The sequence below is a fragment of the Nonomuraea sp. NPDC049709 genome (assembly GCF_040674815.1).
Classification (GTDB): domain Bacteria; phylum Actinomycetota; class Actinomycetes; order Streptosporangiales; family Streptosporangiaceae; genus Nonomuraea.
The window spans coordinates 113,068-215,820 of sequence record NZ_JBFANM010000011.1; the positions used below are offsets into that span (position 1 = coordinate 113,068).

Annotated in this window: 94 protein-coding genes and 1 pseudogene (1 of these 95 only partly in view); 59 read left to right on the top strand and 36 right to left on the bottom strand. The window is 71.0% G+C overall.

Annotation, left to right across the window (positions count from 1 at the left end; all coding sequences use genetic code 11):
* From AB0J69_RS13425 to AB0J69_RS13520, 20 genes are all read left to right on the top strand, one after another.
* Positions 1 to 723: the 3' portion of a glycosyltransferase family 4 protein gene (locus tag AB0J69_RS13425; RefSeq protein ID WP_364116510.1), read on the top strand. It extends 408 nt beyond the left edge of the window; only the last 723 of its 1,131 coding nucleotides appear in the window; its start codon lies beyond the left edge, outside the window; the stop codon is at positions 721 to 723.
* 16 nt (positions 724 to 739) lie between these two features.
* On the top strand, positions 740 to 1,282 hold the full coding sequence (locus AB0J69_RS13430; RefSeq protein WP_364116512.1) for a hypothetical protein: 543 nt from the start codon (positions 740 to 742) through the stop codon (positions 1,280 to 1,282).
* 62 nt (positions 1,283 to 1,344) lie between these two features.
* Entirely contained in the window at positions 1,345 to 2,358 is a 1,014-nt protein-coding gene (locus AB0J69_RS13435; protein WP_364116514.1) for a DUF3048 domain-containing protein, read from the top strand.
* Positions 2,359 to 2,476: 118 nt separating this feature from the next.
* On the top strand, positions 2,477 to 3,391 hold the full coding sequence (gene pdxS / locus AB0J69_RS13440) for a pyridoxal 5'-phosphate synthase lyase subunit PdxS (RefSeq protein WP_364116684.1): 915 nt from the start codon (positions 2,477 to 2,479) through the stop codon (positions 3,389 to 3,391).
* A 228-nt stretch (positions 3,392 to 3,619) separates the two neighbouring features.
* Positions 3,620 to 5,299: an alkaline phosphatase D family protein gene (locus AB0J69_RS13445; protein WP_364116516.1), complete on the top strand. Its 1,680-nt coding sequence runs from the start codon at positions 3,620 to 3,622 to the stop codon at positions 5,297 to 5,299.
* A gap of 92 nt (positions 5,300 to 5,391) precedes the next feature.
* The gene (locus AB0J69_RS13450) at positions 5,392 to 5,814 is read left to right on the top strand and encodes a MarR family transcriptional regulator (RefSeq protein ID WP_364116518.1); all 423 of its coding nucleotides are present in this window, start codon (positions 5,392 to 5,394) and stop codon (positions 5,812 to 5,814) included.
* Positions 5,815 to 5,858: 44 nt separating this feature from the next.
* Positions 5,859 to 7,031, top strand: coding sequence for an MFS transporter (locus AB0J69_RS13455; RefSeq protein ID WP_364116520.1), 1,173 nt, complete (start codon positions 5,859 to 5,861; stop codon positions 7,029 to 7,031).
* 9 nt (positions 7,032 to 7,040) lie between these two features.
* Entirely contained in the window at positions 7,041 to 7,931 is an 891-nt protein-coding gene (locus tag AB0J69_RS13460; RefSeq protein ID WP_364116522.1) for an endonuclease/exonuclease/phosphatase family protein, read from the top strand.
* 97 nt (positions 7,932 to 8,028) lie between these two features.
* The gene (gene pdxT, locus AB0J69_RS13465; protein WP_364116524.1) at positions 8,029 to 8,607 is read left to right on the top strand and encodes a pyridoxal 5'-phosphate synthase glutaminase subunit PdxT; all 579 of its coding nucleotides are present in this window, start codon (positions 8,029 to 8,031) and stop codon (positions 8,605 to 8,607) included.
* A 3-nt stretch (positions 8,608 to 8,610) separates the two neighbouring features.
* Positions 8,611 to 9,360, top strand: coding sequence for a YebC/PmpR family DNA-binding transcriptional regulator (locus AB0J69_RS13470; RefSeq protein WP_364116526.1), 750 nt, complete (start codon positions 8,611 to 8,613; stop codon positions 9,358 to 9,360).
* A 147-nt stretch (positions 9,361 to 9,507) separates the two neighbouring features.
* A complete protein-coding gene (locus AB0J69_RS13475) occupies positions 9,508 to 11,157 on the top strand; it encodes a sugar ABC transporter permease (RefSeq protein WP_364116528.1) in 1,650 nt (549 codons plus the stop codon).
* Positions 11,158 to 11,167: 10 nt separating this feature from the next.
* Positions 11,168 to 12,310, top strand: a complete 1,143-nt coding sequence (locus AB0J69_RS13480) for a GNAT family N-acetyltransferase (protein ID WP_364116530.1) — start codon at positions 11,168 to 11,170, stop codon at positions 12,308 to 12,310.
* Between the two features lie 84 nt (positions 12,311 to 12,394).
* Entirely contained in the window at positions 12,395 to 12,925 is a 531-nt protein-coding gene (gene ruvC, locus AB0J69_RS13485; protein WP_364116685.1) for a crossover junction endodeoxyribonuclease RuvC, read from the top strand.
* A 544-nt stretch (positions 12,926 to 13,469) separates the two neighbouring features.
* Entirely contained in the window at positions 13,470 to 14,090 is a 621-nt protein-coding gene (gene ruvA / locus AB0J69_RS13490; RefSeq protein WP_364116532.1) for a Holliday junction branch migration protein RuvA, read from the top strand.
* 176 nt (positions 14,091 to 14,266) lie between these two features.
* On the top strand, positions 14,267 to 15,298 hold the full coding sequence (ruvB, locus tag AB0J69_RS13495; protein WP_364116534.1) for a Holliday junction branch migration DNA helicase RuvB: 1,032 nt from the start codon (positions 14,267 to 14,269) through the stop codon (positions 15,296 to 15,298).
* A 217-nt stretch (positions 15,299 to 15,515) separates the two neighbouring features.
* A complete protein-coding gene (gene yajC / locus AB0J69_RS13500; RefSeq protein ID WP_364116536.1) occupies positions 15,516 to 15,902 on the top strand; it encodes a preprotein translocase subunit YajC in 387 nt (128 codons plus the stop codon).
* Between the two features lie 92 nt (positions 15,903 to 15,994).
* Complete coding sequence (gene secD, locus AB0J69_RS13505; RefSeq protein ID WP_364116538.1) at positions 15,995 to 17,770, top strand: protein translocase subunit SecD; 1,776 nt, start codon at positions 15,995 to 15,997, stop codon at positions 17,768 to 17,770.
* A 1-nt stretch (position 17,771) separates the two neighbouring features.
* Positions 17,772 to 18,764, top strand: a complete 993-nt coding sequence (gene secF / locus AB0J69_RS13510; protein WP_364116540.1) for a protein translocase subunit SecF — start codon at positions 17,772 to 17,774, stop codon at positions 18,762 to 18,764.
* Positions 18,765 to 18,941: 177 nt separating this feature from the next.
* Positions 18,942 to 19,460 (top strand): adenine phosphoribosyltransferase, encoded by a 519-nt coding sequence (locus AB0J69_RS13515; RefSeq protein ID WP_364116542.1) that lies wholly within the window; start codon positions 18,942 to 18,944, stop codon positions 19,458 to 19,460.
* Between the two features lie 188 nt (positions 19,461 to 19,648).
* Positions 19,649 to 21,841 (top strand): bifunctional (p)ppGpp synthetase/guanosine-3',5'-bis(diphosphate) 3'-pyrophosphohydrolase, encoded by a 2,193-nt coding sequence (locus AB0J69_RS13520; RefSeq protein ID WP_364116543.1) that lies wholly within the window; start codon positions 19,649 to 19,651, stop codon positions 21,839 to 21,841.
* A gap of 87 nt (positions 21,842 to 21,928) precedes the next feature.
* On the opposite strand, the gene AB0J69_RS13525 is transcribed toward AB0J69_RS13520, so the two are convergent.
* The 3 genes from AB0J69_RS13525 to AB0J69_RS13535 all read right to left on the bottom strand — a co-directional run bounded on the left by AB0J69_RS13525 (position 21,929) and on the right by AB0J69_RS13535 (position 25,346).
* Positions 21,929 to 23,017: a cupin domain-containing protein gene (locus tag AB0J69_RS13525; RefSeq protein WP_364116545.1), complete on the bottom strand. Its 1,089-nt coding sequence runs from the start codon at positions 23,015 to 23,017 to the stop codon at positions 21,929 to 21,931.
* 155 nt (positions 23,018 to 23,172) lie between these two features.
* The gene (locus tag AB0J69_RS13530) at positions 23,173 to 24,402 is read right to left on the bottom strand and encodes a DUF349 domain-containing protein (RefSeq protein WP_364116547.1); all 1,230 of its coding nucleotides are present in this window, start codon (positions 24,400 to 24,402) and stop codon (positions 23,173 to 23,175) included.
* 62 nt (positions 24,403 to 24,464) lie between these two features.
* On the bottom strand, positions 24,465 to 25,346 hold the full coding sequence (locus AB0J69_RS13535; RefSeq protein ID WP_364116549.1) for a peptidylprolyl isomerase: 882 nt from the start codon (positions 25,344 to 25,346) through the stop codon (positions 24,465 to 24,467).
* 138 nt (positions 25,347 to 25,484) lie between these two features.
* On the opposite strand from AB0J69_RS13535, the gene AB0J69_RS13540 reads away from it, so the two are divergent.
* From AB0J69_RS13540 to aspS, 3 genes are all read left to right on the top strand, one after another.
* Positions 25,485 to 26,165, top strand: a complete 681-nt coding sequence (locus AB0J69_RS13540; protein ID WP_364116551.1) for an MBL fold metallo-hydrolase — start codon at positions 25,485 to 25,487, stop codon at positions 26,163 to 26,165.
* The gene (gene hisS, locus AB0J69_RS13545) at positions 26,165 to 27,421 is read left to right on the top strand and encodes a histidine--tRNA ligase (protein WP_364116553.1); all 1,257 of its coding nucleotides are present in this window, start codon (positions 26,165 to 26,167) and stop codon (positions 27,419 to 27,421) included. Before AB0J69_RS13540 ends, hisS begins: the two co-directional genes overlap by 1 nt.
* Before the next feature lie 67 nt (positions 27,422 to 27,488).
* The gene (gene aspS / locus AB0J69_RS13550) at positions 27,489 to 29,225 is read left to right on the top strand and encodes an aspartate--tRNA ligase (protein WP_364116555.1); all 1,737 of its coding nucleotides are present in this window, start codon (positions 27,489 to 27,491) and stop codon (positions 29,223 to 29,225) included.
* Positions 29,226 to 29,287: 62 nt separating this feature from the next.
* Here the strand turns inward: aspS and AB0J69_RS13555 are convergent, their stop codons facing one another.
* Positions 29,288 to 30,208 carry a peptidylprolyl isomerase gene (locus tag AB0J69_RS13555; protein WP_364116556.1) on the bottom strand — a complete coding sequence of 307 codons (921 nt, stop codon included), beginning with the start codon at positions 30,206 to 30,208 and terminating at the stop codon, positions 29,288 to 29,290.
* A 168-nt stretch (positions 30,209 to 30,376) separates the two neighbouring features.
* Here AB0J69_RS13555 and AB0J69_RS13560 point away from each other — a divergent pair, with 168 nt between their 5' ends.
* From AB0J69_RS13560 to AB0J69_RS13645, 18 genes are all read left to right on the top strand, one after another.
* On the top strand, positions 30,377 to 30,856 hold the full coding sequence (locus tag AB0J69_RS13560) for a DUF2231 domain-containing protein (protein ID WP_364116558.1): 480 nt from the start codon (positions 30,377 to 30,379) through the stop codon (positions 30,854 to 30,856).
* A gap of 48 nt (positions 30,857 to 30,904) precedes the next feature.
* Positions 30,905 to 32,206, top strand: a complete 1,302-nt coding sequence (locus AB0J69_RS13565) for a replication-associated recombination protein A (protein ID WP_364116560.1) — start codon at positions 30,905 to 30,907, stop codon at positions 32,204 to 32,206.
* Between the two features lie 51 nt (positions 32,207 to 32,257).
* Positions 32,258 to 33,007, top strand: coding sequence for a cyclase family protein (locus tag AB0J69_RS13570; RefSeq protein ID WP_364116562.1), 750 nt, complete (start codon positions 32,258 to 32,260; stop codon positions 33,005 to 33,007).
* 80 nt (positions 33,008 to 33,087) lie between these two features.
* Positions 33,088 to 33,951 (top strand): oxygenase MpaB family protein, encoded by an 864-nt coding sequence (locus AB0J69_RS13575; RefSeq protein WP_364116564.1) that lies wholly within the window; start codon positions 33,088 to 33,090, stop codon positions 33,949 to 33,951.
* Between the two features lie 85 nt (positions 33,952 to 34,036).
* Positions 34,037 to 34,429, top strand: coding sequence for a DUF948 domain-containing protein (locus AB0J69_RS13580; RefSeq protein ID WP_364116566.1), 393 nt, complete (start codon positions 34,037 to 34,039; stop codon positions 34,427 to 34,429).
* Positions 34,426 to 34,656, top strand: a complete 231-nt coding sequence (locus AB0J69_RS13585; protein WP_364116567.1) for a hypothetical protein — start codon at positions 34,426 to 34,428, stop codon at positions 34,654 to 34,656. Before AB0J69_RS13580 ends, AB0J69_RS13585 begins: the two co-directional genes overlap by 4 nt.
* A 52-nt stretch (positions 34,657 to 34,708) precedes the next feature.
* Positions 34,709 to 37,381 carry an alanine--tRNA ligase gene (gene alaS / locus AB0J69_RS13590; protein WP_364116569.1) on the top strand — a complete coding sequence of 891 codons (2,673 nt, stop codon included), beginning with the start codon at positions 34,709 to 34,711 and terminating at the stop codon, positions 37,379 to 37,381.
* A gap of 1 nt (position 37,382) precedes the next feature.
* Complete coding sequence (gene ruvX, locus AB0J69_RS13595) at positions 37,383 to 37,862, top strand: Holliday junction resolvase RuvX (protein WP_364116571.1); 480 nt, start codon at positions 37,383 to 37,385, stop codon at positions 37,860 to 37,862.
* Between the two features lie 241 nt (positions 37,863 to 38,103).
* Entirely contained in the window at positions 38,104 to 39,390 is a 1,287-nt protein-coding gene (gene mltG / locus AB0J69_RS13600; protein WP_364116573.1) for an endolytic transglycosylase MltG, read from the top strand.
* 346 nt (positions 39,391 to 39,736) lie between these two features.
* Positions 39,737 to 40,765: an endolytic transglycosylase MltG gene (gene mltG, locus AB0J69_RS13605; RefSeq protein ID WP_364116575.1), complete on the top strand. Its 1,029-nt coding sequence runs from the start codon at positions 39,737 to 39,739 to the stop codon at positions 40,763 to 40,765.
* Positions 40,766 to 40,949: 184 nt separating this feature from the next.
* Positions 40,950 to 41,807, top strand: coding sequence for a shikimate dehydrogenase (locus AB0J69_RS13610; protein WP_364116577.1), 858 nt, complete (start codon positions 40,950 to 40,952; stop codon positions 41,805 to 41,807).
* Positions 41,808 to 42,142: 335 nt separating this feature from the next.
* Positions 42,143 to 42,730: a translation initiation factor IF-3 gene (gene infC / locus AB0J69_RS13615; protein ID WP_364116687.1), complete on the top strand. Its 588-nt coding sequence runs from the start codon at positions 42,143 to 42,145 to the stop codon at positions 42,728 to 42,730.
* 120 nt (positions 42,731 to 42,850) lie between these two features.
* The gene (gene rpmI / locus AB0J69_RS13620) at positions 42,851 to 43,045 is read left to right on the top strand and encodes a 50S ribosomal protein L35 (protein ID WP_090761693.1); all 195 of its coding nucleotides are present in this window, start codon (positions 42,851 to 42,853) and stop codon (positions 43,043 to 43,045) included.
* A 24-nt stretch (positions 43,046 to 43,069) separates the two neighbouring features.
* The gene (gene rplT, locus AB0J69_RS13625) at positions 43,070 to 43,453 is read left to right on the top strand and encodes a 50S ribosomal protein L20 (RefSeq protein ID WP_364116579.1); all 384 of its coding nucleotides are present in this window, start codon (positions 43,070 to 43,072) and stop codon (positions 43,451 to 43,453) included.
* A gap of 71 nt (positions 43,454 to 43,524) precedes the next feature.
* Positions 43,525 to 44,328 (top strand): RNA methyltransferase, encoded by an 804-nt coding sequence (locus AB0J69_RS13630; protein ID WP_364116580.1) that lies wholly within the window; start codon positions 43,525 to 43,527, stop codon positions 44,326 to 44,328.
* Between the two features lie 50 nt (positions 44,329 to 44,378).
* On the top strand, positions 44,379 to 45,470 hold the full coding sequence (locus tag AB0J69_RS13635) for an ATP-binding protein (RefSeq protein WP_364116582.1): 1,092 nt from the start codon (positions 44,379 to 44,381) through the stop codon (positions 45,468 to 45,470).
* Positions 45,471 to 45,599: 129 nt separating this feature from the next.
* The gene (gene pheS / locus AB0J69_RS13640; protein ID WP_364116689.1) at positions 45,600 to 46,640 is read left to right on the top strand and encodes a phenylalanine--tRNA ligase subunit alpha; all 1,041 of its coding nucleotides are present in this window, start codon (positions 45,600 to 45,602) and stop codon (positions 46,638 to 46,640) included.
* Complete coding sequence (locus AB0J69_RS13645) at positions 46,640 to 49,192, top strand: phenylalanine--tRNA ligase subunit beta (protein WP_364116583.1); 2,553 nt, start codon at positions 46,640 to 46,642, stop codon at positions 49,190 to 49,192. The genes pheS and AB0J69_RS13645 overlap by 1 nt, the downstream gene beginning before the upstream one ends.
* A 45-nt stretch (positions 49,193 to 49,237) precedes the next feature.
* Here AB0J69_RS13645 and AB0J69_RS13650 read toward each other — a convergent pair whose 3' ends face one another.
* Positions 49,238 to 49,852 (bottom strand): Uma2 family endonuclease, encoded by a 615-nt coding sequence (locus tag AB0J69_RS13650; protein ID WP_364116585.1) that lies wholly within the window; start codon positions 49,850 to 49,852, stop codon positions 49,238 to 49,240.
* Positions 49,853 to 49,928: 76 nt separating this feature from the next.
* Between AB0J69_RS13650 and AB0J69_RS13655 the strand changes: the two genes are divergently transcribed.
* Positions 49,929 to 50,162 carry a hypothetical protein gene (locus AB0J69_RS13655; protein ID WP_364116587.1) on the top strand — a complete coding sequence of 78 codons (234 nt, stop codon included), beginning with the start codon at positions 49,929 to 49,931 and terminating at the stop codon, positions 50,160 to 50,162.
* 61 nt (positions 50,163 to 50,223) lie between these two features.
* Positions 50,224 to 50,967, top strand: a complete 744-nt coding sequence (locus AB0J69_RS13660; protein WP_364116589.1) for a metallophosphoesterase family protein — start codon at positions 50,224 to 50,226, stop codon at positions 50,965 to 50,967.
* On the opposite strand, the gene AB0J69_RS13665 is transcribed toward AB0J69_RS13660, so the two are convergent.
* The 4 genes from AB0J69_RS13665 to AB0J69_RS13680 all read right to left on the bottom strand — a co-directional run bounded on the left by AB0J69_RS13665 (position 50,968) and on the right by AB0J69_RS13680 (position 55,120).
* Positions 50,968 to 52,254 carry an MFS transporter gene (locus tag AB0J69_RS13665; protein ID WP_364116591.1) on the bottom strand — a complete coding sequence of 429 codons (1,287 nt, stop codon included), beginning with the start codon at positions 52,252 to 52,254 and terminating at the stop codon, positions 50,968 to 50,970.
* A gap of 111 nt (positions 52,255 to 52,365) precedes the next feature.
* Complete coding sequence (locus AB0J69_RS13670) at positions 52,366 to 52,716, bottom strand: nuclear transport factor 2 family protein (RefSeq protein ID WP_364116593.1); 351 nt, start codon at positions 52,714 to 52,716, stop codon at positions 52,366 to 52,368.
* A 33-nt stretch (positions 52,717 to 52,749) separates the two neighbouring features.
* Positions 52,750 to 53,157 carry a hypothetical protein gene (locus AB0J69_RS13675; protein WP_364116595.1) on the bottom strand — a complete coding sequence of 136 codons (408 nt, stop codon included), beginning with the start codon at positions 53,155 to 53,157 and terminating at the stop codon, positions 52,750 to 52,752.
* Positions 53,158 to 53,458: 301 nt separating this feature from the next.
* Positions 53,459 to 55,120 (bottom strand): class I adenylate-forming enzyme family protein, encoded by a 1,662-nt coding sequence (locus tag AB0J69_RS13680; RefSeq protein ID WP_364116597.1) that lies wholly within the window; start codon positions 55,118 to 55,120, stop codon positions 53,459 to 53,461.
* Positions 55,121 to 55,427: 307 nt separating this feature from the next.
* Here AB0J69_RS13680 and AB0J69_RS13685 point away from each other — a divergent pair, with 307 nt between their 5' ends.
* Together AB0J69_RS13685 and AB0J69_RS13690 are read left to right on the top strand one after the other, a co-directional pair.
* On the top strand, positions 55,428 to 57,041 hold the full coding sequence (locus AB0J69_RS13685) for an endo-1,4-beta-xylanase (RefSeq protein WP_364116598.1): 1,614 nt from the start codon (positions 55,428 to 55,430) through the stop codon (positions 57,039 to 57,041).
* A gap of 128 nt (positions 57,042 to 57,169) precedes the next feature.
* On the top strand, positions 57,170 to 57,985 hold the full coding sequence (locus tag AB0J69_RS13690; protein WP_364116600.1) for a maleylpyruvate isomerase family mycothiol-dependent enzyme: 816 nt from the start codon (positions 57,170 to 57,172) through the stop codon (positions 57,983 to 57,985).
* Positions 57,986 to 58,053: 68 nt separating this feature from the next.
* Here AB0J69_RS13690 and AB0J69_RS13695 read toward each other — a convergent pair whose 3' ends face one another.
* The 6 genes from AB0J69_RS13695 to AB0J69_RS13720 form a co-directional block, all read right to left on the bottom strand.
* Positions 58,054 to 58,737: a hypothetical protein gene (locus AB0J69_RS13695; RefSeq protein WP_364116602.1), complete on the bottom strand. Its 684-nt coding sequence runs from the start codon at positions 58,735 to 58,737 to the stop codon at positions 58,054 to 58,056.
* A gap of 119 nt (positions 58,738 to 58,856) precedes the next feature.
* Complete coding sequence (locus AB0J69_RS13700) at positions 58,857 to 59,507, bottom strand: DUF4386 domain-containing protein (RefSeq protein WP_364116604.1); 651 nt, start codon at positions 59,505 to 59,507, stop codon at positions 58,857 to 58,859.
* Between the two features lie 161 nt (positions 59,508 to 59,668).
* Positions 59,669 to 60,274: a VOC family protein gene (locus AB0J69_RS13705; protein ID WP_364116606.1), complete on the bottom strand. Its 606-nt coding sequence runs from the start codon at positions 60,272 to 60,274 to the stop codon at positions 59,669 to 59,671.
* 110 nt (positions 60,275 to 60,384) lie between these two features.
* Entirely contained in the window at positions 60,385 to 62,343 is a 1,959-nt protein-coding gene (locus AB0J69_RS13710) for a glycoside hydrolase (RefSeq protein ID WP_364116608.1), read from the bottom strand.
* Between the two features lie 23 nt (positions 62,344 to 62,366).
* Entirely contained in the window at positions 62,367 to 63,587 is a 1,221-nt protein-coding gene (locus tag AB0J69_RS13715) for a glycosyl hydrolase (RefSeq protein ID WP_364116610.1), read from the bottom strand.
* 10 nt (positions 63,588 to 63,597) lie between these two features.
* The gene (locus AB0J69_RS13720; RefSeq protein WP_364116612.1) at positions 63,598 to 64,638 is read right to left on the bottom strand and encodes a LacI family DNA-binding transcriptional regulator; all 1,041 of its coding nucleotides are present in this window, start codon (positions 64,636 to 64,638) and stop codon (positions 63,598 to 63,600) included.
* 94 nt (positions 64,639 to 64,732) lie between these two features.
* Between AB0J69_RS13720 and AB0J69_RS13725 the strand changes: the two genes are divergently transcribed.
* From AB0J69_RS13725 to AB0J69_RS13740, 4 genes are read left to right on the top strand one after another with little or no spacing between them, the layout of a single operon-like run.
* On the top strand, positions 64,733 to 66,019 hold the full coding sequence (locus AB0J69_RS13725) for an extracellular solute-binding protein (protein ID WP_364116614.1): 1,287 nt from the start codon (positions 64,733 to 64,735) through the stop codon (positions 66,017 to 66,019).
* Complete coding sequence (locus AB0J69_RS13730) at positions 66,019 to 66,891, top strand: sugar ABC transporter permease (RefSeq protein ID WP_364116616.1); 873 nt, start codon at positions 66,019 to 66,021, stop codon at positions 66,889 to 66,891. Before AB0J69_RS13725 ends, AB0J69_RS13730 begins: the two co-directional genes overlap by 1 nt.
* A 55-nt stretch (positions 66,892 to 66,946) precedes the next feature.
* A complete protein-coding gene (locus tag AB0J69_RS13735; protein WP_364116618.1) occupies positions 66,947 to 67,723 on the top strand; it encodes a carbohydrate ABC transporter permease in 777 nt (258 codons plus the stop codon).
* Between the two features lie 30 nt (positions 67,724 to 67,753).
* Entirely contained in the window at positions 67,754 to 70,741 is a 2,988-nt protein-coding gene (locus AB0J69_RS13740) for a glycoside hydrolase family 38 C-terminal domain-containing protein (protein ID WP_364116620.1), read from the top strand.
* 13 nt (positions 70,742 to 70,754) lie between these two features.
* Here the strand turns inward: AB0J69_RS13740 and AB0J69_RS13745 are convergent, their stop codons facing one another.
* From AB0J69_RS13745 to AB0J69_RS13755, 3 genes are read right to left on the bottom strand one after another with little or no spacing between them, the layout of a single operon-like run.
* Positions 70,755 to 71,594, bottom strand: a complete 840-nt coding sequence (locus tag AB0J69_RS13745) for a carbohydrate ABC transporter permease (RefSeq protein WP_364116622.1) — start codon at positions 71,592 to 71,594, stop codon at positions 70,755 to 70,757.
* Positions 71,591 to 72,466, bottom strand: coding sequence for a sugar ABC transporter permease (locus tag AB0J69_RS13750; protein WP_364116624.1), 876 nt, complete (start codon positions 72,464 to 72,466; stop codon positions 71,591 to 71,593). Before AB0J69_RS13750 ends, AB0J69_RS13745 begins: the two co-directional genes overlap by 4 nt.
* Positions 72,463 to 73,623, bottom strand: a complete 1,161-nt coding sequence (locus AB0J69_RS13755) for an extracellular solute-binding protein (RefSeq protein WP_364116626.1) — start codon at positions 73,621 to 73,623, stop codon at positions 72,463 to 72,465. The genes AB0J69_RS13750 and AB0J69_RS13755 overlap by 4 nt, the downstream gene beginning before the upstream one ends.
* A 184-nt stretch (positions 73,624 to 73,807) precedes the next feature.
* Between AB0J69_RS13755 and AB0J69_RS13760 the strand changes: the two genes are divergently transcribed.
* Positions 73,808 to 74,494, top strand: coding sequence for a FadR/GntR family transcriptional regulator (locus tag AB0J69_RS13760; protein WP_364116628.1), 687 nt, complete (start codon positions 73,808 to 73,810; stop codon positions 74,492 to 74,494).
* On the opposite strand, the gene AB0J69_RS13765 is transcribed toward AB0J69_RS13760, so the two are convergent.
* Positions 74,491 to 75,717 (bottom strand): ROK family transcriptional regulator, encoded by a 1,227-nt coding sequence (locus AB0J69_RS13765; RefSeq protein WP_364116630.1) that lies wholly within the window; start codon positions 75,715 to 75,717, stop codon positions 74,491 to 74,493. The two genes, AB0J69_RS13760 and AB0J69_RS13765, sit on opposite strands and share 4 nt — an antisense overlap.
* Before the next feature lie 86 nt (positions 75,718 to 75,803).
* On the opposite strand from AB0J69_RS13765, the gene AB0J69_RS13770 reads away from it, so the two are divergent.
* The 3 genes from AB0J69_RS13770 to AB0J69_RS13780 are packed head-to-tail and all read left to right on the top strand — an operon-like array spanning position 75,804 to position 78,897.
* Entirely contained in the window at positions 75,804 to 77,165 is a 1,362-nt protein-coding gene (locus AB0J69_RS13770) for an extracellular solute-binding protein (RefSeq protein ID WP_364116632.1), read from the top strand.
* Positions 77,162 to 78,079 (top strand): sugar ABC transporter permease, encoded by a 918-nt coding sequence (locus AB0J69_RS13775; RefSeq protein ID WP_364116634.1) that lies wholly within the window; start codon positions 77,162 to 77,164, stop codon positions 78,077 to 78,079. Before AB0J69_RS13770 ends, AB0J69_RS13775 begins: the two co-directional genes overlap by 4 nt.
* Positions 78,076 to 78,897, top strand: a complete 822-nt coding sequence (locus tag AB0J69_RS13780) for a carbohydrate ABC transporter permease (RefSeq protein WP_364116636.1) — start codon at positions 78,076 to 78,078, stop codon at positions 78,895 to 78,897. The genes AB0J69_RS13775 and AB0J69_RS13780 overlap by 4 nt, the downstream gene beginning before the upstream one ends.
* Here the strand turns inward: AB0J69_RS13780 and AB0J69_RS13785 are convergent.
* The gene (locus AB0J69_RS13785) at positions 78,894 to 79,703 is read right to left on the bottom strand and encodes an alpha/beta hydrolase (protein WP_364116638.1); all 810 of its coding nucleotides are present in this window, start codon (positions 79,701 to 79,703) and stop codon (positions 78,894 to 78,896) included. The two genes, AB0J69_RS13780 and AB0J69_RS13785, sit on opposite strands and share 4 nt — an antisense overlap.
* A gap of 156 nt (positions 79,704 to 79,859) precedes the next feature.
* On the opposite strand from AB0J69_RS13785, the gene AB0J69_RS13790 reads away from it, so the two are divergent.
* Positions 79,860 to 83,714, top strand: coding sequence for a S8 family serine peptidase (locus tag AB0J69_RS13790; protein ID WP_364116640.1), 3,855 nt, complete (start codon positions 79,860 to 79,862; stop codon positions 83,712 to 83,714).
* On the opposite strand, the gene AB0J69_RS13795 is transcribed toward AB0J69_RS13790, so the two are convergent.
* Entirely contained in the window at positions 83,699 to 84,310 is a 612-nt protein-coding gene (locus AB0J69_RS13795; RefSeq protein ID WP_364116642.1) for a helix-turn-helix domain-containing protein, read from the bottom strand. The two genes, AB0J69_RS13790 and AB0J69_RS13795, sit on opposite strands and share 16 nt — an antisense overlap.
* 71 nt (positions 84,311 to 84,381) lie before the next feature.
* On the opposite strand from AB0J69_RS13795, the gene AB0J69_RS13800 reads away from it, so the two are divergent.
* Positions 84,382 to 85,191 carry an SDR family oxidoreductase gene (locus AB0J69_RS13800; protein WP_364116644.1) on the top strand — a complete coding sequence of 270 codons (810 nt, stop codon included), beginning with the start codon at positions 84,382 to 84,384 and terminating at the stop codon, positions 85,189 to 85,191.
* Here the strand turns inward: AB0J69_RS13800 and AB0J69_RS13805 are convergent.
* The 10 genes from AB0J69_RS13805 to AB0J69_RS13850 form a co-directional block, all read right to left on the bottom strand.
* Positions 85,169 to 85,816: a sensor domain-containing protein gene (locus AB0J69_RS13805; protein WP_364116646.1), complete on the bottom strand. Its 648-nt coding sequence runs from the start codon at positions 85,814 to 85,816 to the stop codon at positions 85,169 to 85,171. The two genes, AB0J69_RS13800 and AB0J69_RS13805, sit on opposite strands and share 23 nt — an antisense overlap.
* A 71-nt stretch (positions 85,817 to 85,887) precedes the next feature.
* A complete protein-coding gene (locus tag AB0J69_RS13810; RefSeq protein ID WP_364116648.1) occupies positions 85,888 to 86,619 on the bottom strand; it encodes a carbon-nitrogen hydrolase family protein in 732 nt (243 codons plus the stop codon).
* Between the two features lie 4 nt (positions 86,620 to 86,623).
* Positions 86,624 to 87,052, bottom strand: a complete 429-nt coding sequence (locus AB0J69_RS13815) for a helix-turn-helix domain-containing protein (RefSeq protein WP_364116650.1) — start codon at positions 87,050 to 87,052, stop codon at positions 86,624 to 86,626.
* Positions 87,053 to 87,082: 30 nt separating this feature from the next.
* Positions 87,083 to 88,675, bottom strand: coding sequence for an ABC transporter ATP-binding protein (locus AB0J69_RS13820; RefSeq protein WP_364116652.1), 1,593 nt, complete (start codon positions 88,673 to 88,675; stop codon positions 87,083 to 87,085).
* Positions 88,672 to 89,730, bottom strand: coding sequence for a serine hydrolase domain-containing protein (locus AB0J69_RS13825; protein ID WP_364116654.1), 1,059 nt, complete (start codon positions 89,728 to 89,730; stop codon positions 88,672 to 88,674). Before AB0J69_RS13825 ends, AB0J69_RS13820 begins: the two co-directional genes overlap by 4 nt.
* Positions 89,727 to 90,932 carry an anhydro-N-acetylmuramic acid kinase gene (locus AB0J69_RS13830; protein WP_364116656.1) on the bottom strand — a complete coding sequence of 402 codons (1,206 nt, stop codon included), beginning with the start codon at positions 90,930 to 90,932 and terminating at the stop codon, positions 89,727 to 89,729. The genes AB0J69_RS13825 and AB0J69_RS13830 overlap by 4 nt, the downstream gene beginning before the upstream one ends.
* On the bottom strand, positions 90,929 to 91,840 hold the full coding sequence (gene murQ / locus AB0J69_RS13835) for an N-acetylmuramic acid 6-phosphate etherase (RefSeq protein ID WP_364116658.1): 912 nt from the start codon (positions 91,838 to 91,840) through the stop codon (positions 90,929 to 90,931). Before murQ ends, AB0J69_RS13830 begins: the two co-directional genes overlap by 4 nt.
* On the bottom strand, positions 91,837 to 92,667 hold the full coding sequence (locus AB0J69_RS13840) for an ABC transporter permease (RefSeq protein ID WP_364116660.1): 831 nt from the start codon (positions 92,665 to 92,667) through the stop codon (positions 91,837 to 91,839). Before AB0J69_RS13840 ends, murQ begins: the two co-directional genes overlap by 4 nt.
* A complete protein-coding gene (locus tag AB0J69_RS13845; RefSeq protein ID WP_364116662.1) occupies positions 92,664 to 93,626 on the bottom strand; it encodes an ABC transporter permease in 963 nt (320 codons plus the stop codon). Before AB0J69_RS13845 ends, AB0J69_RS13840 begins: the two co-directional genes overlap by 4 nt.
* Positions 93,626 to 95,176 (bottom strand): ABC transporter substrate-binding protein, encoded by a 1,551-nt coding sequence (locus AB0J69_RS13850; RefSeq protein WP_364116664.1) that lies wholly within the window; start codon positions 95,174 to 95,176, stop codon positions 93,626 to 93,628. Before AB0J69_RS13850 ends, AB0J69_RS13845 begins: the two co-directional genes overlap by 1 nt.
* Before the next feature lie 85 nt (positions 95,177 to 95,261).
* Here AB0J69_RS13850 and AB0J69_RS13855 point away from each other — a divergent pair, with 85 nt between their 5' ends.
* Complete coding sequence (locus tag AB0J69_RS13855; protein ID WP_364116691.1) at positions 95,262 to 96,143, top strand: MurR/RpiR family transcriptional regulator; 882 nt, start codon at positions 95,262 to 95,264, stop codon at positions 96,141 to 96,143.
* A gap of 18 nt (positions 96,144 to 96,161) precedes the next feature.
* Here AB0J69_RS13855 and AB0J69_RS13860 read toward each other — a convergent pair whose 3' ends face one another.
* Positions 96,162 to 97,019, bottom strand: coding sequence for a hypothetical protein (locus tag AB0J69_RS13860; RefSeq protein ID WP_364116666.1), 858 nt, complete (start codon positions 97,017 to 97,019; stop codon positions 96,162 to 96,164).
* A 159-nt stretch (positions 97,020 to 97,178) separates the two neighbouring features.
* Between AB0J69_RS13860 and AB0J69_RS13865 the strand changes: the two genes are divergently transcribed.
* The gene (locus AB0J69_RS13865) at positions 97,179 to 98,072 is read left to right on the top strand and encodes a sulfotransferase (protein WP_364116668.1); all 894 of its coding nucleotides are present in this window, start codon (positions 97,179 to 97,181) and stop codon (positions 98,070 to 98,072) included.
* 91 nt (positions 98,073 to 98,163) lie between these two features.
* Positions 98,164 to 99,801 carry an arylsulfatase gene (locus tag AB0J69_RS13870; RefSeq protein WP_364116670.1) on the top strand — a complete coding sequence of 546 codons (1,638 nt, stop codon included), beginning with the start codon at positions 98,164 to 98,166 and terminating at the stop codon, positions 99,799 to 99,801.
* Positions 99,802 to 99,818: 17 nt separating this feature from the next.
* Here AB0J69_RS13870 and AB0J69_RS13875 read toward each other — a convergent pair whose 3' ends face one another.
* Positions 99,819 to 100,997, bottom strand: coding sequence for an Ig-like domain-containing protein (locus AB0J69_RS13875; RefSeq protein WP_364116672.1), 1,179 nt, complete (start codon positions 100,995 to 100,997; stop codon positions 99,819 to 99,821).
* 159 nt (positions 100,998 to 101,156) lie between these two features.
* Between AB0J69_RS13875 and AB0J69_RS13880 the strand changes: the two genes are divergently transcribed.
* Positions 101,157 to 101,675: a peptidoglycan recognition family protein gene (locus AB0J69_RS13880; RefSeq protein WP_364116674.1), complete on the top strand. Its 519-nt coding sequence runs from the start codon at positions 101,157 to 101,159 to the stop codon at positions 101,673 to 101,675.
* An 8-nt stretch (positions 101,676 to 101,683) separates the two neighbouring features.
* Here the strand turns inward: AB0J69_RS13880 and AB0J69_RS13885 are convergent, their stop codons facing one another.
* The 3 genes and pseudogenes from AB0J69_RS13885 to AB0J69_RS13895 form a co-directional block, all read right to left on the bottom strand.
* Complete coding sequence (locus AB0J69_RS13885; RefSeq protein WP_364116676.1) at positions 101,684 to 102,220, bottom strand: NUDIX hydrolase family protein; 537 nt, start codon at positions 102,218 to 102,220, stop codon at positions 101,684 to 101,686.
* 24 nt (positions 102,221 to 102,244) lie between these two features.
* Positions 102,245 to 102,373 (bottom strand): hypothetical protein, encoded by a 129-nt coding sequence (locus AB0J69_RS13890; protein ID WP_364116678.1) that lies wholly within the window; start codon positions 102,371 to 102,373, stop codon positions 102,245 to 102,247.
* Positions 102,370 to 102,753, bottom strand: a pseudogene (locus AB0J69_RS13895) (polysulfide reductase); the annotation flags it as partial. The gene AB0J69_RS13890 and the pseudogene AB0J69_RS13895, both read right to left, overlap by 4 nt.

Here is a 102,753-nt window from a genome sequence, read left to right on the forward strand (position 1 = left end):
GCGCTGGAGAAGCTGAGCGGCCGCATCGCGGTCTCCGACGCGGCCCGCAAGAGCCTGGTCGAGCAGTTCGGCGGCGACACGGTGCTCATCCCGAACGGCGTCACCGTCGCCCGCTACACCGAGGCCGAGCCGCTCGACGGCTGGGGGCCCGACGGGGCCACGCTCGGCTTCCTGGGCCGCATGGACGAGGAGCGCAAGGGCCTGCCGATCCTGCTCGACGCGTTCAACACCCTGGCCGCCGAGCGGCCGGAGGTGAAGCTGCTGATCGCCGGGCCCGGCGACGCCAAGGACGTCTACGAGCGGGTGCGCAAGCAGTTCCGCGACCGGGTGACGGTGCTGGGCATGGTGAGCGAGGCCGACAAGATCCGCGCCTACCACTCGGTGGACGTGTTCTGCGCGCCGAACACGCGCGGGGAGAGCTTCGGCATCGTGCTGGCCGAGGCCATGGCCTCCGGGGCGACCGTGCTGGCCAGCGACATCCCCGCCTTCCGCAAGGTGCTGGGCGAGGGGCAGGCGGGCGCGCTGTTCGCCAACGGCGACCCCGGCTCGCTGGCGCGCGAGGCCGGCGCGCTGCTCGACGCGCCGGAGCGCAGGGCCAAGCTGGCGGCCGAGGCGCTGGTCGCGGTCCGGAAGTACGACTGGTCCACGGTGGCGCGCGACGTCGTACGCGTCTACGAGACCGTCACCACGAGCGGCGCGGGGCGCGTCGAAGAGGACCTGTGAGGTAGGGGTAGGGCCTGTGACATCCACCATGATCGTGCTGATCGTGGGCATCGTCGTGGTGCTCACGGCCGTGTACATCTCCTGGCGCGCCGGCCGGCTCGACCGGCTGCACATCCGGCTGGAGCTGGCCCAGGAGTCGCTGGACGCCGCGCTCATGCGGCGCCGCGCGGTGGTGCTGGAGCTGGCCGGCTCGCGCCTGCTCGACCCCGCCACGTCGCTGGTGCTGGCCGCGGCGGCGCACGAGGCCAGGTCGGCCGGGCCGGAGGAGCGCGAGCACGCCGAGAGCGACCTGTCGCGGGCGCTGCGGGCGGTGGTGGACCAGGAGCGGTTCAGGGAGAAGCTGTCGGAGTCGCCCGGCGGCCGCGCGCTGCTGGAGGAGCTCGACACGGCGGTGGCCAAGGTCGTCTACTCGCGGCGGTTCTACAACAACTCCGTCGGCGTCACGCGTACGGCCCAGCGCCGCTGGCTGGCCCGGACCCTGCGCCTGGCCGGGCACACCGAATACCCGCAATTCTTCGAGATTGATGACAATCCGCCTGCGGCTATGGCAACTGAATGACCTGATTTGGGGAAGCCAGTAAGCTTCATCCCGTTTTCGGGCTGAAGCGAGGAGAGTTACACGTGCGGCTACCCCGGATGATCACGCTCTGGCTGGCCGGAGCGGCCGTGCTGCTGCCCGTCGCCGCCTGCTCGTCGGAAGAACCGGCCCCCGGCAAGGCGCCACAGGCCGCCACGGCCGCGCCCAGCGAGGAGCCGGAGGAGGTCAACGCCCACCCGTTCACCGGCAAGCCGTACCAGAGCCTCAAGCCGGTGCTGGCCGTGAAGATCGAGAACACCGCGGCCGGCAAGCCGCAGCTCGGGCTCAAGAGCGCGGACATCGTCTACGTCGAGCAGGTCGAGGCCGGGCTGACCCGGCTCATGGCGATCTTCTCCTCCAAGCTGCCGCCCAAGGTGGGCCCCGTGCGCAGCGCCCGCATCTCCGACCTGCACATCGCGCCGCAGTTCGGCAAGCCGGCCTTCTCCTACTCGGGCGCGCAGACCAAGATGCTGCCGTTCATCGCCGAGGCGTCGCTGTTCGACGTGGGCGACACGCGTAACCCCGGCGCGTACTTCCGCCAGCCCGGCCGCTTCGCCCCCTACAACCTGTTCGCCAACACCAAGCAGCTCCTGGCCAAGGCGCCCAAGGCGACCAAGGCCAAGGACATCGGCTTCACGTTCGGCGAGGCGCCGGCGGAGGGCGGGGTCGAGCGCAAGTCGTACACCGTCAAGTGGCCCGCCGCGCGCTTCACCTTCGCCTGGTCGGAGGAGCGCAAGCAGTGGATGATCTGGCAGGACGGCAAGAAGGACATGGCCGCCGAGGGCGGCCAGCTCGGCGCGCCGACGATCGTCGTCCAGTACACCAAGACCGAGCGCTCGGAGTTCCACGACAAGAACGACAGCTACACGCCGCTGGTGCACACCACGGGCAAGGGCTCGGCCATCGTGCTGCGCGACGGTAAAGCTTTCAAGGCGCGGTGGGAACGGGAATCGGAGGGGTCCGGCACGACGTTCACCACTGAGAGCGGCGAGCCGATGAACTTCGCCCCCGGCCAGGTCTGGGTGGCCCTCGCCAGCCGCAAGCCCGTCATCCCGTAGCGCCTACCTGTATCGGTATGGCGGTAAAACCTGACATCCTGGCATGTCGGGGGAGGGGTCCTCCAGGACCTACGATGGGCTTGATAACTTACCGATCCGCCGTTGAGAGCCCGTGAGGATGACCGTGTCCAGCAGCACGCCAGAAAGCACCCCCGTCACCGGAACCGCCCGCGTCAAGCGCGGCATGGCCGAGATGCTCAAGGGCGGCGTCATCATGGACGTCGTCACGCCGGAGCAGGCCAAGATCGCTGAGGACGCCGGCGCGGTGGCCGTCATGGCCCTGGAGCGCGTGCCCGCCGACATCCGCGCGCAGGGTGGCGTGTCCCGGATGAGCGACCCCGACATGATCGACGGCATCGTCAACGCCGTCTCGATCCCCGTCATGGCCAAGGCCCGCATCGGCCACTTCGTCGAGGCCAGGGTGCTGCAGGCGCTCGGCGTCGACTACGTGGACGAGTCGGAGGTGCTGACCCCGGCCGACTACGCCAACCACATCGACAAGTGGCAGTTCACCGTGCCGTTCGTGTGCGGGGCCACCAACCTGGGCGAGGCCATGCGCCGCATCACCGAGGGCGCGGCCATGATCCGCTCCAAGGGCGAGGCCGGCACCGGCGACGTCTCCAACGCCGTCACCCACATGCGCACGATCCGCGCCGAGATCAAGCGGCTCACCTCGCTGCCCGAGGACGAGCTGTACGTCGCCGCCAAGGAGCTGCAGGCCCCCTACGAGCTGGTCGCCGAGGTCGCCAAGACCGGCAAGCTGCCGGTCGTGCTGTTCACCGCGGGCGGCATCGCCACCCCGGCCGACGCCGCGATGATGATGCAGCTCGGCGCCGAGGGCGTGTTCGTGGGCTCGGGCATCTTCAAGTCGGGCGACCCGGCCAAGCGCGCCGCGGCCATTGTCAAGGCCACGACCTTCTACGACGACCCCGATGTCATCGCCAAGGTCTCGCGCGGCCTGGGCGAGGCCATGGTCGGCATCAACGTCGACGAGATCCCGCAGCCGCACCGTCTGGCCGAGCGCGGCTGGTAAAGCGGCGCGTCGTTGCAGGTCACAGACTTGCCGGCGTGAGACGATCACCTCTGGCAGGCCGGTGACGGCCTGGCGGGGACGCCACAATGTGACGGTGGAAATTGCCGGAGAAGGCGACATCCGCGAAGGATGTCGCCTTTTTCGTGTTGTGTGGTGTTCACCACGTAGTCATGATTCTCAGTCAGGCTACGGGGCGTCCCTCACCCTTGATCGTCCCAGGAGCGCCGCATGTCCCTCAACCGCAGGCATTTCCTCGTCACCGGGTTAGCGGCAGGCGCCGCCGCGGCCATCCCCGCCACCGCCGCGCACGCCGAGCCCGACCCCGCCGCCGAGACGGCCCAGAGCCTGGCCTCGCGCGGTCTGCGCACCGACCCCTTCACCCTCGGGGTCGCCTCCGGCGACCCCGACCACGAGGGCTTCGTCCTGTGGACCAGGCTCGCCCAGGAGCCGATGGCCGAGGACGGGCTCGGCGGCATGCCGCAGCGGCCCTTCCCCGTGCAGTGGCAGATCTACGGCGACGAGCGCGGGCGCCGGGTCGTCCGCACCGGTGTCACCGTCGCCGCCCCCGAGTGGGGTCACAGCGTCCACGTCGAGGTCCAGGGGCTGAGCTCCGACCGCGAGTACTGGTACCGCTTCCGCGTCGGCCCGTACGTCTCGCCGGTCGGCCGCGCCCGCACCGCCCCGCACCCCCTGTCGTACGGCGGCGCCCTGGCCATGGCCTTCGTCTCGTGCGCCCAGTACGAGCACGGCTACTTCACCTCCTACCGCCGCCTGGCCGAGGAGCACCCCGACCTGGTCCTGCACCTGGGCGACTACCAGTACGAGTACACCAGGGACACCTACACCATCCCCGGCGGCAACGTCCGCCACCACGAGGGCCCCGAGACCGAGACCCTGGCCAACTACCGCCAGCGGCACGCCCAGTACAAGGCCGACCCCGACCTCCAGGCCGCACACGCCGCCGCGCCGTGGCTGGTGGTGTGGGACGACCACGAGCTGGACAACAACTGGGCCGACGAGGTGCCCGAGCGCCCCGAGACCCCCCAGCCGAACTTCCTGACCAGGCGCGAGGCCGCCTTCCGCGCGTACTACGAGAACATGCCGCTGCGCCGCACCTCGATCCCGCGCGGCATCGACATGCAGCTCTACCGGCGCATCCGGTGGGGCCGGATGGCCACGTTCCACATGCTCGACACCCGCCAGTACCGCGACGACCAGGGCTGCGGCGACGGCTACCGCGACTGCCCGGACGCGGTGGACCCGGCCCGTTCGATCACCGGCACCGCGCAGGAGGAGTGGCTGCTGAACGGCTTCCGCCACTCGCGTGCACAGTGGGACATCCTGGGCCAGCAGGTCTTCTTCGCCCAGCGCGACAACAACGCCGGGCCCGCCAAGATCACCTCGCAGGACGCCTGGGACGGCTACGTCGCCTCCCGGCAGCGCATCACCCAGGGCTGGATCGACGCCGAGGTGCGCAACCCGGTGGTGCTGACCGGTGACGTGCACGCGCACTGGGCCAGCGACCTCAAGCTCGACTACGACGACCCGACCGGGCCCACGGTGGGGTCGGAGCTGGTGGCCACGTCGATCTCGACGGGTGGCAACGGGGCCGACTCGGACCCGGCGCAGCACCCGTTCCTGGCGATCAACCCGCACCTGAAGTTCTACAACAACCAGCGCGGCTACGTGCTGACGAAGATCGAGCGGGATCTGATGACGGCCGACTTCAAGGTCGTGCCGCAGGTCCAGACGCCCGGGTCCGAGGTGTACACCAAGGCCACGTTCGTCATCGAGGACCGCGCGCCCGGGGTCAAGCAGACGTACCTGCGCCCGCTCGACCCGGCGATGCGCATCGGCCAGCAGATGACAGTGGAGGAGACGGTCCGCCTGGAGACCGAGCGTCCGTAGTCCCCCATCGAAGGGCCCGGTCTCCTCAGGAGGCCGGGTCCTTGCGTTGCCCGGGCCGGAATATTAGCCAGGCTAAGTTAGTTTGGCTAATCATGAGGGACGATCCCACCCACCTGGCCGAGCAGGTCTCCGCGGTGCTGCGGCACCTGGTCCTCCTGCTCAGGCGCACCGTCGCCGGCCAACCCGTCACCAGCCAGCAGTACGGCGTCCTCGGCTCGCTCGAGCACGGCCCCCGCCGGATGACCGCGCTGGCCGAGGAGCACGCCGTACAGCTCCCCACCATGACCGTCCAGATCAACCGCCTGGAGGACGCGGGCCTGGTGACCCGCGGATCCGACCCGGCCGACGCGCGGGTCAGGACGGTCGAGCTCACCGGCGAGGGGCGCGACCGGCTGCGCGCCGTACGCCAGGCCAGGATCGGCCACCTCACCCGGGAGCTGGCCGCGCTCACCGAGGAGGAGCGCGCCACGCTCGCGGCCGCCCTGCCCGTGCTGGCCAAGCTCGGCCGCTCGTAGAAAGGAGCAGCATGCAAACCGGCGGCGGAATCCTTCGCCGGCCCATGTCCGTCTGGGCCACCGCGTTCGCCGCGGTCGTGGCCTTCATGGGCATCGGCCTCGTCGACCCCATCCTCCCCTCCATCGCCCAAGGGCTGGACGCCACCCCCAGCCAGGTCTCCCTGCTGTTCACCAGCTACTTCCTGGTGACGGCCGTGGCCATGCTCATCACCGGCTGGGTCTCCAGCCGCATCGGCGGCAAGCGGACGCTGCTGGCCGGGCTGGCGCTGGTGATCGTGTTCGCCGCGCTGGCCGGCACCTCCACCAGCGTCGCCGAGCTCGTCGGCTTCCGCGCCGGCTGGGGCCTGGGCAACGCGCTGTTCGTGGCCACGGCGCTGGCCGTCATCGTCGGCGCCGCCAGCGGCGGCGCGGAGTCGGCCATCATCCTGTACGAGGCCGCGCTCGGCCTGGGCATCTCCGCTGGCCCCCTCGTCGGCGCGCTGCTCGGCGACTGGAACTGGCGGGCCCCGTTCTTCGGCACCGCCACGCTCATGGCCGTCGGCTTCGTGCTGATCGTCACCCTGCTCAAGGCCCCCGCCAGGCCCGCGGTGCCGACCAGGCTGAGCGCCCCCATCAGGGCCCTGGCCCACGGCGGGCTGTCCACGACCGCCTTCACCGCGCTGTTCTACAACTTCGCCTTCTTCACGATCCTCGCCTTCACCCCGTTCATCCTGCACATGTCCCCGTACGGCATCGGCGCCGTCTTCTTCGGCTGGGGCGTCTGCGTGGCGCTGGCCTCGGTCTTCGGCGCGCCGCCGCTGCAGCGCAGGATCGGCTCGGTCAACGTGCTGCACCTGTCGCTGGCCCTGCTCGCCGTCCTCCAGATCGGCATCGCGCTGTCCGGGCACACGGGCGTCATCGTGTTCACCGTCCTGTCCGGCATCCCCATCGGCCTCAACAACACCGTCTTCACCGAGTCGGCCATGGAGGTCTCCGACGCCCCCAGGCCGGTCGCCTCGGCGGGCTACAACTTCGTGCGCTGGATGGGCGGCGCGCTGGCGCCGTTCATCGCCACCAAGCTCGGCGAGGAGGTCGGCGTCGCCGTGCCGTACGTGCTCGGGGCGGTCTGCTGTGCCATCGGCATGGCCATCCTGTACACCCGGCGCCACCACCTGCGCTCCCTGGCCCGCGTGGACGCCGGCCACACCATGCACGACACCGCGCCCGCTGTGGTTTGATGTCCCACCATGGTGGGACACGTGCTGCTGCTCGTGGCGGGGCTGCTCGCGGCGCCCGTACGCACGGAGTTATCCGTCATGACGTGGAACGTCTGCACCGGCACCAACTCCGACTGCCGCCTCTACCGCGCCGGCGCCGTCGAGTTGGCCGAGAACATCGGCCGGCAGGCGCTCTCCCGGACCGCCCGGCCCGGCGTCATCTTCCTGCAGGAGTTCTGCACGGGAGCGACGGGCACCCTCGAACTGTGGCTCGAGCGGCGCACCGGCCGTAGCTGGACCGTCGGCTCCTGGGGCCTGACCGGCCACGACGGCAAGCCGTACGCCTGCCACCCCGACCGCCTCGGCCGCCCGCGCGGCGCGCAGAGCATCGCGGTCGCGGTGGCGGGCGAGGCCACGTTCGAGACCCACCCGCTGCCCGCCCCGCCCTGGTACGTCCGGCGCGCCGCCGTCTGCGCCACCGTGACCGCCACCGTGACCGCCACCGTGGCCGCCACCGTCGTCGCCCCCAAGGTCCGCGCCTGCGGCACCCACCTGTCCTCCGGCGCCCAGTACGACGACCGCCAGCCAGGCGCCCCCTACCGCACCCGGCAGCTCCAACGCCTGCTGGAGGTGGCCGCCAGGCCCGGCTACCGGACGATCGTCGGCGGCGACCTCAACGTCTCGCCGCCCGACGGCGGTTACGGCAGCGCCGCCGGCCGCCGGGCCGTCGCCCCGTTCTACCGCGCGTACCAGGAGTGCGACCAGCGCGGCGGGCGGCGCACCGGAGGCCGGACCCGCGAGGACAAGAAGCTCGACTACCTGTTCGCCCCCAAGGGCAGCGTGCGGAGCTGCCACGTGGCGCGCGAGGTGACCCTGTCCGACCACAAGCCCGTCCACATGGAAGTGGCCCTGCGGCCCTGACCATCGCGAGTTCGCCGGACGCGGCCCCCAGGCGGAAGATGTCGGCGCATCCTGGTGTTGAATTGGCGGAATCCGTACCCGGACGAAAGGATCGGCTGTGCCCAAGATCGGTGTACTCGCCCTCCAGGGAGACGTGCGCGAGCATGCGCGCATGCTTCAGGAGGCGGGCGCGACGGCCACCGCCGTACGCCGCCCCGCCGAGCTGGACGCGGTCGACGGCCTGGTCATCCCCGGCGGCGAGTCGACCACGATGTGGAAGCTCGCCGAGACCTTCGACATGCTGCAGCCGCTGCGGATGCGGATCAAGGAGGGCATGCCCGCCTACGGCTCCTGCGCCGGCATGATCATGCTGGCCGACCGGATCGAGGACGGCATCGCCGGCCAGCAGACCATCGGCGGCATCGACATGGTGGTCAGGCGCAACGCGTTCGGCCGCCAGGTGGACTCCTTCGAGTCCGACCTGCGCTTCGCCGGGGAGCCGGTGCACGCCGTCTTCATCCGCGCGCCCTGGGTCGAATCCGTCGGCGCGGACGTCGAAGTGCTGGGCAGGGCCGAGCCTGGGGATAGGATCGTCGCGGTCCGTCAAGGGCCGTTGCTCGCTACGTCGTTCCACCCCGAGCTCACCGGGGACGTACGCGTGCACCGTTACTTCGTAGACATGGTGAGGGAGCTCTAGGTAATGTCCGGCCACTCCAAATGGGCGACGACGAAGCACAAGAAGGCCGCGCTCGACGCCAAGCGCGGCAAGCTTTTCGCCAAGCTCATCAAGAACATCGAGGTGGCGGCCCGGACCGGTGGCCCTGACCCGGACGCCAACCCCACCCTCTTCGACGCCATCTTCAAGGCGAAGAAGAACTCCGTGCCCAACGACAACATCGAGCGGGCGCGCAAGCGCGGCGGCGGCCTGGAGGCCGGCGGCGCCGACTGGCAGACGATCATGTACGAGGGCTACGCGCCCGGCGGCGTCGCGGTGCTCATCGAGTGCCTCACCGACAACCGCAACCGCGCGGCCTCCGAGGTGCGCGTCGCGCTGACCCGCAACGGCGGTTCGCTGGCCGACCCCGGCTCCGTGTCCTACATGTTCAACCGCAAGGGTGTCGTGATCGTGCCCAAGAACGGGCTCGACGAGGACACCGTGCTGATGGCCGTGCTCGACGCCGGCGCCGAGGAGGTCAACGACCTCGGCGAGTCGTTCGAGGTCGTCTCCGAGGCGGGCGACCTGGTGCCGGTGCGCAAGGCGCTGCAGGACGCCGGGATCGACTACGACTCGGCCGAGTCCAGCTTCCTGCCGACGATGAGCGTGCCGCTCGACGAGGAGGGCGCCAAGAAGGTGTTCCGCCTCATCGACGCGCTGGAGGACAGCGACGACGTGCAGAACGTCTTCGCCAACTTCGACGTCTCCGACGACGTGCTGGCGGCGCTGGACTAGCGGCTCCGCCACCTGGAGGGTCCGGTTCGCCCGCCGGGCCCTCGTCCGCGCGTACCCGCCGGCTCGGTCGTGCGCATCCGGCGCCGCCCGGGACGCGCGCGTTTCTTCGCGTGCGCGAGGAGCCGGGGCAGCGTAGGGTCTGGCGACGTGACTTCCCCCACCCCTCCTCCGGCCTACTCACCCGCGCTCGGCTGGCTGCTCGCCGTACCGGCGCTGCTCGGCACCCTCATCTCCCTGGTGCTGCCGACCGTCCAGACGATCTGGCTCAGCCTCCAGAGCGGCGGCGTCATGCGTGAGAGCTCCTACGTGGGGGTGTCCAACTACACCGAGTTGCTGGGCGAGGGCGACTTCTGGCGGGCTCTGGGCTTCACGCTCTCGCTGACCGTGATCCCGCTGCTGGTGGCCGTGGTGGTGGGGCCGCTGCTGGCCCTGGCGCTCGACCGGGCGGGCACGTGGCCCAGGCGCGCCGGGCGCGTCGTGCTCTCGCTGGCCGTCGTCACCTTCTCGCCCGTCGCCGTCGCGGGGGCCTGGACGCAGGGGCTGAGACAGGACGCGTCCGGCCTGGTCGCCCTGGCCGAGGGGCTGCGCGAGCCCGCGACGGCGCCTGGAACGCTCCGGCTCGTCGTCGCCGCCGCCACGTTCGGGGTCGTGTGCGCGCTGGCCGTGATCACGTTCCTGCCCGCCCTGCGCGGCGGCACCGCCGGGCCCGCGACGTTCGCCGTAGGGGCGCTCGTCGCGCTCGCCACGGTCGCCGTCGGGCTCCAGGCGTTCTCCATCGGACTGGTGCTCACCAGGGGAGGCCCTCAGCGCTCCACAGAGACGCTCGCGGGCCTGCAGTACCACTACGCCTTCCGGCTGGCCGAGTTCGGTCCTGGCGCGGCCGTCGCGGCCCTCACGGGGGTGATCCTCGGCGTGCTGGGCATCGTCGCCACGGTCATCGCGATCGCCACCCGCCTCCGCCTCACCGTCACACCGCGCACCGCCACGCCCACCGGCCCCTTCGGCTCCCAGCCCGCGCACGACGGATCGGGGCCGCCGGACCGCGGTGCGCCCGGGGCGGTCGGGGTGGCCGTCGGGGTCGTGGCGCTGATCGTCGTCGTGGCCGTCGCGCTCCTGTGCGCCTGGCCCTGGGCCGACGGCGTGCTGGCCTCCCCGGACACCCCGGCCGGCGACCTGCGCGCGCAGGTCAACACCTGGGTCCCCGCCCTGGCAGGGGCCCTGGTCTCGGTCGGCGTGGCCTACCTGGCGGCACTCGGCATCGGCGGCCTGCGCCCGCTCGGACGGGGCAGCGAGTGGCTGCTGCTCGCCTTCGCCCCCTGGCTGTTCGTCGGCCCCGGCCCCCTCGGCGTCGCCAACTGGCAGAACATCCGCAACCTGGGCCTCATCGACTCCCTGCCCGCCCTGATCCCGCCCCTCCTCGTGAGCGTGCCCGCCCTGTTCGTGCTCACGCTGCTGTGCAAGGGGCTGGCCGAGCGCACCGACCGGGACTTCTTCGGCGGCGTGTTCCTGCCGTCGCTCCCCATGGCGGGCATCCTCACCGGCGCCGTCACCCTCGTGAACGCCCACGACCTGCTCTGGCCGATGCTGGTCGCGCAGAACCCCGCCCTGTTCACCACCCCGGTCGCCCAGGTGAACCAGCTCAGCGGCTTCAACACCTCCGCCCCCGACGTCGGCGCCGCCACCCCGCTGCTCGTCGTCGCCGTCGCGCTGGTGGCCCTCGTGGCCGCCCAGCTGCTCTACCTCGACAGGCTCGCCATCGCGGCAAATGATTCGCGGGTACGCACGCGCGCTGCGTAGTTTGCTGCCTGTGGACATACGTGACCTGACACCCGAAGACCTCGACGACGTCCTCGACCTGCGCAAGCGCTCGTTCGGCCCGATCCCCGCGGCCGATCGGGACAGGTGGCGACAGGCGGTGCTCCCCGTGCTGGATGAGGGCCGTTACCTGGGGGTGTTCGACGGCACCCGGCTGGCGGCGGCGGCCCGGGTGCGCCGGTTCACGCAGTGGTGGCACGGCACGCCGCAGCCGATGGCCGGGATCGCGGGGGTCACGGTCAACCCGGAGGACCGCGGGCGCGGCGTCGGCACCACCCTCATGCGGGCCGTCATCGGCCGCGCGGCGGAGCTGGGCGACGCGGTCTCAGCGCTCTATCCGGCCACCACGCCCATCTACCGCGGGGTCGGCTACGAGCACGCCGGAGCTCAGCACAACGTCCGGCTGCCCGCCGAGTCGCTGCGCAGGATCCGCCCGTCCGGCCAGGTCAAGCTGCGCAGGATGGGGCCGGGCGACGCCGCGGAGCTCGTCTCGGTGCTGCACCGCGTCCACACCGCCGCCCGGTCGAGCGGGCCCGTCTCCTGGGACGAGGCCACCTGGAACGTGTGGCTCGGCAACGAGGACGACTTCCTCTACCTCGCCGACGACGGCTACGTCATCTACCGGTGGAAGGGCGACGACATGCAGGTCGAGAACCTCGTCGCCACCTCCCCGGAGACCCTGCGGGCGCTGTGGTCACTGGTCGGCAGCGCGTCCTCGATCGCCCGCGACGTCGTCGCCTCCGTGACGCCGGACGACCCGGTGCTGTGGCTGCTCGGCGAGCGCTCGGAGGAGCAGGTCAAGCAGGCGCGGTGGATGTTCAGGGTGCTGGACGTGGCGGCGGCGGTGGAGCGGCGCGGCTATCCGGCGAACGTGGCCTGCGACGCCGTCGTCACCGTGGACGACCCGGTCAGGGGCGGGGGCACGTGGCGCCTGGAGATCTCGGGCGGATCGGGCACCGCCACGCCGGCCGGCGAGGGCGGCGTCACGCTCTCGGTGAACGGCTTCTCCGCCCTGTACGCCGGGATCCCGCCGTACACGCTGCGGCTCGCGGGTCTCATGTCCGGAGATGACCGGTACGACCAGGCGCTCGAGGCGGCCTTCGCGGCGAAGCCGTACATGCTCGACTACTTCTAGCGGCCGTTTCCCGATGCACGGCCACCTCAACCGGGGTAAAGTCTCGTGCCGAACAGATGTTCGGCCGGGCGGGAGGGCATGCCGGTGCGCGTGATGGGCGTCGACCCGGGGCTGACCCGGTGCGGCCTGGGTGCTGTCGAGGGGCGCCCGGGCGCGCCGCTGACGCTGGTTTCCGTCGGAGTGGTGCGCACGGGCTCCGACGAGGAGCTCGGCGCCCGGCTCGTCGGCATCGAGGCCGGCATCGAGCAGTGGCTCGACGACGTGCGCCCCGACGCGGTCGCGGTGGAGCGCGTCTTCAGCCAGCACAACGTCCGCACCGTGATGGGCACCGCCCAGGCGGCGGGCATCGCGGTGCTGTGCGCGGCCAGGCGCGGGCTGCCGGTGGCCCTGCACACGCCCTCCGAGGTCAAGGCCGCCATCACGGGCAGCGGCACGGCCGACAAGAAGCAGATCGGCGCCATGGTCACCCGCCTGCTGCGGCTCACGGAGATGCCCAAGCCCGCCGACGCCGCCGACGCGCTGGCCCTGGCCATCTGCCACATCTGGCGCGGCGGCGCCCAGCACCGCCTGGCCGCGGCCCTGGCCCGAGCCACCCGCCCGAGCCCCAAGCGATGACCCCTGACCACCCCTCGTGGCGCCCCGCCGCCCGGCACTTCACCGCGCAGGGCCCCACCGAACCGGGCCCCGCCGCCCGGCCTCTCCGTCCCACGACATGCCGCCTGCCGACGTTTCCGCTCGCGGCACGCCCGTGGAAGGGAGTCCGCCTTGCGGTGGCCCGCCGGCCGGGATGCCGTCTGGCGGCACGCCACAGCCCGGCGGCCGGCTCGTGCCCGTCGCCGGAGGCGGGGACGCGGAACGCCCCCAGGGGCGGTTCGACGGTGGGGGCCGAGCCTCGGAGGCGGCGCTCGGGCTCTCGGCAACCCGTGCGGCATGCCATGGCGGCCGTCATGGGACAACCCGCCTTTCGAGCCGGCTCCCGCCACGCGTCGTGCCCCCCCAGCAGCCCGGAGAAAGCAGAGGCGGAGCGGCGCGAAGACGGCATGGGCGGAGTGGAAAGCGGGCTCCGAGGGCCCGGATGTGCGCTATGACAGGAGCCGGTGATGAGAACCGGTGAGGTGAGCCGCGCAACGGCGGGGCCAGGGACGGCAGGAGGACGGGCGTGATCGCGTCAGTGGCGGGCAAGGTGACGGCGATGGCGCCCGACGGGGCGGTGATCGAGGTCGGCGGCGTCGGCATCCTCACCCACTGCACCCCCGGCACCCTGGCGACGCTGCGCATGGGCGAGGAAGCGCGCCTGTCCACGTCGCTGGTGGTGCGCGAGGAGTCACTCACCCTGTACGGCTTCGCCACCGACGACGAGCGCGCCGTGTTCGAGCTGCTCCAGACGGCCAGCGGCGTGGGCCCCAAGCTGGCGCTGGCGATGCTCGCCGTGCACACCCCCAACGCGCTGCGCGTGGCCGTGGCCAGCGCCGATCTCAAGGCGCTCACGCAGGTGCCGGGGATCGGGCAGAAGGGGGCACAGCGGATCGTGCTGGAGCTCAAGGACCGGCTCGGCACGCCCGAGGAGGCCGTCAACGCCGCCCTCAACGGCGAGCGCCGGGTGGCGGTGTGGCGGGAGCAGGTCCACTCGGGCCTGGTCGGGCTGGGCTACTCCAGCAAGGACGCCGACGAGGCCATCGCCGTGGTGGAGCCGGACGCCGACGCCGAAGTCGCCGCCGGCCGCCAGCCCCAGGTCGCCGCCCTCCTGAAGGCCGCACTCCGCTCCCTGAGCGTCCGATGACCCCCGCCTCCCGCCCGCCAAGAGCACGAACGTCGAGCGGAACGCCGGTGATCGCGGCGGTGGCGGCGCCCGCCGGGACGGCGTCGGAAGAAGGCCCGGGGGGACGTCGGTGATGCGTGATAGGCAAGTCGGAAGAGCCGACACCCAGGTGCCGGGCGGGGAGAGGAGGTGCCGGCATGGGCTTTGAGAGGGAGATCCTGTCACCCGACGCCGGGGGCGACGAGCTGCAGATCGAGGCCGCGCTCCGGCCCAAGCGCCTCGGCGAGTTCATCGGCCAGGGGCGCGTGCGCGAGCAGCTGTCCCTGGTCCTCGAGAGCGCCCTGCGCCGGCAGCGCCCGCCCGACCACGTGCTCATGAGCGGCTCCCCGGGCCTCGGCAAGACCACCCTGGCCATGATCATCGCAGCCGAGCTGAACGCGCCGCTCCGGATCACCTCAGGCCCCGCGCTGGAGCGCGCGGGCGACCTCGCGGCCATCCTGTCCACGCTGGCCGAGGGCGAGGTGCTGTTCATCGACGAGATCCACCGGATGGCCAGGCCCGCCGAGGAGATGCTCTACCTCGCCATGGAGGACTTCCGGGTCGACATCGTCGTCGGCAAGGGCCCGGGCGCCACCGCCATCCCGCTCGACATCGCCCCGTTCACGCTGGTCGGCGCCACCACCCGCGCCGGGCTGCTGCCCGCGCCGCTGCGCGACCGGTTCGGCTTCACCGCCCACATGGACTTCTACGACGTCGGCGAGCTGGAGCAGGTGCTCTACCGCTCGGCCAGGCTGCTCGGCGTCACGCTGCCGGAGGAGGCCGCCCACGAGATCGCCCGGCGTTCCCGGGGCACGCCGCGCATCTCGAACCGCCTGCTCAGGCGCGTGCGCGACTTCGCCGACGTGCGGGCCGACGGCATGATCGACCGCGACATCGCCTCGGCCGCGCTCAATCTTTACGAGGTCGACGCCGAAGGGCTCGACCGGCTCGACCGGGCGGTGCTCGGGGCGCTGCTGAGGAAGTTCGGCGGCGGGCCGGTCGGCCTGTCCACGCTGGCGGTGGCCGTGGGGGAGGAGCCGGAGACGGTCGAGGTGGTGGCCGAGCCGTTCCTCGTACGCCAGGGGCTGCTGGCCAGGACCCCGCGCGGCCGGGTCGCCACCGCGGCCGCCTGGACCCACCTCGGCATGACCCCGCCACCCGACGCGTTCGGAGCGTCACTTTTCGACTGATCACAGAACGGTTGCAACCATTTCAAAATGGGAACTTCCCCGCGCGCCGAAACGCTGCCTCGTTGCCGCGTTTCGCAACAAGCGCCTACACTCCGTGGCTTGGCTGGCTGTGTAGGCTGACGGGCTGAGCGGCGCGGCCCGAAGCAACGCACGGAATTTCCGGCGCGAGGCCGGTGTCAACTTCTTGTACGACAATGGAAGGTCGCCCCTTATGGACATGGGACAACTCGGAAGCATCCTGCCGCTGATCCTTCTGGTGGTGGTGTTCTACTTCCTGCTGATCCGCCCTCAGCGCAAGCGCCAGCAAGAGGCGATCAAGATGCAGAACTCCCTGACCCCGGGCGCGCGGGTCATGACCACGACCGGCCTGTTCGGCACCGTCGTCGCGGTGGACAACGAGGACGTCGTCCTCGAGGTCGCGCCGGGGATCGAGACCCGCTGGGTGAAGGCCGCCATCGGCCGCGTCGTCACGCCGGGCGACGCCCCGGCGAGCGACGACGAGCCGGTCGCTCACGAGGCCGAGCTCGGCGAGGAGGGCAAGACGGAGTCCGAGGCCACCGTGGAGCGCAACGGCGACCAGGGCTCCAGTAGCAAGAAGTCCTGACTAAGCTCTGCGACAAACCCCTAATCTGAAAGAACTGACGACCAGTGGCCCGATCGACCAGCCGCCACAGCCGCCCGGGGCGTACGCTCCTGGTGCTTCTGGCGCTCATCCTCGCCCTGGGCGGGACGATGCTCCTGCAGAGGGCGTTCACGCCCAAGCTGGGGCTCGACCTCGCCGGCGGCACGACGGTGACTCTGTCTCCCGTGACCCAGAACAACGCGGCGCCCCCCGAGGAGATCCTCGACCGGGCGGTCAACATCATCCGCGATCGGGTCAACGGCACCGGAATCTCCGACGCGGAGGTCGCCAAGTCCGGCGACAACATCATCATCTCCATCCCGGGCGTCGGACAGAGCGAGGCCATCAAGCTGGTCGCCACCACCGCGGAGCTGCGCTTCCGCCAGGTGCTCGCCATGGCGGCCACGCAGATACCTCAGGACCTGGCCACCAACGCGCCGACGCCGTCCGCCAGCCCTTCCGGCTCCGCCAACCCCTCGGCCAAGCCGACGACCTCGCAGTCGGCCGGCACACCGCAGCCGAGCGCCTCCCCGACGGGCAAGGCGATTTCGTCCGCGCTGACCGCCCCGACGCCCGCGCCGTCTGCGCAGGCGTCCACGCAGGCGTCCGCTGAGCCGTCCGCGCAGCCGTCCGACGGCCGGCAGAACGGGCAGAAGCAGGACTCCAAGAAGGGCCAGGAGGCCAAGACGTCGCCGTCGGGCAGCCCGACCGCGCAGGCCAGCACGCCGCCCATGCAGGACCCCAACGCCGGCATCGACACCTCGGGCATCGACCCGGCGGTGCTGGCCCAGTTCAACAAGCTCGACTGCGCCGACCCGGCCAACCGCGGCCAGGGCGTCCAGGACGACCCGAACAAGCAGTACGCGGGCTGCGAGACCGACGGCAGCTACAAGTACGTCCTCGACGTCGCCAAGGTCGTCGGCACCGACATCGACACGGCCTCGGCCGGCGTGCGCCAGGGCACCACCGAGTGGATCGTCCAGCTCGACTTCAAGAGCAAGGGCGCGGGCGAGTGGAGCAAGCTCACCACCACCGCCTACAACTCGCCCGAGCCGCGCAACAAGGTCGCGGTCGTGCTCGACGGCGTCGTCATCACCGCGCCCAACATCATCAGCCCGATCCCCGGCGGCCGGGCCGAGATCACCGGCGGGTTCGACCAGGCCAGCGCCACCAACCTGGCCGACCAGCTCAAGTACGGCGCGCTGCCGCTGAAGTTCAACCGCAGCTCGATCGACACGGTGTCGTCGACGCTGGGCCAGGACCAGCTGGAGGGCGGCCTGGTCGCGGGCCTCATCGGCCTGGCGCTCGTGGTCCTCTACTGCCTGCTCTACTACCGGGGCCTGGGCATCGTGGCGGTGCTGAGCCTCGTGGTGGCCACGGTCATCACGTACACGTCGGTGGTCGTGCTCGGCCACAACGCCAACTTCCGGCTCTCCCTGCCGCACATCATCGGCTTGGTGGTCTCGATCGGCATCACCGCCGACTCCTTCATCGTGTACTTCGAACGCATACGTGATGAGATGAAGGAAGGGCGGCGGACGCTCCGCGCGGCCGTCGAGGTGGCCTGGGTCCGTGCGCGACGCACGATCCTGATCGCCGACGCCGTCATGTTCATCGCCGCGATCGTGCTCTACTTCCTGGCGGTGGGCGGTGTGGCCGGGTTCGCGTTCGCGATGGGCCTGACCACGCTGATCGACATCGTGGTGGTGTTCCTGTTCACCAAGCCGTTCATCGCCCTGCTGGCGAAGATGAAGTTCTTCGCCAAGGGGCACCCGCTGTCGGGTCTCGACGCCGAGCGCATGAGCGAGGCGACGTCCCCCGGCCGCACGACCACTCCGCAGGAGGCCTGAGATGGGACTGGGGCGTCGCCTCTATCGCGGCGAGATCGACGTCGACTTCGTCGGCAAGTGGAGGCTTTGGTACAGCCTGTCCGGCCTGCTGCTCGTCGTCTCGCTGGCCGGCCTGCTGATCAACGGGCTCAACCTGGGCGTCGAGTTCAGGGGCGGATCGGTCTTCTCGTTCAAGGCGCCGAGCGCCAGCATCGAGCAGGTCCGCGAGACCTTCCAGGAAGAGGGCGTGCACCAGCCGATCGTGCAGACCGCCGGCGACCGCTGGCGGGTCACGACCGAGACGCTCTCGGAAGGCACCATGAACGAGGTGCAGTCCGCCATCTCCAAGGACTACAGCGTCCCGACGAACCAGGTGGACATCCAGTCGATCGGCGCGTCCTGGGGCGGTGAGGTCTCCCAGAAGGCCTGGATCGGCCTGGGCGTGTTCATGCTGGCGATCATCCTGTACCTGTCGATGGCGTTCGAGCCGAAGATGGCGCTGGCCGCCATCGTCGCGCTCATCCACGACCTCGTCATCACGGCCGGCATCTACGCCTGGTCGGGCTTCGAGGTCACGCCCGCGACGCTGCTGGGCTTCCTGACCATCCTCGGTTATTCGCTCTACGACGCGGTCGTGGTGTTCGACATGATCAAGGAAGTCACGGCCAAGCTCGGCCACACGTCGAAGCAGACCTACTCGATGGCGGCCAACAACGCGCTCAACCACACGCTGATCCGGTCGCTGAACACCTCGCTGGTCGCCATCCTGCCGGTGGCGGCGATCCTGTTCATCGGCACCACGCTGCTCGGCGCGGGCACGCTGAAGGACCTGTCGCTGGCGCTGTTCGTCGGCATGATCGTCGGCACGTACTCGTCGCTGTGCGTCGCCACGCCGCTGCTGGTGACGCTGAAGGAGCGCGAGCCGAAATACCAGGCCATCGCCAGGAGGCTGGCCTCCACGGGAGGCGGCAAGGGATCGAAGGGTTCCAAAAGCGCGGCCGTAGCCAAGGGATAGCCGCCCGCGGGCTCCGTACGACGCCCTCGCCCCTCACCGGGGCGGGGGCGTCGTCCGTGTCCGCCCCCGCGGTGCAAGGCGCCCAGCGGGCGTCTGAGGGCCTTCCGTACGGAGCGGGCGCGCGATGCACCATCATGGAGCCCGGCAGACGGCCGGTGGAGAGATGCGAGGAAAGCCATGACCGAGCTGAGCACGACGATCCTGGACCGGATCAGGGACGTGCCCGACTACCCCAAGCCGGGAGTCATGTTCAAGGACATCACCCCGCTTTTGGCCGACCCGGTCGCGATGGCGGCCGTGGTGGACGCGCTGGCCGACCTCCACCAGGTGGACAAGATCGTGGGGATCGAGGCGCGCGGGTTCATCCTCGCCGCGCCGGTGGCCTACCGGGCGGCCGCCGGGTTCGTGCCCGTGCGCAAGAAGGGGAAACTGCCCGCCGCGACCTTGGAAGAGTCCTACGATCTGGAGTACGGCTCCGCGACCATCGAGGTCCACCGTGACGCCTTCGCGCCCGGCGACCGGGTTCTCATCGTCGACGACGTGCTGGCCACGGGAGGCACCGCGAGGGCGACCGTGGACCTGGTGGAGAGGGCCGGAGCCGAGGTCGTCGGCATCGCCGTGCTGATGGAACTGGCTTTCCTCAACGGGCGTGAGCGACTGCGGGGTGTGGAGCTGCACTCCCTCGTGATCGTCTGAGTCCGGCCCACGACAGGCCAGGTTTGCCACCTGGATACACTGGGGGGATCTGGACTCGAACGTGAGGAGCCACTGCGTGAGGAGTCTGTGTGCCCCGTGATGTGGTCGCGCCCGACGTGACCGACTCTGGCAACGCCGAGGCGCCCGGCGTTCCAGCGGTGCGTCGAAGGCGGTTTGGGGGTGGGGCCATGAATCCGGTGCTGGAGCCGTTGTTCCGGACGGTGCGCGCCACCCATCCCAAGGCCGACCTGCGGGTGATCGAGCGTGCCTACGACGTCGCCGCCTATCACCACCGTGACCAGAAGCGGAAGTCCGGCGACCCGTACATCACCCATCCGCTGGCCGTGGCGACGATCCTGGCCGAGCTGGGCACCGACGACGAGACCCTCTGCGCGGCCCTGCTGCACGACACGGTGGAGGACACCGCCTACAGCCTCGACGAGCTGCGCGGCGACTTCGGCGACACGATCGGGTCACTGGTCGACGGCGTCACCAAGCTGGACAAGGTCAAGTTCGGCGACGCCGCGCAGGCCGAGACGGTCCGCAAGATGGTCGTCGCCATGTCGCGCGACATCCGCGTGCTGATCATCAAGCTGGCCGACCGCCTGCACAACATGCGCACCATGCGCTACCTGCCGGAGCACAAGCGCCACCAGAAGTCGCGCGAGACGCTGGAGATCTTCGCCCCGCTGGCCCACCGCCTGGGCATGAACACGATCAAGTGGGAGCTGGAAGACCTCGCCTTCGCCATGCTCTACCCCAAGCGCTACGACGAGATCGCGCGCATGGTGTCGGAGCGGGCGCCGCGCCGCGACCTGTTCCTGCAGGAGGTCATCGAGAAGGTCTCCGGCGACCTGCGCGAGGCGAAGATCCGCGCGGTGGTCAAGGGCCGGCCGAAGCACTACTACTCGGTCTACCAGAAGATGATCGCCAGGGACGTCGCGTTCGACGACATCTACGACCTCGTTGGCATCCGTGTGCTGGTCGACAGCGTGCGCGACTGCTATGCCGCGCTCGGCACCATCCACGCCCGGTGGAACCCGGTGCCCGGGCGGTTCAAAGACTACATAGCGATGCCCAAGTTCAACATGTACCAGTCGCTGCACACCACGGTGATCGGTCCCGAGGGCAAGCCGGTGGAGCTGCAGATCCGCACCCACGCGATGCACCACAGGGCCGAATACGGCGTGGCCGCGCACTGGAAGTACAAGGAGGAGGTCGGCGCCCCCGGCCCCACGGGCAAGGTCAAGCCGGGCAGCGACATGGCCTGGCTGCGCCAGCTCCTCGACTGGCAGAAGGAGACCTCCGACCCCGGCGAGTTCCTGGAGTCGCTGCGGTTCGACCTGTCGGTCTCCGAGGTCTACGTGTTCACCCCGAAGGGCCAGGTCATCGCCCTGCCCGAAGGGGCCACGCCGGTTGACTTCGCCTACGCGGTGCACACCGAGGTGGGTCACCGCTGCATCGGCGCGCGGGTCAACGGGCGGCTGGTGCCGCTGGAGTCGCGGCTCGGCAACGGCGACACGGTCGAGATCTTCACCTCCAAGTCGCCGGACGCCGGGCCGTCGCGCGACTGGCTGAAGTTCGTCAAGTCGGGCCGCGCCCGCAACAAGATCCGTCAGTGGTTCTCCAAGGAGCGCCGCGAGACCGCGATCGAGGCGGGCAAGGAGGCCATCGGGCGGGCCATGCGCAAGCAGGGCCTGCCGCTGCAGCGGCTGATGTCCGGCGAGGCGCTGCTGGCGCTGGCCCGCGACCTGCGCTACCCCGACGTCTCCGCGCTCTACGCGGCCGTGGGCGAGGGGCACATCGCGGCCCAGTCCGTCGTGCAGAAGCTGGTGGCCTCGATCGGCGGGGTCGACAGCGCCGAGGAGGACATCGCCGAGACCTCGCTGCCGACCCGGCTGCGCGGCCGTCCCCGTGGCGGTGGCGGCGCGGGCGTGGTCGTGGCGGGCGACGCCGACGTGTGGGTACGCCTGTCGAAGTGCTGCACCCCGGTGCCCGGCGACGAGATCGTCGGCTTCGTCACCCGGGGCCACGGCGTCTCGGTGCACCGGGCCGACTGCACCAACGTGCAGCAGCTCAAGGCGCAGCCGGACCGCCTGGTGGAGGTGAGCTGGTCGCCGAGCGACGACAGCGTGTTCCTGGTGGCCATCCAGGTCGAGGCGCTCGACCGGCCGCGCCTGCTGTCCGACGTCACCCGTACGCTGTCCGACCAGCACGTCAACATCCTCAGCGCCTCGGTCACGACCTCGCGCGACCGGGTGGCGATCAGCAAGTTCACCTTCGAGATGGGCGATCCCAAGCACCTGGGCCACGTGCTGAAGGCCGTGCGCAGCATCCAGGGCGTCTTCGACGTCTACCGGGTGAGCGGCGCCGGCGGCTGAGGTCCGCCCCTGACCTGCGCCCTCGCAGCCGGCGCACTTCGGGCCTGACAGGCGAGCGCGGGCCCGCCCTGCGATCAGGAGGCGGGTCTAGCCGGACAGGCTGGGCAGGTTGACCACGATGGCCTCCTGGGTGCTGCGCGCGATCACCACGACGGCCTCGCGCGACGGGTCCGGGTTCTCCTCCCGGTGCGGCACGTACGGCGGCACGAACACGTAGTCGCCGGGCCCCGCGTCGATGCGCGTCTCCTCGCCCTCCTCCAGGAAGACGAACGACGGCGTGCCGCTGACCACGTAGATCGCCGTCTCCGACGCCCCGTGGTGGTGGTCGGACGAGCGGGTGGCGGGGGCGACGTGGGTCTGGCCCATCCACAGGCGCGCCGACCCGGTCGTGGCGCCGCTGACGGCGGCCAGCCGCCGCATGCCCGAGCTCTGCGCCGTATCGCCCGAGAGCTCTCCTGAGGCGACGTGACGCAGGATCTGGTGGAAGGGATCCCCCTCGCTCCGGTAACCCTCCCAGAGGCGCCCTCCGGCCCGCTCCAGCACCTCCGTGGCCACCGCGGCCAGCCGGGCGGGGTCGTCGTGGGCGGTCAGCAGCTCATCGGCCAGGGCGGGATCGTGCGCGCGCAGCTCGCGCAGCAGCCACTTGCCGCTGCCCTGCCACCTGCGTCCCAGGCCCAGCGCCGTCCTGGCGGCGGCCTGCACGACCTCCCAGCCGATGAACGCCTGCTCACCCGGGTCCGACGCGCCCGCCAGGTCGTCCAGCAGGTCGGACAGCACGTATCTCGCCCGGTCGGCCTGGCCGGGCGTCTGCCCGCCGGGACCGGCCGACACGCGCTCGCCCAGCGCGCTCTGCAGGTCGCTGGCCCGGCCGCCCGTCCGGTCGGCCAGCACCGCGCCCTCGGAGCAGATGCGCGCGAGGATCGGCAGCCGCTGCTCGAAGCCGCGCTCGATGTAGGCGGCCAGGCTGGTCTCGCTGTGCGCGAACAGCTCGACCGGCCACCCGTGCCAGCGCAGCGTCTCGCGATAGGGGCGGTCGAGACCGTCGAGCACCACCACGATGTCGAGGTCGGAGGTGTCGGTGCGGCGTTCGGTGAGCACGCTGCCGCCGACGAAGGCGTACAGGGCGCCGGGGAACATTTCCTCGACGAGGGAACGCGCGGCGGCGACGGGGTCCATGCCGGACAGCCTAGATCAGGCGCCGTCGCTCGCCGCCCGATTCGGCGACGGCTCCCGGAAGGTGGCGACCGCTCCCGGATGGCCCGGCATGGGGCCGGCCGGGCGGAGTCGCCCCGACGGTCCGGCGTGGGGCCTGGCGGCGGCCCCGCGCCGGACTAGCTGAACTCGGTCAGCGTGCGCTCGGCCTCCGCCAGCCACGAACGGCGGGCGGTCAGGGCCTCCTCGGCCTCCTTGACGTCCTTGGCGCGCCCGGCGGCCTGCGCCTTGGACAGCCGCTTCTCCAGCTGCTCGATCGAGGTGCGCAGCTGCTCGACCGTGCTCTGGGCGCGGGCCCTGGCCTCGGGGTTGGAGCGCTTCCACTCCGCGTCCTCGGCCTTGCGCACGGCCTCGTCGACCTTGCGCAGCCCGCCCTCCAGCCGGTCGCGCTGCTCGCGCGGCACGGGGCCGGCGGCCTCCCACCGCTCCAGGATGTGCCGCAGGGCCGCCCTGGCCGTGCGCACGTCGGTGACCGGCAGGATCTTCTCGGCCTCGGCGAGCAGCACCTCCTTGACCTCCGCGTTGGCGGCCAGCGAGGCGTCACGCTCGGCGAAGACCGCCGAACGGGCCTGGAAGAACTGGTCCTGGGCGCCCTTGAAGCGGGCCCACAGCTCGTCCTCGGCCTCGCGCGAGGCGCGCCCCGCGCTCTTCCACTGCTGCATCAGCTCGCGGTAGATCGCCGCGGTGGCGCCCCAGTCGGTCGAGTCGGCGATCGCCTCGGCCTCGGCGACGATGCGCTCCTTGGCCGCCCGCACGCCCTCGCGCTGCTCGTCGAGCCCCGCGAAGTACTGCTTGCGCCGCTTGGCGAACGCCGTGCGCGCGGCCGACAGCCGCTTCCACAGCGCCGCCTCGGTGACCCGGTCGATGCGGTCGGCGGCCTTCCACTCCTCGACCAGCTGGCGCAGCCGCTCGCCACCCGACTTCCAGTGGGTGGTCTCGTCCGCGATGCGCTCGGCCTCGCCGACGATGCGCTCTTTGACCGCCCTGGCCTCGGCCCTGGCGTGCTCGCGAGCGGCCTTGACCTCCTCGCGGCGCTGGGCGACGAGCTCGGTCAGGCCGTCGAGCCGGGCCGTCAGCGCGGCCAGGTCCCCGATGGCGTGGGCGTCGGCGACGGCCTCGCGCAGCTTGGCGATGTTCGCCTCCGCCTGGGCCGGAGCCAGGTCGGTGCCCCTGACGCGCTGCTCGAGCAGCTGCACCTGACCGGCCAGCTCGTCGTACTTGCGATGGAAGTAGGCCAGTGCCTCTTCGGGTTCACCGGCCTGCCAGGAGCCGACGGCCCGCTCTCCCTCAGCCGTACGCACGTAGACGGTGCCGTCGTCGTCTACCCGGCCCCACGGGTCGGTGCTCACCGTGTCCTCCCGCACTATCCATCAGACCCTTCGGGACTACTTCGTCCCTAGTTTGTATTACGTCAGCTCTTGCCGGCGATTGTCACGTCTTTGATTTCGACGGTTTGCTTTGGTGCTCCAGTCCCATCTCCCATGTCGGTGATGACGCCTGCTTTGTTCACCTTGTCCAGGATGTCGAGCCCCTTGGTGATCGTACCCACCGGCGTGTAATCCGGGGTGAGCCCGATGTCCCCGTAAACGAGGAAGAACTGGCTGCCCGTGCTGCCCGGGGCCTGGGTCTTGGCCATGGCCATCACGCCGCGCTTGTACTGGGCGCCCTGGAGGTTCTCCTCGGCCATCACGTAGCCGGGGCCGCCCGAGCCGTCCTGGCTCTTGCCGTCGGCCTTGGCGGTCGGGTCGCCGCACTGCAGCATCGGGAACTTGTCGCTGCCGAGCCGGTGGCACTTGCTGCCGTCGTAGTACTTCTTGCCCGCCAGGAACTCCAGCGAGTTGGTCGTGCAGGGCGCCTTGGCGTTGTTCAGCTCGACCACGATGTCGCCCAGGTTCGTCTTGAACGTCATCGTCTTCGTGGCGGGCTTGGTCTTCACCTTCGTCGGCGGCATGCCGACGTCCTTGACCTGACCCCCGGAGGGGTCCTTGACGTAGTCGCAGGTGCCCGCCGCCGCGTTGTACGGCTTCGGCCCCGCTGGAGCCGACGCCGACGCCGATGCCGACGCGGTGTCGGCGGGCGTCGCCGAGGGCGAGGCCGCCGCCTCCGTTCCCGGGTCGTTGCCCCCCAGCAGCGCGACCGCGGCCACGATGCCTCCGACCACGATCACCACGCCCACGGTGGAGCCGATGATCGCCGTGCGCTTGGCCTTCTGCTCGCGCTCGATGCGGCGCTGCATCTGCCGCTCGTAGTGCTCGCGCGCCAGCTGCTTCTGCCGGTCCTTCCCCGTGGCCACCGCTTTGCCTCCCATAGTCAATCAACTGAGGTGGGCGAATCGTATCGGCCAACGGGTAATGATTCGCAGCCCGGCGACCCGCACCGGTACCCTTCGGTTACATTCCCATTGGCTTTTCGACGAGATCACCTGAGGCAGATGCTCATCGCCGGCTTCCCCGCAGGGGCCTTCCAGACCAATTGTTACGTCGTCGCGCCTGCCGCCGGCGAGGAGTGCGTGATCGTCGATCCAGGTCAGGACGCGACGGAGGGAGTCGACGAGCTGCTGCGCGAGCACCGGCTCAAGCCCGTCGCGGTCCTGCTCACCCACGGTCACCTCGACCACGTCTGGTCGGTGGCCCCGGTCTGCGGCGCGCGTGACGTCCCCGCGTGGATCCACCCGGACGACCGTCACCTGTTGAGCGATCCGGCCGCCGGCTGGTCCGACACGAGCGCCTCGCTGTTCGGCGGGATCACCCTGAGCGAGCCCGACGACGTGCGCGAGCTGTCCGACGGCGCCGTGCTGAAGCTCGCCGGCCTCGAGCTCGTGGTCGACCACACTCCCGGCCATACCAGGGGGTCGGTGAGCTTCCGGCTGCCCGGCGACGAGATCATGTTCTCGGGCGACCTGCTGTTCGCCGGCTCCATCGGCCGCTCCGACCTTCCCGGTGGCGACTACACGACCATCCTTCGCAGCCTGGCTACCAAGTGTCTGCCGCTGCCTGACGATACGGTCGTTCTGCCGGGCCACGGACCACAGACGACGATCGGCCGCGAGCGCGCGACCAACCCATACCTGAAGGAAGCAGCGCCGCACGCCGGTCCCACACGAGGGATCTAATGACTTTCCAAGCACCCAAAGGCGTCAAGGAATACGTTCCACCGCAGGCTTCTACGTTCTACGCGATCCGCGGGGCGTTCGCGGAGACGGCGAGGCGTGCGGGCTACGCCTACCTGGAGACCGCGGTCTTCGAGGACACGCAGCTGTTCGCGCGCGGGGTCGGTGAGTCCACCGACGTCGTGAGCAAGGAGATGTACACCTTCACCGACCGCGGCGGCAGGTCGCTGACGCTGCGCCCGGAGTTCACGGCGGGCGTGCTGCGCGCGGTCCTGGAATATGGCCTGCACCGCGGCCAGCTCCCGGTCAAGGTCTGGACCGACGGGCCGGTGTTCCGTGCCGAGGCGCCACAGGAGGGCCGCTACCGCCAGTTCTACCAGCTCGACCTGGAGGCGATCGGCAGCGAGGACCCGGCGGTGGACGCCGAGACCGTGGCGCTGGCCTGGCAGTGGTACACCTCGCTCGGTCTCACCCAGGTGCGGCTGCTGCTCAACTCGCTGGGCTGCGCGGAGTGCCGTCCGGTCTACCGGGCCCGGCTGCAGGAGTTCCTGCGCAAGCTCGATCTCGACGAGGCCACCCGGGCGCGCATCGAGATCAATCCGTTGCGGGTGCTCGACGACCGGCGCCCCGAGGTCCGTGCGCAGCTCGAGGAGGCGCCCCTCATCGGCGACCACCTCTGCGCCGACTGCAATGCCTACCACGACCGGGTCAAGCAGCTCCTGGTCGACCTGGACATCCCGTGGGAGGACGCGCCCCGGCTGGTGCGCGGGCTCGACTACTACACCCGCACCACGTTCGAGTTCGACCACCCGCTGCTCGGCGCGCAGTCGGGCATCGGCGGCGGCGGCCGCTACGACGGGCTCTCCGAGGCCATCGGCGGGCCGCGCCTGCCCGGCATCGGCTTCGGCCTCGGCCTCGACCGCACCGTCATCGCCCTGGAGCGCGAAGGCGTCGCTCTCGACGTCCCGGCCCGTTGCGAGGTGTACGGTGTGGCGCTGGGCGACGAGGCGGCGCGCGCGATGTTCGGGCTTCTGAGCGAGTTGCGCGCGGCCGGCGTCGCCGCCGACATGGCCTTCGGCGGCAAGGGGCTCAAGGGCGCGATGAAGGGGGCCGACCGTTCCGGCGCCCGCTTCGCGCTGATCCTCGGCGAGCGTGACCTCGCGGCCGCGGCCGTGCAGGTGAAGGACCTGGCCACCGCCGAGCAGACCGAGGTGCCGCTGGCCCAGGTCGTCAAAGTCTTGAAGGGAAAGGTGCAGTGATCCGCAGGTCAGCGCGTGCCGGATCGCCGCCGCCCTTCTCCTCCTATCCGCATGAAGGGAAAGTGCAGTGATCCGCACGCATACCGCCGGGTCGCTCCGCGAGGAGCACGCCGGGCAGCAGGTGACGCTCGCAGGATGGGTGGCGCGCCGCCGTGACCACGGCGGCGTCGTCTTCATCGACCTGCGTGACGCCTCCGGCTCGGCGCAGGTGGTCTTCCGCGAGGAGGACCACGCCCACGACCTGCGCGCCGAATACTGCGTGCAGGTCGTCGGCCAGGTCAGGGTGCGCCCCGAGGGCAACGAGAACCCCGACCTGCCCACCGGCGCGATCGAAGTGGTGGCCGAGCGGGTCGAGGTGCTGAGCGAGTCCGCGCCGCTGCCGTTCCCGATCGAGGGCAACGTGGGGGTGTCGGAGGAGGCGCGGCTCAAATACCGCTACCTCGACATCCGCCGTCAGCAGGTGGCCAACGCGATGCGCACCCGCTCCAAGGCCACCTACCTGGCCAACGAGGTGATGCACGAGCTCGGCTTCGTCTATGTCGAGACGCCCACGCTGACCCGCTCCACGCCCGAGGGCGCGCGCGACTTCCTGGTGCCGGTGCGCCTGCAGCCCGCCAACTGGTACGCGCTGCCGCAGTCGCCGCAGCTGTTCAAGCAGCTCCTGCAGGTGGCCGGGCTCGAGCGTTACTACCAGCTGGCCAAGTGCTACCGCGACGAGGACCTGCGGGCCGACCGGCAGCCGGAGTTCACGCAGATCGACGTCGAGATGTCCTTCGTGGACCAGGAGGACGTCATCGAGGTCGGCGAGAAGCTGATCAGCCGGCTGTGGAAGGAGATCGTCGGCTACGAGCTGCCGACGCCGCTGCCGCGCATGACGTACGCCGACGCCATGTCCCGCTTCGGCTCCGACAAGCCGGACCTGCGCTTCGGCCAGGAGCTGGTCGAGATGACCAGCTACTTCGCCAACACCTCCTTCCGCGTCTTCCAGGCCGACTACGTGGGCGCGGTCGTCATGCCCGGCGGGGCCTCGCAGACCCGCAAGGAGCTCGACGGCTGGCAGGAGTGGGCCCGCTCGCGCGGCGCCAAGGGTCTGGCCTACGTGCTCGTCCAGGAGGACGGCACGCTCGGCGGCCCGGTCGCCAAGAACCTGTCGGAGGAGGAGCTGTCCGGGCTGGCCGCCAAGGTCGGGGCCGAGCCGGGCGACGCGATCTTCTTCGCCGCCGGGGCCAGGAGCTCCTCCCGCGACCTGCTGGGCGCGGCCCGGCTGGAGATCGGCCGGCGCTGCGACCTGATCGACGAGTCGCAGTGGTCGTTCCTGTGGGTCGTCGACGCGCCCATGTTCGAGGAGGACGGTGAGGGCGGCTGGACGGCCGTGCACCACCCGTTCACCGGGCCGAAGCCGGAGTGGGCCGACAACTTCCAGGACCACCCGGGCGAGGCGCTCGCCTACGCGTACGACATGGTCTGCAACGGCATGGAGATCGGCGGCGGTTCCATCCGTATCCACCGGGCCGAGATGCAGCAGCGCGTGTTCGACGTGCTCGGCATCTCCAAGGAGGAGGCGGAGAGCAAGTTCGGCTTCCTGCTGGAGGCGTTCAAGTACGGCCCGCCCCCGCACGGCGGCATCGCCTACGGCTGGGACCGGATCTGCATGCTGCTGTCCGGCGGCGACTCGATCCGTGACGTGATCGCGTTCCCGAAGACGGCCTCCGGCTTCGACCCGCTCACGGGCGCGCCCACGCCGATCACGGCCGACCAGCGCAAGGAGGCGGGCGTCGACGCCAAGCCCAAGGTCGAGGCGTAGACACCAGGTCACAGACGAAAGCGGCGGGCACCGTCAGGTGCCCGCCGCTTCGCGTTCGTCCCCTACTTGAGGGTGACCTTCTTGATGATGATCGGGTTCTTCGGCGCGGTGGAGCCGCCGTCGCCGGTGATGTCGTCGGGGTTGACGATCACGCCGTCCTTGGCGACCTTCTCGATGATCTCCAGGCCGGACTTGACCATGCCCAGGACCGAGTACTGCGGCTCCAGCTGGGCGTTCTCGTCCGACAGCGAGATGGCGAACTGGCTGCTGTTCTGCCCGGCCGCGTCCAGCGGCTGCGTCAGGAAGACCACGCCCCTGGTGTAGGGGATGGCGCCCACGGCCTCGTCCCGGAAGACGTACCCGGCGTTGCCCTGGCCGTCCGTGGGGTTCTTGCCGTCGGCCTTGGCCTGCGGGTCGCCGCACTGCAGCAGGAACAGGCCGGACGTCTCGGGCAGGGCCAGGCGGTGGCACTTGTTGCCCTTGTAGAAGCCCTTCTTCGCCAGGAAGGCCATCGAGTTGACCGAGCACGGGGTGGCGTTGGGGTCCACCTCGATGACGATGTCGCCGTGGTTGGTGCTGACGGTCATCGTCGACAGCTTCATGTTGGGCTTCTTGCCCGGCAGGCCCACGTACTTGTGCGGGACCGAGTCGTCACGCTTGTACGTGCACGAGACGTCCGTCGCCTTCTTCGGCGGCGTGGTGGTCGGCAGCTCCGTGGGCGCGGCCGAGGCGGAGGCGGAGGCCGAGGCGGAGGCGGACGGCGTGCTCTGAGCCGAGGCCGTACCGGCGCCGTCGTTGCCGACCAGAGTGGTCGCGGCGAAGATGCCGCCGGCGACCACGACGACGGCCACAGCCGCGCCGATGAAGGTGTTCCGCCTCGCCTTGGCGCTCTGCTCGGCCGCGCGCTTCGCCTGCCGTTCCTTGTGCTCCCGCGCCAGCTCTGCCTGGCGGTCCTCTTCGTTCTGGCGGTCGTCGCCGCTCACCGCTATGTCCTCTCGTCTTTGCCAAGGTATGACCAAACAACTCCGCGCATGCTACCGGCCCTCGATATGTGACGGACGTAAGTGGCGAAAGCCGCATGTGCGACGGCTGAGGTCGCGAACCATATGGTGCTGGCATTCGTAGTTGAAATGAGAACTAAGGAGCCCTCCATGTTCGACGAGATCATGGGCTTGCCGGCCCATCCCCTGATCATCCACTTCGCCGTGGTGCTGACCCCGCTGCTCGTCGCCGTCGCCGTCGCGTACGCGCTGCTCCCGCGCCTGCGTACCTACGTGGCATGGGCGGTGGTGCTGCTCTCGCTCGCCGCGCCCGTGGCGGTCTTCGCGGCCAGGCAGAGCGGCGAGAACCTCAAGGCCGCCCGGTTCGGCACGGCGGAGGGCGAGATCGCGGCCCGCATCTCCACCCACCAGAGCTTCGCCACCCCGCTGCTGCTGTCGGTGCTCGGGCTCGGCGTGGCCGCCCTGCTGCTCGTGTACGCCACCCGCCCCTCCCGCGACTCCGTCGGCCGCGACCGGTTCGGCCGGCCCGTCTCGATGATCCTCTCGGCGCTCACCGTGGTGCTGGCGGCCGTGGCCGGCTATTTCGTCTTCCGGGCCGGGGACTCGGGCGCGCGGGCCGTGTGGTCGTGAGCCCCGGACGTGGGCCGGCGAGGGCGGCTCAGCGTGTAATCTCTCGTTGTGGACAGCCTGTTCGACTCGGCGGCTGAGGAGGCCACCCCGCAGCCTCTCGCGGTGCGCATGCGCCCGCGCTCGCTCGACGAGGTGATCGGCCAGCGGCACCTGCTCGGTCCGGGCACCCCGCTGCGGCGCCTGGTCGAGAGCGAGGCTCCCATGTCGCTCTTCCTGTGGGGGCCGCCGGGCACCGGCAAGACCACGCTGGCCTACGTGGTCTCCAACGTCACCAAGCGCCGCTTCGTCGAGGTCTCCGCCGTGTCGGCCGGGGTCAAGGACGTGCGCGCGGCCATCGACACCGCCCGCCGCGAGCTGGGCATGACGGGCCGCCAGACGGTGCTGTTCGTGGACGAGGTGCACCGCTTCAACAAGGCCCAGCAGGACGCCCTGCTTCCCGCCGTGGAGAACCGCTGGGTCACCTTCATCGGCGCCACCACGGAAAACCCGTTCTTCTCGGTCATCTCGCCGCTGCTGTCGCGCTCGCTGCTGCTCACGCTGGAGTCGCTGTCCGACGACGACGTGCGCACGGTGCTGGAGCGGGCCGTGTCCGACCCGCGCGGCCTGGGCGGGCGCAACACGCTCGCCCCGCAGGCCCTGGAGCATCTCGTACGCCTGGCGGGCGGCGACGCGCGCAGGTCGCTGACCTACCTGGAGGCGGCGGCGCTGCTGGCCGACGACATCACGGTGGAGGTGGTGGAGAAGGCCGTCGACAAGGCCGCCGTACGCTATGACCGGCAGGGCGACCAGCACTACGACGTGATCAGCGCGTTCATCAAGTCGATGCGCGGATCCGACGCCGACGCCGCGCTCCACTACCTGGCCCGCATGATCGAGGCCGGCGAGGACCCGCGCTTCATCGCCCGCCGCATCGTCATCTTCGCCTCCGAGGACGTGGGCATGGCCGATCCGACGTGCCTGCAGACCGCGGTGGCCGCCGCGCAGGCGGTGCAGCTCATCGGGCTGCCGGAGGGGCAGATCAACCTGGCCCACGCGGTCATCCACTGCGCCATGGCGCCCAAGTCCAACGCCGTGGTCAAGGCCATCGGGGCGGCCGTCGGCGACGTGCGGAAGGGGCTGATCGGGCAGGTGCCCGGCCACCTGCGCGACGCCCACTACCCCGGGGCGGCCAAGCTCGGCCACGGCGACGGCTACAAATACCCGCACGACTTCGACCACGGGCTGGTGCGCCAAGACTACGCGCCGGAGCAGGTGCGCGAGCGGCGCTACTACGAGCCCACCCGGCACGGGGCGGAGGCGCCGGTGGCCGAGCGGTGGGCGAAGATCCGCGACTTCCTCCGGGGATCCTGACCGGTCCTCACAGCCGGAGCTCGTTGATCGTCGCGATAGGTTGATCGTGACATGACCGACTACCGGGCCTCCTTCGACGCCGCCATCGCCTTCGGCAACGGTGGCGATCTGACCGTGCACGGGTTCCGCGTGGACCTGCCCGGCCCCGACACCCCCGAGGCGGAGATCGCGGCGCTGTTCGTGGCCTCGCTGGGCCTGCTCATGACCGACACCGTCGAGCTGGCCAACGTGCGGATCTTCCCGGAGGCGCACAAGGGCACCAGGGGCGGGCCGTCCGACCGCGGCCGCGAGGCGGCCGGCGCCGCCCGGGAGCGGGGCAGGCTGGTGGAGCTCAACCACCTCCCGCGCGAGGGCGGCACCTACTTCGAGGCGCCCCGCGGCGACCTCGGCGCCGTCCCGCTGGCGCGGTCCGTCGACGTGCCCGCCGTGGTCGTACGCGTGGCGGGCGCCGAGCGGCGGCCCGTCGGGGTCGGCTCGCTGGCCCCCTTCGACGTACGCGACCACGCCGTCCTGCTGCACACCGGCGTGCGCGAGGGCCACTGCCTGGCCCCCGAGGCCGCCGCCTGGCTGGTGGAGCACGGGGCCGCGCTGGTCGGCACCGACGCCGACCTGCTCGACGACGGCGCGCATGAGGCGCGTCCCGCGCGGGAGGCGCTGCTCGGCGCGGGCGTCCCCGTGGTCGAGAGGCTGACCGGCCTGGAGGGGGTGCCCCCGACCGGCGCCCTGTTCACGGCCGCGCCCCCGCGCCTCCTGGGCGTCGGACGCGTCCCGGTGCGCGCCTACGCCCGCGTGCCCGGCTGAGCCGCAAGGGCCGGCAGAACGTTCGCCGCCGGACCGTGCAAAGTTGTACTAAGCACGCGATCTCGGGGAATCACCATCGTGTGAAGGCGACTGTTACCCCCGGCGGCGGCCTTTTCGGCCCCCGGTCGATCACCTGGCGAGTGCACACCGAGACGCCCGGCTGGCCGGCCGTCGTACGCGCCTTCCAGCTGCAGGCCCTGCACCCCCGCACCATCCGCGGCATCGCCCAGAACTGCCTCCTCGACGACCCGGAGGTCGCCCGCGCCCGGCTGCGGCGCCAGCTCGACTTCGTCGCCGTGCGCACCTTCGGCACCCGCGAGCAGGCCGAGCACGCCGGAGAGCGGGCCCGCCGCGTGCACGCCCGCCTCATCGGCCTCGACACCGACACGGGCACCCTGTTCCGCCTGGACGAGGAGGAGAACCTGCGCTGGGCCCACTGCGTGGAGGTGTCCTCGCACCTGGAGGTGGCCGGGCGCTCCGGCGTGCCGCTCACCCGGGCGGAGCGGGACGCGTACGTGGCCGAGCAGCGGCGCAGCGCCCGTCTCGTCGGCCTCGGCGACGTCCCTGCCGACACGGCGGAGCTCGACGACTACCTCGCCGGCATGCGCCCGTACCTGGCCGCCACCGTCGAGGCCCGCGACGCGCTGCGCCGCAGCGTGAGCCCCCAGCTGTCGCTGCGGCTGGCCTTCCTCGCGCCGCCGCTCGCGCTCGGCTCGCTGCCCGCCGCCGGAGCGCTGGCCTTCGCGACCCTGCCCGGGTGGGCCAGGCAGATGTACGGCTGCCGCGGCCACCGGGCGGCCGGATACGCCGCCGACCTGGCGCTCAAGGCGCTGCGCGCCGGGGCCATGGCGCTGCCGGAACGGTTGGTGTCACCCGAGATCAGGGCGGCGCGCGGCCTGATGCGGGCGGTCACGGAAGCGCGGGGGGCCGACGTGGCTGCCTGATCGAGGGAGGTTTCCGCACTAACGTTGTCACTCGAACGCGATAGGGTCTTGCCGTTCCGGCCCAGCGTACGAGGGAGATGCGCGGATGCTTACCGCTGGAGAGGTCGCCGGGCTGATCGCGGCCACGGGCTGGATAGTCCTGGTCTGCGTGATGGTCACGGTGCTCGTCAAGCTCGCCAGGCTGCTCACGGAGACCACCAAGGCGGTCTCCGACCTCAACAACCGCCTCGCGCCGCTGCTCGACGACGTCAGCGTCACGGTCAACGAGACCAACCGGCAGCTGATCGCGGTCGAGGCCATCGCCAAGGACGTCAAGCAGGTCAGCGGCCACGCGGCCAAGCTGAGCGCGGTGACGCAGACGATCTTCACCGGGCCGCTGATCAAGGTCTCCGCCATCGGCCACGGCGTGCGCCGCGCCATCGAGGCCCGCCGGCCGAGCAAGCCGGGGCCGCGCGTCCGGCAGGGGCGTCCGCGATGATCAGACGGCTGTTCTACCTGTCGCTCGGCGCGTTCCTCGCCTTCTGGGTGATGCGCAGGCTGCAGGCGCTGCACCCCGACCACATCGCCCGCAGGACGGCCGACGGCGCGGCGGGCATGGTCCGGCGGGTGAGAGACTTTACCCACGACGCCCTCGGCGAGGCCGCGGAGCGCGAAACGGAGTTGCGAGCACGCTTCGGGCTCGACAACGCTGAAGACAACACCTGAAGACAACAACCGAAGACGACAACGACTGACTAACAGCAAAGGATGGCCACAAATGGAGTCGGCAGAGATCGCCCGCCGCTTCCTACGCTTCTTCGAGGAGCGTGGGCACAAGGTCGTGCCCTCGGCCAGCCTGATCGCTGAGGACCCGACGCTTCTCCTGGTCAACGCGGGTATGGTGCCGTTCAAGCCGTACTTCCTGGGGCAGCGCAGGCCTCCGGGGTCACGGCTGGCCACCGCGCAGAAGTGCGTGCGCACCCCCGACATCGAAGAGGTCGGCAAGACCACCCGGCACGCGACGTTCTTCCAGATGCTGGGCAACTTCTCCTTCGGCGACTACTTCAAGGCCGAAGTGATCCCCTTCGCGTGGGAGCTGCTGACCAGGTCCGAGTCCGACGGGGGCTTCGGCTTCCCCGAGGACAAGCTGTGGGCGACGGTCTACCTCGAGGACGACGAGGCCTACGACATCTGGCGCAACAAGGTCGGCCTGCCCGAGCACCGGATCCAGCGCCGCGACCTCGAGGACAACTACTGGCACATGGGCGTGCCGGGCCCCGGCGGCCCCTGCTCGGAGATCTACTACGACCGCGGCGCCGAATACGGCAAGGAGGGCGGTCCGGTCGCCGACGAGGACCGCTACCTCGAGGTGTGGAACCTCGTCTTCATGCAGTACCAGCTGAGCCAGGTCCGCTCCAAGATCGACTTCGACATCTCGGGCGAGCTGCCGAGCAAGAACATCGACACCGGCATGGGCCTGGAGCGCATGGCGGCGATCCTGCAGGGCGTCGACAACATCTACGAGATCGACACCACGTACAAGATCCTCGACAAGGCGGCCGAGCTCACCAAGACCCGCTACGGCCGTGACCACCGCTCCGACGTGAGCCTGCGCGTCATCGCCGACCACGTCCGCACCGGCACCATGCTGGTCGCCGACGGCGTCCTGCCCGGCAACGAGGGCCGCGGCTACGTGCTGCGCCGCATCCTGCGCCGCTCGATCCGCAACCTGCGGCTGCTCGGCTCCGGCGACGAGCGCTACATGCACGAGCTGACCGACGTCGCGATCAACGTCATGGGCGAGCAGTACGAGCAGCTCAAGGCCGACGCGCCGCAGATCCACGGGGTCATCGACGCGGAGGAGGCCTCGTTCCTGGGCACGCTGCGCACCGGCACCGCGATCTTCGACGTGGCCGTCGAGGAGACCAAGCGCAAGTCCGGCACCACGATCCCGGGCGACCAGGCGTTCAAGCTGCACGACACCTACGGCTTCCCGATCGACCTGACGCTGGAGATGGCGGCCGAGCACGGGCTCAAGGTCGACGAGGAGGGCTTCCGCCGCCTCATGAAGGAGCAGCGGGCGGCCGCCAAGGCCGACGCGGCGGCGAAGAAGACCGGCAACGCCGACATCTCCGTGTTCGGGCAGCTCCTGGAGGCGGGCGGCCGGGTCGAGTTCCTCGGCTACGACCAGACCGAGGCCGACACCAGCGTGGTCGGCATCCTCGTCGACGGCGTGTCCGTCCCGGCGGCGGGCGCGGGCACCACGGTGGAGGTCGTGCTCCAGCGCACCCCGTTCTACGCCGAAGGCGGTGGCCAGCTCGCCGACCAGGGCGTGATCCGCACCAGCGGCGCCGAGGTCGAGATCACCGACGTGCAGGCGCCGCTCACGGGGCTCGTCGTGCACCGCGGCAAGATCCGCAGCGGTGAGCTCAAGGTCGGCGACGAGGCGCAGGCGGAGATCGACATCGAGCGCCGCCGCGCGATCTCGCGCAGCCACAGCGCCACCCACCTCGTCCATCGCGGCTTCAAGAACGCGCTCGGCGAGACGGCGGCGCAGGCCGGCTCGGAGAACTCGCCCGGCCGCTTCCGCTTCGACTTCACCGCGGCGGGCGCGGTGCCGCCGAGCGTGCTGCGTGACGTCGAGGACGAGGTCAACGCCGTGCTCATCAACGACCTCAAGGTCAACGCCTTCTACACCTCGCAGGCGGAGGCCAGGGCGATGGGCGCGCTGGCGATGTTCGGCGAGAAATACGGCGACGAGGTCCGCGTGGTCGAGATCGGCGACTACTCGCGCGAGCTGTGCGGCGGCACCCACGTCCACAGCTCCGGCCAGCTCGGCCTGGTCAAGGTGCTGGGCGAGCAGTCGGTCGGCGCGGGCGTGCGCCGGGTCGAGGCGCTCGTCGGCATCGACGCCTTCCGCTTCCTGGCGCGCGAGAGCGTGCTGGTCGCGCAGCTCACCGAGCAGCTCAAGGCGCGCCGCGAGGAGCTGCCCGAGCGCATCGAGGGCATCGTCACCCGGCTGCGCACGGCGGAGAAGGAGCTGGAGAAGGTCCGCTCGGCCCAGGTGCTCCAGGTGGCCGGCGATCTGGTGTCGCAGGCGCGTGACCTGCGGGGTGTCTCCGTCGTGACACACCGCGCGCCTGATGGAACCGGTGCCGATGACCTGCGTAAGCTCGCGCTTGATGTGCGTGGCAGGTTCCCGGCCGACCGGCCGGCGGTCGTCGTGATCGCTGGTGCCCCCTCCGACCGGCCCGTGGTGGTTGCCGCGGTCAACGAGGCGGGGCGCGAGCGGGGGCTCAAGGCCGGACAGCTGGTCGGCGTCGCCGCCAAGGCTCTTGGGGGTGGCGGTGGCGGCAAGGACGATGTCGCACAAGGCGGCGGCACGCGACCGGAGGCGATCGGCGACGCGTTGCGCCTGGTCGAAGAGGCGATTTCGGGGCAGCTCGGCTGACATGAGGTTCGGTGCACGGATCGGCGTGGACGTCGGCTCCGTACGTGTCGGCGTGGCCCGCAGCGACCCTTCCGGGATGCTGGCCACGCCGGTCGAGACTGTCAGGCGGGGCAAGGGCGACCTCGACCGCATCGCCGCGATCGTCGCCGAGCACGAGGCGATCGAGGTCGTGGTGGGGTTGCCCACGTCGCTGTCGGGGCGTGAGGGGGCGGCGGCCGGGCTGGCGCGCGAGTTCGCCGTCAAGCTCGCGGCCCGGCTGGCGCCCACGCCCGTACGACTGTTCGACGAGCGGCTGACCACGGTCACGGCGCAGCAGGGCCTTCGGGCCAGCGGCGTACGCGCCAAGAAGCAGCGGGGCGTCGTCGACCAGGCGGCGGCCGTCGTGCTGCTGCAGGACGCGCTCGACTCCGAGCGCGCCACGGAGAGACCACCAGGCAGGCCCGTCGAACCGCCCCCAGCGGCCGACGGACCTGCCTCATGAGCGCGCCCGCGAAGGAGTGCCGGGGCATCGCCGGTGGGGTGGTCGCGTGAACGGGACACCCGAGGACGAGGACGACATCGGCGATGTGATCCCGTTCCGGTCCGGAGAGCCGGCGGACGACGAGACCGAGCCGTCGGCCGGCGATGAGCGGCCGGTAGGCGGTGACTCGCCTGGCGGTGACTCGCCTGGCGGTGGCTCGCCTGGCGGTGGCTCATCTAGCGGTGGCTCGCGGGCCGGTGGCTTGGCGAGCGGTGGCTCGCGGGCCGGTGACTCGCCGGGTGGTGGCTCGCGGGCCGGTGACTCGCCGGTTGGTGAGTCGCTGACCGGTGGCGATCAGCCGTCCGGCGACGAGCGGCCGGCCGGCGGTGACCGGCTGACCGGCGGGGAGCGACCCGCTGGGGACGAGTGGCCCGTCGGCGCTGAGCGGCAGGTCGACGGGGGGCGGCCGGAGGCGGCGGATGCCGAGGCGGACGTCATCCCGCTGCCCGCGCGGCGGCAACGGGCCCTGCGCAAGGTGGGGCTGCTCTCTCTGGGCCTGCTCGCCGGGGTGCTGGCCCTGGGCGGTGGAGCGATCGCGGTGCTCAAGCCGTACCTCAGCCCGGACGACTTCGAAGGGCCGGGCAGCGGCGCCGTGACCGTGCGGATCGCGCCCGGCTCCAGCGCGCAGGCCATCGGCTCGGCGCTGGCCGACGCCGGGGTGGTGGCCAGCGTCCAGTCGTTCGTGAACGTGACGGAGGACCGCGCCGTGAGCGACCGGCTGCGGCCCGGCCACTACCGGCTGCGCAAGGGCATGGCGGCGGGAGCTGCGCTCGACCTGCTGCTCGCCCCCTCCTCAAGGATCGTGCGGCGGGTGACGGTGCCGGAGGGCATGCGGGTGCAGGAGGTGCTGAGCCGCGTGGCCAAGCTGGCCGGCCTGCCGATCGAGGCGCTGCGGAACGTGGACAACGCGCTGGTCGGGCTGCCCTCGTACGCTAAGGGGCTGGAGGGGTTCCTGTTCCCCGCCACGTACGAGATCGAGCCCGGCGACACGGCCGTGGACGTGCTGGCGGCCATGGCCGAGCGCTTCGCCGTCGCGGCCCGGCACGTGGGCCTGGAGGAGCAGGCGTCGCGGGTGAATCTGACCCCGCTGCAGGTCGTCACGGTGGCCAGCCTGATCCAGGCCGAGGGCGGGACCGACGAGGACTACCCGAAGATCTCCAGAGTGATCTACAACCGCCTGGCGAAGGGCACGCCGCTGGAGATCGACAGCACCGTGCTGTACGCGCAGAACCGCAGGACCCTGAAGGTAACGGAGAGCGATACCAAGGTGAACTCTCCTTACAACACCTATCGCCACAAAGGACTGCCGCCCGGCCCCATCGCCAATCCTGGAGAGAAGGCGCTGATGGCGGCCCTCAACCCCGCAGAAGGTGATTGGCACTGGTTTGTGACGACGGATCCGGCGCATAGAATCACCAAATTCACCAACAAAGAGAGCGAGTTCGTGAGATACCGGGAAGAGTTGAACAAGAACCTCGGGACGAGCTGATGTTCGACGGGACCCCCTCTCTCCCCGCGCAAAAGCCCCAAAGTAGGGCATGCGCCCTCTTTTCATCCTCTAGCATGGCTACCCAGAGTGATCTCCGCCTGTCGTGGCAGCGCCACGCGCGGCGGCTCCCCCAGTTTCGCTCGGTGACCCCAGCCGGTTGGGCAGTTCCGCTTGACGCCCGGCGGGCGGTACCGGGAGATTGGCCAGCGCACCTATGAACGATCTCGATCTGAACACCTTGCTCGGCGCCGAGGACGACGAAGGCTCAAGTCGGCGCCGCACTCGGGGCTCCGGTAAACGCGGGAGCGGGCGCAGGCGGCGCCGGCGTCGCAACCGGGGCGGATTCATGGCGCCACTGCTCGCCTTCGTCGTCCTGGCGGGCATCATCGGCGGCGGCGGTTACTTCGGCTACCTGTGGCTCAGCGACGCGCTCGTGCCCGACGACTACACCGGTCAGGGCACCGGTCAGGTCGTCATCGAGATCAAGCAGGGTCAGAGCGCCTCGGAGGTGGCCCAGGAGCTGGAGCGGCAGGGGGTCGTCGCCAGCGCCAGGGCGTTCACCAACGCGATCGCCAACGCCAACATGAGCGACAAGCTGCAGCCCGGCGAGTACAAGCTGCGCAAGGAGATGTCGGCCGCCAGCGCGGTCGCGATGCTCGTCCCCGGGAACCAGTTGCTCGCCAAGGTGCCGCTCAAGGAAGGCCTGCGGCTGTCGCAGACGTACGCCGAACTGGCCGCGAAGACCGGCAAACCGGTCAAGGAGTTCGCCGCCGCGGCCAAGGACGCCGAGGCCCTGGACCTGCCGCCGTACGCCAAGGGCAGGCTCGAGGGGTACGCCTTCCCCGCCACGTACGAGTTCCAGCCCAAGACCACGCCCAAGGAGATGCTGGCGGCGATGGTCAAGCGGTTCAAGCAGACGGCCGAGCAGCTGGACCTGGAAGGCGGTGCCAAGGCGCTGGACCGCACGCCGCACGAGATCATCGTCATCGCCAGCATCGTGCAGGCCGAGGCCGGCCGGAAGGAGGACATGGGGAAGATCGCCCGTGTCATCTACAACCGGCTCGACCTCAAGCCGCCGATGAAGCTGCAGATGGACAGCACGGTGATGTACGCGCTGGGCAAGTTCCGCACCACCGCAACCATCCCGGAGACGCGGACCAAGCACCCGTACAACACGTACATGAATCTGGGCCTGCCGCCCGGCGCGATCACCAACCCGGGCGACGACGCTATCGAGGCGGCGCTGAACCCGGAGAAGGGGAGCTGGCTCTACTTCGTGGCCACCGACCCCAAGAGCAACGTCACCAAGTTCGCCACCACGGACGCCGAGTTCCAGCGGCTCCTGGCGGAGTTCAAGGCGAACGGCGGCGGCTGACGCCTTCACGCGGCCGCTTCACACGGTCGCCTCTCACGGCCACCTCTCACGGCCGCCCGGCGAGTGTCCGGGCGGCCGTGCGGTGTTCCGGCGAGTGTCCGGGCGGCCGTGCGGTGTCCCGGCGATCCCCGGGCGGCCGTGGGCCGGCTTGGCGATAGGGTCGTCCTGTTCGGAAGGAGTGGGGATGCGGGCTGCGGTGATGGGGTCTCCCATCGGCCATTCGCTCTCGCCTTACCTGCACAGGGCCGCCTACCACGCGATGGGGCTCGGCGGGTGGAGCTACGAGGCGTTCGAGTGCGACGAGGCGCGCCTGCCGGGGCTGCTGGCCGAGCTGACGCCCGTGCGCGGGCAGGCCGGCGCCGGTGCGGACGCGTGGGCGGGGCTCTCGCTGACGATGCCGCTCAAGCGGGCCGTGCTGCCCCTGCTCGACACCGTCTCCGAGACGGCCGTCGAGGTCGGCGGGGCCAACACCGTGGTGTTCCGCGACGGGCGGCGACACGGCGACAACACGGATGTCTACGGCATCGAGCAGGCGCTGGCCGAGGCCGGCGTGCCCGCGCCGCGATCGGCGACCGTCCTCGGCGGCGGGGCCACGGCGGCCTCCACGCTGGTGGCGCTGCGCAACCTGGGCCTGTTCTCGGCCACGCTGCTGGTGCGCGATCCCGCGCGGGCGGGGGAGACGGCCGAGGTGGCCGAGCGGCTGGGGGTGGCCCTGGCGGTGGAGACGTTCGACAAGCTCGACCCCCTCACGGGGGTGGACCTGGTGGTGTCCACGCTGCCGGGCGGGGCGGCCGACGTGTTCGCGGACCGGCTGGCGCGGGTGCCCGCGCTCTTCGACGTGGTCTACTCGCCCTGGCCGACCCGGGCGGCGACGGCCGTACGCGCGGCGGGCGGCACCGTGGTCGGGGGGTTCGAGATGCTGCTGCACCAGGCGGTGCGGCAGGTGCGGCTGATGACCGGTGTCACGGAGGTGCCGGTGGAGGCCATGCGGGCAGCCGGGGAGGCCGAGATCCTCAGGCGATCGGTCAGCCGCACGGGTTGAGCGTCCTGACGCCCCTCCTTACGCCGGCGCCCGGCCTGGCCCCCGTCCTGGCGCGGGCCGGCGGGGAAGATTCGAGGATGTCCTGGCGTTGTGGTAATGTAGCTCTCTGATCGGTCCGGCATGCCTTGCTGGACGCGCAAGCGGAGGTCTCCCTCCCACCTGAGTCACCGAAAGGTGGCCGGGTCCAGGATCACGCCGGACTACTCCGGGGAGCTCGAGGCCACGAAGCCAAAGAGCTCAGTGGCCCCGCATGCGCGACGTGCGGGGCTTTTCGCGTCTCGGCGGAGGGCTCCCGGCACGACGAGCACGTAGGGATCGCAAACCTAGGAGGCCCCATCAGCACTGAGCCCCGCATCAACGAGCGTATCCGAGTTCCCGAGGTTCGCCTCGTGGGCCCGAACGGCGAGCAGGTAGGCATCGTGTCCATTCACGATGCGCTCAAGCTCGCCCAGGAGGCCGACCTCGACCTTGTTGAGGTCGCGGCCACGGCTCGACCGCCCGTGTGCAAGCTCATGGACTACGGAAAGTTCAAGTACGAGTCCGCGATGAAGGCGCGCGAGGCGCGCAAGAATCAGGCGCACACGATCATCAAGGAGATCAAGCTCCGGCCGAAGATCGACCCGCACGACTACGAGACCAAGAAGGGTCACGTGGTGCGGTTCCTCAAGGCGGGGGACAAGGTCAAAGTCACGATCATGTTCCGCGGACGCGAGCAGTCCCGGCCGGAGCTCGGCTTCCGGCTGCTGCAGCGGCTGGCGGACGACGTCCAGGAGCTCGGCTTCGTGGAGTCCCACGCCAAGCAGGACGGCCGTAACATGATCATGGTGATCGGTCCGCACAAGAAGAAGGCCGAGGCAAAGGCCGAAAAGGCCGCTGCCAAGGCGCAGCGTGGCGGCGAGGAGCCTTCCCCACCGGAAGCGTGACCCGCAGTTGGGGTTAGCCTTACAGCACCCCAGCAGCCACCGGCAGACGAAGACGCCGCTACCGGGCCGGCCAGCACCGGCCCGGCCAGTGGCACGACCGAAACGAGGAGAGACGGCGACATGCCGAAGATGAAGACGCACAGCGGTGCGAAGAAGCGGTTCCGGGTCACCGGCACCGGCAAGATCAAGCGTCGCCGTGCCAACCGCGCGCACTACAACGAGTGGAAGTCGTCCACGCTGACGCGCCGTCTCAAGAACGAGGTCGTCCTTTCCGACGCCGACTCTAAGAAGATCAAGAAGCTGCTCGCCAAGTAGCGCGAACCCCCGGGGAGAAGAAACATGGCACGCGTGAAGCGGGCGCTCAACGCCAAGAAGAAGCGCAAGGTCGTCCTCGAAAGGGCGAGCGGTTACCGTGGTCAGCGGTCGCGTCTTTACCGCAAGGCCAAGGAGCAGATGCTCCACTCGATGACGTACGCCTACCGGGACCGCAAGGACCGCAAGGGCGCTTTCCGTCGTCTGTGGATTCAGCGCATCAACGCTGCCGCCCGGCAGAACGGCATCACCTACAACCGTTTGATCCAGGGCCTGCGTCTTGCCAACATCGAGGTTGACCGCAAGATCCTCGCTGACCTCGCGGTCAACGACAGCCAGACCTTCGCCACGCTCGTCGAGGCCGCCAGGAAGGCGCTCCCGGCTAACGTGAACGCTCCGGCCGCGAGCTGAAGCGATTGATTTGCAGGGCCCACCGATGACGGTGGGCCCTTTGCTGTTCGTACGAGTGGGGGAAGACGACGATGGGCGGGTCCGAGCTGACCAACGTGAGGTCGCCGCGGGTGAAGGCCGCCAGGCGGCTCACCAAGCGGGCCTTCCGGGACCAGGACCGCAAGTTCCTGGCGGAGGGGCCGCAGGCGGTACGCGAGGCGCTCAAGCTCGACGGCGTGACGCTGGAGCTGTTCAGCACGGCGGAGGCCGAGCTGCGTCACCCCGAGCTCATCAGCGAGGCCGCGCTCAAGGGCATCCCCGTGCACCGGGCCAGCGGTGAGGTCATGTCGGAGCTGTCGCAGACCGTGACCCCGCAGGGGCTGGTGGCCGTCTGCGGGCTCGTGCACGTGCCGCTGGAGAAGGCGCTGGCCGGTGTGCCGTGCCTGGTCGCGGTGCTGGCGCACGTGCGCGATCCGGGCAACGCCGGGACCGTCATGCGGGCGGCCGACGCCGCCGGCGCCGACTCCGTGGTCTTCACCGACGCCTCCGTGGACCCGTACAACGGCAAGTGCGTACGCGCCAGCGCCGGCAGCCTGTTCCACTTGCCCGTCACCATCGGTGCACCGGTCGGCGCCGCCGTGCGTCAACTAAAGGAGCGGGGCCTGCGCGTGCTGGCGGCCGACGGCGCGGGCAAGCACACGCTCGACGATGTGGATCTCTCGGGACCCACCGCGTGGATCTTCGGCAACGAGGCCTGGGGACTGCCGGAGGAGATACTCGCTGAGGCGGATGATGTGGTCAGAGTGCCCATCTACGGACAGGCTGAAAGTCTGAACCTGGCCACCGCCGCGGCGGTATGCCTTTACTCCTCGGCCAGGGCGCAGCGAGTGTCCTAGGCGGCTGGAAACCCGCTATTGTCGGCGTTGTAGGCGGAGGAGGCGAGGTCGTGCACGGCGCAGACACCGACGGGCGAGTAGTGGCCGCCGCGTGCACGATAGCCATCGACGATCTTCCTGACGGCCTGATCGTGGCTGACCGATATGGGTGTGTGACGGCCGTCAACCGGGCCGCCGCGCGGCTCACCGGCGTCGCGATGGAGCGCGCGGTCGGCAGGCACATGAACGATGTGTTCCCCTTCCGCGACCACGACGGGCGCGACTGGTGGAAGGCGCTCGACCCCGAGGGCGGGCTGCGGTCCAGGAGCCGGGTCCCCGAGCGGCCGCTGCACCTGCCAGGAGGCCAGGAGCTCTACGTCGCGGCCAGGCTCGTACGCGAGCCGGAGCGCGGCGGTGAGGTCGAGCGCGTCGCGATCACGCTGCGCGACGGCGGCGCCCGCGCCCGGCTGGAGCGCAGCCGCGCCGACCTGGTCTCCACCGTGGCCCACGAGCTGCGCTCGCCGCTGACCAGCGTCAAAGGGTTCACCGCGACGCTGCTGGCCAAGTGGACCCGCTTCACCGACGAGCAGAAGCGCGTCATGCTCGAGACCGTCAACAACGACGCCGACCGCGTGACCCGGCTCATCACCGAGCTGCTCGACGTCTCGCGCATCGAGTCCGGCCGGCTGGAGGTGCGCCGCCAGGTGGTCGACCTGCCGGCCAGGGCGCGCCGGCTCATCGCGGGCCGGGTGGCGGCCGGCGACACCGATGACCGCTACCGCCTGATCGTGGGCGACCACCTGCCGGAAATGTGGCTTGACCAGGACAAGATCGACCAGATCCTGGGTAACCTGGTGGAAAACGCGGTGCGTCACGGGCGCGGAACCGTGACAATCGAGATCGAGTCCGTCGGATGGGGAGTTGCCGTGTCGGTGCGCGACGAGGGTGAGGGCATCGAGCCCGAGCTGGCTCCGCGCGTCTTCAGGCAGTTCTGGCGGGGCGGCAACAGCCGCCGCCGCGGCGGCACCGGGCTCGGCCTGTTCATCGTCAAGGGTCTGGTCGAGGCGCACGGTGGCACGATCACCGTGCAGCGGGCGCCCGAAGGCGGGGCGGAGTTCCGATTTACCGTGCCCACCGGCACGCCCGACTTCGCCGCCGTCTGAGGCGGAATTCGGGCCCGGTGGGCGGGGCCCACTAGACTCTTTCCGCTCAAGCCCTGGATACGGAGCTCACTCTTGTCTGACTACGACCCCGTCGAGGTGACACCGTTGCATGCCGACGAGGTGTCCCGCATGGAGGCCGCCGCCATCGAGGCGATCAAGGCGGCCGCCGACCTCGACGCACTCAAGCAGGCCAGGCTGGCGCACGCGGGTGACCGCTCGCCCATCGCCCTGGCCAACCGCGAGATCGGCGCCCTGCCCCCGGCCGCCCGCGCCGAGGCCGGCAAGCGCATCGGCGGCGCCCGCAAGGCGATCAACGAGGCGCTGGCCGCCCGCCAGGCCGAGCTGGAGGCCGAGCGCGACGCCCGGGTGCTCGTCGAGGAGGCCGTCGACGTCACCCTGCCCTGGGACCGGCGGCCGCGCGGCGCCCGCCACCCGCTCACCACGCTGCAGGAGCGCATCGCCGACGCGTTCGTCGCGATGGGCTACGAGGTGGCGGAGGGGCCCGAGCTCGAAGGCGAGTGGTTCAACTTCGACGCGCTCAACATCGCCAAGGACCACCCGGCCCGCTCCGACCACGACACGTTCTTCGTGGACTCGACGAGCTCCGGAATGGTCCTGCGGACCCAGACCTCGCCGGTGCAGATCCGCGCGCTGCTCCAGCGCGAGCTGCCGGTCTACGTGATCTCGCCGGGCAAGACGTTCCGCACCGACGAGCTCGACGCCACCCACACCCCGGTCTTCCACCAGACCGAGGGCCTGGCCGTGGACGAGGGCCTGACGATGGCCCACCTCAAGGGCACGCTCGACCGGTTCGCGGAGGTGATGTTCGGCAAGGGCATCACGACCCGGTTCCGGCCCAACTACTTCCCGTTCACCGAGCCGTCCGCCGAGATGGACCTCAAGTGCTTCGTCTGCCGCGGCGCCTCGGCGATCCCCGGCAACCCGCCCTGCCGCACCTGCAAGTCGGAGGGCTGGATCGAGTGGGGCGGCTGCGGCATGGTCAACCCGCGCGTGCTCGTCGCGTGCGGTGTGGACCCCTCGCGCTACTCCGGGTTCGCGTTCGGGATGGGCATCGAGCGGACGCTGATGTTCCGTCACAACGCCGAGGACATGCGTGACATGGTCGAGGGAGACGTGCGCTTCACGCTCCCGTTCGGAATGGAGATCTGATGAGGGTCCCGCTTTCCTGGCTGCGGGAGTATGTCGATCTCCCGGCGGTGACCGCCCACGAGGTGGCCGACAAGCTGACCGCGGCCGGGCTCAAGCTCGAGTCGATCTCCTCGCACGGCCACGACGTCAAGAACGTCGTCGTCGGCGAGGTGCTCGAGATCGAGGAGCTGACCGGCTTCAAGAAGCCGATCCGGCACTGCAAGGTCGAGGTGGGGGAGGCGACGCCGCGCGAGATCGTCTGCGGCGCCACGAACTTCGCCGCCGGTGACCGGGTGCCGGTCGTCCTGCCCGGGGGCGTGCTGCCGGGCGGGTTCGAGGTCGGGGCGCGCAAGACGTACGGGCGCATGTCCGAGGGCATGATCTGCTCCGAGCGGGAGCTCGGCCTGGGCGACGACCACAACGGCATCATGGTGCTGCCCGCCGGCACGCCCATCGGCACCGACGTGGTCGAGCTGCTCGGGCTGCGCGACGACGTGATCGAGCTGGAGATCACGCCCGACATCGGCTACGCGCTGTCGATCAGGGGTGTGGCGCGCGAGGCGGCGACGGCGTTCGGGGTGGACTTCCGCGACCCCGCCGACGTCGAGCTCCCCGCCGAGACCGGCCCGTCGTGGCCGGCCTCCATCGCCGACCCGACGGCGTGCGACCGCTTCGTGCTGCGTGAGGTACGCGGTTTCGACCCGGCCGCCGAGAGCCCGCTGTGGATGCGCGTACGCCTCACCCGGGCCGGCATGCGTCCCGTGTCCCTGGCCGTGGACATCACCAACTACCTGATGCTGGAGCTCGGGCAGCCGCTGCACGCGTTCGACCGGGCCAAGTTGACCGGCGAGATCGTCGTACGCCGGGCCGCGGCCGGCGAGCGCCTGGAGACGCTCGACCACGTGGTGCGCGAGCTCGACCCCGACGACATCCTCATCACCGACCAGTCGGGGCCGATCTCGATGGCCGGCACGATGGGCGGCCTTGAGACCGAGATCTCCGACGGCTCGACCGACATCGTCATCGAGGCCGCCCACTTCTCCGCGACCGGCATCTCGCGCGAGTCGCGCCGGCACGGGCTCGTGTCCGAGGCGTCCAAGCGGTTCGAGCGGGGCGTGGACCGGGAGCTGCCGCTCGTCGCCTCGTGGCGGGCGGTGCAGCTGCTGGCCGAGCTGGGCGGCGCGACCGTGCAGCCCGGGGTCACCCACGCCGAGGTCGAGGTGTCGCCCGCGCGCATCGCGATCCCGGCGGGCCACCCGGGCCGGGTGGCCGGCGTGGCCTACTCCAAGGACACCGTGGTCGCCCGGCTGGAGCAGGTCGGCTGCGTCGTGACCGACGGCGACGACCCGGCCGTGCGCAAGGGCGGCGTGGCCCCGACCGGTGTCGTGACCGGCGGCGCGCTGGCGGCCAGGTTGGCCGTCACCGGCGACGACATGATCACGGTGACGCCGCCGTCCTGGCGGCCCGACCTCACCGACCCCAACGACCTGGCGGAGGAGGTCATCCGGCTGGAGGGCTACGAGAGCCTGCCGTCGGTGCTGCCCTCCGCCCCCGCCGGCGCGGGGCTCACCGAGGCCCAGCGGCTGCGCCGCCGGGTCGGCCGGGCGCTGGCCGAGGGCGGCCACGTCGAGGTGCTCAGCTACCCGTTCATCAGCGCGGACGACTTCGACCGGCTGCAGCTGCCCGCCGACGACGCGCGGCGCCACGCCATGCGGCTGGCCAACCCGCTGTCCGAGGACGAGCCGCTGATGCGCACGACGCTGCTGCCGGGGCTGCTCAAGACCCTGGTGCGCAACGTCGGGCGCGGCTTCACGGACGTGGCGCTGTTCGAGACGGGCCCGGTCTACCGGCCGCGTGAGGGCGCGCCCGGGGTGGCGCCGGTGCTCGGGGTCGAGCGGCGGCCGACCGCCGAGGAGCTGGCCTCGATCGAGGCGGCGCTGCCCGACCAGCCGCTGCGGGTCGCGGTGGTGCTGGCCGGGGAGTTCGAGCGGTCCGGCTGGTGGGGCGGCGGGCGCGCGGCCTCGTGGGCCGACGCGGTGCAGGCCGCCCGGCTGGTGGCGGCCGAGGCGGGGGTGGAGCTGTCCATCAGCGCCGACCAGCACGAGCCCTGGCACCCCGGCCGGTGCGCGGCCCTCTACGTGGGCGACACGCTGGTGGGACACGCCGGGGAGCTGCATCCGCGGGCGATCGAGGCGTACGGGCTGCCGGCCCGCACGTCGGCGATGGAGCTGGAGCTGTCGCGGCTGGAAGCGGTCATGCCGGGGCCGGTCGAGACGCCCGCGGTGTCCGCCTACCCGGTGGCCACGCAGGACGTCGCGCTGATCGTGCCCGACTTCACGCCGGTGGCCGACGTGGAGGTGGCGCTGCGCGACGGGGCCGGGGAACTGCTGGAGTCGATCCGGCTGTTCGACGTCTACGCCGGGGAGCAGGTGGGCGAGGGGAACAAGTCGCTCGCCTACTCGATGCGGTTCCGGGCGGCGGATCGCACGCTGACGGTCGAGGAGACCACGGCGGCCCGGGACGCCGCCGTGGCGATGGCGGCCGATCGGGTGGGTGCTCAGCTCCGCGGCTGACGGGTCTTCCGGGGGCCGGTGCGGCAGGTGCCGTGCCGGCCCCTTCTAGCGGGTGCGGCTCTTGTAGAGCGTGGTGAGGTCGATGTCGATGTCGAACGGGACCGTGAGCTTCAGCCGGTCATGGTGGATGCCGGTCCTGCCGTAGGACTTCGTGGCCCGGTCGAGTTCGTAGACGAAGACGGCGGGCTGGGCGTTGACCTCTTCGATGCGCCAGAAGTGCGGGATTCCCGCCTCGGCGTAGAGGACAGGCTTCCGCTCCCTGTCTCGCACGATGGAGTCCGGCGACACCACTTCGACGGCGAGGACGACGTCTGCGGCATCGAAGCAGGTCACCTCGCCGCCTATGAGCGCCTTGGGGCCCAGGACGATGAGGTCGGGCTCCGGGCGTTGGTGGTGTCCGAGTTTGACGCTCATCTCCTGACGCACTTCGTGTCCTGCGGGCACGAAGTCCTCCAGCTTGACGTGCAGCCGGAAGATGACGGATTGGCGGAAGTCACGCTGGGGGCTCACGAAGACCAAGCTTCCATCAATCAACTCTGTGTGCGCAGGCAAATCCGGAATGTGATCGAGATCTTCTGCTACGAAGCCCTCCGGTGGCGGAAAGACCCAGTCGGGGAGCGAGGGAGGCGTCATCCTAACGATCACCGCTTCGGCAGTCATGGCTCAACGCTACCAATCTATTGTGCTCACACCCTGTAAACGTCAAGACACGGTAGGGAAGAAAAGAAGGGCTTCTATGGCGCTGCTGCTGGTTTTCGGTGAGAGGGATGACGCCGAGGAGGTCGCTGAGACGCTGGGGGAGTGGTTTCCGGGTCTGGGGGTGCCGCGGGTGGTGCGGGAGACGCTGGCCGGGGAGGACGATGCCGAGGACGCTCAGTGGTTGGTGGTCGTGGAGGGGCTGGACGAAGGGGCCCTGGGGAAGGTGGATGAGCTGGTGGAGCGGTATGACGGGTGGCGGGAGGGTGGGTGAGGGGTTCGCCGGGTAGCGAACATCGGTTCCGGTGAGGTTCGGCTCGCGGCAGGGTGAGGGTATGCGAGTCGCCGTGCTGTCCGATGTCCATGGTGTGTTGCCCGCGCTCGAAGCGGTGCTGGCCGAGCCCGAGGTGGGCGCCGCCGATCTGATCGTGCTCACCGGTGACGTGGCCGCGGGGCCGATGCCGGTGGAGACGGTCGACCTGCTGGTCTCGCTGGGGGAGCGGGTGGCGTGGTTGAGCGGGAACGCCGATCGGGAGCTGGTGGAGGTGGCCGGAGGGAAGGTGAGCCCCCATCCGTCGTCCCAGTGGGCCGCCGGGCGGTTGCGGGAGGATCAGGTCGCGCTGCTGGCGGGGCTGCCGGAGCGGCAGGTGCTGGAGCTGGGGCGGCTGGGCGAGACGTTGTTCGTGCATGCCACGCCGCGCAGTGACGAGGAGATGATCCTCGTCGACAGCTCGCTGGAGCGGTGGGGCGAGGTGCTGGCGGGGGAGAGTGCCGACACCGTGGTGGTGGGGAACACGCACATGCCGTTCGTGCGGCTGGCCGACCGGGTGCTGGTGGTGAATCCCGGGTCCGTGGGGATGCCCTATGGGCGGTATGGGGCGCACTGGGCGTTGCTGGATGGGGAGAGCGGGGCGGTGACGTTGCGGTGCACCCCGCTCGACGCCCGTGAGGTGGGGGAGCGGCTGGTCGCCGAGAGCGGGTTCGAGGGGATCGAGGAGTGGGTGGATGAATACGTGAGCAACGTCTATTCCGACGCCGACGCGCTCACGGCGTTCGCCAAGGCCGAGAACCGGCGGTGATCAGATGGTGGCCTTGGCCCCCGCCTCCCGGCGGGCCTTCTCGGCCAGGGCGTGCTCGCTGGTCCTGGCGTCGTACCGGCGGAACTTCGGCAAGGCGGCGGCCAGCGCGAGGACGGCGCCCACGCACAGCAGGCCGCCCGCGCCGAGCGAATAGCGGGTGCCGCCGACGACGGCCATGAGGCCGGCCCGGGCGTTGCCCAGCATGGGGCCGCTGGCGTAGGAGAGGAGCTCGATGCCGGCCAGGCGGCCGCGCAGCTCCGGCGGGATCGTCTGGTTCCACATCGTCATGCGGAAGATGCCGCTGACCATGTCGGCGGCGCCCGCGAGCGCGATGCAGACGAAGACCAGCCAGACGTTCGGGGCCAGGGCGGTCAGGGCCACCGCCACGCCCCAGAGCGCGGCCGCGACGATCACGCCGAGGCCCTGGCGCTGCACCCGCGCTGTCCAGCGGCCGGTGATGGAGGCGATCAGGGCGCCGACCGCGGCGGCCGAATAGAGCAGCCCGAGCGCCTCCGGCGCCCGCAGCTCGTCGGCCAGGAAGGGATACAGCGCCGTCGCCATGGCGAACACCATCGCGGCGATGTCCACCAGGTACGTGCCCATCAGGTCGCTGCGGCCCACCGCGTACCGCACGCCCTCGACCAGCGAGCTGATCGACGCGGGTGCGGCGTCCGCGGCGGGCGGGATCGACCTGACCCGCCACAGCAGCGCGAGCGACAGCACGAAGGTCAGCGTGTCCAGGGCGTACGCGGACGCCGTGCCCCACGCCGTCAGCATCAGGCCTCCCAGGGCCGGGGCCACGATGGCGCCGAAGTTCCAGCGCAGGCTCGACAGCACCGCGGCGGCGCTCTGCTGCTCGTGCTTGACGACCTGCTGGATCACCGCCTCCAGGCTCGGCCGTTGCAGGGAGCCGATGCCGGTGGCGAGGGCGCCCATCACGTACAGGACCCAGATCTGCGGCTCGGGCAGCATCGCGTTGATCATCAGAGCCGCGGAGGTCACCGTGAGGCCCAGCTCGCTCAGAAAGATGATCTTCCGGCGGTCGAGCGCGTCGGCGATGGCGCCGCCCCACAGCCCGCACACCACCATCGGCACGAACTCCGCCAGGCTCACCAGGCCGACCGCCAGGTAGGAGTCCGTCAGCTCCTTCATCTGATACGGCACCGCGACCATGGAGATCATCGTGCCGAACATGGTGATGACCCCGGACCCGAAGAGCAACCGGTAGTCGCGCGAATCGCGCAGCGGGCTCAGATCCAGCGAAAGGTGACGAAGAAGGCGTCTCACTCCAGGCAGCACGAGTGAAAATTGTCCGACAGACGTGGTGTCTGGGGCAAATCATTTCCCGCGCACGAAAGCGGCCCCCGGAATCCGTTCCGGGGGCCGCCTGCGGGAAGGTCAGGACGGGACCTTGTCCAGGAAGCCGAGGGCCTTGCGGATCCTGCCGTCCTCGGCCAGCTCCACCACGTCGAACCCGACCGCGACCGGCTCCCCGCCCGCCGGGCCCAGGTGCCAGGTGAAGCGGGCGGTGTGGTGGTGGGCGTCGTACACCTCGCCGGGGGCGAAGACCAGGCCGGGGAACATGCCCTGCGCGCCCTCGATCACGGCGGCGATCCCGGCGTGGCCGGCGACGTCCGCGAGGGGGTCGGTGTAGGTGGCGTCCTCGGTCCACAGCTCGGCCACGGCCTTGGCGCGGGCCTCGGGGTCGGTCTGGTTCCAGCAGGCGACGTAGCGGTCGATGAGGTTCATGGTGCTTTCCTTCTTGGTACGTGGTTCGGCGGGTTACTTGGCGCGGCTCTTGCGCAGGCCGGTGATCTGCAGCTCGGCGAAGCCGGCCACCACCAGGGCCTGGGCGATGGCCCAGATGGCGCCGACCGTGGTGAAGTCCGCGGCTCCGGTGACGACGGCGGCGACGCTGCCCAGGGTCCAGATGATGTTCAGGGCGATCACGGCCTTGGTGCCGCCGGCGCTGATCTGCCGGCGGCTCGCCAGGAATCCGACCGCGGCGCCGTACACGAGCAGGAAGACGCCGATCCCGCGCAGCAGGCCCGTGCCGGGGCCGAGCAGGGTGCTCACGGGGCCGGCGAAGGCGAGGTAGATCAGCCCGTTGCCGCCGGTTATGACGGCGTCGGCGGCCAGCGAGAGGCGCAGGAACTTCGTCCGGTCGGTGGTAACGGTCAGGGCGGTCATCTCGGGCTCCTTGGTCGGCCTCGGTGCGAACACCTGAAAGATGTCAGGCCGGGGGTAGGGGCCGCGATTACGCGCCAGGTAATGAGGGACCGCGATTCCCGTTGCCACCTGGGGGAACGCGGGGTTTGTGAAGGGCGTCACACGGTGGGCGTCATCGGCTCTCCGCGCGTGACGGGCGCCGGTCCGGCTCGCCGCGTGACGGGCCTCCAAACGGGCCGCCGTACCGGCTCGCCGCCGCCGCCGGTGACGGACACGGCGGCGGCGAGCGGGACGAGCACGTCAGGTGAGGGGGAGGAGCACGTCAGGTGCCCAGGACCTCCCGGCGCAGGTGCGTCTTGAGGATCTTGCCGCCGGGGTTGCGGGGCAGCTCGCCATCCCGGAACCAGACGTGCACCGGGATCTTGAACTTGGCGATCCGGTCCGCCAGGAACGCCTGCAGCTCCTCGGTGGTGACCGACTGGCCGGGGGCGAGGCGGATGACCGCCCCGACCTCCTCGCCCAGCTCGTCGTGCGGCACGCCGATCACCGCGGCGTCGTCGACCGCCGGGTGCTCGAACAGCGCGGCCTCCACCTCGGCGCAGTAGACGTTCTCGCCGCCCCGGATGACCATGTCCTTGGCCCGGTCCACGATGTAGACGAAGCCCTCTTCGTCGATCTTGGCCAGGTCGCCGGTGTGCAGCCAGCCGCCGACGAACGTCTGCGCGGTGGCCTCCGGCTTGTTCCAGTAGCCGAGGATGACGTTCGGGCCGCGTACGCACAGCTCGCCGACCTCGCCGGGCGGCAGCTCGGTGCCCATCGGGTCCACCACGCGCACGTCGACCACGGCCGAGGGCACGCCGATGCTGTCGGGCTTGGCCTGGTAGTCGGCGCCACCGTTGCCGATGGCCAGGGCGGTCGTCTCGGTCATGCCGTAGCCGTTGGAGGGGGCGCGGTTGGGGAGGTTCTCGGTGATGCGCTCCAGCAGCTTGGGCGGGGCCGGGGCGCCGCCGTAGCCGAGGGTGGTCAGGGACGACAGGTCGTACTTGCCGAAGTCGGGATGGGACATGAGCTGCCAGGCGTTGGTCGGCACGCCGATCATCGCGCTGACCCGCTCCCGCTCGATCAGCCGCAGGGCCTGCTCGGGGTCCCACTTGTACATCAGCACCAGGCCGCCGCCGCTGAACATCGTGGTCGTCATGGCCGAGAAGCAGCCGGTGACGTGGAAGAGCGGGACGGTCAGGAGCGTGATCCGGCGGGTCCCGGCCGCCGCCGAGAGGTCCTTGCCGGCCATGGCGGTCGCGCGCATGAGCCCGTAGGCGACCGTCATGGGGGACTGGCCGAGGTTGCGGTGACTGCCCAGGGCACCCTTGGGGTTGCCGGTCGTGCCCGAGGTGTAGAAGATCGTGGCCGGGTCCTCGGGGGACAGCTCGACCTCGGGGAGCTTCGGGTCGGCCGGGATCTCGCCCATCACCTCGTCGAAGGCGCGCGCCCCGGCCGGGGCCGCGCCCCTGGTGACGATCATGGGCACGCCCGTCGAGGCCAGCCTGACCGCGCGCTCACCGTCCGCGATCAGCACCTTGGCGCCCGAGTCGCGCACGCCGTAGGCCAGCTCGGCCTCCGTCCACCAGGCGTTCAGCGGCACGGCGATGGCCCCCGCCGCCAGCACCGCCGAGAAGGAGACGACCCATTCCGGGTAGTTGCGCATGGCGATGGCCACGCGGTCGCCCTTGGTCACGCCGTACTCGTCGACCAGGCGGTTGGCGAGGGTGGCGGCGCGGGCGAAGTGGTCCTTGAACGTGATGTGCTCGTCCTCGTACACCAGGAAGACCTGGTCGCCGTGGAACCAGCTGGTCTCCAGCAGGGCACGGAAGTGGGCGGGTGCGTGCTTCCATGTTCGTACGCCGGTGTCGCCGATCTCCTCTATCTCGAACAACTGGCCGGGGCCGGTGAGCTGGGCCTGGACCTGGGCGTGCGAAAGAGACATGCGCAGAACTCCCGCAGTGGACGATTATTCCGGATAAATCACAGTACCGACCGGTAGGTACGTCGCGCTAGAGACCCGCGTGCAGGTGGGTGGTCTGTGAAAGTTTCATCTGACCGCCGATAGTTTCTGCCTGCCAACTGCTGCTTTAGCACTGTTGTGAGGTCGCCATTGACCGTGCACGAGCATGTCAATACCGTCTGCGATGCGGTCCTATCGGGGCCGAAAACTTTCGGAATCGAGTGCCTGCCTCCGGAGGTAGATGTCCGTGCATTCGTCCTCGCTCCTCAGAGCCCTCACGTTGGTGGGGATGCTCGCAACCTTCCTCCTGCCCGCCGTCTCGGCAGAAGCGTCCGCGTCCCTGCGCACGCACGCCGCCGCGCGGGGCAAGTTCATCGGTGCGGCGCTCGCCACCAGCCCGCTGTCCAATGAGACCTCCTACCGCAACATCGCGGCCACCGAGTTCAACCAGGTGACCGCCGAGAACGCGATGAAGTGGGATTCCACCCAGCCCAACCAGGGCCAGTTCAACTTCTCCGGCGCCGACGCCATCGTCAACTTCGCCACCCAGAACGACCAGCAGGTCCACGGCCACACGCTGGTGTGGCACAACCAGACGCCGGGCTGGGTGCAGAACCTCAGCGCCACCGCGATGCGCACGGCCATGCAGAACCACATCAGCCAGGTCGTCGGCCGCTACGCGAACAACCCGGCCGTGGTCTCGTGGGACGTCGTGAACGAGGTGTTCAACGACAACGGCGGCATGCGCTCGTCGTTCTGGTACAACACGCTCGGCCAGAGCTTCATCGCCGACGCCTTCCGCGCCGCCCGCGCCGCCGACTCCAACGCCCGGCTGTGCATCAACGACTACAACGTCGAGGGCATCAACGCCAAGAGCACCGCGATGTACAACCTGGTCTCGTCGCTGCGCCAGCAGGGCGTGCCGGTGGACTGCGTGGGCTTCCAGGGCCACCTGTCCATCCAGTACGGCTTCCCGAACGACCTGCAGCAGAACCTCCAGCGCTTCGCCGACCTCGGCGTCCAGGTGCGGATCACCGAGCTCGACGTACGCATGCAGACGCCCAGGGACGCCACCAAGGACGCCACCCAGGCCACCTACTACCGCAACGTCATCAACGCCTGCAACGCCGTCACCGCCTGCGCCGGGGTGACGATCTGGGGCTTCACCGACCGGTACTCCTGGGTGCCGGACACCTTCCCCGGTGAGGGCGCCGCGCTGATCTACAACGAGAACTACCAGCAGAAGCCCTCGTACACCGCCGTGCACGACGCGCTGGCGGGCGGCACCACCACCGACCCCACCCCGCCGACCACGCCCGGCACGCCGACCTCCGGCAACGTCACCTCCAACTCCGCCACGCTGACCTGGACCGCCTCGACCGACTCCGGCGGCAGCGGGCTGGCCGGATACAACGTCTACCGCGAGCAGGGCACGACGGACACGCAGCTCGGCCAGAGCACGACCAACTCGATCACGCTGACCGGGCTGACCCCGAACACCCAGTACCAGGTGTACGTGCGGGCGCGCGACGGGGCCGGGAACCTGTCGGCAAACTCGCCACTGGCCACGTTCACGACCACTGAGGGGCCCGGCGGTGGCGGCTGCACCGCGGCGGGCACCGTGCAGACCCAGTGGAACAACGGGTACGTCGTCCAGCCCGTGACCGTCACCAACACCGGCACCTCGGCCATGACCGGCTGGACCGTCACCTTCACCCTCCCCGCCGGCCACACCCTGGCCGGGTCGTGGAACGCCACCCTGACCGTCAGCGGTCAGACCGTGACCGCCAGGAGCGCCGGCTACAACGGCAACCTGGCGCCGAACGCCAGCACCAGCTTCGGGTTCCAGGTCAGCCGCTCGAGCGGCAACACGCAGACGCCCTCCGGCTACACCTGCGCATGAGCGGGGATCCCCTGGGACCTGCCCGCCTGCCCGCCCGGCACCCGGTCCCGTCCCAGGGGATTCTCTCCAATGGGAATATTGACTTTTAAACCGTTGAGGTCTGTCGTTCGCCGTAGGAGGTGAACGGCATGAACGAATGGGATGCCACCTCGTACGCGGGGAAGGAAACCATCCTGCGGGTCGTCCAGGACGAGGCCGAGCGGCTGTTCGCGCTGGCCGAGCCCGAGGAGGCCTGGGAGGCTCCGACCGCCTGCACGGGCTGGACGACGCGTGACGTGGTCGCGCACATCGTGGACACGACGGAGGGGTACTTCGCGGCCTTCGACGCCGCCCGGGGCGGGGGCGACCTCGGCACGGCGTACGGGCTGACCGGGATGGGGACCCGGGTCAACGAGCAGGCCGTGGCGCTGCGCGGGATCCCGCAGAAGGAGCTGCTCGACCGGCTCAGGACGGACTTCGCCCGGATGCAGGCGATCCTGCGCGACCTCGGCGAGGACGAATGGGACGGGCTGGCCGTCCCGCACTTCTACATGGGGCCGCTGCCCGCGTACTTCTACGCGGCCGGGCAGCTCATGGACTATGCCGTGCACTCGTGGGACATCCGGCAGGGCACCGGCCGGGCGCACGGGCTCTCGGGGGAGGCGGCCGACCTGCTCGTGCCGTTCATGTTCGTGCTGTGGCAGTCGACGATCCGGCAGGGTGCGGACCTGACGCCGTTCGAGCTCGGGATCCGGGTGGGCGGCGTCAACGGGGGTGACTTCCACGTCTCGGTGGGGCCGGGCGGGATGACGTACGCCCCGGGCGGTCTCGACGGGCTGCCGGCCGTGATCGAGTTCGACGCGGGAAGCATGGTGCTGACGACGTTCGGGCGGAGCAACGCGGGGACGGTGCGGGGCGATCTGGCGATCGCCGACCGGTACCTGAACCTGTTCTTCCGGATCTAGCGCCGGCCTGGGGCTCGGTGACCTGCTGGTGTGCGGGCCGGCAGGTCACCGAGCCGCGTCATGGTCCGTCAGGCGAAGATGGCGTTCACCGCCTTGCTCACCTCCGCGAGGGGGACTTTCTCACGCTGGCGTTCGAAGGTGATCCACTCCTTGCCCTCCGCGGCGACCCCCTCCAGGACGTGCAGGGCGTTGTCGAGTCCCGCCGTGTCGAGGGTCCTCTGCGACGCGCCCAGCGGGGTTTCGTCCTCATGCTTGGTGACATCTGTGGGTGGATCGGTCACCTTGACCTTGATCGGGTCGCCGTTGGTCAGCGTCAGCTCGAAGACGTTCTCTCCGTTGTCGGTCTGGGCCACCTGGACGGAGGTGAACGCGTCGTAGCGGTAGTTGGTGCGTGCCCGGCTGCGGAAGATGGCCTTCTGGAAGTCGAGGTGCACGGTGTACTGCCGCACGCCGTCCTTGGTGAGCAGGAAAAGCAGGATCTTGTACTTCGAATAGCGCCATGGCCCGTTCTTGATGCGCGCCCTGTCGTAGGAGGGTGTGGCGGGCGCCTCGATGAAGGCGTGGGCGAGGACGTCCTGCCGCCTCAGCCGGTAGAGGCCCATCGCCTGCTCCATCAGCGCCTTGCGGTCGCACTCCAGCCAGCGGGCCATCTCGAGATCGTCCGGTCTGTTGGCGAGTTTGCTCTTCCACCGGTCGAAAGCCGCCTGGCGGCCGGCCAGCAGGATCCGCCCACTGTCGAGCGGACGCGCCAAGGCCCGGCTGAAGAGCCGGAAAGATCCTCCGAAGGCCGCGCTGCAGCCCCACTCCGGTTCACTGCTCGCGAGCAGGCGTTGCGCTCTTCTGATCGGTGGCCGTGAATCTTCTTCTTCGGCTATGTGGTGACGTTTCTGCCTTTTATGAGAAGCCAGAGCATGAGCAGAGCCTCGCCCACGAAGGTGAACATGGATGCCGTGGGTGCGAAGCCCGGGACGAGGATCACGCCGAGGCTGTCGGCGAGGTAGCCGAGGCCCGCGATCACCAGCAGGACGCCCAGCAGCCGCGGCGCGTAGCCCGAGCGGTAGGCCAGGTGGCCCAGCAGGGCCAGGTGGACGCCGAAGAGGAGGAGTCCGGCCTGCCAGATGTCGTGGAAGGCGTCGATCTTCGCTAACGCCTGAGCCGGATCAGCCCCGGGGACTCCGGCGAGCTGGGCGATGGCGACGGCGAACACGCCTGCGTACACCGCTCTGAGCCAGGCGGCGAGGGTGGCGATGCCCTCGTGGGCGGGTCGGAAGAAGGCCAGGAGCGCCCAGGCCGCGACCACGTCGAGGACGGCGACCAGGAGCAGGCCGGCCACGCCGGAGCGGAACAGGCCCTCGGCGGCGCGGATGTCCGCGGCCGTCCTGGCGGCGTCGCCGGGCGTGACGAGGCGTTCCAGGACGCCGAAGTTGGCCAGCGCCGCCAGGACGGCCAGGGCCAGCAGCGAGAGGCCCGCCACCAGGGCGGCCGTCCGGATGTGGTGAGGCGTGGTGCGGGACGTGGTCATGCTCTCCCCTGCGGGACGGCCGGCGCGCCAGGTCGCCGCGCATCGGCGATGTATAAAATCTTTGACATTCGCCAATGTAATGAATCGTTGACGTGATGTCTAGAATCTTTTACATCGCCGAGCAGGGTCGACCGGCGGCCGGAGTGAAGGGGAGTCAGGGGTCAGGGTTCCAGGGTGATCCCCTCGCGTCGGAGGTCCTCGATGATGCCGTCCACCAGGCGGGTGGCGACCGTGTGGCGCAGCCGGCCCTCGTCGCGCAGCTCACGGACGGCGGGTACGGGGTCGGGGTCGGCGAACAGGCGCTCGTCGGCGTAGTCCACCGGCCGGCCGGTCGGGTCGACCGTCCACCAGGACGCCTCCATCGCGATGCCGTTGGGGTCGCTGAAGTAGATGGAGCGCAGGAAGCCGTGGTCGATGACGTCGGTCACCTCGCAGCCGTGCGCCTTGAGCCGGTCGCGCAGCCGGATGAGCGCGTCCTCGTCAGGCAGGTGCAGGGACAGGTGGTCGAACTGCGCCGCCTTCGCGTACGGCACGCCGGCGGGCTTGGCGAAGCTGTCGAGTTGCTGGTCGGTGTACTCGAAGAAGGCGACGGTGTTGCCCGTGCCCACCTCGAAGAAGTAGTGCTTGAAGGCGGGCAGGGCAAGGGTGGTGACGAGGCGGGCGTCGAGCACGCCGTGCCAGAAGCGCACGGTGGCGTCCATGTCCGAGGTCACCAGGGCGAGATGGTGCACGCCGCGCCAGTGCACCGTTTCCGGGGTCGCAGCCATGGGTCAACCGTATGCCTTTCAACTATCTCCGTTAAGCCACTGCTTCGTGACGGCGGTCGGCCGCAGGTCGTGGCTGGGGTCCTCCGGGCCAGGCGCCGGGGCTCGGCGGGTCAGGGAGTCCAGGTGACGGTGGTCGTGGTGGCGGGGGAGTGGCCGTACTCGGGCGAGACCGCCTGCACCTCGATCGTCGTGCTCGGCTCCGTGCCCGCGCGGTCGAGGCGGCCGACGTAGTAGGCGTCGTTCGGGGTGGCGCCCAGGTGGGTGCGGGTGCCGTCGGGGTTGCGGCGGTAGAGGTCGTAGTGGTGTACGCCGGGCGAGCCGGTCCAGGCCACGCGGAGGGACTTGCGGGACGGGGAGACGTCCGTGGACCCGAGGATCGTGAGGTCGCGTGGCGCGGGCGGCACGTCGATCGCGCCGTCGTAGACGGCGAGCCGGCCGATGCGGAGGTCGTACGCCTCCTTGCGGCCCGTCGTGCGCAGGGCGATCTGGGCGATCGTCCGGCCGGCGTGGGCCGACAGGTCGAACGTCTTGCGCTCCCAGCCGGTGCCCGAGGTGCGGCCGAGGTCGAAGGTGGTGAACGTCGTGGGGGCGCCGGTGAACGACAGGGCCACCTTGAGGTTCGTGGCGCCGGCCGCGGGGGTCTTGACCACGACCGACAGCTTCGTGTCGGCGGCCACGGGCAGGCGTGACTGGTAGAGGCGGACGGTGTTGACCGCGTCGAGGCGGCCGGTGAGGCGTAGGGACGAGCCGCCCTCGTACGCGTCGCCGAAGTCGATCGAGGGCGTCAGCTTCGTGCCGCCGGACGAGACCAGCCACTGGTACGTGGGCGGCACGTCCTGCAGCGACAGGTTGTTCCACCCGCCGGTGCTCACCCGCGTCCCGCCCACGTTGTAGAACTCCCCGTGCCCCAGGTTGAACCCGGTCACGAACGGCTTGGCGGTGACCGGCGACGACTCGGCCACGTAGGCGGCCAGGCCCTTCCACGGCGAGGCGGTCGAGGTGTCCGACGGGTCGGTGTTGGCGCCCACCCAGAAGCGGGAGTCCCTGGTACGGAAGTCCGCCGGGCCCGACGACGACTTCCAGGTCCATTCGGGCCGGTAGATGCCGAGCGAGGCGAGGTGTGGACTCCCGGCGGGGAACACGGCGTCCCAGGGGACGGGGGTGTCGTAGCCCCGCGCCTCGGTGTCGATGCCGGCGTACAGCTCGTGCTCGTCCCGGCCGAGCGACCTGGCCAGGTCGCGCGAGGAGGCCAGCTTGGCCGCGGTCCAGCCGAAGTCCAGGAACATCGAGTCGGAGACGCGCGCGGGGTCGGCGAGGAAGGCGTCGTTGTCCGGGGTGAGCGCGTCCTGCCAGGTGATCGAGCCGGACTCGGTCATGGCGTCGTACCACATGAACTCGACCGGGCCCTGGCCGCGGGCGTACTTGATCAGCGAGCGCAGCTCGGTGGCCAGCGCGGCGTCGCCGCCGGCCGTCTCCTGGTTGATGAACCAGCCGTCGAAGCCGTAGTGGCGGGCGACCTCGACCAGCTTGTCGGCCACCGGATAGGCCGAGCCGTCCTTCTGGACGAAGTCGCGGACCCACTGGATCTGGCCGCCGTAGACGGTGGGCGGGAAGAAGACGGTGCCGTACACCTTGACGCCGTTGCGGTGGGCGGCGTCGATGACCGTGGGGTTCGGGGCCAGGATCAGGCCCTCGCCGGCCGAGCCGCCCCAGAAGACGAGCGTGTCGACGTACTGCCAGTGGGCGAAGGCGTAGTAGTTCGCGTCGGGGGAGCCCTGGGACGGGTTGCCGGAGGTGGGGGCGAACGACACCAGGGAGGCGACGCGGGCCTCACCCGCGCGGGCGCCGGCGTTGGCCTTCAGCGCGGGGTCCTGGACGCGGGGGCGCAGCGGGACTCGGGAGCGGTTGAACCTGGCGTCGGGGTCGGTGGCGGGGTCCCAGGTGAGGATCGAGTCCGGGTACCAGTAGGAGGCGTAGGGCTGGTCACCGGTGGCGGCTTCGGCGGTCTGGGGGACGGTCGTCAGGGCGGTGATGGCGCAGATCGCCGGTAACAGGCTGCGTCGTCCCATCTGAGCTCCTTGTCATGGCCGGGTCATAGCCGGTCGAGTACGGCGTCGATCCCCCTCGCGGCGAGGTGGGCGGGGTCGCCGGCGCGGGCGGCGGTCACGATGGCGAGCGGGCCGGACTCGCGCAGCCGCACCCACTCGGCGTGGAAGGCGCTGCCGGGCGCGACCTCGGCGCGGCGCTCCGGCTCGGACCTGAGGTCCACCTCGCACACCAGCGCCGGCCGGTGCCGGGCGGGGGCGTGCGGGCGGCCGGCGGCGGCGGCGAGCTCCCTGGCTGCGGGCTTGATCCGGTGGTCCGCGGTGAACAAGCCGAGGTCGTACTCGCGCTCGGGGAAGTCGGCCAGCGACCGGTCGAGGTCGTGGGAGCACCACCAGGTGACGCCCCACAGGGCCGGGTTGGGGGTGACCGCGTCCAGCAGGCGGCGGACGAACTCGGGGGCGTCGGCCTCGGGCACGTCGGGCCGGGGTGCGCCGACCTCCTGGAGCCAGACCGGGCGGGCCGGGTCGGGCGAGGTGGCGGCGGCCAGCTCAACCAGGTAGTCGGCGTGGGTGACGGTGGCGGGGCCGAGCGGGCCGTCGAGGGCAGAGACGCCGTTGAACACCCACGAGTGCACGGTCGTCAGGTCGCCGAGGTCGACGTTGTCGGCCGGGTGGAAGGGGTGCTCGGGGTCGTACCAGGTGGCGTCGTAAAGGGAGTGCAGGGTGAGCAGGCCGGGGGCGGCGGCGCGGGCGACGCCGAGCAGCTCGGCGGCCCACTCCCGGGCCGCACCTGGGGTGGCGGGGCTGGCCGGGTAGAGGTTGTTGACCTCGTTGCCCAGGGTCACCGCGAACACGTTGTCGCGGGTGGCGACGGCGCGGGTGAGCGTGTCCACGTACGTGACCAGGCCCGCGCGCACCTCCGGATCGGTGAACACGCCGCGCCGGTGCCAGGTGAGGACCCACGACGGCAGGAAGTCGAAGCTCGACAGGTGGCCCTGCAGCAGGTCCACCGCCACCGACAGGCCGAACTCGGCGGCGGCGTCGATCACGGCGAGCAGGTCGGCCACGCCCCGCCGCCTGATCAGCGTGCGGTTGGGCTGGATCCAGGGCCAGACCGGGAAGATCCGCACGTGGTCGAGCCCGATCCCGGCCAGGTCCTCGAAGTCGCGGCGGGCGGTCTCGGCGGGGTCGTCGAGCCAGCCGTAGAACCAGCCGGCGGAGGGGACGTGGTTGGCCCCGAAGCGGGGCCGCGCGGGAGGATGGGGCACGGGCTGGACTCTAAACCGCTTTAGTGTCCTTGCCAAGAGCCGGCGGCGCGGTGCTCCGCCGGACGACCAGCCGGGGGGTGGCGGTCTTCACGTCGCGCCTGGCCGCCGGATCGGCGATCACCTCGAGCATGAGCTCGGCCACCTGCCCGCCGAGCGCGAACGTGTCCCGCGACAGCGAGGTGATGCTCGGGTGCGTGACCCGGGTCAGCACGGAGTCGTCGAAGGCCACGACGGACAGCTCGTCCGGCACGCGCACGCCCATCTCCATCGCCACGCCCAGGCCGGCCAGGGCCATCACGTCGCTGTCGTACACGATCGCGGTCGGCCGGCGGCCCCGGGACAGGAGCGTCCTGGTCGCCGCGGCGCCCTCGGCGTCGCTGAAGTCGGTCGGCACGGACACGGCGTCCACCAGGCCGAGCCGCTTGACGGAGTCGCGCAGCGCGCGCATGCGCCGCTGCGTGTGCCGCAACCCCGGCAGCCCCGCGACGTGCGCGATCCGCCGGTGCCCGAGCGCGGCCAGGTAGTCGACGACCGACAGCATGGCCTCCCGGTCGTCGGCCCAGACGCTGGCCAGCGAGCCGTGCCCGCCGGGCCCGCCGAGCACGACGGCCGGCACGTCCAGCTCCTCCAGCGCCGCGAAGCGCGGGTCGCGGACCTTGGGGTCGACCAGGATGAACCCGTCCACCCGGTGGGCCGAGGTCCACTCCCGGTAGACCTCGATCTCGGCCGCGGAGTCCTCCACGACCAGCAGGTGCATCGCCACCTGCTGCTCCGACAGCCGGGCCTGCAGGCCCGACAGGAGCTGGGCGAAGAACGGCTCCACGCCCAGCGTGCTGGCCGGGCGGGCGATCACCAGCCCGACCGCCTCCGCCCTGGCGCCGCCGAGCGCCCTGGCGGCGCTGTGCGGGCGCCAGTTCATCTCCCTGGCCACCTCGAGGATGCGGGCCCTGGTCGCCTCGCTGACGCCGGGCCGCCCGTTGAGCGCGAACGACACCGCGCCCTTGGACACCCCGACCCGCTGCGCGATGTCGGCGATCGTCGGTCGGCCCAACGCGTGCTCCTTCTCCGAGGCCCCTATTGACAGCGGAGTCTAGCCCGGTGAATAGTCCCGCAACTAGAGCGGTTTAGTGCCGAAGGAGAGCGCCATGCGAAAGTACTGGGCAGGACTGGCCGTGGTGGTCGCCACGATGGCGGGATGCGGGCTCGGCGGCCCGGACTCCGCCACGGGGCCCGGGGCGGCCGCGCCGGTCGCGAGCGCGGGCGGCCAGGTGAAGGGCAAGGTGAGCCTGCAGACGTGGGCGCTCAAGCCGAAGTTCACCGAGTACGTGCAGGGCGTCATCGACGGCTTCGAGAAGAAGTACCCGGGCACCGAGGTCGCGTGGCTCGACCAGCCCGCCGAGGGCTACTCGGACAAGGTCCTCACCCAGGCGGCCGGCGGCACGCTGCCCGACGTCGTCAACCTGCCGCCGGACTTCGCGGTGCCGCTCATCAGGCAGGGCCTCCTGCTCGACGTCGCCCAGGCCGACCCGGCGCTGGCCACCGAGTACGTCCCCGGCGCCCTCGCCGCCTACGCCTACCCCGGCGTCCAGGGCACCTTCGGCTACCCCTGGTACCTCAACACCGACGTCAACTACTGGAACACCGAGCTGCTCACCAAGCACGGCCTCGACCCGGAGAAGCCCCCGGCCACCCTGGACGAGCTCATCACCCAGGCCAGGACCATGAAGGAGAGGTCCGGCGGCAAGGTCTACCTGATGAGCCGCCGCCCCGAGCTGGGCGACCTGACCAACGCGGGCGTGCCCATCATGTCCCCCGACGGCGCCCGGTTCACCTTCAACACCCCGGAGGCGGTCGCCCTGCTCGACCGGTACCGGGACGCGTTCAAGGAGGGCCTGCTGCCCCGCGACGTGCTCACCGACACCTACGCGGGCAACGCCAAGCTGTTCAACGAGGGCACGGTCGCCTGGACGACCGGCGGGGGCAACTACATCACGAGCCTGGCCACCGACAACCCGACGCTCGCGCCCAAGGTCGTCCCGTCGCCCGCGATGGGCACCCCGCCGCTGTACGTCCAGGGCCTGTCGATCCCGAAGCAGACGAAGAACGCCCCCGCCGCGCTCGCCCTGGCCCGCTGGGTGACCAGCGCGGAGAACCAGGCCGCCTTCGCCCACCTGGTCAACATCTTCCCCAGCACGAAGTCCTCGGCGAACGACCCGTTCTTCAGCAAGAGCGACGGGACCAGCTCCGGCGACGCCAAGGTGATCGCGTTCGAGTCGCTGGCCAGGGCGAAGGTGCTGGAGCCGGTCCAGGTCACCGAGGCGATGAAGAAGCTCGTCAGGCAGCAGTTCGCGCTGGCCATCAGCGGTGACGTCACCTCGAAGGAGGCGCTGGACGCCGCCGTGGCCAAGTGCGACGAGCTGCTGAAGAACTGATGCGCCACCATCGCTGGTTCACGCCGTGGGTGCTGGTGGCTCCCGCCGCGGTCTGGCTGTTCATGTTCTCGGTGTGGCCGTCGATCAACACGGTGGTGCTGGCGTTCACCGACGCCAAGCCGCTCGGCGGCGGCCACTTCACCGGCCTGGCGAACTTCCGGCGCGTGCTGGACGACGACCAGCTCGTGGACGCGCTGGTCAACAGCATCGTGTTCATGCTGGTCTGCCTGCCGCTGCTGACGGTGCTGCCGCTGCTGATCGCGATCCTGGTGGAGAAGAAGCTGCCCGGCATCACGTTCTTCCGCACCGCCTTCTACACGCCGGTGGTGGCCTCGGCCGTGGTGGTGGCGCTGATCTGGGGCTGGCTGCTGGACGACCGGGGGCTGGTGAACGGCTTCGCGCAGTGGCTGGGCTGGGTGAGCGGGCCGGTGCCGTTCCTGACCGACCGGTGGCTGCTGCTGTTCAGCGCGATCAGCCTGACCGTCTGGAAGGGCCTCGGCTACTACATGATCATCTATCTGTCGGCGCTCGGGAACGTCCGGCGCGAGCTGCACGAGGCCGCCGCCGTGGACGGCGCGGGCCCGGTGCGCCGCTTCCTGAGCGTCACCGTGCCCGGCGTGCGCAACACGATGCTGCTGGTCTCGGTGCTGGTGTCGGTCTCGGCGCTGCGCGTGTTCTCGGAGCTGTACGTGCTCTCGAACGGCACCGGCGGCCCCGGCGGCCGGGACATGTCGCTGGTGATGCTCATCCAGCTCTACAGCCGCGGCTTCACCGGTCACCTCGGCTACGCCTCCGCGCTCAGCCTGGTGCTGCTGGCCGTCACGATCGGCCCGATGCTCGCGCTGCTGCGGCTCAACAGGAAGGCGGCCTGACATCAACAGAGTCACCGCGCGCGAGCGGGCCCTGAGGTACGTCCTGCTCCTGCTCGTGCTGGCCATCACCGTCTCGCCGTTCCTGTGGCAGCTGTCCACCTCGCTCAAGAGCCTCCAGGAGGACATCTACACCGGCACGCCGGGCCTCCTGCCCAGCCGGCCGACGCTGTCGAACTACGCCGAGGTCGCCGAGACCATCCCCGTCTGGTCGTACGCGGTCAACTCGCTGATCGTGGCCGCCATCGTGGTCGCGGGCAACGCGGCGGGCGCCACGGCCGCCGGGTTCGCCCTGGCCAAGCTCCGCTTCAGGGGCGCGAAACTGCTGCTCGGGCTGTTCCTGGCGACGCTGGTGCTGCCGGGCGAGGTGACGATCGTCTCCCAGTACGTCACTGTCCGGTCGCTGGGCCTGGCCGACACCCTGCTGGGCGTGGCGTTGCCGGGGGCCATCGGGATGCTTAACGTGCTGTTGATGCGTACCGCGTTCCAGGCGATTCCTCCGGAGATGGACGAAGCCGCGATCATCGACGGGGCGACGACGTGGCAGCGGCTGCGGCACATCGGCCTGCCGAACGTCCGCGGCATGCTCAGCGTGGTCACGATCTTCGCCTTCATCGGTGCCTGGGACGACTTCCTCTGGCCGCTGATCGTCCTGACCGATCCCGACAACTACACGCTCACCGTCGGCCTGCAGTACCTCAACGGCACCTTCAGCGCGAACCCGCGGCTGATCGCGGCCGGGACGATGATCTCGTTCCTGCCGATCGTGATCGTGTTCGCCGCGCTCCAGCGCTTCTTCTTCAAGGGCGTGGAGGAAGGCGCCATCAAAGGCTGATAAATCACCATCTGCTGAGGAGCTCACCTGATGCATGACGACCGCGACCTGGTCGAAGCCCGCCTGAAGCGCGTCCTGGACGAGCGGATCCGCCCGGCGATCTACCCCGAGTCCGTTCCGCTGGAGGTGGCCGTCTGGCACGCGCCCGGCGAGCCCGTGCCGGTGGCGGAGGGCCTGGCCGCGGAGCCCGGGCCGATCGCGGTGGGCCAGGCGTGGGGCGTGCCGTGGGGCACCAGCTGGTTCACCGTCACCGGCACCGTCCCCATGGAGTGGAGCGGCCGGATCGTCGAGGCGATCCTGGACCTCGGCTTCGACGAGAACATGCCGGGCTTCCAGTGCGAGGGCCTGGTCTACCGGCCCGACGGCACGCCGGTGAAGGGCCTCAACCCGCGCAACCAGTGGGTCCGCGTGGGCTCCCCCGCCGAGGGCGGCGAGCGGGTGCGCCTGCACGTCGAGGCCGCCTCCAACCCGGTCATCCTCGACTATCACCCCTTCCGGCCGACCCGGATGGGCGACAAGGAGACGGCCGGCACCGACCCGCTGTACCGGCTGGCCCGCATGGACCTGGCCGTCTTCGACCAGACGGTGTGGGAGCTGGTGATGGACCTGGAGGTGCTCGGCGAGCTGATGCTGGAGCTGCCCGTGGACGGCGCCCGCCGCTGGGAGCTGCTGCGGGCCCTGGAGCGGGCGCTGGACGCGGTCGACCTCCAGGACGTGGGCGGCACGGCGGCGGCCGCCCGGGCCGAGCTGACCGGGGTGCTGTCGTCCCCGGCCGTGCCCTCGGCGCACCGGATCAGCGCGGTCGGGCACGCGCACATCGACTCGGCCTGGTTGTGGCCGCTGCGCGAGACCGTGCGCAAGGTGGCCCGCACCACCTCGAACATGACCGCCCTGCTGGAGGACGAGCCGGACTTCGTGTTCGCGATGTCGCAGGCCCAGCAGTGGGCGTGGGTCAAGGAGCACCGGCCCGAGGTGTGGGCGAAGGTGACCAAGGCGGTGGCGGCCGGCAGGTTCGTGCCCGCGGGCGGCATGTGGGTGGAGTCCGACACGAACATGCCCGGCTCGGAGGCCATGGCCCGCCAGTTCGTGCACGGCAAGAGGTTCTTCATCGACGAGTTCGGCGTGGACAACGAGGAGGTGTGGCTGCCGGACACGTTCGGCTTCGCGGCCGGGCTGCCGCAGATCATCAAGGCCGCCGGGGCGAAGCGGCTGCTCACGCAGAAGATCTCGTGGAGCCAGACCAACAGGTTCCCGCACCACACGTTCCTGTGGGAGGGCATCGACGGCACGCGGATCTTCACGCACTTCCCGCCGGTGGACACCTACAACTGCTCGATGCAGGGGCGCGAGCTGGCGCACGCGGCGCGCAACTTCAAGGACAAGGGCGTGGCGCGGCACTCGCTGGCCCCGACGGGATGGGGCGACGGGGGCGGCGGCACGACGCGGGAGATGGTGGCCAAGGCGGCCCGGGTCCGCGACCTGGAGGGCTCGCCCAAGGTCGCGTGGGAGACGCCGGCCGAGTTCTTCGCCAAGGCCGAGGCCGAATACCCGCACCCGCCGGTGTGGGTGGGGGAGCTCTACCTGGAGCTGCACCGGGGCACGCTGACCAGCCAGGCCAAGACCAAGCAGGGCAACCGGCGCAGCGAGGCGTTGCTGCGGGAGGCCGAGCTGTGGTCGGCGACGGCGGCGGTGCGCGCGGGCATGGACTATCCGTACGAGCGGCTGGACCGGATCTGGAAGACGGTGCTGCTGCACCAGTTCCACGACATCCTGCCCGGCTCGTCGATCGCGTGGGTGCACCGGGAGGCGCGGAGGACGTACGAGCTGGTGGCGGAGGAGCTGAACGCGATCATCGGCGACGCCCAGAGCGCGCTGGCGGGCCAGACCACCGGCCTGTGCTTCAACGGCTCCCCGCACGCCCGCCTCGGTGTCCCGGCCGGCGGCGCCGCGTCCGCCCGCGTGCGGCCGGCGACGTGCACCGAGCGGGAGGGCGGCGGCTACGTGCTGGAGGGACCGCTGCTCAGGGCGGAGATCGACGCCCGCGGGCTGGTCGTCTCGCTCCGGGACCTGGAGACGGGCAGGGAGGCGGTCGCGCCGGGCCGGGCGGCCAACCTGCTGCAGCTGCACCCCGACTTCCCCAACAAGTGGGACGCCTGGGACGTGGACGCGTTCTACCGCAACACGGTCACCGACCTCACCGAGGCCGACCGGGTGGCCGGCGACGGGGGGCGCGTGGAGGTCAGGCGCTCGTTCGGCTCCTCGACGGTGACCCAGTGGATCACCCTCGACGAGGGGCGGCTGGACATCGAGACGGAGGTGGACTGGCACGAGACGGAGAAGATCCTCAAGCTGGCCTTCCCGCTGGACGTACGCGCCGACCGGTACGCCTCCGAGAGCCAGTACGGCCACGTCTTCCGCCCCACGCACACCAACACGAGCTGGGAGGCGGCCAAGTTCGAGGCGTGCAACCACCGCTTCGTACACGTGGAGGAGCCCGGCTGGGGAGCGGCGCTGGTGACCGACTCCACCTACGGCCACGACGTCACCCGCGACGTGGACGGGACCGGCACGACCACCACGCTGCGCGCCTCGCTGCTGCGCGCCCCGCGCTTCCCCGACCCGGAGACCGACCAGGGCGTGCACCGCTTCCGGCACGGGCTGGTGCCGAACGCGTCCATCGGCGACGCGGTCCGCGAGGGTTACTTCGTCAACCAGCCCGTGCGCGCCGGGTCCGGCGCCGCCGAGGTGGTCGAGCCGCTGGTCGCGGTGGACGACGACGCCGTGGTGGTGAGCGCGGTCAAGCTGGCCGACGACAGGAGCGGCGACGTGATCGTACGGTGCTACGAGTCCAGGGGCGGCCGGGCCCGGGCCACCCTGCGGGCCGGCTTCTCCGTGGCGGAGGTCGTCACCACCGACCTGCTGGAGCGGCCCACGGGCGAGCCGCAGCGCCCGGGGGACGGCATCCCCGTGACGCTGCGGCCGTTCGAGCTGGTCACGCTGCGGATGAAGCGCGCCTGATCACCCTCGGGGGCTACTCGCGCACGCTCCCCTCCGTGAGTCCGGCGCGCCAGAACCGCTGCAGCGCGCCGGACAGCACGATCAGCGGGATCACCGACACCAGCGCGCCCACCACGGTCAGCGTCTGCAGGATCGGCTGGCGGTCGGCGAAGCCCTGCCAGCTCGTCAGCCCCAGCGTGATCGGGTAGAGCTGGTTGTCGGAGAGCATGACCAGCGGCAGGAAATAGTTGTTCCAGATGGCCACGAACTGGAACAGGAAGATCGTCACCAGGGCCGGCGACATGATGCGCAGCACGATCTTCAGGAAGATGCGCCACTCGCCGGCGCCGTCGGAGCGGGCCGCGTCCAGCACGTCGTCGGGCACGGTGGCGGCGTACACCCGCGACAGGTAGACCCCGAACGGGCTCACCAGGCTGGGCAGCAGGACCGCCCAGTAGGTGTTGGCCAGCCCCAGCTTCGACATCAGCAGGAACAACGGCAGGCCCAGGGCCGTCATCGGCAGCAGCACCCCGGCCAGGATCACGTCGAACAGCGCCTCCCGGCCCCGGAACTCGCACTTGGCCAGCGCGTACCCGGCGCACGCCGAGATGAACGTGGCCCCGATCGCGCCCACCCCGGCGTAGACCACGGAGTTGAGGATCCATCGCCAGAAGATCCCGTCCCCGAACGACACGAGCTCGGCGAGGTTGCTGAACAGCTGCGGGCTCGCGAACCACAGGGGAGAGGAGTTGATCAGGTCGCCGGTGTTCTTGGTGGCCGCGATGACCAGCCAGTAGAGCGGCAGGAGGAAGTACCCGGCCAGCACGGCCAGCAGGACCGTGACCAGCCGGCGCGTCCTGATGGTGGTTCTCATCGGCGTCCCCTCTGCACGAGCCGCAGGAACCCGAACGACAGCACGGAGATCACCAGCGCCAGGATGATCGACTCGGCCGCGGCCAGGCTCAGGTTGTTGCTGTTGAACGCCTCCTTGTACGCCGTCAGCGTCGGCGTGTACGTGCTGGAGATCCCGCTCGACAACGGCTGCATCACCAGGGGCTCGTTGAACAGCTGCAACGACCCGATGATCGTGAACACGGTGATCAGCACGAGCGCCGGCCGGATCAGCGGCAGCTGCACGTTGCGCGCGATCGTCCACCGGCTCGCCCCGTCCATCCTGGCGGCCTCGTAGAGCACCTGCGGGATGGACTGGAGCTGGGCCACCACGATCAGCATGTTGTAGCCCACGAACTGCCACAGCACCACGTTCATGATCGACCAGAACACCGTCCCCGGCCCCAGCAGATCGACCTCGGCGCCCATCGCGGTGAACACCGGCGTGAACGGCGAGGTGCCCGGGGCGTACAGGAAGCCCCACATGATCGAGGCGATCACGCCCGGGATGCCGTACGGCAGGAAGAACGAGGTGCGGAAGAAGCGCGGCCACCGCGTCATCCCGGCCTCCAGCATCAGCGCCAGCACGGTGGCCAGCACCACCATCACCGGCACCATGACCAGGGCGAACAGCAGGATGCGGCCGATGCTGCCGATGTAGTCGGCGTCCGACAGCGCGGTGCCGTAGTTGGCCAGCCCGGCGAAGCGGGTGGTGGTCCCGTGCAGGCCGAGCAGCCCGGAGCGCTCCACCCGGGTGAGGCTCTGCACCAGCGCGTAGCCGATCGGCGCCACGAAGAACGCCGCGAACAGGACCAGGAACGGGGCCAGGAAGGCCGCCGCCGCACGCTTGCTCATTCGGCCCTCAGCCCCTTCGTCCTGATCTGCTCCACGGTCCGCGTCTCGGCCGCCTTCAGCGCGTCCACCAGCGTGATCCGGCCGCCGAGCGCCTCCTCGAAGCGGTCGCTGAGGATCTTCACCGTGTCGTCGAAGGTGGGCCACCAGACCCAGCCCTTCGGCACCTGGTTGGCGGAGTCGGTGAAGAGCTGGGCCGTCCGCTGCCCGCCGAGGAACGCCGACGGCTTGGTGAGCTGCGGGTTCGACATGCCGGAGATGGCCGCGGGCCAGCCGTAGCCGCTCTTGATCAGCATCTCGACACTGCCCGGGTCACGGTTGATCCACAGCGCGAACTCCACCGCCTCCTCGGGGTGGTCGCAGCCGCGCAGCAGCGCGGTGGCAGACCCGCCGTAGCTGGCCGACGCCTTGCCGCCCGCCTCCCACTGCGGCAGCGGCGCGGCCCGCCACTTGCCCGCCGACTCGGGGGCGTTGGCCTCCATGATCGCCTCGGCCCACTGGGCGACGGGGACCGCCACCACGCCTCCGGTGTTCAGGTCCTTGTACCAGCTCGGCGTGAACTGCGGCGCCACCTTCACCAGGTCGTCCTTGATCATGTCCTGCCAGAACTGGGCGACCTTGGTGGAGGCCGGGCTGGTCAGCTCGGCGTGCCAGATGTCGTCCTGGGCGTTGATCCAAGGAGTGCCGGCCTGCCAGGCCAGGCTGATGAAGGGCGCGGCGTCGTTGGCGGCGAAGGTCGTGATGTACGCGTTCGGGTCGGCCTCGCGGATCTTGATGGCCGCTTCGCGATACTCCTGCCAGGTCGTGGGAACCTTGATGTCCCACTTCTTCAGCAAGTCCTCCCGGTAGTAGAGCGCCATGGGTCCGGTCGCCTGCGGCACCGCGTAGGTGCCGCCTTCGAATGTCACCAGATCCCAGGTGCCCTGCTGGAAGTCCGCCCGGTCGGCCTGTGTGAGGTAGGGCCGCAGGTCAACGAGCTCGCTGTTCAGCAGGAAGGATGGCAACTCCTGGAACTCCATCTGAGCCAGGCAGGGCGCGTCACCGGACATGACAGCGGCGTGCATCTTGCCATATCCGCCCCTGTTTCCGGGCGGGATGTTGTCCAGCGTGACCTGGACGTCCTTGTGGGTCCGGTTGAACAGGTCCACCGCCTTGTCCATGCCAGGGACCCATGCCCAGAAGGTCAGCCGGACGGGCTGTGGCCCGGCTCCGCTTCCGCAGGCGCTGAGTAGCAACATCACCACCGCGGCCAAGCCGAGGAGGGGGGCCCTCAGACGATGTGGCCGAATTTTCATAAAATACGATTTATCACCATCGGAAGACGGATGGAAGGGGAGACGCCGCATGAGCTATCCAAGGCGAGGCATGCACGGTGAGGTCGTCGAAGATCTCGGCCGCCGGATCGTGAGCGGGGATCCCGAGGCCACCGGCCCTCTCGACCCCGTCGAGCTCGGCCGCCGCTACCACGTCAGCCATACCGTGGTCAGGGAGGCGCTCAAGACCCTGGCGGCCAAGGGACTGGTGGACGCCCGGCCGAAGCGCGGCACGTTCGTGCGGCCGCGGGGCGACTGGTCGCTGCTCGACCCCGACGTGCTGCGCTGGCGCTTCGAGCAGCGGGGTGACTCCGACATGTTGCGCGACCTGGCCGAGGTGCGGGCCGTGGTGGAGCCGGCGGGGGCGCGGCTGGCGGCCTCCCGGCGTACGGAGGCGGACGTGGCGGCGCTGGAGGCGGCGTTCGAGCAGATGGGGGCCACGGCGGCCGACCCGGCGGCGCACACCGAGGCGGACGTGGTCTTCCACCGGGTGCTGCTGGCCGCCTCGCGCAACGAGCTGCTGGAGTGCCTGGAGGTGGTGATCGCGGCCGCGCTGTCGGCCCGGGACCGGCTGGTGCACTCGACCGGCGAGCGCCCCGGGTTCGCCGTGACCCATCGGGCGGTGCTGGACGCCGTACGCGACGGCGACCCGGACGCGGCCGAGGCGGCCATGCGGGACCTGCTGGCGCAGGCGGAGCGGGACGAGGCGGGCCTCTAGCCCCGCATCTGGCCGCTCAGCAGCGTGCCCAGGCGGGGCGCGTACGTGGCGTGGAAGACCAGCGAGGCCGCACCGATCGCCGCGGCGTCGGCCGCGATCGGCGAGGTCTCCACCCGGACCGCGTGCAGCCGCCTGGCCAGCGTCCGGCTCGACACGGCCCGCGCGATCACCGCACGGTAGATCTCCCCGACCTCCCTGAGCGCGGGCCCGCCGAGCACGAGCAGGTCGATGTCCAGCATGTTCACCAGGCTCACGGCGGCGTCGGCCAGCCGGCCCGCCACCCGCTCGATCACCCGGCGCGCCTGCGGCTCCCCGGCCGCGGCCGCCGCGCAGATGGCGGCGTGGTCGGCATGGTCGGCATGATCGGCATGGTCGGAGCGGCCGCCGGCCCCGGACGCCCGCATGGCCGCCTCGATGGCGCTCGGGCAGCACACGGCCTCCACGCACCCCCGGTTGCCGCAGTAGCACTCGGGCCCGTCGGGCTCCACCGTGATGTGCCCGAACTCGGCGGCGTTCAGCGACCTGCCCCGGTAGACCTGGTTGTCCAGGAAGAGCCCGCCGCCGATCCCGGTCCCGAGGTAGAGGTAGGCGAAGCTGGGCGTGGAGCGGGCGATCCCGGCCCACCGCTCGCCGATCGCGGCCGCCGTGGCGTCGTTGTCCACGGTCACCGGGAAGCGGGTGTACTCCCGCAGCAGCCCCTCGATCGGCACCCGGTCCCACCCCGGCAGCCGGGGCGGCGAGACCATCACCCCTTCCCCGTCGAAGGGCCCCGGGCAGGCCAGCCCCACGCCGAGCACCTTCCCGTCCGGCACCCCGGCCTCGCGCAGGATCCTGCGGGACGCCCTGGCCATCTGGCGGATCACCGTGTCGGGCCGGGCCCCCGGGCGTACCGGCTGGTGCAGCCGGGCGACCGGCCGGCCCGCCAGGTCGGCCAGCACGAACGAGAGCTCCTGCGGGTCGAAGTGCACGCCCACCGCGTATCCGGCGCGGGCCTCGACGCGCAGGATCGTGCGCGGCTTGCCGCCGCTCGAGGGCGCGGAGCCGTCCTCGACGACCAGGCCCTCCTCCAGCAACCTGCGCACGATCACGGACACGGTCTGGGCGGTGAGCCCGGTCACGGCGGCGATCTGCACCCGGCTGATGCCGTCCGACGCCTGGATCGCCTCCAGGACCACGGCTCGGTTGTAGCTACCGACCTTGGGCAGGTTCGTGCCCTGCTGCATGTGAGCAATGTCACCACAGAGTGTTGACTTAGTAAATCAAAAAGATTTACGTTCTCGTCAACCCAGGGAAACAAGGGGAGGCCGTGATGAACCGTAGCCTGGCCGGTTCCCTCCTGCTGTTGACAGCGCTGACAGCCGCCGGTTGCGGCAGCGACGCCGCGCAGGAATCCTCCGGAGCCAAGGAACTCGAGGTCCTCTACAAGGTCGAGCCGACGTGGCCGCATCTGGAGAAGATGCTCGGCGACGCCAAGAAGCAGTACGAAGCCGCCCACCCCGGTGTCACGATCAAGCTGACCCCGGTGCAGGGCAACAACGAGGCCTACTACACGAAGCTGGCCCTGCTCAACCGCTCTCCCGACTCGGCGCCCGACCTCTACTACCACGACACGTTCCAGGTCAACGCGGACGTCGCGGCGGGCAAGCTGGCCCCGCTCGACGACTACCTGGCCAAGTGGCCCGACTGGAGCACGCAGTTCCCCGACTCGGTCAAGCAGGCCGCCAAGGGCGGTGACGGCAAGATCTACGGCGTCCCGATCAGCACGGACACGCGCGGCCTCTGGTACCACAAGGACGTCTTCGCCAAGGCCGGCCTCCCCGTCCCGTGGGAGCCGAAGACCTGGAACGACGTCCTGACCGCCGCCCGGACGATCAAGCAGAAGGTGCCCGGCACGGTCCCGTTCAGCATGTACTCCACGAAGGTCCACGGCGAGGCGTCGACCATGCAGGGCTTCGAGATGCTCCTGTACGGCACTCCCGGCGGCACCCTCTACGACGACGCGCAGAAGAAGTGGGTGGCCGGCGGCAAGAACTTCACCGATGCCCTGACCTTCATCAACACGATCTACCGGGAGGAGCTCGGCCCCAAGCAGGCCGACGCGCACAACGCCAAGCTCGCCGACAAGGTCAACCTGGAGTGGTTCCCCGCGGGCAAGGTCGGCATCTCGCTCGACGGCGCGTGGACCGCGGCGGCCTGGAAGCCGACCAGCACCAAGCCGTGGCCGCAGTGGCAGGAGAAGATCGGCTGGACGGCCATGCCGACGCAGAACGGCGAGGCGCCCGGGGCGATCAGCATGTCGGGCGGCTGGGTGATGGCGATGAGCTCCTACACCAAGCTCAAGCAGGAGGCCTTCGACTTCATCACGGTGGCCACCAACAAGGAGAACTCCATGACGTACTCGGTGAGCACGGGCGACCTGGCTCCCCGCAAGGACGTCGCGGCCGACCCGAAGTACACCGCCGACAACCCGAGCGTCAAGTTCTTCACCGACCTGGCCACGGTGACCCGCTACCGGCCGGCGTACGAGGCGTACCCGAAGGTGTCGGCCCAGGTCCAGGAGGCCATGGAGGCGGTCACCACCGGCTCCAGGACCCCTGAGGAGGCCACCGCGGCCTACGTCAAGGCACTGCCCACGGCCGTCGGAGGCGCCGACAAGGTCCTGGCCCGATGACGATCGCCACAGCACCGTCCCCGCCCGTGACGAGCTCGCCCCCGGGCGGCCCGTCACGGCGGCGGCGGGTCCTGCGCTGGCTGCTGCCCCTGGGCCCCGCGCTGGTGCTGCTGGCGCTCTTCCTGGCGGGGCCCATCCTGTGGAGCGTCTACATCGCCTTCACCAACGAGACCCTGACCGGCTCGGCCTCGGTGAACTCGCAGTTCGTGGGCTTCGCGAACTTCGTCAAGCTCTTCGGCGACCCGAACTTCCTCAACTCCTTCCTGCTCACCTTCGTCTTCGTCATCGGCTCGGCCGTCATCGGCCAGAACACCCTCGGCCTGATCATCGCCCTCCTCCAGCGCGGCCGCGGCCGGGTGACCCGCAGCGTGGTCAACGGCGTGGTCATCGGAGCCTGGGTGATGCCCGAGGTCGTGGCGGCGGCCTGCTGGTTCGCGTTCCTGGCGGAGGACGGCACGCTGAACGCGGTGCTCGGCATCTCGCAGGAGTGGCTCTACACGGCCCCGATGGTCGCGGTCATCCTGGCCAACATCTGGCGCGGCACGGCCTTCTCGATGCTGGTGTACTCGGCCGCGCTGTCGGAGGTGCCCAGCGACCTGGTGGAGGCGGCCGCGGTGGACGGGGCCGGCCCGGTCCGCCGGCTCGTGCACATCACGCTGCCGCTGATCCGCCGCTCGATCATGGCCAACCTCATGCTGATCACGCTGCAGACGCTGGCCAGCTTCGGCCTCATCTACGCCCTGACGGGCGGCGGACCGGGCACGGCCAGCCAGACCACCCCGCTCTACATGTACGAGCAGGCGTTCCGCTACTTCGAGATCGGCTACGGCTCGGCCATCGCCCTGGTCATGCTCGTGATCGGCGCCCTGTTCTCGCTGGTCTACCTTCGGCTGATCAAGGTGGAGGACGCATGACCAGGCTCGCCGCGAGGGGCGCGGCCTCGCTCGCCCTCCTCCTCATCGCGCTGGCCTTCCTGGGCCCGTTCGTGTGGGTGCTGATCGCCTCGGTGCAGCCGGAGGCCACGCTGGCCGCCGCGCCGGCGCCCACGTTCTCCCTGGACAACTTCAAGGCGGTGCTGACCTGGGAGACGATCATCCTGCCGCTGATCAACTCGATCGTCATCTCGGGCTCGACGGCGATCCTGACGGTCCTGGTGGCCGGGCTGGCCGCGTACCCGCTGTCGCGCTACCAGCTCCGCTACCGCCGCCACTTCATGCTGACGCTGCTGTTCACCACCGGCCTGCCGGTGACGGCGATCCTCGTCCCGGTCTACGCGATGTTCTTCCGGTTCAACCTCTACGGCTCGGTGCCGGCGATGGTGCTGTTCCTGACGGCCAGCTCGCTGCCGTTCTCGATCTGGATGATGAAGAACTTCATGGACGGGGTGCCGGTGAGCCTGGAGGAGGCGGCCTGGGTGGACGGGGCCGGCTGGGTGCAGTCGCTGCGGGCCGTGGTGGGCCCCCTGATGGCGCCCGGCATCGCGGTGGTGGCCATCTTCGTCTTCGTCGGGCAGTGGGGCAACTTCTTCGCCCCGTTCGTGCTGCTGGACGCCCCGGAGAAGCAGCCGGCGGCCGTCACCGTCTACACGTTCTTCTCGCAGTACGGGCAGGTGGCCTACGGGCAGCTGGCCGCCTTCTCCATCCTCTACACGGCCCCGGCGGTGGTCCTCTACGTGGCGGTCAACAAGTATCTGGCCGGGTCGTTCAACTTCGCCGGCTCGGTGAAGGGTTAGGTGGCCAGGCGGTCGTGCAGGGCCCGGGCGAACTCGGCCGGGCTGCGCAGGTAGCCGACGTGGTCGCCGGGCAGCTCCACCGCCTGCCCGCCGAGCAGCTCGGCCACGGCGAGCGCGGCGCGGTGGAAGACGCCGCCCCGGTCGTCGGCACCGTACGCCACGTCGATCGGGGTCCCGCGCAGCGCCGCCGCGTCGGGGACGTAGGCGCTGAACGGGCGCAGCTCGTAGCGCAGGTTCGTCTCCCTGTTGGCCGTCATCCTGGTCAGCATGTCGCGCACCCACTGCGGCAGGCCGGGGTCCGGCGCGCCGGGCGGCATCATGCCGGTCTCCTTGCCGAGCTTGCGCACCGCCGGCCCGGCGCCCTCGCGCTCGTAGAGGTCCAGGGCCTCGCGCGTCAGCCGCCGCCAGTGCTCGGCGTCGGGCAGCAGCTCGAAGGCGGGCGGCTCGTGCGCCACCAGCCGCCGCACCCGCTCCGGGCGGCGGGCCAGCAGGTCGAGCGCGATCAGCGCGCCCGCGTGGGTGGCGAACACGTGGCCGGGGTCCGCGCCGGCCGCCTCCAGCAGGCGCAGCGCGTCGTCGGCGTGCTCCTCGATCCGCTGCTCCCCGGGCGGCCCGGTCAGCGGGCTGCGGGTGGCGGCGCGCCGGTCGTAGGTGATGACGGTGTAGCGGCCGGACAGGGCCTCGGCGAGCGGGGCGGCCATCGCGGCGTCGGCGCCGCCGCCGAGGATCACCAGTAGCACCGGACCAGAGCCGCGTACCTCGTAATAGAGCCTGGCGCCCGGGACGTCGAGCATTCCTGTGTCCATGGTCCGCTCACTGTAGACGGGCCTGATCGGGCCGCCAACCCCGCGCTGGCGGGTTCACGACAAGTCAGGATCTAGCCACGGCCATCTCATAGACAGCGCAGTTCAGGATGACTAGGAATTCGGTATTCGTGCTTACCGATTCTCTGGAGGTCGTCCATGCTGCGCGGCTTAAGGCGAGGGACGGTGATGGCCGCCGCGGCGGTCATGGCGGCCTCGCTGCTCTCGGTTCCCGGCGCGGACGCGGTCACCGCTCCGCCCACGGAATTCACGGCCGGGGCGGCGAGCGGCGAGATCACCCTGATCACCGGTGACCGGGTACAGGTGCGCGCCGTGGACGGTGAGCACAAGTCCGTGACGGTCACCCCCGTACCCCGGGCGGACGGCTCCGTGCCGACGTTCCAGGTGCTGGAGTCCGAGCGCGGGGTCACGGTCATCCCCGACGACGTCGCCACGCTGGTCCCCGAGCGGCTCGACACCGCGCTCTTCAACGTGACGGCGCTGGCCGAGCAGCGGTACGGCGCCGCCATCCCGCTCATCCTCACCTACGCCGCCGACGCGGCCAAGGCCGCGGTGCCGGCCGCCAAGCAGGTCCGCACGCTGGAGAGCATCGGCGGCGCGGGCGTGTCGGTGGCGGCCGCGGACGCGGCGGCGTTCGGGGCGGAGCTGGCCAGGCTGGCCTCCCCGTCCCCGCAGGTGCGCGCGGCCGGGTCGCTGGCGGGCGTGACCAAGATCTGGCTCGACCGCAAGGTGGCGCCGGTGCTGGCGGACAGCGTGCCGCAGATCGGCGCGCCCGAGGCGTGGGCCGCCGGGTACGACGGCACCGGCACCACCGTGGCCGTCCTCGACACCGGCGTCGACGCCACCCACCCCGAGCTTGCGGGCAAGGTCGCCGACCAGCGCGACTTCACCGGCGAGAACGTCACCGGCGACCCCCACGGCCACGGCACCCACGTGGCCGGCACCATCGCCGGAGCCGGCACGGACAGCGGCACGGGCGGGGGGACTGGCGGGGGGACTGGCGGCGGCACGGGCGGCGGCACGGACAGCGGCACGGACAGCGGCACGGACAGCGGCACGGACAGCGGCACGGACAGCGGCACGGGCGGCGGGACCGGCGGCAAGGGCGTCGCGCCCGGCGCGAAGCTGCTCAACGGCCGCGTGCTGGCCGCCGACGGCTACGGCCAGCTGTCCTGGATCATCGACGGCATGGAGTGGGCGGCCGGCGAGAAGCACGCCGAGGTCGTCAACATGAGCCTGGGCAGCCCCGAGGCGGGCGGCCCGCTCACCGAGGCGGTGTCCAGGCTCACCGAGCAGTACGGGACGCTGTTCGTGGTCGCCGCGGGCAACGACGGCTGCGACTCGTGCGTGGGCGCCCCCGGCGACGCCCCCGACGCGCTCACCGTCGGCGCGGTGGACAAGCAGGACCGGCTCGCGGACTTCTCCAGCAGGGGCCCGATCCTGGCCGACCAGGCCGTCAAGCCCGACGTCACCGCGCCCGGCGTGGACATCTCCGCCGCGCGCACCGGCGGGGGCCGGATCGCGATGTCCGGCACCTCCATGGCCACCCCGCACGTCGCCGGCGCGGCGGCGCTGCTGCGCCAGGCCCGCCCGGGGCTGACCGGCTCCGAGCTGAAGTCCCTGCTCATGACCACCGCCAGGCCCGGCCAGGACATCCCGGTGGACGCGCAGGGCGCCGGCCGGATCGACGTGGCCGCCGCACTCAAGAGCCCGGTCGTGGCCTCGGCCGGCTCGCTCAACTTCGGCAAGCTCACCCTCGGCGAGGAGAAGACGCTCACCGTCGGCTACCGCAACCCCGGCCAGGCACCCGCCGAGCTGGAGCTGTCCGGCGGCGACGCGTTCACCGTCGAGCCGGCCAGGCTCACCGTGCCCGCCGGCGGCACCGCCGAGGTGAAGGTCACGCTCAAGGCGGCCAGGGCGGGAGCGCTGCGCCAGGAGCTGACGGCGGCGGGCACGCGCACGCTGCTGACGGCGAGCGTCGAGGAGAAGCGGGTCGAGCTGCGCGTACGCGGAGTCGCCAGGGACGGCCGCACCGGCCGCGGCGGCTTCACCGTGCTGAACCTGGACGAGGGCACCCTGGTCGGCCGCGTGCTCCCCGGCGACCCGGCCCAGCCCTGCACCGACGCCAAGTACGGCTCCGGCACCTGCCTGCTCGTCAAGCCCGGCACCTACTCCGTGCTCGGCCACATCTTCACCATGCCCGCCACGCAGTCCAGCACCGAGAGCGGAAAGCCGCTCAACGAGAGCCTGCTCGGCGACCCGGAGATGGAGATCACCGAGAACACCGAGGTCGTCCTCGACGCCCGCGAAGCCGTGGAGGTCGAGGTCGAGACGCCCGACCACAGGACCAAGCGGAACACGGGGGCGGCCGCCGCGCTCATGTGGTACCGCACCGGCGAGCAGGGCACGGCCCTGCGCGGCGGCACCACCATCTCGCCCGGCGGGCAGGTCGAGGAGCGCCTGTTCGTCCAGCCGACGAGGAAGGTCACCAAGGGCACGTTCGTGGTGGCCACCCGCTGGCGGCTGAAGGCCCCCGAGATCGCCTTCTCCTCCCTCGGCCTGGAGCTGGAGCCCGAGTACGTCGACCCGGTCCAGTTCAGCGACTTCGCCACCGAGTACCCGCGCCTGGACGGCACCCGCCTGCTCATGGCGGTGGACGCCGGCCGGGGCAGCGCGGAGGAGATCAGGGCCCGCGACCTGCGCGGCAGGCTCGCCGTCATCCGCCGCACCGACGGCGTGCCGGTCTCCGCCCAGTCCAACGCGGCGGCGGCGGCCGGGGCGGCGATGGTGGCGGTCTACAGCGACCGGCCCGGCGCCGACGTCACCACGGGCGGCAACCGGGTCAAGCTCGCGGTCCCGACCGTGCGGCTGACCCACGAGCAGGGGCTGAAGCTGGTCGAGCGGCTGCGCCGCCTGCCGGTGCCGATCGTGGCCAAGGGCATCGTGGCCAGCCCGTACGTCTACGACCTGTACCTGCGGGAGAAGGGCCGGGTCCGCGAGTCCCTCGACTACGTGGTCCGCGCGAGGTCGCTGGCCAGGATCGACACCGGCTACCACAGCCAGCTGGCCGACGACGTGACCGTCAACGAGGCCCGCTACGTCTTCGAGCCCTGGGACACCCTGTCGATCTCGACCAACCACCCGATGGCCAGGACGCCGCGCACCCGGACCGACTACGTCACGCCCGACCCCGAGCTGCGGTGGAGCACGTCGGCGAGCACGCCGGAGCGACCGTACAACAACATGTGGCCGCACCCGGACACGGTGCGCGTGGGGGTGTCGTCGCCGGAGTTCCGGCCGTACGAGGCGGGGGAGCGGGCCGCCCGCAGCGTGTTCAAGCAGCCGTTGCTGCCCGGCACCAACCCGCGCAACCCGGTACGCCGGGAGGGTGACAAGCTCCGGATCTCGATGCAGGGCTTCGTGGACGCGCAGGGCAACTACGGCGAGGCCTACACCAGCCTGTTCGAGCGCGGCATGAAGACCGACTTCCGGCTCTACCAGGGCGAAACGCTGCTGTGGCAGACGGACTACCTGCCCGCCGGGTCGGGGACGCTGCCGGCGGAGAAGGGCACGTACCGGATCGAGTACGACCTGACGAACGAGTCGGACTGGGCGAAGCTGTCCACCCGCACCCGTGGCGTGTGGACGTTCACCTCGGAGCGGGCCGCGGAGACGACCGTGGTCCCGCTGCTGCAGGCCGCCTTCGACGCGCCCGTGGACCTGAAGAACCAGGCCAGGTCCCGCAAGCTGGGCCTGTCGCTGCGCCACCAGGAGGGGGCGGAGCAGAGCGCGATCAAGGACGTCGCGCTGGAGGTGTCGTACGACGACGGCGCCACCTGGAAGCCCGCCCGCCTGCGTGACAAGGGGAAGCGGGCCTACGAGACGACGCTCGACCGCGCGCCGTCCGGGTTCGTCTCGCTGCGGCTGAACGCCTCCGACGTCAACGGCAACACGCTCACGCAGGAGGTGATCCGCGCCTACGTCGTGCGCTGAACGCCGTGCATGAGGGTGTCGATCACCCTCGTGGCGAGCGCGTCAGGATCCCTGCCTGACGCCGGGCCCGAAACTGGGCCCGAAACTGGGCCCGAAACTGGGCCCGCTGCTGGGCCCGCTGTTGGGGGAGTGCCGTGGGCGGCCTCCCCCAGCAGCGCGAGGTAGACCTGCCTGGCCCAGGCGATGTCGGCGCCGGGGCCCAGCAGCTTGCCCAGGACGGCCTCGCACATCCCCATCACCTCCGCCTGCACGGCCTGGGCCTCATGGCTGAGGGGCACCGGGCGGGCCAGGGTGAAGCGCCAGCAGGGCTTGATCTGCAGGATGTTGGCGGTGGCCTGGTGCAGCGTGACGAGCGGGGGCGCGGTGTGCGGGCGGGCGGCGAGCACCGCCTCCAGGATCTCCCGCCACGCGGCCACCTCCATGGCCTCGATCAGCGCCTCCCGGCTGGCGAACCTGCGGTGGATGGTGGCCCTGGCCACGCCGGCCGCCTCGGCGATCTGCTCCATCGTGGCCACCGGGCTGGCGCTCAGCACGTCTTCCGCCGCTGCCATGATCGCCCGCATGCTGCGCTCGGCGTCGGCCCGCAGTTTTCCCATGAAGGAGACGTTACTGGGTTTAACTGCGACTAATTGCCGCAGATATGGATTGATCTGATACTTTCTAGTTCATGACAACCAAGGGAACCGCTCTCGTGACCGGCGCCTCCTCCGGGATCGGCGCGGAGTTCGCCCGGCAGCTGGCCGCTCAGGGCCACGACCTGGTGCTGGTCGCCAGGTCGGCGCCGGCCCTCGAAGCGCTCGCCGACGACCTGCGCGCCCGCTATGGCGTACGCGCGGACGTGATCGTCCAGGACCTGTCGGCGCCCGACGCGGCCACGCGGGTCGCGGGGGAGTGCGCCGCCCGCGGCATCACGGTCGAGCTGCTGGTCAACAACGCCGGCTTCGGCACGGCGGGCCAGTTCGCCCGGATCGCGCCCGAGCGCGAGCACGACGAGCTCATGGTCAACGTCGTCGCGCTGGTGGGCCTGACGCACGCGTTCCTGCCGGGGATGCTCGACCGGGGCGCCGGCGGGGTGATCAACGTGGGCTCCACGGCCGGCTTCAACATCACCCCGTACTTCGCGACGTACGGCGCGTCCAAGACGTTCGTCCTCAACTTCAGCCTGGCCCTGTGGAGCGAGCTGTGCGGCCGCGGCGTGAAGGTCCTCGCCGTCACGCCCGGCCCGGTCGAGACGGCCTTCTTCGACCGGATCGGCACCCGCAAGGCCGCCATCGGGGCCAGGATCGCCACTCCGGAGTCCGTCGTCGCTTCGGCCTTGCGGGCATACGAGAACGACCGGGGTTACGTGGTCCCCGGTCGAGGCAATCTCGCGATGGCCCACCTCATGCCGCGCCGGCCGCGCAAGCTCATCGCCCTCATCGGCCGGCTGGTCACGCGGCAGGTGGCGGACGAGCTCACGCCCAGCGTGGCTCGCTGACGGGGGTGCAGGCGGGGGCGCGGGTCAGCATGGCCTGGGCCACGCTCGCCTTGATCAGCGCCGCGCCGCGCACGACCGGCACCAGCGTCAGCGCGAACAGCACGCCGACCAGGGTGTTGAAGCCGACGAACGCCAGATCGCCGTCCCCGAGCCCGAGCAGGGCCGGCCATCCGCCGTCCACCTCCGGGATGCGGGCCAGGACCCAGCCGTAGATCGGGAAGGTCAGGCCGGCGATCGCGCCCGCCCACCACACGGCGGTGACGACGGCCGCGGCCAGCGCGATCGGGAAGGCGACGATGCCGTGCAGCAAATCCAGCCACGCCTGGCCGCTGGTCAGCGGGTTCATCACGCGGCGGAACCAGCCCGCGCCGGCAGGGGTGGTCCCGTAGTGGGGGCGGCCGACGGGCCGGTCGAGCACGTCGGGGAGCGCGACCCGTTCGAAGTCGGCCAGGTTCCTGGCCATGAGGGCGGTGCCGGCCAGGATGGGCAGGCCGACGAACGCGACCGCGCTGCCCAGCCCGGCCGAGACCCCGGCCACGACCACGGTGAAGTGGGCGACGGCCGTGGGCAGGCCGAGCAGGGTGTAGCGGGTGTCGGTGGCGAGGCGGCGGCGGAGGGTTCTCATGGGAAGAACGCTACGAGCCGGGCCCGCGCCGATCGACCCTGCTCGCGGCCCTATGGAGGGTAGGGCCAGCCCTACCGGAACCCGCGCTCGGCGCGGTCGTGCCGGAAGGCGTCCAGCCGGTCGAAGTCGAGGGCGTGGGCCGAGACGGGCGCGTCGGGCGGGCCGGTGAAGAAGCCGGAGTGCGTCTCGGGGCACGGGTTGGCTAATCCGGTGACCCCAGCGCAGGGGTGGCCGCGGTAGGTGGTCTCGTGGTGCCAGTCGCTGACCGCCACGTACGTCATGAACTCGTACGCCCGCGCCACGCTCATGTGCTGCCACAACTCCCGGGCCGGGGCGGGGCCGTCCCAGCGGGTGACGGAGAAGGCGGGCACCAGGACCGCGTCGAGCGCGTCGTGCCCGGCCAGGCTTGCCGAATACCACAGGTCCGCGCAGAGCAGCACGTGCAGGCGGCGGCCGCCCAGCTCGAAGCCGCCGCTCGGCCGCCCGGGGCGGACCCCGGAGCGCAGCTCCAGCCCGTACGGGTGCACCTTGTCGTACTCCAGCAGCAGCGTGCCCCCGGCGTCGAACACCGCGCCCCGGTTGACCGCGCCGTCGTAGTGGGAGCCCCCGACGACCGCCATCCCCGACCCCACGGCCAGGGCGCGCACCCTGGCCAGGTAGTCGGCGCGGGGCAGGCTGGAGCCGGCGAGCTCGGGCAGCAGCACGACGTCCGCGCACGGGCGGGGCAGCAGCTCTTCGACGGCGTCGAAGTTGGCGTGGCCGTCGGGGGACCAGTGAGGGGGCTGAACCAGGAGGATCTTCACGTGTCTACTGTGACCCGTGCAGGTGGAACGCGGTCATCTCCTCGGGGCGCACGGGCTCCTGGCAGCGCGCGCACACCGTGACCGGCTCCAGGACCTCGCCGCAGGAGTGGGCCCAGACCGTGGGCGGCGCGCCCTCGGTGACGTAGCGGTCGCCCCAGGCCATCAGCGTCAGCAGCACGGAGTGCAGCGCCTGGCCGGGCTCGGTCAGCACGTATTCGTAGCGCGGCGGGTGGGATTCGTACTTGTGGCGCTCCAGCAGCCCGGCCTCCTCCAGCTTGCGCAGCCGGGCGGTGAGGATGTCGCGGCTGGCGCCGGTGTTGCGGGCGATCTGGTCGAAGCGCCGCACGCCCAGGAAGATCTCCCGCAGGGCCAGCAGGCTCCACCGCTCGCCGACGACCGCCAGCGCGTTGGCGATCGAGCATTCCCTGGGCATGACGCCGCCTCCTAAGTCCAGATTTCCAACTTACCGGCTGCCGGGGATCGCCGCGAGCAGCTCGCGGGTGTAGTCGTCCGACGGGTGGTCGAAGATCTCCTCCGCCGTGCCGCTCTCCACGATCCGCCCGGCGCGCATGACGTGCACCGCGTGGGAGATCATCCGGACCACGGCCAGGTCGTGGCTGATGAACAGGTAGCTGAGGCCCAGCTCCCGCTGCAGCCCGGCGAGCAGCTCCAGGATCTGCGCCTGCACCAGCACGTCCAGCGCGGAGACGGCCTCGTCGAGCACGACCAGCTCGGGCGACAGGGCCAGGGCGCGGGCGATGGCCACCCGCTGGCGCTGGCCGCCGGACAGCTCGTGCGGCAGCCGCTCGGCCATCGACGCGGGCAGCGACACCTTGTCCAGCAGCTCGGCGGCCGTCTTCCTCCGCTCGGCCGGGGTGCCGACGCGGTGCACGCGCAGCGGCTCGGTGATCGACTTCTCCACCGTGTAGCGGGGGTCGAGGGAGGCGTACGGGTTCTGGAAGACCGGCTGCACCCGCCGGCGGAAGGCGAACAGCTCCCGCCTGCCGAGCGCGGTCAGGTCCGTGCCGTCGAAGCGGATGCTGCCCGAGGTCAGGTCGTCCAGGCCGAGCAGCAGGTTCGCGGTCGTCGACTTGCCGGAGCCGGACTCGCCCACGATCGAGACGGTACGCCCGCGCGGGACGCTGAACGACACCCCGTCCACCGCCGTGAACTCCTCGCCGGTGCCCCTGACCGGGAACACCTTGCGCAGGCCGTCCACCACGACCAGCGGCTCGCCGGAATCGCCGGGCGGCTCGCTCACGCGTACCGACGACAGGCTCGGCACGGCCTTCAGCAGCCGGCGGGTGTACTCGTGCCCGGGATCGGCCAGGATCCCGGCTGCCGGCCCCGTCTCCACGATCTCGCCCTGGTACATGACCGCCACCACGTCGGCCCGCTCCGCCGCCAGCGCCAGGTCGTGCGTGATGAGGAAGACGGCCGTGCCCATCTCGGCGGTGAGCTGCTCCAGCTGGTCGAGGATGCGCCGCTGCACGGTCACGTCGAGCGCGGAGGTCGGCTCGTCGGCGATGAGCAGCTTCGGCCGGCAGGCCAGCCCCATGGCGATCAGCGCGCGCTGCCGCATGCCGCCGGAGAACTCGTGGGGATACTGGGCGACCCGCCGCGCCGGATCCGGGATGCCCACCATGTCCAGCAGCTCCACCACGCGGGCTCGCGCGGCCCGGCCGGTGGCGACCCCGTGCACCTCCAGCGCCTCGGCGATCTGGTCGCCGATGCGCATGAGCGGGTTGAGGTTCGACATCGGGTCCTGCGGGACCAGGCCGATGCCCGCGCCGCGGATCGCGGTCATCTCGCGCTCGCTCGCCGTCGCCAGGTCGCGCCCGTCGAACAGCACCTGCCCGCCGGTGATGCGGCCGTTGTCGGGCAGCAGCCGGTTGACCGCGGCCGCCGTGGTCGACTTGCCCGAGCCGGACTCGCCGACCACGGCGACGGTCTGGCCGGGCAGGATCTCCATCGAGACGTTCCTGACGACGGTGACGTCCTGCTTGCGGGTGCGGAAGGCGACCGAGAGGTCTCGGATCTCCAGGAGCGGGGTCATGCGGTCCTCGATCGGTGTTCGGTGGCCTGCAGCAGGTCGTGCCAGAGGGCGTCGGTGGGCGTCGGGGCGCCCTCGACGAGCAGGCGGTTGCTCGCCAGGGCCAGGGCGATGTCGCGGCCGGGCACGAAGCCGACCGCGCAGCCGACGTAGCCGGGGTGGCCGAGGACGGTGACGGTCTCACCGGGCAGCTCCAGCGCGTACCTGCGGAAGCCGAGCGCCTGCTCGGGGTCGGGGCCGGGGGCGAAGAACTCCCGCACGACCTCGGGCCGCCACAGGTGGTCGTACTCCTCGTACCTGGACAGCGCGGTGGCGTACCGCAGCAGGTCGGGCACCGTCGAGAACAGGCCCGCGTGCCCGGAGACGCCGTCGAAGGCGTGGTAGGCGTTGCCGTCGGCGACCTGGCCGATCACGGGCTCGGCGCGCCAGCGGGCGAAGTCCGTGCTGCGGTAGGGGACCGGGTACGGCCGCCCGGTGTCGAGCATGGTCATCTCGACCCGGTCGTCCAGGGCGCCCATGGCCACCTCGGAGCCGGCCGGGCCGGCGTACGTGGTCGAGGTGAGGCCGAGCGGCCGGGTGACCAGCTCGGCCAGCGCGCGGTCCAGGCGCAGCCCGGTGACCGCCGCGACGATCCGGCCGAGCAGCACGAACCCGAGGTCGGAGTAGTGCCGGGCGCGGCCCGGCCGGTAGCGGGGCGGCGGCAACTGCGCCTGGATGTACAGCGGCCACCACTCCCACAGCCCGCCCCGGTGCAGGAGCAGGTCCCGCACGGTGATCGCCTCGTACGACCGCGGCAGGTACGCGCTCAGCGGCGCGTCCAGGTCCACGAGCCGGTCGGACACCAGGCGGAGGAGCATCGTGGTCGTGGCCACGACCTTCGTGACCGAGGCGAGGTCGTGGTAGGTGTCCATGGTCATGGGCGCCGCCCCGGCGAGCCCGTCCTCCTCCTGGCGCACGGTGCGGTGCCCGGCGCACTCGGTGAGGTCGAACCAGGGCGTGCGCGCCGCCATGACCAGGCCCGGCGGCGGAGCGGGCGGCGGGGTGGCCGGCGACGTCATCGGGTCAGCACCAGGGACCGCGGCGGCTCGGTGGCGGGGGCGGGCAGGACCAGCGGTCCGGCGCCCGGGGTCAGCGTGCCGAGGATGCGGGCGGCGCGGGCGCCCGTCCCGCCGGGCACGGTGCCGGGCAGGCCGTGCGCGGTCAGCCAGCCGATCAGGGCGAACGCGATCGCCTCCTTGTCGTCGGCGGGCGCGCCGTAGTCGTCGGACGGCGCCACCCGCACGCCGGGCAGCGCCGCCCGCAGCCCGTCCATGATCACGGGGTTGCGGCAGCCGCCGCCCGAGACGACCAGCGCGCTCACCCCGGCGGCCAGCACGTCCTGGGTGACCGTGCGCACGGTCAGCTCGGTCAGCGTCGCGACGAGGTCCGCGTCCCCGATCGTTCCCGTCCCGGCAGCCGCCTCCGCCGCGTCGCCGAGGCGCAGGCCCGCCTTCGCCAGGGCCGTCTCCACGTATCCCGGGTGGAACAGCTCCTTGCCGGTGCTCTTCGGTGCCGGCAGCCGGTAGTACGGCTCGTCCAGCAGCACCTCCAGCAGCCGCTCGGCCACCCGTCCCGAGGCGGCGATCCGGCCGTCCTCGTCGAAGCCCCGTGCGTTCAGCCCCCGGCCCGTCACCACCGCGTCGATCAGCGCGTTCGCCGGCCCGATGTCGTAGGCGTACAGCAGCGAGTCCCCGCGCACCACCGTCATGTTCGCGATGCCGCCCAGGTTGAGCGCCGCCGCCCCGCCGTCGTGCGCGCCGAGCAGCAGCCCGTCCAGCACCGACACCAGCGGCGCGCCGTGCCCGCCCGCCGTGATGTCCCTGATCCGCACGTCCGACAGCACCGGCGCTCCCGTGCGCTCGGCGATCCACGCGGGCTGCCCGATCTGCAGCGTGCCGAGCGCGTGCGCGCCCTCCACCCAGTGGTAGACGGTCTGCCCGTGCGAGACGACCAGGTCCACCGGGCCGCCCGCCTCGATCGCCGCGGCCGCCGCCTCGGCGAAGCACTGCCCGATGAGCGTGTCCAGCTCGCACACCTCGGCCAGCGTCGTGCGCGCCGGCGGCAGCGCCGCGATCAGCCGGGACCGCAGTCCGGCGGGGTACGGCGTGCTCGCCGTGTGCCCCACCCGGCCTTCGAGCACGCTCCCGACCGGCTCGAAGTCCACCACGGCCACGTCGATCCCGTCGTGCGAAGTGCCGGAGATCATCCCGAGAACCTTCACGCCCACTCCCCGCGTTCTTCCAGTGCCGTCCGCAGCCGCCCGCCGGCCCTGGCCAGCCGGGCCGCCGCGTCCTGCGGTGACAGGTCGAAGCGCGAGGCCACGACCGCCTGCTTGACGTTGAAGCCGTTGGCGTCCAGCGCGGCCAGCGCCTCCTCGCGCCCGGCCCCGGTGATGGTCCGCACCATGCGCACGGCCCGCTCGCGCAGCTTGCCGTTGCTGGCCTTCACGTCGACCATGAGGTTCCCGTACGTCTTGCCGAGCCGCACCATCACGATCGTCGAGAACATGTTGAGCACGAGCTTCTGCGCCGTGCCCGCCTTGAGCCGGGTCGAGCCGCTGATCACCTCGGGCCCGACGAGCACCTCGATCGCGTGCTCGGCCGCCGCGCTCAGCGGCGTGCCCGCGTTGCACGACAACCCGACGGTCAGCGCGCCGCGCTCGCGCGCCCGCCGCACGGCCGCCAGCACGTACGGCGTGCGCCCGCTGGAGGCGACGCCCACCACGGTGTCCAGGGGTCCGATCCCGGCCTCGGCCACGCCCGCGGCCCCCGCCTCCTCGTCGTCCTCGGCCCCCTCGCAGGGGGACACGATCGCGCTCTCGCCGCCCGCGATGATCGCGAAGACCTGCTCGGGCGGCGTGGAGAACGTCGGCGGGCACTCGGAGGCGTCCAGCACGCCGAGCCGGCCCGGGGTGCCCGCGCCCACGTACACGAGCCGGCCGCCGGCCTCCATGCGCGCGGCCGCGGCCTCGATCGCCGCGGTGATGCTGGGCAGCGCCGCCGCGACGGCGGCCGGCACCGTGGCGTCGGCCGCGTTCATCGTCGCCGCCAGCTCCCCGACGCTCATCGCGTCGATGCCGGCGAAGCGCGGATCGGCCGACTCGGTCGTCAGCTCTGAGAGGTTGTTCACCGCTTTCCTCGGTTTCGGGGGTCGAGAGTGTCGCGCAGGCCGTCGCCGAGCAGGTTCAGTCCCACCACGAGAAGCACGACGACCGCGCCGGGCGCGATCAGCGTCCACGGGGCCACGAACACGAGGCTGCGCGCCTCGAAGATCATCGAGCCGAGCGACGGCGCCGGCGGCGGCGTGCCCAGGCCCAGGAAGCTCAGCGACGCCTCGGTCAGCACCGCCCACGACAGCGACAGCGCCACCTGGATGACGATGATCGAGGTGATGTTCGGCAGCACGTGACGCAGCATGATCTGCCCGCGGCTCTGGCCGGTGGAGACGGCCGCCTTCACGTACTCGATCTCCCTGAGCGAGAGCACGGGCCCGCGGGTGACGCGGACGAAGATGGGGACGTACACGATGGCGATGGCCACGGCGATCGTGAACCAGTTGCGGTCCAGCACCGAGGCCAGCGACAGCGCCAGCAGCAGCGGCGGGAAGGCGAACAGCACGTTCGTCACCCCGCCGATCGCCCCGTCGGCCAGGCCCCGGTAGAAGCCGGACACCAGCCCGCCCAGCGTGCCCACCACGGTCGCGAACGCCACCGCGACGACCGCGATGAGCGCCGAGTTGCCCACCCCGGCCGCCACCCGGGAGAAGACGTCCCGGCCGAACTGGTCGGTGCCGAACAGGTGCTCGCCCGACGGCGACAGGAACCGCGAGGGCGGGTGCTGCGCGATCGGGTCGTACGGCAGCAGCCCCAGGTAGCCCAGCCCCGCGACCACGGCCAGCAGCACCAGGATCACGACGCCCGCCAGCCCCGCCGGGCTGCGCCGCAGCAGGGCGCTCATGAGGCCCTCACCCGCGGGTCGATGATCCGGTAGAGCATGTCGGTCAGCAGGTTCACCAGGACGAACGCCAGCGCGATCACCAGCACCGTGCTCTGCACGACCGCGTACTCCTTCTGCTGGATGCCCAGCAGCACCTGCCGCCCGATGCCGGGCACGGAGAAGATCTGCTCCACCACGACCGCCCCGCCCAGCAGGTAGCCGAACTGCAGGCCGGTCATGGTCACGATCGGCACCAGCGCGTTGCCGAGCACGTGCCTGACCTGGAGCCGCCGCTCCGGCACGCCCTTGGCGCGGGCGGTGCGGACGAAGTCGTTCGAGCGCACCTCCAGCACCGCCGTGCGGGTGGTGCGCAGGATCGGCGCCGCGATGCCGAAGCCCAGCACGAGCGCGGGCAGGAACATCTGCTGCAGGTTGAGCAGCGGGTTCTCGAAGAGCGGGGCGAAGCCCTGCCCGTTGGGGTTGAACCCGAACGACGCCGCGAAGACCGACAGCAGTGTCGTGGCCAGCAGGAACGCCGGGATGGACAAGCCCGCCAGGCTCACGACCTGGCCGGCGGCGTCCCTGGCCGAGTTCGTCCGGGAGGCGGCCAGCATGCCGAGCGGCACCCCGATCAGCAGGGCCAGCACGATCGAGAACACCGCCAGCTCGAACGTCACCGGCAGCGCGTTCAGGGTCAGCTCCAGCACGCTCTGCTGGGAGCGGGCCGAGTAGCCGAAGTTCCCGGTGAACATGTTGCCCAGCCACGAGAAGAACTGCGTGACCAGCGGCTGGTCCAGGCCGTAGTACTGCTCCAGAGCCTGCCGCTGGGCCGGGGTGAGCGCGGCGGCCTCGGTGCCGAGGCCCGCCGTGATCTGGTTGCCGGGGATCGCGCGGAGCATCACGAAGACGAACACGGCCACCCCGAACAGGATGCCCAGCGTCTCGGCGACGCGCCGCACGACACGGTTGCGCAGGAACATCAGCCGACGGAGGTGGTGCGCAGGTACTGCAGCGAGCCGCTGGCCATCGGCACGAAGCCCTGCACGTTGGAGGTCGTGGCGGTGTAGGTGTAGCCGGCGAACAGCCAGATCCACGCCGCGTTGTCCTCCAGCTGGGCCGACACCTGGTCGTAGATGGCCTTGCGCTCGGCCTGGTCGGTCGTGGCCTTGCCCTCGGCGAACAGCTTGTCGAGCTCGGGGGAGCTGTAGCCGGCGACCTTGTTCAGGTTGCCCTTGCTGGTGAAGTAGCGGCCGTAGGAGCCGTCGGGGTCGGGACGGCCGCCGTTGAGCGCGACGGCCGCGTCGAAGTCGGCCGCCACCCAGCGGTCCACGAACGCGCCCGACTCCAGCACCTCCAGCTCCAGGTTGATCTTCGCCTCGGCCAGCTGGGCCTTGAGGTTCTGGGCCTCGTTGACGGAGGTGGCGTACTCCCCCTGGGACACGATGGTCTTGACCGTCACGCCGCCGGACTTGCCGGCCTTGCCGAGATACTCGGCCGCCTTGGCGAGGTCGCGGGTGGGGCAGGGGCGCTTGTTCGGGTCCGACTTGAACGCCGGGGCGGTGATCGGGCCGGTCACCTCGCCCTCGCCGAGCGCCGCGGTGTCCAGCACCTGCTTGCGGTCGATCGCGCACTGCACGGCCAGGCGCACGTTGACGTCCTTGAGGTCGCCGCGCTGCGCGTTGAGCTGCAGGACGTGGTAGTTGAGCTGCGGCGTCTTGGCGACGGTGATCGTGCCGCCGCCCCCGGCGGTCTGCGCGACGAGCGGGTCGTTGAAGACCGCGAGCTGTACGTTGCCCGACTGCATGGCCGAGACGATGGACGACTCGTCGGGGATCACCCGGAACTCGACCGAGCCGACCTTGGGCTTCTCGGTGCCCCAGTACTTGTTGTTCCTGGCCAGCGTGATCGACTGGCTGGGCACGCGCTTGCCGAGAGTGAACGGGCCGGTGCCGTTCGGCGTGGCGTTGAGCTTCTCCTCGGTGTCGTCGGAGGAGAGGATGGCCATGTTGACCGTGGCCAGGTTGGCGGGCAGCGCGGCGTCGGGTCCGGTCAGCTCCAGCACGATCGTGCCCGCGTCGGGGGCCTCGACGGACTTCACCGACGACAGCGAGGCCCTGGCCACGGCCGCCGTCTTCTCGTCCATGATCTTGTCGAGGGAGTCCTTGACGTCCTTGGAGTCGAACGCGCTTCCGTCGGCGTAGGTCACGCCCTGGCGGAGCTTGAGCGTCAGCTTCTTCCCGTCCTCCGAGGTCTCCCAGGACTCGGCCAGGCCGGGGACCACGTTGAGGTCCTTGTCGAACTCGGTGAGCGTGCCGTACAGGTTCTGCAGCACGTTGACGGCCTGGAACTGGGTGGCCTTCCAGGGGAAGAGCGTGTCCGGGTCGGAGGTCACGCCGACCACGAGCGTGCCGCCGGCCTGACCGGTCGAGCCGGTGCCGGTGGCGGGCCCAGGAGAGGAGGACGAGCAGCTGGTGAGGGCGAGGGAAAGCGCAGCGGCGATGCCGGCCGCGGAGACGGCGCCACGGGGCATGTGGTCTCCTCTGGGCAGTAGGTCATAAAATTACGCAGACCATACCACCAGGGTATTTTCTTTCCATCAACCGGGATGGGTGACGATGGCCGAGGACGCCGAGACCCTGCTGATCCGCATCCGTGCCGCCATGCCCGCGCTGCGGCCGTCGGAGCGGCGCATCGCCGAGGTGTTCACCGGCGATCCGGCCGCGGTGGCGAACCTGTCCATCGCCGAGCTGGCCGCCCGCTGCGGCACCTCCACGACGTCGGTCGTGCGCTTCTACCGGCGCATGGGCTACGCCCACTACATGGACTTCAGGATCGATCTGACCAGGGCGGTGGCCAGGGAGGAGCACGCCAGGTCGAGCCTGCCCGAGGTGTCGGGCGACATCGACCGGAACGACAGCCTGGAGGGCATCGTCTCCAAGGTCGCGATGAACGAGACGCTGTCCATCGCCGACACGGCCCGCTCGCTGGACATGGAGGCGCTGGGCGAGGCGGTGCTGCTGCTGCTGGCCGCCCGCCGGATCGACACCTTCGGCGTGGGGGCGAGCGCGCTGGTGGGGCTCGACCTGCAGCAGAAGCTGTCGCGCATCGGGCGTACCGCGATCAACTGGCACGACTCCCACTCGGCCTGGACCTCGGCGGCCACGCTGAAGTACGGCTGCGTGGCCGTGGCCGTCTCGCACACCGGGGCCACCGTGGACACGGTCGAGTTCCTGTCCATCGCCCGCAAGTCGGGGGCCGCGACGGTCGCGATCACGAACTTCAGCGACTCGCCGCTGGCCCGCACGGCCGACGTGACGCTCACGACGGCCGCGCGGGAGACCAAGTTCCGCTCGGGCGCGCTGGGCAGCCGCATCGCCCAGCTCATGGTCGTGGACTGCCTGTTCACGGCGGTCGCGCAGGCCTCCTACGACGAGTCGATGGAGGCGCTGCGCAACACGTACGCGGTGGTGCACGACCGCGTCGTCAAGCGGGTCTAGCCGTGTTCCGGTCGCGTCCTAGGCGGGACGCTGGACCGTCTCGCAGTCCACGCTGACGTTGTCGCGCGCCCCGGAGTCGGCGAGCGCCAGGTCGGTGCCCTCGCCGCAGGACGACAGGTGATCGGAGACGGTGTCCCGCAGGTCGATCACGTCGTCGCCGCGGCCCGCGGACAGGGTGTCCCGGCCGTTGCCGCCGGTGAGCCTGTTGTTCTGCGCGTCGCCGGTCAGCGTGTCGCCGAAGGAGCCGCCGACCAGGTTCTCGGTCTGGACGTTGTCCTTGTCGGCTGGGCGGGGACCGTCGGCCTCGCGCCCGTCGTTGGCGGCGAAGTCCAGGCTCACGCGGACGCCGGTGGTCCCGTTCGGGCCGGTGGCCGGCACGCCGGAGTAGTCCGCGGTGTCCTCGCCGGCGCCGCCGGCATACAGGATCTGGCTGGTCGCCGCGCCCACGGTGCCCTTGGACCGGCTGGGACGGAAGACGTCGTCGCCGCCGTCACCCTCGACGGTGCCGGCCAGCGGGACCTGCGTGACGAACCTGTCGGCGCCCTCGCCCAGCCGGGCGGCGATCCTGGTGATGCCGACGGAGCAGCGCACGGTGGTGAGGTCGCCGGGGGCCGAGACGCAGCCGGCGCCGGGCGTGATGTTCACCGAGTCGCTGATCCGCAGCGCGTTGGTGCCCGGCTCGAGGGTGATCAGGACGTTGTTGGCGTCGGCGGAGCCGGTGTAGTCGAGCTGTAACAGGCCGCCGGTCACCACCCGTACCGACGCGGACGAGGTGCCGGCCGCGGCGTGTCCGGTCGCGGGGAGCGCGGCGAGCGCCCCCACGGCGAGGCCGCCGAGTAGAGAAAGGTGCAGGGCTCGGCGCTTGAGCGTGCGCATGATTCCTCCTATGGAGAGGTTGAATGATTGACGGCTCCATAGTGGTGTGGAACTTTGTTCTGTTCTGCGTCTTTGTGCACGGATGATCTGTCTTCCTCGCAACATCTTCACAGCCGCGATTCACCTGGGGTTCACTGGCCCGCTCTACCTTGTAGGCCCATGAGCTGGAGGTACCGGGCCAACGCGACTCTTGAGGGCCTGACGGGATACACATTGACGCGGCGGCTGCGCAAGGAGCCGCCCAAACCGCCGCCACCGCCCAAGGTGCCGCTGGAGTTGCAGCGGCTGCCCGGGGACACGGTGCGGCCGCCCACGGACCCGGAGCACGACCGGCTGCTGCGCGAGCCCGTCTTCCTGCTGTCGTCGGTACGGTCGGGCTCCACGCTGCTGCGCGTCATGCTCAACAGCCACTCGCAGATCCACTCGCCGATCGAGACGCACTTCCGGCGGGTGACCGTCGGGCTGGGCACCGACCCCGTACGCCAGGCCATGGAGCTGCTCGGCCACACCCACAGCGACATCGAGCACCTCGTGTGGGACCGGCTGCTGCACCGCGAGCTGACCCGCAGCGGCAAGCCGATCATGGCCGAGAAGACGCCCAGCAACGTCTTCGCCTGGCGGCGCATCTCGACCTGCTGGCCGGACGCGCGCTTCATCTTCCTGCTGCGCCACCCGATGTCGATCGTGCAGTCCTGGCACGAGGCCGACCCGGTCAAGCGGCCCATGGAGGAGGCCGTGCCGCGCACGCTGAGCTACATGACCTACCTGGAGGAGGCGCGTACCCACCTGGAGGGCCTGACCCTGCGCTACGAGGAGCTGGTCGCCGACCCCGAGGCCCAGCTGCGCCGGCTGTGCCTGTTCCTGGGCGTGGAGTTCGAGCCCGTCATGCTCGACTACGGCAAGAAGGACCACGGCGGCTTCGTCAAGGGCATCGGCGACTGGCGGGACAAGATCCGCACCGGCACGGTCGTCGCCGGGCGTCCCCTGCCCTCACCCGAGGAGATCCCCGCCGAGCTGCACGACATCTGCCGGACGTGGGACTATCTCCGGTGACAAGGGTCTCACCCCGGTGGTGGCCGGTATGTGACAGAGTTCGCTCGCGATTTGCCCGCCATTCGCCCGGGGCTCCGATATGTTGCCCTTCGTGATCAACGGGCCCTCTCGCCGAGCCTTATTCGCCGGTACCCTCGCCGGCCTCGCCCTGCCCGCGGCAACCCCCGCGGGCGCCGAGGCCTCCGCCCGCGGCAACCTGCCCGCGCGGCCGAACATCCTGCTCATCCTGGCCGACGACCTGGGATGGGGTGAGATCGGCAGCAACGGGCAGCGCATGATACGGACCCCGAACCTGGACCGGCTGGCGGCCGAGGGCGTGCAGTTCAAGGCCGCGTACGCGGGGGCGCCGCTCTGCGCGCCGTCGCGCTGCGCGCTGCTCACCGGGCTGCACGCCGGGCACAGCACCGTGCGGGAGAATCCGGAGGGCGGGCCGCAGCACGCGCTCACCGACGCCGACCTGACGTTCGCCGAGCTGCTGCGGCTGTCCGGCTACCGTACGGCGTGCATCGGCAAGTGGGGCTTCGGCCCCGAGGAGCCCGGCCAGGACTCCCACCCGAACGCGCGCGGCTTCGAGGAGTTCTTCGGCTACATCGGCCACGCCCACGCCCACCAGTACTTCCCGAAATACCTCTGGCACAACGGGGAGAAGGTGCAGCTCGACGGCACGTCGTACGCGCCGCACCTGTTCCGGCAGCGGGCCGTCGAGTTCATCAACGCCGACAGCGAGGACCCGTTCCTGCTGTACTACGCCAGCAACCTGCCCCACTCGCCGAGCGTGATCCCCGGCGACGCCGGCCCGTACGAGGACAAACCCTGGAGCGGCCCGAACCGCCGCCACGCCGCGCAGGTGGCCCGGCTCGACACCGACGTCGCCGCACTGATCAGGGCGCTGCGCGACTCGGGCCGGGCCAAGGACACCCTCGTGCTGTTCACCAGCGACAACGGCCCCCATCGGGAGAAGGGCGTGACGCCCTGGCTGTTCGACTCCAACGGCCCCTTCCGTGCCGACAAGCGCGACGTGTACGAAGGCGGCATCCGCGTCCCGATGATCGCCTGGTCGCCCGGACTGCGTCCCCGGGTGGAGCGGCAGCCGGTGGCGTTCTGGGACGTCCTGCCGACGTTCGGGGACCTGGCCGGGGTGCCGCTGCCCGCGCACCTGGACGGCCGCTCCTTCCGCGGCCTGCTCACCGGCGAGGGCGCCCCCAAGCACGACCACCTGGTGTGGAACCGGCCGCGCAAGGCCCAGGCCATCCGCCGGGGCCGGTGGAAGGTGGTCAGGCTGGCGCCGAACATCGCCGGCGCCGGGCCCGACGGCCGGGTCGAGCTGTACGACCTGCTCGACGATCCCGGGGAGCAGCGGGACCTGGCCGCCGCCCGGCCCGCCCTGACCCAGGAACTGGTGGACCGGCTCGACCGCTCGATCGGGCCCGACCCGCGTATCCCGTACGGGCTGCGGACGGAGCTGCAGGGCGGCCAGGTCGTGGTGACCCTGCACAACGGCTCCTCCGTGCCCTGGCGCCGGGTCCAGCTCGGTCTCGACGGGCGACGCCGGACGCGGGCGCACACCGTCGAGCGGGTGGACCCGGGTACGGCCATCGCGGTCGGCTTCCCGGCGCCGTCCGGCCGCATCACGGTGCGGGCCGCCTTTGAGGCGGACGGCAGGTCGCACGTCTTCCGCCGGGCCCACACGGGCGGGGAACGCCCGCTCACGCTGCGCTCCGCCGGCTGAGCCGGGGCGTCAGGGGGTCATGCGCGTGACCCCTTGCGCCACTGCTTCCAGCTCATCTGCCAGAAGCCCCAGCCGTTGTCCCACTCCAGCCGCCGGTCCGTGCCGGTGATCCTCACCACGTCACCCCGCCTGGTGCGCTCGTAGAACCAGGCGGCGTGGCGCGGGCTGACGTTCACGCACCCGTGGCTGACGTTGGCCCGGCCCTGCGAGCCGACCGACCACGGCGCGCTGTGCACGAACTCGCCGCTGTCGGAGATCCGCACCGCGTCGTTCACCACGGTCTCGTAGTACCCCGCCTGGCCCGGCGCCCGGCCCGGGGAGATCATGACCTCCGGGTCGGTCTTGGCCATGGTCAGGTGGACCCCGCTGGTCGTCGTGTACTCGCGGGTGGCGCCGTTGCCCGCGCTGATCGGGATCGTGCGCACCTTCTCGCCGTCCCGCCGGACGACCATGGTGTGCTCGTCCACGTCCACCGTGCTGATCCGGGCCGCGCCGATCTCGAACGTGGTGCGGTGCCCCTTGACGCCGTACACGTTCCTGCCCGCCCGCACCCCGGTGAGGCGCGCCTCGAAGGTCACCTCCTGGTGCGCCTTCCAGTACGTACGGGTGCGGTAGACCGCGGTCCGGTCGTCGGGCCAGCGCCAGGCGCCCTCGGACCGCTTGCCCGACTCCACCACCATCGCCCGCTCCACGGCGGCCTTGTCGGCCACGTCCCGGTTGAACGTCACGATGATCGGCATCCCCACCCCGACCTTCTCGCCCCGCTCCGGCGTCACGTCCTCGACCTCGATCGTCCTGGCGGGCTTCAGCGTCCGGAACCGGCTGGTCGCGGTCGCCGCCGTGCCGCCCGCCCCGGTGGCCGCCGCGGCGACGGTGAAGGACCTGGCGGGGGCGAGCGCGCGGTCGGACGTCCACTCCGTACGGGCGGCGTTGAAGCGCCCCTTCACGCCCTTGACCGTGACCTCCGTGAGCGTCCCGCCCGACACCCGCACGGTGATGCCCCGCTCGGGCCGCACGTTCCGGCCGCCGTCGGCGGGCGTGATCTCGATCACCGGCGGCGGCGCGGCCGCGGGCGGTGGCCCCGCGACGGGGACCGCGGGCGGCTCACCGGGCCGGTCCAGGGCCAGGACCGCCGCCGTGGTCAGCAGCATCACGGCAGTAAGGATCACGAAATATCGCAACAACCGGCGGATCATGACCAGAGCCTGGCGAGGGCCCTGTTTCCCCGGCGTTAGCGGCGGCTCGCATGGAAGCGTCACCCCGACGGCACGTCATCCTAGTAACCAAGAGTAATGACATCGCTACTGAAAGTTGACATTCTGATATCCAGGACATTCCTACGACGAGAGGAACGCATGAATCTGATCACCCGCTCGGAATGGCACGCGAAGAAGCCGTCGAGCGACTACACCCGCCTGTCGTCCACCCAAGGAGTCAAGATCCACTACACGGGCGGCAAGGTGCCGGCCGACCTCGCGGAGTCCGGCAACCACGACCGCTGCGTCGACCTGGTCCAGGACATCCAGCGCATGCACATGTCGGGGGGCCGCGGCGAGAGGTACATCGACCTGGGCTACAACATGGTGTGCTGCCCCCACGGGCGCACGTTCATGGGCCGCGGCCCCCACGCCCTCCCGGCCGCCAACGGCGCGGGCCTCAACTCCGACCATTACGCGGTGCTCGCCCTGGTCGGCAGTTCGGGGCTGACCGAGCCGAACGACGACCTGCTCAACGCCCTGGTCGACGCCATCGAATACCTGCGCGAGCACGGCGACGCCGGCCGCCAGGTCAAGGGGCACCGCGACGGCTACGACACCTCGTGCCCGGGCGACCCGCTCTACCGCTGGGTACGCGACGGGGCCGACCGGCCCTGACGGTCCCCTTAGAGCAGGCGCCCGACGTGGGCCAGCGCCTGCTTGAGCAGCACGCCCTGCCCACCGGCCATCTCCTCCTGCACCATCGGCGAGGCCGCCTCCTCCGGGGTGAACCACACCAGGTCGAGCGCGTCCTGCCGGGGCCGGCAGTCCCCGGCGACGGGCACGATGTAGGCCAGGGAGACGGCGTGCTGCCGCGGGTCGTGATAAGGGGTGACGCCGGGCGTGGGGAAATACTCGGCGACCGTGAACGGCTGCGGGGAGATGGGGATGCGGGGGAGCGCCACGGGGCCGAGGTCCTTCTCCAGGTGACGCATGAGCGCGTCGCGGATCCGCTCGTGGTGGAGCACCCGCCCCGAGACCAGCGCCCGGCTGACCGTGCCGTCCGACTGGATGCGCAGCAGCAGGCCGACGTGGGTGACCACGCCGGTGTCGTCGGCCCGCACCGGCACGGCGTCGACATAGAGGATCGGCAGCCGGCCCCGCACCGACTCCAGTTCTTCCGGGGCGAGCCAGGCGGGCGTCGTTTCGGTCTTTTCGGTCATCTGCTGATCGTACGGCCCGGTGGGTCACCGGCGTACCGCGCTCCTGCCCAGTGAGATCGTGCCGGCCGCGGTCCGGCCCGCCAGCCAGGACGTCGTGCAGATGAACAGCACGATGCCCAGGAACGGCAGGTATTCGAGGACTTTTCGCTTCATGTGAGGTCATGCTCCGATCTGCTCTTGACCAGCCGCCTGCGCTGCGGCTGCACGGTGTACCGGGGGTCGTTCGCCGACTCCATCCCGGCCCTGAAGATCCCGAACCTGGTGCACGCCGACCCCGCCAGCAGGGCCGCGCCGGCCGCCATGGCCGCGATCCGGCTGCGCCGGCCCAGCGTCGCCCCGGTCAGCGCGCCCGCCAGGGACAGCGCCTCGCCCAGCCGCAGCAGCCTGCTGCGCTTGAGCGGCTCGGCCAGCGGCCCGAGCCGGCGCTCCATGCGGGTGGCGGCCGCGCACTCCACGACCGCGCCCAGCAGCGCCGCCCGGCGCGCCGGGGCCGACTCCGACAGCGGCGCGGCCAGCATCCCGAGCCCGCCCGC

Coding starts and splice junctions, on each gene's coding strand:
- AB0J69_RS13515 (WP_364116542.1), top strand. CDS start 18,942: ATGACCGAGCTGAGCACGACGATCCTGGACCGGATCAGGGACGTGCCC.
- AB0J69_RS13760 (WP_364116628.1), top strand. CDS start 73,808: ATGAGCTATCCAAGGCGAGGCATGCACGGTGAGGTCGTCGAAGATCTC.
- rpmI (WP_090761693.1), top strand. CDS start 42,851: ATGCCGAAGATGAAGACGCACAGCGGTGCGAAGAAGCGGTTCCGGGTC.
- AB0J69_RS13725 (WP_364116614.1), top strand. CDS start 64,733: ATGCGAAAGTACTGGGCAGGACTGGCCGTGGTGGTCGCCACGATGGCG.
- AB0J69_RS13670 (WP_364116593.1), bottom strand. CDS start 52,716: ATGAACCTCATCGACCGCTACGTCGCCTGCTGGAACCAGACCGACCCC.
- AB0J69_RS13885 (WP_364116676.1), bottom strand. CDS start 102,220: ATGACCGAAAAGACCGAAACGACGCCCGCCTGGCTCGCCCCGGAAGAA.
- ruvX (WP_364116571.1), top strand. CDS start 37,383: ATGAGGTTCGGTGCACGGATCGGCGTGGACGTCGGCTCCGTACGTGTC.
- AB0J69_RS13795 (WP_364116642.1), bottom strand. CDS start 84,310: ATGGGAAAACTGCGGGCCGACGCCGAGCGCAGCATGCGGGCGATCATG.
- AB0J69_RS13645 (WP_364116583.1), top strand. CDS start 46,640: ATGAGGGTCCCGCTTTCCTGGCTGCGGGAGTATGTCGATCTCCCGGCG.
- AB0J69_RS13890 (WP_364116678.1), bottom strand. CDS start 102,373: ATGAAGCGAAAAGTCCTCGAATACCTGCCGTTCCTGGGCATCGTGCTG.
- AB0J69_RS13470 (WP_364116526.1), top strand. CDS start 8,611: ATGTCCGGCCACTCCAAATGGGCGACGACGAAGCACAAGAAGGCCGCG.
- AB0J69_RS13855 (WP_364116691.1), top strand. CDS start 95,262: ATGGCCGAGGACGCCGAGACCCTGCTGATCCGCATCCGTGCCGCCATG.
- AB0J69_RS13875 (WP_364116672.1), bottom strand. CDS start 100,997: ATGATCCGCCGGTTGTTGCGATATTTCGTGATCCTTACTGCCGTGATG.
- AB0J69_RS13755 (WP_364116626.1), bottom strand. CDS start 73,623: ATGGACAAGGCGGTGGACCTGTTCAACCGGACCCACAAGGACGTCCAG.
- AB0J69_RS13750 (WP_364116624.1), bottom strand. CDS start 72,466: ATGAGCAAGCGTGCGGCGGCGGCCTTCCTGGCCCCGTTCCTGGTCCTG.
- rplT (WP_364116579.1), top strand. CDS start 43,070: ATGGCACGCGTGAAGCGGGCGCTCAACGCCAAGAAGAAGCGCAAGGTC.
- AB0J69_RS13630 (WP_364116580.1), top strand. CDS start 43,525: ATGGGCGGGTCCGAGCTGACCAACGTGAGGTCGCCGCGGGTGAAGGCC.
- AB0J69_RS13580 (WP_364116566.1), top strand. CDS start 34,037: ATGCTTACCGCTGGAGAGGTCGCCGGGCTGATCGCGGCCACGGGCTGG.
- hisS (WP_364116553.1), top strand. CDS start 26,165: ATGACTTTCCAAGCACCCAAAGGCGTCAAGGAATACGTTCCACCGCAG.
- AB0J69_RS13450 (WP_364116518.1), top strand. CDS start 5,392: ATGAGGGACGATCCCACCCACCTGGCCGAGCAGGTCTCCGCGGTGCTG.
- AB0J69_RS13780 (WP_364116636.1), top strand. CDS start 78,076: ATGACCAGGCTCGCCGCGAGGGGCGCGGCCTCGCTCGCCCTCCTCCTC.
- AB0J69_RS13610 (WP_364116577.1), top strand. CDS start 40,950: ATGCGGGCTGCGGTGATGGGGTCTCCCATCGGCCATTCGCTCTCGCCT.
- AB0J69_RS13805 (WP_364116646.1), bottom strand. CDS start 85,816: ATGAGAACCCTCCGCCGCCGCCTCGCCACCGACACCCGCTACACCCTG.
- AB0J69_RS13570 (WP_364116562.1), top strand. CDS start 32,258: ATGACCGACTACCGGGCCTCCTTCGACGCCGCCATCGCCTTCGGCAAC.
- AB0J69_RS13775 (WP_364116634.1), top strand. CDS start 77,162: ATGACGATCGCCACAGCACCGTCCCCGCCCGTGACGAGCTCGCCCCCG.
- AB0J69_RS13770 (WP_364116632.1), top strand. CDS start 75,804: ATGAACCGTAGCCTGGCCGGTTCCCTCCTGCTGTTGACAGCGCTGACA.
- AB0J69_RS13745 (WP_364116622.1), bottom strand. CDS start 71,594: ATGAGAACCACCATCAGGACGCGCCGGCTGGTCACGGTCCTGCTGGCC.
- yajC (WP_364116536.1), top strand. CDS start 15,516: ATGGGACAACTCGGAAGCATCCTGCCGCTGATCCTTCTGGTGGTGGTG.
- AB0J69_RS13850 (WP_364116664.1), bottom strand. CDS start 95,176: ATGCCCCGTGGCGCCGTCTCCGCGGCCGGCATCGCCGCTGCGCTTTCC.
- AB0J69_RS13790 (WP_364116640.1), top strand. CDS start 79,860: ATGCTGCGCGGCTTAAGGCGAGGGACGGTGATGGCCGCCGCGGCGGTC.
- AB0J69_RS13815 (WP_364116650.1), bottom strand. CDS start 87,052: ATGCCCAGGGAATGCTCGATCGCCAACGCGCTGGCGGTCGTCGGCGAG.
- AB0J69_RS13845 (WP_364116662.1), bottom strand. CDS start 93,626: ATGTTCCTGCGCAACCGTGTCGTGCGGCGCGTCGCCGAGACGCTGGGC.
- AB0J69_RS13540 (WP_364116551.1), top strand. CDS start 25,485: ATGCTCATCGCCGGCTTCCCCGCAGGGGCCTTCCAGACCAATTGTTAC.
- AB0J69_RS13840 (WP_364116660.1), bottom strand. CDS start 92,667: ATGAGCGCCCTGCTGCGGCGCAGCCCGGCGGGGCTGGCGGGCGTCGTG.
- alaS (WP_364116569.1), top strand. CDS start 34,709: ATGGAGTCGGCAGAGATCGCCCGCCGCTTCCTACGCTTCTTCGAGGAG.
- AB0J69_RS13660 (WP_364116589.1), top strand. CDS start 50,224: ATGCGAGTCGCCGTGCTGTCCGATGTCCATGGTGTGTTGCCCGCGCTC.
- AB0J69_RS13865 (WP_364116668.1), top strand. CDS start 97,179: ATGAGCTGGAGGTACCGGGCCAACGCGACTCTTGAGGGCCTGACGGGA.
- AB0J69_RS13445 (WP_364116516.1), top strand. CDS start 3,620: ATGTCCCTCAACCGCAGGCATTTCCTCGTCACCGGGTTAGCGGCAGGC.
- AB0J69_RS13880 (WP_364116674.1), top strand. CDS start 101,157: ATGAATCTGATCACCCGCTCGGAATGGCACGCGAAGAAGCCGTCGAGC.
- AB0J69_RS13740 (WP_364116620.1), top strand. CDS start 67,754: ATGCATGACGACCGCGACCTGGTCGAAGCCCGCCTGAAGCGCGTCCTG.
- AB0J69_RS13460 (WP_364116522.1), top strand. CDS start 7,041: ATGGTGGGACACGTGCTGCTGCTCGTGGCGGGGCTGCTCGCGGCGCCC.
- AB0J69_RS13860 (WP_364116666.1), bottom strand. CDS start 97,019: ATGCGCACGCTCAAGCGCCGAGCCCTGCACCTTTCTCTACTCGGCGGC.
- AB0J69_RS13825 (WP_364116654.1), bottom strand. CDS start 89,730: ATGACGTCGCCGGCCACCCCGCCGCCCGCTCCGCCGCCGGGCCTGGTC.
- AB0J69_RS13690 (WP_364116600.1), top strand. CDS start 57,170: ATGAACGAATGGGATGCCACCTCGTACGCGGGGAAGGAAACCATCCTG.
- AB0J69_RS13800 (WP_364116644.1), top strand. CDS start 84,382: ATGACAACCAAGGGAACCGCTCTCGTGACCGGCGCCTCCTCCGGGATC.
- AB0J69_RS13680 (WP_364116597.1), bottom strand. CDS start 55,120: ATGTCTCTTTCGCACGCCCAGGTCCAGGCCCAGCTCACCGGCCCCGGC.
- AB0J69_RS13705 (WP_364116606.1), bottom strand. CDS start 60,274: ATGGCTGCGACCCCGGAAACGGTGCACTGGCGCGGCGTGCACCATCTC.
- secF (WP_364116540.1), top strand. CDS start 17,772: ATGGGACTGGGGCGTCGCCTCTATCGCGGCGAGATCGACGTCGACTTC.
- AB0J69_RS13525 (WP_364116545.1), bottom strand. CDS start 23,017: ATGGACCCCGTCGCCGCCGCGCGTTCCCTCGTCGAGGAAATGTTCCCC.
- AB0J69_RS13585 (WP_364116567.1), top strand. CDS start 34,426: ATGATCAGACGGCTGTTCTACCTGTCGCTCGGCGCGTTCCTCGCCTTC.
- AB0J69_RS13520 (WP_364116543.1), top strand. CDS start 19,649: ATGAATCCGGTGCTGGAGCCGTTGTTCCGGACGGTGCGCGCCACCCAT.
- AB0J69_RS13685 (WP_364116598.1), top strand. CDS start 55,428: ATGCTCGCAACCTTCCTCCTGCCCGCCGTCTCGGCAGAAGCGTCCGCG.
- AB0J69_RS13820 (WP_364116652.1), bottom strand. CDS start 88,675: ATGACCCCGCTCCTGGAGATCCGAGACCTCTCGGTCGCCTTCCGCACC.
- AB0J69_RS13655 (WP_364116587.1), top strand. CDS start 49,929: ATGGCGCTGCTGCTGGTTTTCGGTGAGAGGGATGACGCCGAGGAGGTC.
- pdxS (WP_364116684.1), top strand. CDS start 2,477: ATGACCGTGTCCAGCAGCACGCCAGAAAGCACCCCCGTCACCGGAACC.
- ruvB (WP_364116534.1), top strand. CDS start 14,267: ATGGGCTTTGAGAGGGAGATCCTGTCACCCGACGCCGGGGGCGACGAG.
- AB0J69_RS13650 (WP_364116585.1), bottom strand. CDS start 49,852: ATGACTGCCGAAGCGGTGATCGTTAGGATGACGCCTCCCTCGCTCCCC.
- AB0J69_RS13455 (WP_364116520.1), top strand. CDS start 5,859: ATGTCCGTCTGGGCCACCGCGTTCGCCGCGGTCGTGGCCTTCATGGGC.
- AB0J69_RS13730 (WP_364116616.1), top strand. CDS start 66,019: ATGCGCCACCATCGCTGGTTCACGCCGTGGGTGCTGGTGGCTCCCGCC.
- AB0J69_RS13785 (WP_364116638.1), bottom strand. CDS start 79,703: ATGGACACAGGAATGCTCGACGTCCCGGGCGCCAGGCTCTATTACGAG.
- AB0J69_RS13710 (WP_364116608.1), bottom strand. CDS start 62,343: ATGGGACGACGCAGCCTGTTACCGGCGATCTGCGCCATCACCGCCCTG.
- AB0J69_RS13560 (WP_364116558.1), top strand. CDS start 30,377: ATGTTCGACGAGATCATGGGCTTGCCGGCCCATCCCCTGATCATCCAC.
- mltG (WP_364116575.1), top strand. CDS start 39,737: ATGGCGCCACTGCTCGCCTTCGTCGTCCTGGCGGGCATCATCGGCGGC.
- AB0J69_RS13765 (WP_364116630.1), bottom strand. CDS start 75,717: ATGCAGCAGGGCACGAACCTGCCCAAGGTCGGTAGCTACAACCGAGCC.
- AB0J69_RS13675 (WP_364116595.1), bottom strand. CDS start 53,157: ATGACCGCCCTGACCGTTACCACCGACCGGACGAAGTTCCTGCGCCTC.
- pheS (WP_364116689.1), top strand. CDS start 45,600: ATGGAGGCCGCCGCCATCGAGGCGATCAAGGCGGCCGCCGACCTCGAC.
- AB0J69_RS13700 (WP_364116604.1), bottom strand. CDS start 59,507: ATGACCACGTCCCGCACCACGCCTCACCACATCCGGACGGCCGCCCTG.